Raw genomic sequence first — 86,636 nt, 5'->3', positions numbered from 1 at the left:
GGAACCTATAGGGCTCGAACCTATGACCCTCTGCTTGTAAGGCAGATGCTCTCCCAGCTGAGCTAAGATTCCATATTGTGCTTGTTTCAGGCGGCTTATTTGTTGTCCGCTCCGTAACTTGCTTTGCTATTATATAATGGATTTTGTCGGATGTCAACACCTTTTTTGAAACTTTTTTAATTTTTTTTATTTTTTTAATTATTCGTACATTTTAAAGCATTCCTGACACAAAAAAGCTCAGAAACACAAGACAAATGGGCAAGTTCCTACTTACTACTTACTACTTACCGCTTATTGCTTTTCGCAACCTTCGCATGAGACGGGCTTACTTGATTCGGTTAAAATGAAACCCGGAAATAGAATTGCTCATGACACCAACTTTATTTCCGGGTTTCTATTTCAGGAACTATCTTTTTATGTGAGGCAGAAATTTTTATCCGTTCTGCCTCTATATGACTTTAACTATATAATTTTTTATTCTGGCTTCTTATTTTGTAATCTTCACAGAACTCTTCTGTCCTTTGCCTTTCAGAAGTTTCTGGTATACACTTAATTTTGCTGCCGGAACTTTGATCACTGCTTTTGCAGAGATTCCCTTAAATGCAGAAGAGCCAACCGCTTTTAAGACATTTGAACTGATTGTTATGGATGTCAGCGCTTTGCATCCGCTAAATGCCTCTTTGCCAATTGTAGTAACCTTAGCGCCAATTTTTACGCTCTTCAGTTTTGTGCATCCTGCAAATGCTTTATTTCCGATTGCAGTTACCTGGAATGTGTATCCATTGATCTTGACTGTTGCAGGTATGGAAACACTTGTCAGAGTTTTCTTAGCCGGTGCATACACACTTACTGTTCCGTTTTTATATGCAGATTTGGTTACCTTGTATTTCAGGTTTCCTGCTGTATAGACTTTACCCTTTGCCGGAATTGCTGCAATTTCGAAATCTTTTGTTGTTGTACCAACATATTTACCCTTACCTTTAATGATCACAGATGCTTCAGAGCCGGCTTTAGTATTGTTTGCATAGGAAACTGTGTAGTCTGTTCCTTTTTTCAGCTTCTTTCCGTTTAAGGTTACTGTTACAGACGGTGTGACTGCCTTACCTGCGTAGATCTGGGTTTTAATATCAGAAATCTGTGCAGATGCAATACTGCCCGCAGAAGTCTCCGCTGTTCTGAAGTATGCTTTTGTCTTTATCTGTTTCCACTCGTCATTTTCATTACGCCAATAACTTACCAGACGTTTATCTCCGTCAATTGCATAATCTTCCCACTCGCCATTCTCTTTTTCAGGCACAGATAAGATAATACTTGATTCTTCTTTATCTGGTAATGCAAATTCAACAGACATGAACTCCAATATGTTCTTCTCATCCAGTTTCTTATCTACCGTTGCCAGACAGATTTTCTCATTTTTATAAACTACAGGATAATCTCCCCACCAGCTCTTTCCATCTTCATTATAGTGATATGTCTCAGAGAAACAATCTTCTGTAAAGCAGGCATTGGCTTTTCCGGCTCTCTGTTCATCACAGGTGATCAGATTCATTCCTCTTTCCAGATCTCTCTCGCTTCCATCTCCAAGTGTATGCATATAAGTACCCAGGTTCAGTTCACCTGCAAAGTAAACTTCTGCTGATAAAGAGCCATTTTTTCCTGTAAATATGTGCAAATTATCCCTTACATCAAATTTTGTACAGTCAATCTCTCCCAGTTTCAGATAAGATCCAGGTTCTGCATAAAGTTCGCAATTTGGATTCAGAGATGCATTCTCAAAGCTCAGGTATCCGGCAACTACCAGTTTGTTGCCACCTTCCTCTTCACTTTCCATCAGCAGGTTTTTGCAGTTTAAGTTTTTAACCGCTGCTTTTGTGATTTCCAGTGTATTTGCAGTTACATTTGTGTTCAGTCTTGTATCCAGAAGCTCTGTGGTTCCTTCACCTGTGATCGTGAGATTATCTCCTCTTACAAGCATATTCATCAGGACAACTTTCTTTCCTGCCGGAACATTAACAGAAGAAAGTTTGATTGGAACCCATCTGTTTGTATCTGTTTTTTCATCATGCTGTACAGGTCCTGCATACTTCACTGCATTTACCCCATCCGGTACGGTAAGTGTGCCAGTAATCTCTGCTTTCTGACCAATATGTACGATGTAATAGCCTTCTGCGTTGTTCTTTTTCTGATATGCAGCCAGATATCTGGAAGCCTGTCCGGTACTTGGCAATGCGCCCAGCCATGAAAGACCTTCTTCAGAAAATTCACGTTTTCCATATGCATCCAAAAGTTCCTGTGCAGACTGTCCTTCCATACTCTGACAAATCTCAATGTCAACAGCATTGCCTTCATTGCACCATGTTTTTCCATCCATATCCAGGTCATAACCATTATCAGGTGCATGAACCTGTACTCTGTTTATCATGTCAATAATATCGCTGTCTGACATATCAAATTTCACACTCTGGAAGCCGGTTCCCGGATTAATCATTTCCCAGTCTTCCCCATTAGTATCGAATGTCTTGAAATATCTGATTGCCAGTGTATATGGAGCAGTCCAGTGATCGCCTTCTTCATTACTGAAATCTCCGGTTCCCCAGTCAAATATTTTATGGAAGGTTACTATTCTGGAAGCATCTTTTCCCTCAATATTAATTCCTACCGGGAACTGCTCATTTGCATCACTGCCGGTATCATTATAAATATTATAGAATTCAGCTGCTCCTCTGAGATTCAGGCTTCCGCACTGTTTTCCGAAATGTACATTCTCCACACCGGAAAGTCCGCCCAACTGTGAATCCTGAATAAATGTCACTGTATCATTTGCTCCGGTACCTTTTAAAGTTCCCTGGATAACAGAATCCTGAATCTGTACAACGCCATCTCCACTGACAGATAATCCACTGTCTACAATTGCGTGAGCCAGTTTCACTGTCTGTCCTTCTTTTGTTTTAACAGAACCAATCTTTTTTATCGGATACTGTGTATGAGTATCTGTTTTTTCATCATAATCACTTGGTCCCCAGAAAGATACGCCTTTAACACCAGACGGAATATCAATCGTATCTACAGAAGCAGCTTTAGGCAGATCAATGGTATAATAACCTGCTGTCTGATTCTTCTGGTCAGATTCTATCACCTGCATCATCTGGTTTACATCTGAAGTACTTCCAAGGAAATAATCTGCATTATCCGGATACTCAAAATCCCATATTCTATGATTTTCAAAGATCTCCTGTGCAGTAAAACCACCGGCATCCTGATATCTGTAAATTCTGTACAGCTTATTCTCATTACGATTCCATATTTTTCCATCCAGGCTTAACTCAGGATCATAGCTTTCCTGTGGAATATAAAGTCGGTCACTCAGCTTAACAATATCTTCCAGAGGCATATCAAATGTCACTGCCTGACTTCCGGATGAAAGTTTCACCTCCGACCATTCCTCTTCTTCAAAAGACTTATTATAACCAATTCCCAGCGTATAATTGCCACTCCAGGAATCACCTTCTTCATTTTTAAATGTTCCTGTTCCCCAGTCGAATACTTTATGAAATACCGGCACTTTTTCCTTGCTGTATCCTTCAATCTCAATCCACACCGGAGATGCTGCTTCATCATGTCCGGTATCATTGTAAAGATTATAGAACTCTGATTTTCCTTTAATATTCAGATTCCAGCAGTCAAAGTGTACATTCTCTATTCCGGAAATACCACCGATCGTTGCATCTTCATGAAAGATTACTGTATCATCAGATCCGTTGCCCCTGATTTCTCCGTTCATATGAAGCTGTTTGAATGCAACTGTTCCTTTTCCTTCTTTGATTTCTATGGACTCTTTGTCATTTCCTACACCCCAGAATGTAATATTTCCATTTGGAGTAATGCTTCTAATCTTTACATCTCCGTCACCATAGCCTACAAATACATTCATTCCCTCAGGAACAACAATATCCTCTTCACCTTCCAGATCATGTGGTACAACCAGACAGTATCCAGTACTGTCTCCTTTCATACTCTTTAATGCCTCTGTGAGAGTTGTTTTCTCTATTGTCTGCATTTCAACATTCGGTCTGTCGTCATCTGTGCGCAGACAGGTATTAAACTGTCCCTCATCAATAAAAGCCACCTCATAGGTTCCGGTTCCCTGTGCTGCTGTTGCCGATTCTGTCTGTGCATCTGGTTCCTCAACAAACATATCCTGCTGTTCTTCTTCACCAGTCTCAAACTCAGAAATTTCTTCCCCTGATGTCCAGATGTCTTCTGTTATCCCTGCATTCTCAGCCTCTTCTGTCTCAGTTGCTACGTTTTCCGCTGCCGAATCTTCAGTTTCCGTCTGTTCCTGCATAGCTTCCACTGCTTCTTCCCCTGAAGAAAAATCTGCCCCCATAACAGCAACGCTCTCTGCTGCAGGTGTTATGCACATAAGTGCTGCCAGTAATAATGCGATTTGTTTTTTCTTCATACTCTTCCTCCTTTTTCAGACATGAAATTGATAGTGAGATACTATTTTAGACGTGCTTTAAACATGTTTCTATTATACTATGCAATATATACTTTTCGCAATTATTTTCTGTGTATTCTTTGTCATTTTTTCAGGATACAGAAAAAGGAGCAGTTACTCTCTGCTCCCTTCTTCTGTATTGCTTTTATTGTTTCAGGGAACTTACTTTTTCACTGTAATTTTACATGTTACGGTTCGTTTTCCTGATCTTATGGTGATCGTCACAGTTCCAGGTTTTAATCCTGTAACCACTCCTGTTTTACTTACCTTCGCAATTTCAGGATCAGAGCTTTCATAAGTAATCTTTTCTCCGCTGGTAATCGGTTCCAGTACTGGTTTCAGTTTTAAGGTTTTTCCTTTTTTCAGAGTTGCCTTTTTCGCAATTATATTGATTGCTGTTGTTTTTACTGTTGATGCCTGTACCTTAACCTCGAGAGTCTTTACCATACCACTCGCAAAAGTAATGGTGATCCTTACTGTTCCAGTCTGCTTCTGTGCTGTGATCGTGCAGGTTCCGTCTTTTTTGCCGGATACTTTTGCAATATTAGGATTGCTGGACTTCCAGGATTTTACATAATCACCCTTTGCCATTCCTGTGATCTTAAAGGCTGTTGTTTTCTGTTTTTTCTTCAATTTCAGAGACTTGACATTCTGTGTTGCCTTTGGTGTCAGTTTCTCTCCTTTTGTGCGGGTCTGTGTCTTTTTACATGTAGTGCATGTGCGTTCCTGAACTTTTGCCTTGAACACAGTAGCTGCACTCTTGGTTTTCCACGCACCCCATTTATGTTTCAGTGCAGGGATAATTTCTGTCTTTGTTTCTTTACATACTGTACAGGTACATGTTTTAACTCCATCTTCTGTACAGGTGGCCTTCTTTGTAACAGCTCCTTCATCCCATTTATGCTCACCGGCTGCTTTGACTATTTCTGTATAGGTGCTTCCACAGTCTGTACAAGTATATGTTTTAATTCCATCAGTACCGCAGGTCGGTTCTTTTGTGACAACTCCGCTGTTCCAACTGTGTCCGTAAGCTCCAAGCGTTTCCTGCCATGTATAGCCGCAGGTCTCACACCTGTAATTTACATATCCGCTGCTGCCGCAGGACGGCCATACTCTGCCGGTTTCTTTGGCTATATGATTACAACGGACAACTGTATAAACTTTTGTTGCAACCCTCTCTCCGTTTTTCACATATCTTACTGGTATATCATACCAGAATGCAGCGCCCGGTTCCAGGACAGATGCATCTGATCTGACGCTTATCACAAGAGTATTATCTTTTTTTATAGCGACATTTAAATCACCATTTTTAAAATCTTCTTCATCGATTTCAAATTTTCCCTCTGTATCCCGCTTTCCTGATGGATTTTTGATTCCATAAACAATAGCCTGAAGATTGATTTTCTCTTCTTTTCCATCAGACTGAAGATAAAGTTCTTCCTGATTCTTCGGCTCGATCACATAATAACGACCTGTTACGGAAATGTCCATTCCACTTTCTGTAATTACCTTTTCAGGATCATCAGGAGATATGGCTCTGATTCCGATCCATGTATAACCACGTTCTTCCGGATTTGCGGTGACTGTACCATCTTCTTTGATGCTGATTAGATCAGTATCATATCCATAATACTCTAATTTATAGTCTTTTCCTGCTGTAAGCGTGGTTTCCTCTCTCTTTCCATCTTTATCAGCACTTAAACGCATTACCCTGGTTTCAATTTTGGTTGATTCACCTGGCAGAATTTCCCCTGTATCAGAATTTCCTGTCAGACTGTTCTCCATCCAGGTAAATGAATCTACTGCTTCCAGTGTAACTGTAACCGGCTTCAATTTTTTTCCATCTTTATCTTCAAGAGAAAATGTTACTTCAACTATTCCCGGTTTTACAGCATGTATTTCAGTTCTGTCATCTTTCTCCACCTTTTCAAAAATACCGGATTCTGATAATTTTATATCTGTAACCTGTACTTCTGTTGTTTTTCCTTCCGGACAGCTTCCATCTTCTTCATAAAGTACCATCCGGATTTTTCCGGAATCGTCTTTATTATATCTTAAATATTCACCTTTTAATATTCTCCGATATTCCGGATTACCAGTCAAAGAGTAAACAGAATCCTGTATCCTGATTTCATTGTCACACTGTGCGATCATTTTTCCATCCACTGTCACGACAGCTTCAACCTGGAAATAGTCTGCACTATGGTCAGCATTTGCCTTCAGCACAGCCGTTGTTCCTGATTTTTTGATAGTTACAAGGTCTGACGCATCAACTTCTTCGCCTTCTTCGTTATATCTGTAAACCTTCCAGTCCACATTAAATATTTTATTTGAAAGGTCTAATTCCGGTTCTGTCTGAAGGGTAAGAGTCAGATCCTTATCTGTATATATCCGGGCATTGTTCCTATCACCATAGCTATATTTAAAATCCATGTCATAATGTACATCGTCGAACCAATAATATGCCTGATTTACCTCTTCCCAGTCACTTTCTCCCTCTTCATTCTGCAACTTTCTCTCAGCGATTACCTTCACAGAAGTTTCGTAGAAAGCAGTTCTTGTAAGTACCGGAAGTCCGCTCTGACCTTCTGGCAGTGAAGACTTCCAGGCGTCCTGGTTATATTCCACCCTGTAGCGAAATTCATCTTTTCCTAATGTTGTGTCTAAAATTTCGTCTTTATTTTCCCCGTCTGTTACTGTCAACTGGTGCGTCTGGATTCCACAATTACCAAGGTCTAACCTTTCACCGACATTTACATTTAAACGGTTTCCATCTTTGTCAGTAAGTTCATCAGGAGAAATATAGCAGATATTCTCCTCTACTCCTATATGGATGTTCTCTGTCAGTACAGTCTCTCCATTGACCACAAATTCCACCGGGATTTCTGTATCTCCGGTCTTATTATTTGCCTTTATCATAAGCTTATGTCCATCGACTGTTACTGAAACCAGATTTGTGTCCCATGCCGGAGTACCCTCTTTTTTCTCTGCAAGTTTAAGCTGATAATCTTTAATTTCTGTCTGATTCTGACCATCTTGTTCAATATCATATTGCTGATTATACAAAGATGTTGTCACTACAGTTTCCGTATTCGGCAGAATAATTCCAAAGCTTCCGCTTGTTGTACTGCTGTAATGATATTCAGAATAATATTTCTCATCCTTTACAGAAACGTGGAAAGTATAGGTTTTATCAGCCTTTTTTCCTTCTTCGCCTTCTTCACTTTTGCTTGTGTAATAACATAATGTGACTTCAAATTCTCCTGTCTTACCATTTCGGGCAGCCTGCAGATGATAACCATCCTCATCAGGAGAAACAGTCAGCACACCATCCGGTCCCTCTGCCTTTACATCTGTAACATGGGCATAGATCTCTGTTCCCCACGGATTCTTCTCATCACGTTGCCATCCATAGTATACAGGATTGATATTCATTCCCCATCCCGGAAGAAGAGTCTCAGATCCCGGAAAATTAATATCTTCCACTGCTTCATTTACCCAAAGTGCGGTTCCGGTTCTTGTTACTTCTTTTCCCTCCTTGCTTACTGTTGCAGTAATGCTCAGACGGAGATTTGTGTTTGTAAAGTCATAGCCCTTCTTTGCACTTAAAGTAATAGTGTCGTTGATGATTCCATTTCCAGATGAATCGGTTGAATAATCTACACAGTCTACCGGAATCATGTTTTCTTCATCATTGTTATCTACATACTGTTCAACTTTCCAGTCTACCGTGAATCCTTTCAGATCACTGACAGATCCTTCTGCCGGGACTACGGTGAGAGTTAATGGCTTTACATTTTCTCCATAGAGAAAAACGTCGTTCTCTCTGCTTCCATAACTGAAGTTCAGATCTGATCGGTAATCTATATCATAAATCCAGAATTGTGTTTCAGAAACTTCATACCCTTCGCCTGTTTCCTTATTCTGTTTCAATGCACGAATCTTAAACTCGGAAGAATCATTTTCTTTCCTTTTTAATACAGGAAGTCCATTATCTTTTATCTCTGTTTCTTCCCATATATTTTCATCATATTCCACTTCATAATATACGTCCGTATCTTCTGTTCCTTCTGTATTTTCAGCATTATAATATGAAGTTTTTATGCCATACGAAGATAAATCCAGTTCATCTCCCAGATCAACTATGACTCCTCCTGATTCCAGTTCATCATTCATTTTTATGATATGATAACTGTCTCTGACAGATATGTATACATCTTCTTCAGCAACTTCTTTGTCACCAACCAAAATACTTATCGGAATATCTCCAAAATTATCCCTATCTGGATCTAATTCCTCTTTCCCTTTGGCAGTTATAATCAGATTTCTGCCATCCTCGCTTACCTTTGCTGAGACAAAGCTATTTTCATAAAGCGTTTCCGAATCACCTTTCAGCTTTATCTGATAGCTGCCTTCATAGTTATCACGACTTTCATTTCCATCTTCATCTGTATGAATCTGGTACAAATCCACACCTACTGTTACCGTATGTCCCGGAAGTAAATCTGTAGCTCCGGTACTATAGTTCAGTCCGACTTCATATTTTAATTCCCCTGTCTCAACATTCTCGTCTGAAAATGCAGCCGCTTCCATATTCTGCTCTTCACCTGCAGAAAATACCGTTTCCTCAGAATCAAAGTCAGATACCTCTTCCGTTGTTTCTTCCTGCTGTGTCTGTTCAATCGCTGTACCATCTGTAAAATCAGCTCCCCAGACAACCGCACCTTCTGCCATTGGTGATACACTAAGTACCAGTGATAACAGCAACGCAATCTGTTTTCTCTTCATACGTAAAACCCTCCTTTTTCTGGATTAGAATTTTTATACACTGCCAGCTTCATTTTTAGCAGCGTTCAGAATCCCTTCAGGGATATCTTTCTTCTTATATTTTACAGTAAAACCTCTTCCTCAATTTCATCCAAAAAACTATTCATCTGTTCAAGCGTCATTTTTTCTTCCAGTCCGTAAATAATCGCTGCGTCATAGCGCACACGCGGATAAAGCCTGGGCTTCTGACCGATATCCAGAAGCCTTTGTGTATCCGCCAGATTAAGAGAAAGGAGAAACGCACACTGCAGCAGTATTTTCCTTGTAGGGATCCGCTGACCGCCAAACAGCTTTCGTGCATAGGATTCTTCCAGATTCAGTTTTCGCACAATGTCTTTCTTTTTCATTCCACGCTCTTCGATCAGATGCTCAAGATAAAGACCCACCTCTACCTTGTTTCCACGTTCTCTTGCAAAATATGCGGCACCCTCCTCTTTTATCATCCCCATGATTTCATCTGTTTCTTTCATTTCTTCTCACACCTCTTTCCTGTTCATATCTCCTTCCTGCAAAAGCATACCTGGTGCGACATTTATTTCTTTGTCACTGTCTGCTGTCCGATAACTGCCGCGAATGTCAAACGCATCAAACGGATAAAATATTTAAAAAGCAGATATGATACTAGTAAGTGTACCATATCTGCCCATTTTAAGTCGGGACAAATTTGTCCCTTTTTATGTATAAATTTCAAAATCCGGGGAAGAATTCAGTTTCAGAATTTCCTGTTTCTGTTCTTCTGAACAACGTACCTCTTTCAGTCCTGTGCATTCAAGCAAAGGCTCATAGTTTTCAATTTCTGCATTGGAAATATCTATTGTCTGCAAACTCTCTGCTCCTGTGATGGGGCTCAGATCTGTCACCAGACTGAAGCTCACTGACAAGAAGTTCAGGGAAGGAAACTGCTCAATTCCCTCCAGCGAAGAGATCTGTGTTGTAAATGCAAGGGTATCCAGCTCCTCCATTCCTTTCAACGGCTTCAGGTTCTCCAGTTCCGTACTGTCTCCCCACATGAATAATGCCTTTAAGGTACTCAACTTTGAAAGAGTTTCTGCTGCTGCCTCATTGATATCACACATACACAGCGTATCCAGTTTTTCCATCTCTGCCAATGGTTCAAATATATTGTTTTTTATTTCTGCATTACTCATATCCAGGTAATCCAGCTTCAGATTTTTCAAAAAATTTATATCATTCAGATTCATCCCCTGTATATTTAACCGGGAAATACTGATGCATTCTCCAACCGGTGACAGGTCCTCTGCCGGATTCTCCATAATACAGAGAATATCCAGATCTATCAGGTTTGGAAGTACAGAGAAATCTGTGATCATATTTTTGCTCAGATAGAGCTTTTTCAGTGGAAGCTCCTTTAACCCGGAGATATCTTCAATCTCCTGATTGCACAGCGCAAGCTCCTCCAGATTTGTCATCTGTGCCAGATCCGAAAGATTCTTAATATCTCCCCGCACAGAACCAAAGCTGCTGTCCTTTCCATTCACATGATGCCCTTCACCCCAGAAAGTATCTTCGTCCTCAAGAATTTCCTTTCCTACAATGCGCAGCTTCCTCACATCCTCCAGCATGGAAGCAGTTATGGTATCTGTCTCAGAAAGGTTCAATTCCTTACGGACTGCTTTTTCTATTAACGCTTCTTTAAATACTACAGGGTTGTTTTGAGATTGTTCTACATTCTGAACCTGTTCCGGGTTCTGAGTCTTTTCTGCAGTCTGTTCCGTTTCCTCATCCTGAGTTTCCGCTGTTGTCTGCAATACTTCTGCTGCATTCTGATCTGTCGCAGCTATTCTTTCATTTTTGGTCGCTGTCATACCAGGAAAAAGAAACGCCAGTATATAGCCGGCTGCTATCAGTCCGACTGCTACACCAGTTTTTTTCCATAGGATTTTCCTGCTGTTTTTCTGACATTTTTCTATCGCCCTGCTCAGTTCTGATGCATCTGTATATCTTTTATCAGGCTCAAATGAACAGGCTTTTTCTATTACTTTCTTCATTTTCCTGCTGATGTTACATTCAGAAAGCTGATCCATTTCATAGCTCTCTGAAACCATATACAGCATTGTCTGTCCGATGGCATACACATCTGTGCGCTGGTCTGTCTGTGTATAACCATACTGTTCTGGTGCTGCAGTCCCTCTGGTCCCCACTACAAAGGTATCACGGGATCCATCTTTTTTGTAACTGCGCATAGTGCCGAAATCAATAAATACTGCTTCACCGCCGGGCGTGATCACAATATTCTCCGGTTTGATATCACGGTGTATCATGAGATTATCCGGATTCTGAAACTGCTCTGCTGTTCTGCATATCTTCCTGCTGATCCTGCAGATTTCCGTTTCCGGTATTTCGCCTTTCTGCAGAACCATCTGAGCCAGAGGTGTTCCCTCTATATATTCTCTTACCAGATATACTTCTCTGTTTTCTTCAAATATCCTGTACGCCTTTGGAATCCCGGACAACTTCCTGTCTGCCAGTTTTTCCAGAATTTCCATCTCATTGCGTAGCAATTCTGCCTGCATGTTCCGTCCCCATTTCAGCACACACAGGATTCCGGCAACTGTCTCTTTCACCAAAAATGTTGCGGAATCTTCATTTTCCTTCAGACATTCATATACTGTCCAGTGCTCTTTCATTTCTATCGGAAGATAATCCTTCCATATCTGTTTTTTTTCATACGCTCCTCCCGCTTTATAGCAATCCTCGTAAATAATGCATTTAAGACAGTTCAGCAGAGTGCGAAAGACAAGGAAGATATTTGCAGGCGTGCTGACGCACGGCAAAGATATCTGACGCCGGATTTCACACTCTGATGAGCTGGATTAAGATGCATTATTTTAGAGGATTGCTATAGTATAGGCCGATAAAATTTTCCCGGAGTTGTTATCATTGTATCAATTCCATAATGATCCAGATAGCCTGCAGTATTTTGTAGAGTTACTATAGATTGTAACAGAAACTACAGGAAAAAACTACAAAAGATTCCCTCTTCAGTTTTACCTGAAAAAGGAATCTCTTGTTATCTGTCATTATTATCTGTTATTATTCAGCATCTTCTGCTGCTTCCGTTGTTTCTGCATTTTCTTCTGCGGCATCATCTTTTGTTTCGTCTTTGCTGTCTGCTTCTTCTGCATCAGCTTCTTCAGTGTCTGCGCTGTCATCAAAAGGAATTACAGCACCGTCATATTTTTCATTGATGAAGTCTTTGATCTCATCAGATTTCAGTACATCAACCAGAGCTTTGATCTTGTCGCTGTTTTCGTTGCCTTCTTTGACTGCGATCACGTTTACATAGGTTTTCGCTGCTTCAGAATCAGATTTCTCATATGCAAGTGCATCTTTCCCTACTGAGAATCCTGCTTCCAGAGCATAGTTTCCGTTTAATACCACATAAGCAGTCTCGCCTGTAACACGTGCTACCTGTGCTGCTTCCAGTTCTACGATTTCTACATTGTGAGGATTCTCTGCAATATCCTTAACAGTTGCATTTAATCCTGCACCATCTTTCAGTGTGATGATTCCGTTATCCTGGAGAAGAAGAAGTGCTCTTGCTTCGTTTGTGGTATCATTTGGTACTGCGATGGAATCTCCGTCTTCCAGATCATCCAGGCTGTCTTTTGTTCCGGGATAGATTCCGAATGGCTCATAGTGAATACCACCTGCATTTACAAGGTGTGTACCCTTCTCTTCATTAAACTGATCCAGATATGGGATATGCTGGAAGTAGTTTGCATCGAACTCACCGCTCTCTACAACCTCGTTTGGTCTTACATAATCATCAAATACAGTAACTTCAAGGTCATATCCTTCTTTCTCAAGAAGCGGTTTTGCCTCCTCAAGGATCTCTGCGTGAGGTGTTGCAGATGCTGCAACTGTGATGGTCTTGTCATCATCCTTTGCATAAACACCTGTGCTTAATGTTCCTGCTACCAGTACTCCTGTTAAAACTGCTGCCACTAATTTTTTCATAATAACTGTCCTCCTGAATTTTATATTTTAACTTTTTTCATAACCATTTTATAAGCAATGATTTCTTATAACTACTTTCTTCTGTCAATCTTATTTGCGATCAGCATTCCCACTGACTGAAAAATCTGTACCAGTACCACCAGTAGGATAACTGTAATGATCATAATATCTGACTGATATCTGTAATATCCATAGCGGATGGCGATATCTCCAAGTCCGCCTCCTCCTACTGCGCCGGACATGGCTGAATAACCAAGGATCGTTCCGATCGCAATCGTCGCTCCTGTGATCAGTGAAGTTCTGGCTTCTACCAGAAGAACCTTCACGATGATTCTCATATTACTTGCACCCATAGCTCTGGCTGCCTCGATCACACCTGCATCTACCTCTTTAATAGAAGATTCCACCATTCGTGCGATAAAAGGAATGGCAGCCACTACCAGAGGAACTACTGTTGCTGTTGATCCATAGCTCTTTCCCACCACTGCTCTGGTAAAAGGAATCAGCAGAATCAGTAAGATCAAAAATGGAATACTTCTCACAATATTTGCAATTGCATCCAGTATCTTATACAACACTGCATTTGGCTTCAGTCCCTCTTTATCAGACACTGCCAGCAGCACTCCCATCGGGAGTCCGAACAGGTATCCCAGAACTGTGGAAAGAACTGTCATGTAAAGTGTTTCTCCCACACCCTGGACAATCATCATTATTGTCTCATGATCCCACATATCCTGTCACCTCCCCGATTGCTAACCCTTTTTCTTTCAGATACTGTTTCATCATTTCTGTTCTGGTACTGCCCTCCATAAACTCCAGTATCATCTCTCCCTTGGCTACACCACCTACATTCTTGGTATCTGCCTTCAGGATATTTACCGGTTCTCCGAATGTAAGGATCAGATTTGCGATCACAGGCTCAAAAGCTGAGTTCTCGGAGAATACGATTCGTATCTTCTCACCGCTTTTAATCTCTGCCTGTCCTTTTTCCCTGCCGGCATCCAGTCTGCTGTCTGCGTCGATATCGGAGCCTGTATCCTTTCGGATCAGTTCTTTGGCAACCTCTGACTGAGGATTTGCAAAAATATCTGCTACAAGTCCTTTCTCAACCACTTCGCCCTCATACATGATCGCCACATGTGTACAGATTTCACGCACAACCGACATCTGATGAGTAATGATCACTATAGTAATTCCAAACTGCTTATTAATCTTTTTCAGCAATTCCAGAATAGAAGAAGTAGTCTGCGGGTCCAGTGCACTGGTAGCCTCATCACAAAGTAAGATCTTCGGATCCGATGCAAGTGCTCTTGCAATGGCAACCCTCTGCTTCTGACCACCGGAAAGCTGTGCCGGATAAGCATTCTGTCTGTCTCCCAGACCAACGATTTCCAAAAGCTCTGCCGCTCTCTTTCTGGCTTCCGCTTTCTTCTTTCCTTTAATATAAAGTGGAAAACAGACATTATCGATCACTGACTTCTGCATCAGCAGATTGAAATGCTGGAAGATCATACCGATTTCTTCCCTCTGCTTCCTCAATTCCTTCTCTGTCAAATCTCCAAGAGCCTTCCCATCTATCAGAACCCGGCCCTCTGTGGGAACCTCCAGAAAATTCATACATCGTACCAATGTACTCTTACCTGCCCCTGACATACCGATAATCCCATATATATCACCGGAATCGATATTCAGGTTCACATCCTTCAAAGCCTCGACCACGCCATCTTTCGTGTCAAAAGACTTCCGGACCTTCTCAATCACAATCCCAGACATCTCATTCTCCCTCTCTCTTATTCCCCGCTCCGTTGAGCATGAACATACTATACCACTACACTTCCAAATATGCCAATTCATAATATCTAGCACCAGCTATAGTTTAAAACTATATTTTTATCGCTTTACCACATTAAATTCTATATCTCCTGGATTTATTCAATTATCTTTGTGAGAATAACCTGCTGAACTACGAAGATTTTCAGAAGCATATCGCAGATATGGACGGTTCCGTTGCCTCCGCCCGGGACAAGATTGATGAAATCGGCCAGCAGATACAAACGAAACAACTGATCAAAAAACAATGCTCCGCTTACCGCGCTTCCAGGGAAATCGTAGAAAATGAAAAAAATACCCAAAACCCTGCCCTCTATCGCGGACAACATCAGAAAGAGTATGAGCTTCACACTACCAGCAAAGAGACCCTGAAGGAGCTCGGCGTAAAGGCTCTGCCAAAGCCGGAAAAACTGGACGCACAGATTGAAAAATTAGAAGCTGAACAGGCCACCGCCCAAGACGAATGGAAAAACTCCGGAAACAGCAGGATATCCTGAACATCGTTATCAAGAATTTTGATCAGCTGCTGAATAATGATAATATCCATCTTCACTCTGAAAATGTTGAGGAGCAGATACTGTCTGCGCCTGATATTTCCCAGAACCAGGAGACGCTTCATCCAGCATTTGCTTCAAGAAGCAACGCTGTTGTTAAAAATAATAATCACGAAAAATCATAACGTATTTGTATCAAAAGAAGGAGAAAATTTCAACATAACTATTGGAAAAAGGATTAAGATATGCAGAAAATTCAGAGCTATGACCGGTAATCAACTTGGCCGCGCCATCGGTCTGAACAAAGCCTTCGGCACAAGAATTACTCAATACGAAACGAATGCCCGGATTCCCAGACCGGAAATTTTAAAAAAATTGCAGATGTTCTTAACATTAGTCTGCTTTCAATCTCACCGCTCTTCGGAGACATGCCGGAGGAATTTATGGAAATCCTGTTCTGGCTGGATGAAGAATTCTAGATTGCCTTTTCCCACCGCCATACACTTCCATCACGCATATTAATCGGAATCAGGACTTTCTCACCGGCATGAGCAGCAATCGTACTTTTCCTTAAGATCATCTCATCCGTATCAATGTAATTGTGGATAGTATGAAATACCTTCTGGCACTTCATTCTTATCTTTTCCAAAACACTCTCCACCATTTCTTCACGGTTCTAGCAGGCAAAGCTCTGGCATATCTCTACATCATGCAGATAATCATCCGGATAGTTTCCATACTGACCGATCCCCGCTACATAAACCGCTGCCCATATATAGTCTTTCTTTAGTATTTCCCGTTTTTTTTAAAACACCATTTACCATACATTTATCAAATAAACAAATGCAGGAAGTAGATTCTAAAAACTCTACTTCCTGCATCTGTCATTTTTATCTTATATCCATTTTACAATTTTGCATATAAAGCATTAATTTTCGCCCGAGTAGCAGGTCCAATAATTCCGTCAACGGATAAACCATTTGCTTTCTGAAATTTGCAAACAGCGTTATATGTTCCCTGTCCAAAAATTCCATCTGCGCCAGAGGAACCACAACTGTACCCTAAAGCAATAAGTTTTTTCTGCATATTTTTCACATCAGTTCCGCTTGAGCCCATAGACAGATTTGTGCCGGAACTACTTCCTCCTAAATTTGAATATGCGGAATTTATTTTAGATCGTGTCGTAGGCCCAATAACACCATCCACCGTCAAGCCATGGTCTCTCTGAAAATTGCAAACGGCATTATATGTTCCCTGTCCGAAAGACCCATCTGCACCTGAGGAACCACAACTATAGCCTAATGCAATAAGCTTTTTCTGCATATCCTTCACATCAGTTCCACTTGAGCCCATAGAGAGGTTTGTGCTGGAACCAGATCCACTTCCATATGCCGGTCTGCAAAACGAAGCCTTGGGAGAACCAACAGTACGATTAGTTGTTCTTACCTGATCTTTAGAATTTCCATCAATTGTTACATACGTATTTCCGCTGACTGACTTAACAATACCAACATGACCATAAGTTCCCCCCGCAGACGTAGTAATAATTGCGAGGTCTCCGACCTTCGGGCTTGAATAAACACGTCCTAATGAATTATAATATCTCCAAATTTCATAGACAGATGCTGTTTTTCCGCCTCCATAAAAAATGCTAGATGCGCCGGAATGTTTAAACACCCACCATACGAACACTGCACACCACGGATAAGCATCACCATTTACCGCCTTTCCATAATACTCCGTATTGTACTTTACGTTGTTATTGCCGGTTTCTTTTACTCCAATCTCATTGCTCGCTGTTTTGATAATTGTACTCGCTGTTGCCATATTATATTACCTCCGTTTTTTATTTGTGATAACCGGTTATCTGTCTTATATAAAGTAACTTACAGGCGAAATGTAAACCATTATTTTCATTAAAAACAAATATTCAAAAATAACCGAAATTCTACTCATTTCTAAAACATATTTCGATAAGTCAAAATTACAATTTTCACACTTTAATTGATATAATATTCAACAACTAAACAAGGAGGCCATTTAACCATGAATAATGTAAAAATTCTATGTATCGCAGGCAGTATCGTACTCGGTAGTATATTGCTATCCGGACAAGCTTTTGGCAAAGCCCCCTCAGATCTAATCACCCTTTCCGCCCCTAAGGAGCCTGAGGGGCAACATGTATCTTATGATATAGATGGTTCCGGCTCTTATTATGACAGTGAGTCAGATACAACTTACTATTTTGTCAAGGGGATTGTCACTTCTTATTCTAATCATACCAAAACCTTTTCACTGACTTCCGACGTCGGTGAAACTTATGAGTTACCGGCAGATACGGATATTAATATAACCGACTATCTCAACACAGAAGCACATATATGGTACTCAGAAGACTCTCAAAAAAACTTAAAATTACTTGTGTTCTCTCCTCAAATTTTTTGGGAACATATTAATGAGCTGGAATCAGATGAACAAATTCCGGATGGTGCCACAGAAATTGATGGGACTCTTTCAAAATATATCTCTTTCTGGTTAACAGAAGATAAAATAGATGTTACTCTCTTATTTGTTGAGGACAACGATGGAAACACTCATATATATGCAGAGGATAACACATGCAATAATTGTAATAGTTCTGTTTTTGTCAAAACAATCGGCGACTATATCAAGTTATATGAAGATATGCATTTAAATTCTCAAGTATATGATGATTTTAATGTTGCATATCTTATATCAGAAGCATCATCTTGACTTACCCAAATGTCTGGTTGAGAACCTGATGTTTTTTACATCAAACATATCATATATTTTAAATGCCGCAGCCAATATTTTCAAAGGCTGCGGCATTTTTGACTTAATTTTTCTTTCAAACATGTTGCTTCTTCTTTTGACTGCTGCAAATATGTTTATGTCACAAATTCAAGCAATATTCAGCACTTACTATTTATGTAAAAAATCATTTCAGAAATTGATATATTTTTTTCTTTTCTCTGTTTACATATTGACGGCTAAAGTGTAAGAAAGATGCGATTTCACTATCTGACCACCCTAAAATCAAGTATTTTAAAATATCCCTTTGGTTTGAAGTCATTTTTAAGGTTATATTTTTCAGATCAAATGCTAATTCCACAGATGAATAATCCGCTCTATAGCTTTCTTGTAAATCACCTTCATTATCCATATATGCACATTCGTATTTTTCTTTTTTTAAGTTTCTCTTGCAAAGATGAGCAAATTTATATTTCACTGAATTGGTAATGAATTTCAAGCACTGATAATCGTCTTCACAAGTGGCGATTGTTTTTACTGCTTCTATAATTGCCAAATTCAATTCTTGAGTTGCGTCATCCCAATCTAGAAAGAATATTTTTTTTGCATATGATTTTACTAAAGGTTCCATTATGCAAAGTAAGCTTTGCATGTATTTTGAATCATTTTTTGCCTGTATAACCAAATCTTTATATCCCTGCATCATATACCCTTTTATTTTTTAAAGAGTATCTGGGCATAAAAATGTAAACTTATTTTTTATTTTTTTGTTCAGAATCAAAGGTTTCTTATATCTATAAAAAAAGGAATATTGTATTTAAACAATATTCCCAATTTCCATCCTGCATATAATCCTCACTACAGAAGCTATATATTTTACAGCTGCTTCCCGCCATCATTACCAAAAATACTTTCAAAATCTATTTTTACAATCTTTTTTGGGTTATTCTTATTATTTTTACTCATCAAAATATTCCTGATACCAGAACAAAAACGCCAGCACCGTCCAGATTTTCCGGCTGTTGTCCTTCTTTCCCGCGTGATGCTCCTCCAGAAGCGCCGTCAGCTTTTCCGTGTGGAAATACTGACGGGATATGGGGCTTTGAAACATTTTTTTAACTCTCCCGTACCAGTCGTCGTCCCGCAGCCAGACACGGACAGGCACCGGAAATCCCAGCTTTTTCCGCGCGGCCGTGTCTTCCGGGATGTATTTCCGGGCCACCTTCCTAAACAGATACTTCGTCTTTCCGTGGGCAAATTTTGCCTCCGGCGGAAGTGTCCGGACAGCCTCGAACACATCCCGGTCCAGGAAGGGCACGCGCACCTCCAGCGAATGGGCCATGCTCATGCGGTCGGTTTTCTGCAAAATATCCCCGGCCAGCCAGTATTTCAGGTCGATGTTCTGCATTTTCTCCGGGTCGGAAAGCCCGGCGGCTTCTTCATAAGTCTTTCGCAGAAACTCCTGACAGGACGGCGTGTCGGTCGGATTTTTCAAAAGCTCCCGGCGCTCCTCGTCGGTGAAAATATGGGCGTTCCCGATAAACCGTTCCTCCACCCGTTGGCCGGCCCGGATCAGAAAGCTCTTGCCGCGGCGGTCCGGCAGTTTTTTCGCCTGCCGGGAAACCGCACGCCGGATCTTTTCAGGAATCCAGGCCACTTTCTGAAGAGCCAGAGGCTCCCGGTAGATATTATAACCGCCAAATAGTTCGTCCGCACCCTCCCCGGAGAGCACCACCTTCACATAACGAGACGCCTTGGCAGCCAAAAAATACATGGCGACGGCAGAAGCATCACCGCTGGGCTCGTCGAGGGCGTACATTACCTTTGGAAGCACATCCCAGAACTCCTTTTTCCCGATAGTATGCATGTGATAAGAAAGATGCGCATACCGGGCCACCTCCCTGGCCCTGTTTTCCTCGTTGTAGCCGCTGTTCCCATCCAGAAATCCCACCGTAAACGCCATTTTTGCCCCGGACAACACGGCAATAAAACCCGAATCCACACCGCCGGACAAGAAAGTTCCCACTTCCACATCACTGACCATATGGCGGCGGACGGATTTTTTAAGCACGCTCTCCAGTTTTTTCTCCATATCCGCCAGCGAACACCCCGCCTCGGGCTGTAGCTTCGGCTGAAAATATCTGCAGATTTCATACTTTCCCTGGCGGTAAAACAGCATACAGCCCGGCGGAAGGCGGTAGATTCCCTCAAAAAAAGTTTCCTCCAGCACGGAATACTGAAAAGAAAGATACTGCTCCAGCGCCCGTTCATTCAACTTTTTCGGGACGCCCGGGAACTGCAGGATGCTCTTAATCTCCGACGCAAACACGAAATTTCCATCCACCACTGTGTAAAACAACGGCTTGATTCCGAAAAAATCCCTCGCCAGCATCAGTTCTTCTTTTTTCTCATTCCAGACGGCGAAGGCAAACATTCCACGAAGCTGCTCCACAAACGCCGGACCATAAGCCTCAAGACCATTCACCAGCGTCTCCGTGTCCGAGCGGGTGACAAAAAGAATCTTCTTTTCCCGTTCCATCTGCTCCCGCAGTTCCTGGTAATTATAGATTTCTCCGTTAAACACCACTGTCAGGTTCTGACTGCTGCTTTTCATAGGCTGCAGGCCGCCTTCCAGGTCGATGATACTCAGGCGGCGAAATCCAAGGGCCACGCTGTCATTTACAAAACTGCCCTGCGCATCTGGACCTCGATGTACCAGCTTTTCCTTCATTTTTTCCACAATCTCTCTTTTGTTCTTTTTCTTTCCGAAAAATCCACAAATTCCGCACATGCTTTTCTCCATCTCGTATAATAAGTTTGTAAGCAAGAGAAATCTCTTACAGACTTATTTCTTTTTATGGTATAGAGGTAAGGACATCTAAGAGGTATTCCCCTCATCCCATTCCCATCTATACAGTCAATAGTTACATTGACATATCGTTTATCCTTGTTGTCAACCTTTACTTCTTTATTTTACCTCATATAACACCCCATAATATATTTCTGGCACTAACAACACCTAAAAGTCTTCCAACAGTAACAACTGTCTCATTTTCATTCTCAAAAGTCATTGCGCAGTAGCATACGGTACAGCCCAAGGGCTTTTTTCGTTTTCAGCCATCAAATTTGCTCTTCATCACTTGCCGAACATGAATCCTGCTTTTGCACTTCTGCTCATTGGATTTCACGGCACTTTTTTGTCAAAAATCTTGATTAGCGGTTTACATTTTGAGACTATTTTTCTCCTTATAAAATGAATTTGCAAATTCCAAAATTTCAAAAGGAGAAAAAACACAATGACAGATCATGAAAAACTTGTAATGCGAAATATTATTTATGCAGTGGAAACTGGCGGACAAGTATATGGACAAAAGGACTATGCTGATTTTACGGAAGCATATACCAACAGTTCTGCGGAACATGCGATCACAATCGGTGCCGGACAGTGGTATGGCAATGAGGCTCGTACACTTCTTCTTAAGATTAAAACTACTGATGCCGCAACTTTCAGCAAGTATGATACGGCCGGTGTCGCGGCGGATCTTAATAAAACAGACTGGTCAAACTATCAGCTCTCAAAAACCTCGGCAAAAGCGAAGGCAATTGTACATATTATCAATTCAACAGTTGGTCATCGCTGCCAGGATCAGCTTATGGATGGACAGATGGAAACTTATGTGAAGGAAGCAGCTTCTCTGGGCGTTACAGCAATGGATGCCAAAATGATGTGTGCAAATTTTCGCCATCAGGGTGGACTTTCTGCGGTGAAAAGGATTCTTGCCAAGACTACAAAGCCTTACACACTGGATCATCTTTATACTGCCTGCCAGACAGATACCGGAAATCAGGTCGGAGCATATAAGAGCCGACAGAAAATGGTATATAATGCATTAAAGACCTATATCACTAATTATAAGGTGACAGCATCCGATGCAATTCAGGCAGCGATAAATATTGCAAAAGCAGAAATCGGTTATCGTGAGAAAGCATCGAATGCAAATCTTGACAGCAAGACCGCAAATGCAGGAACCGCTAATTATACAAAGTATTGGCGGGATGTTGCACCAGAATACCAGGGTCAGGCATGGTGTGCCTGCTTTATAAGCTGGGTATTTATGAAAGCCTTTAACAAGTCGAAGGCTTCGGAATTATTAAAGCATTGGCCGTATATAAGTGTTCCAAACATTTCAACCAAATTTACCAATTATTCTACGCCGAAAGCTGGAGACATCGTAATGTATCATAATGGGTCGGTATTTAATCATACTGGACTTGTTATTGCTGTTAGTGGTAATTCTTATACTACCATTGAAGGCAATACAAATGACGGTTCCGGTGTGGTAGCTGAAGGGATCGGCGTATATCAGAGAAACCGTACATTGAGTGCGTCCTCCGGTACAAGATTCGCCAGGCCGGATTATAGTATTATTAATTCCATTAATAACTCTGGCGAAACAACAACTCCTTCTACCTGGACAACGAAAAGCACTGGGGTATGTACTGGAGATGGCGTTTATGTACGTCAGACGCCAGGCGGAGCCATCATGGGTACGGTATCAAAGGGAACCAGCCTTGAGCTAGATGGAACCAACTCTGGTGTATGGGTTCATGTGAAAGTGTCTGGAATCGGAATCGGTTATATGCATCAGGATTATGTAGGCAAAGGAACTGCTTCCACAGGTTCCTCCGCAGTTAAAACAGCTCAGACTGCATTGAACTCAAAGTTCAAAGCCGGATTGACTGTAGACGGTATCTGGGGATCTGCGAGTCAGAAAGCATATATTAAAGCAATCCAGACTGCACTTAATTCCGTATACGGCACTGGCCTTACAACCGATGGCATCTGGGGAACAAACACATCCAATGCCTGTGCTGCTCATGTGCTTTCAGAAGGGGCCAATAACCTTTATGTCGGAGTTCTGCAGATTGGTCTTTATGCTCATGGTATTACCCTGAATAACGGGATTGATAATGCCTTTGGAGCCGCCACAAAGCAAGGTGTGAAAAAATTCCAGACTTCTAAGAGATTAACTGCGGATGGAATTGCGGGAAGAGATACTTTTGCAAAGCTTGCAGGTGTTTAACGATTTTTGAACATGCGCCTGACGAGCGCACCTGAGAAAAAGGCGCTGCATATGCAGTGCCTTTTCCGAGAAAATGCGAGAAAATCTAATATTCACTGGGAGAGGTATCTTCAAAATCTTCGTTTTCCGATTCACTCACATCAGGTACATATTCGTCGGTCATTTTCTGCGCTTCCTCTAATGTACTGGAAGGTAAATATTCCTCCCCATCACTCGTAAGCATGATTACTATATTAACGTTATTCTGACTATAATACTCCAGGTCAACATTCAGTCCGGATCGTACAGCACTCCCATTAGCTATATTCAGGACGGCGTTTTCTATATTAAAAACCATATTATAATAATTTCCTGATTCGCCCACTTCTACTGTTATCGTATTTTCATCGGAATACAGAATATTACCAGTGATATATTGGATATCATAAGTTTCTTCCTGTGCAGATTCCTGATCTGCGGGATCTTCCTGGCTTTGGTAAATTTCCGCTTCTGCGTTATTTCCAGACTGTTGATTCTGCACACTGTCTCCTGGATTTGCTGCCACAGCTGTGGGCGTTGGCTTCCTGGTAACAGCCGTAGTAAGATTTGGAATAAACTTTACAGCATCCTTACCACTTTCGCTTTCCGTTTGCGCGGATTCGTTGCTTCCTGACAATTCACATCCTGTCAGGGTCACCGTGATACCTGTCAATATCACAAAAAACACTTTCAGAATCTTTTTTCTCATTTTTTATCCTTTCTTTTTTACTTTTTACAATTTTTATTTTACTCTAAATAACTTCCCATTACCTATTTCTGGCACTAATAACACCTAAAAGTCTTCCAACAGAAATAATAGCTGTTTTATCATTCCAAAAAGTCCGTGGCCTATCATACAAGGATACAGGCCACGGACTTTTTTCGTCATTTAAGGACATCAATTCTTTTTTTCATCTCATTCCGAACGTGAATCCTGCTTCGCCAGAAGATGGTTCTTTATTTCATTCAGGTCATTCTGAACGGTATAAAGAATCTGATATTTTTCTGTAAGCTTTTCTATTACAGACTGATAATTATTTTCACGTTCTTCCTGTTTCTTGTCCCTCTGCTCATTCGATTTCACTACGTAGATGAGCAGAAATACCGCCACCACTGCCCATATCCCCTGCGACAGAGCGGCATCGAGCATAGTTGTCTCCATGTCCTGTTTCCTCCTTCCCGCTATATTAAACGTCCTCTTATCTTTTCCCCAGCCGCCGGGTTCCAAATAGATACGTTCAACCTTTAAAGAGTCGCTACAATACCGATTTGTCAACTAACAGCCTTTTTTCTGCCGATGTTTCCATTTTTCCTTCATGCACGCCGGATTCTTTTAAAATTAGGTATCACTTAAATTTTTTCTGATTTTAAATTCTTCATCAAACACAAAATGTCCTTTAACAGAACGTCAATGTCCCTCAATTTATTCTGGAACCTGTTTTCAAGCTGTGCTTAGGAAATCTCATGCATCATATAAAAGTTTACCGTTCAACGTAAAAATAGCATTGATTCCGCCTGTCCGATACTGCCGAGGATAAAGCCTACATTTTCCGTCTCCCAGTCCTTTTCCGGAAGCACATAATAACGGAACTCCGCCCGAAGCTTTTCGCTGTTTTTTCTTTTTGGACCCCTGCCCGTCGAACCGCCTTCGTGGTTGCTGCTATAAGAAGCGTCTCCCACTCCCCGCAGAAACAACCCTGGCAGACCATCTAATATTTCAAAAATCTGTTGCCACTGCCTAATCCGTCTATTAAGATAAGAATATAAAAACGGAACCTTAATCTGTCTCAGAAAGATGGGATTTGATTGAAAACAACTGCAATTGGCATAATTCTTCTCTGTTCAATACGCCAGCCGCAAGGATTTGTTCGAAAAAACGGATATCTGGAAAAATAAAGAATACCGATCCATACAGGGAACTTATCTCGTCATTTTCCTTTCCTTCGCAAATGTAAAGGAAACTACGTTCGAGAGCGCCAGAAAAAAGATCAACCAGATTCTGCGGGATTGCTACCGAAATTTTGATTTTCTGCTGAATTCAAGCGCTTTGAATGAGGATAATACTTCTTATTTTATAAAGGCATCAGTACTCAACCCGCCATACGCCTCATTGCTACACCTACCGGGATCAGGATAATCGTACAACATAACACCAGGCCAAAAATCACGGGCATCGCCGCTATCGGCAGACCGATGCGGGCCACATAAGCCACTTTTAAGAATTAAAGGCGTTACACGGCTGTACTTTTATGAATCCTATTACGAAAATGGAAAAACCAGGCAAAAATGTGTGGAAAATCTCAGCCGTCTCGATGAGCTGCAAATAAAGTACGATGATCCTGTTTCACATTTTAAAAAGATTGCTGAAGAACGCACTTTTGAGAAAAAAGCTGCTCAGAAAATTTCTGTTCCCATTGATATGGAAGCTGAAATGGATATCAACGAGGACAATCTTAAAAACGCAGGTTATTCTGTTTTAAAAGAACTTTACAAACAGCTGGAACTGGATAAATTCTGGAAGCGGAAACTCCGAAACACTTCTATTAAGTATGATCTGGAAGCTGTTTTTCGGCTTCTGCTATTTTCACGTATCCTATTTTGATTGTACGAACTTCTATTTCGATATCGGAAGATCTGATATGGACACCTTTGACGACAACGGTAATCCGATAGACAAAAAAGGAAATCCTACTGAATTAAAATACAGAAAACAGGAACCTGAGAAAAACCACAGGCCAGACCCCATCGTCAAAATGGGTTTACTCATGGGCAAAAACGGTATTCCCCTCGCCTTTGACCTGTTTCCGGGCAACGAATCCGAAAAAGTTCATATGCGTCCCATTATTAACCGCGTGAAAAATGAATTCAACAGCGGACGTATTATTTTTGTTGCCGACCGGGGACTTAACACATCAGATAACATATATTTCCTGAATGGTGATAATAAAGGTGATTATAATCCACGAGACGGATATGTGTATGGACAGTTGGTTCGCGGTGCAGATGCCGGTTCCGGAGCATATGTGCGGAATATTGCTTTTGACAAGGCAACAGGTGAGATTGTAGAAGGAAGAGAATTAACTCTCGATACAGAAAAGATTACAGAAGAAGAAAAATACGATGGATACTATTCAGTCGTCACCAGCGAGTTGAATATGAGCGACTATGAAATCAGGGATACTTACAGAGGACTTGCACGGATAGAAGAGACCTTCAAGATATCGAAGACAGAATTTGAATCCAGACCGGTATTTGTATGGACGAATGAACATATACCAGTTCGTTTATTATGACGAAATCCTAAGAGAATGCGGACATGTTTTCAATCTGGAATTAAACCATAAATACCGTACCCAAGAGCAGATGCGCAGATTGCTAAAATATTAAAAAAATTTTTCTCATGTCTAAATCGGACGAATATACCACATGCAGACAAAATACGGGAAGCCTTGATTTTACTGGCTTCCCGTTAGTTTTGGTGTCAAACTTGAGTGGCGACCTTCACACTCAAAAAAGGGCGCTACCCAACCAGGCGAATACGCAAAGTTAATACACTCCTCCACACCACAATCCCGGCGCTCCTAAAAAGAAAGCGCAAGGGTGGAGTCCAGAGGAGGGACAGCGCTTTCTGTCCTTCCTCTGGGAACCTTCCGTCTGGAAAGTTTTCCCCTATTTTACTTAAAATATTCCACACCAGACTCGAATATTTTAATATCCTGCTCTCCATAGATATTAATGGCAACTCCGTCCCCGCGGCGTTCGCTATGTGCCATCTTACCAAGGATACGTCCATCCGGGCTGGTAATACCTTCAATGTTCATATAAGAACCATTGACATTCCATTCTTCATCAACGCTAAGCTGTCCGTCCGGAGTCACATACTGAGTTGCAACCTGTCCATTTGCAAACAGTTTCTCAAGCCACTCGTCATTTGCAACAAAACGACCCTCACCATGTGAAGCCGGGTTACAGTAAACACCACCAAGCTGTGCTTTCTGCAGCCATGGAGATTTATTACTTACAACTTTTGTATAAACCATCTTGGAAATATGACGTCCAATGGTATTGAATGTCAGTGTCGGAGAATCTGCCTTCTGTCCGCAGATTTCGCCATACGGTACAAGACCAAGTTTGATCAGCGCCTGGAAACCATTACAAATACCAAGTGCCAGACCGTCTCTCTCATTGATCAGCTTCATAACAGCTTCTTTGATCTTCGCATTCTGGAATGCAGTTGCAAAGAATTTCGCAGAACCATCCGGTTCGTCACCTGCGGAGAATCCGCCCGGGAACATGATGATCTGTGCCTGATCGATTGCTTTCTCAAAAAGCTCTACAGAGTCATGGATATCTTCAGCAGTCAGGTTCTTGAATACTTTTACATCCACCTCTGCACCTGCACGCTCGAATGCACGTGTGCTGTCATACTCGCAGTTTGTTCCAGGGAATACAGGAATAAATACACGAGGTTTTGCAACTTTGTTCTTGCATACATAGATGCTGTCTGCACGATAAAGCTTCTCATCTCTGTCAGCTGCCTCTTTATCATTCTCAGAAGAAACTGTCTTAAATACTTTTTCCAGAGTACCTTTCCATGCATTTTCAGCTTCGTCTACAGTGATCACTGTATTTCCATAGGAGAAGTTACCGTCAGCAGTTACTTCACCGATCACTGTATAAGTGATGGAAAGCTCACCAACCTTACCATCCGGAACTTCCAGGATAATATCGCCAAATCCAGGTGCAAAGAAATCTCTCGAATCAAGGTTATGCTCAATCTTTACGCCCATGCCATTACCAAATGCCATCTTTGCAACTGCTGCTGCAATACCATGGCGGTCAAGTGCATAAGCAGAAACAACTTTGCCGTCCTGCATATCTTTGTGAAGTTTTTCATACTGATCCATGATTCCTGCATAATCCGGCAGATCATACTGATCCTTCGGTGCACGGAGCCATACCAGTTTGTTTCCTGCTTTCTTTAATTCCGGTGTGATCACATCCTGGATCTTCGCAACGTCAACTGCGAAAGATACCAGTGTCGGAGGTACATCAATATCATTGAATGTACCAGACATACTGTCCTTACCACCAATGGATGGAAGTCCGAATCCCATCTGTGCTGCATAAGCACCGAGAAGTGCTGCAAAAGGCTGGCTCCATCTCTTAGGATCTTCTGTCATACGACGGAAGTATTCCTGGAATGTGAAACGGATTTTCTTATAGTCACCACCTGTAGCCACGATTCTTGCAACGGACTCTGTCACTGCATAAGCAGCTCCGTGATATGGGCTCCAGGAAGATAAATACGGATCAAAGCCATAGCTCATCATGGTTACAGTATCTGTTTTACCATTCTGTACCGGAACCTTTGCTACCATGGACTGAGTCTCTGTGAGCTGATATTTACCACCGTATGGCATAAATACACTGCCTGCTCCGATAGAACCATCGAACATTTCCACAAGTCCCTTCTGGGAGCATACATTTAAGTCTGCCAGAGTTTCCATCCATTTAGCTTTTACATCAGCTACATCCGGGCGCTCTTCAAAGAGGTTGCCTTCTTTGTTAGGGATTTCTACTTCTACAGTTGTCTCCTGATGTGCACCGTTAGTGTCAAGGAATGCACGGGAAATATTTACGATTTCTTTTCCTCTCCATACAAGTACCAGACGAGGATCCTCTGTTACAACTGCAACCGGAATTGCCTCCAGGTTCTCTTCATTTGCATAGCCAAGGAAAGTATCTACATCTTTCGGGTCAACTACTACAGCCATACGTTCCTGAGATTCGGAGATTGCGATCTCAGTTCCGTCAAGACCTGCATATTTCTTCGGAACCTTGTCAAGATCTACCCTCAGACCTGCTGCCAGCTCACCGATAGCAACGGAAACACCGCCTGCACCAAAGTCATTACATTTCTTAATAATATGGCTGACTTCCTCACGGCGGAACATACGCTGGATCTTACGCTCAGTAGGAGCATTACCTTTCTGCACCTCAGCGCCGCACACTTCAATAGAAGCTTCTGTATGAACCTTGGAAGAACCTGTAGCACCACCGATACCGTCACGTCCTGTACGTCCTCCAAGTAAGATAATGATATCTCCCGGATCAGAATTCTCACGGATAACCGCGCGCCTCGGAGCAGCACCCATAACAGCACCGATCTCCATACGTTTCGCTACATAGTTAGGATGGTAAACTTCTTTTACATAACCTGTTGCAAGACCAATCTGGTTTCCATAGGAGCTGTAGCCATGAGCTGCGCTTCTTACCAGTTTCTTCTGCGGAAGTTTACCCTTGAGAGTTTCTTTTACAGAAACAGTAGGATCTGCTGCACCTGTTACACGCATTGCCTGATATACATAAGTACGTCCTGAAAGCGGGTCACGGATCGCACCGCCAAGGCAGGTAGCTGCACCACCGAATGGCTCGATCTCAGTAGGATGGTTATGTGTCTCATTCTTGAAGTTGATCAGCCATTCCTCTTCTTTACCGTCTACGTCTACAGGAACTACAATACTGCAGGCATTGATCTCATCAGATTCTTCCTGATCAGCAAGCTTTCCTTCTGCTTTCAGTTTCTTCATAGCCATCAGAGCCAGATCCATCAGGCAGACAAATTTGTCCTTACGACCTTTGTAAAGTTCTTCTCTGTCAGCAAGATATTTCTTGTAAGTATCTACGATCGGTGCTTTGTAATCACCTTCGTCAAATTTTACATCTGTCAGTTCTGTGGAGAAGGTTGTGTGACGGCAATGATCAGACCAGTAGGTATCCAGTACACGGATTTCTGTCATGGACGGGTCACGTTTCTCTTCTTCTTTGAAATAATGCTGGATATGCTGGAAATCCTTGAATGTCATTGCAAGATTTAAAGAATCATAAAGTTCCTTTAATTCTGCTTCCGGCATTTCCTTAAATCCGTCAAAAATCTTAACATCTTCCGGTTCCGGGAAAACAGTTACCAGTGTTTCCGGTTTCTGCAGACCTGTCTCACGGGAATCTACAGGGTTGATGCAGTGATGCTTGATAGCATCAAATTCTTCATCTGAAATAGTTCCTTCAATTACATAAGTAGTTGCGGAACGAATGATAGGCTGTGCATTCTCATCCAGGAACTGTACACACTGAACAGCAGAATCTGCTCTCTGGTCAAACTGTCCCGGTAAAAATTCTACAGAGAAGATGCGGGAGCCTTCTGCTGCCTCAAAATTCTCTAGATATAAATCATCTACAGGTGGCTCTGCAAAAACAGTTTTGCATGCTTTATCAAAAACTTCATCAGAAATATTTTCTACATCATAGCGGATCAGCACACGTACTGCTGTTACGGATTTAATTCCCAGATAGCTGCTGACCTCATGTTTTAATTCCTTTGCCTGTACAGCGAAGGCCGGTTTCTTTTCTACATAGACACGTCTTACGTTACTCATAGAAACTCCTTTCTTATGTATGCATTGTTTTAAAAATGCTTTAAAAGCACCTTGCAGCCCGACTCCAGTGAACCTGCTGCTTGAACTATTGCTTTCTTTATAGTATCATAGGAAATATCATTAGTAAAATTAATATATCTTATATTTTTTATTAATGTAACTAATTAGTTACTGTTCACTGGTAATATCCCGCGAGGTGTTTTTTGTGAGCGAAGGTCACAGAAAACCCAAGATATACCGCGCGAATTTATGCGATTAGCATAAATTCTGTGCATCGCGAAGCGTGTTACTGAGAACGGAGTGAACAGTAACACTAATTAATCACTATCCGTGAAATGTTTTGGAATGAATATGCCAAAATCCCGAGACATACAATCTAAAGTTCCATTGCTGCCGACAATTTGTATCATCACATTATTTTATGAAAGGATTTATTTCTATGGATATTAATCTTGAACTATACAAAGTATTCTACTATGTTGCCACCACCCTCAGCTTCTCAGAGGCCTCCCGCCAGCTTTTTATCTCCCAGTCAGCAGTCAGCCAGTCCATTAAAACTCTGGAAAAGAAGCTAAATCATCCTCTTTTTATCCGCAGTACCAAGAAAGTATTGTTAACTCCTGAAGGAGAACTTCTGCTCCAGCATGTAAAACCGGCTCTCCAGCTTCTGGACGAGGGAGAATCTCTCCTGTCAGGAGACAATCTGCTGAAAGGCCAGTTGCGTATTGCTGCCAGCGATACGATCTGCCGGTATTTTCTCATTGATTATCTTCAGAAATTCCATCAAACCTACCCGGATGTCCGTATCAAAGTCACAAACAGTACCTCCATCGGCTGTGCAGAGCTTCTGGAGAAAGGTCAGGCAGATCTGATTGTATGCAACTGTCCTAATTCCAGACTTGGCAGCCATTTTCAGACACGTGTGCTAAAAGAATTCCACGATGTATTCGTTGCCAATACGGATTACTTTCCTGTACACACTGTTCAGACCGAACTGCAGGAGCTTCTGAACTATCCAATCCTGATGCTTTCCCCCAAAAGTACCACCAGTGAATATTTGCGGGAAGCATTCACAGCCCATAATCTCAAGCTTCTTCCTGAAGTAGAGTTAAACAGTAATGACCTGCTTCTGGATCTGGCACGGATCGGACTGGGAATTGCCTGCGTTCCTGATTATATGTTAAAAGAAAATGATCAGCTGACACCGCTCATGTTAAAAGAGCCTCTTCCCGGACGTCAGCTTATACTTGCCCAGCATGACAGTCTTACTGTCTCTCAGGCTGCTGAACGCTTTATTGAAATGTTTACTTCCATATAATAAAAGAAGTCCTCACTCAGTACTGAAACAACAATTTTTATAATCGCGTTTCTTACTGAATGAGAACTTCTTTTTCTTATTTCGGCATTACAGCCAGTGCATCAGTAATATACTGATTATCGATTGCTGCAAAGAATCCGCCGTCTGCCTTGGTTGCATAATCCATATCAATCGGCATTTTTCCAAGTACAGGAACCTTCAGCTCTGCTGCGATCTCATCAATATGGCTCTCACCAAAGACTTTGATCTCTTTTCCGCAGTCCGGACATTTCACATAGCTGTAGTTCTCTACGATTCCAAGTACCGGTATCTTCATCATCTCAGCCATATTAAAGGCTTTCTTAACGATCATCTTAACCAGATCCTGAGGTGATGTTACGATCACGATTCCTTCGATCGGCAGAGACTGGAATGCTGTAAGCGGAACATCACCTGTTCCAGGAGGCATATCCACAAACAGATAGTCTACGTCGCCCCAGATAACATCTGTCCAGAACTGTTTTACCATATTTGCAAGAACCGGACCTCTCCAGATTACAGGAGTATCCTCTGTAGGAAGCAGAAGGTTGATGGACATTACCTTGATCCCGTTTTTTGTGATCATCGGGTAGATACCTTCATCATTTGCCATTGCTGCACCCTTTAATCCATACATTTTCGGAATGGACGGTCCTGTGATATCCGCATCCAGGATACCGACTTTGTATCCCTGTGCTGCCATCATGTTTGCCAGAGAGCCTGTTACGAAGGATTTACCAACGCCACCCTTTCCGCTGACAACCCCGATCACATGTTTTACATTTGACTGAGCATTCATTTCTGCCTGAAAACTCTGCTGTTTCTTGCTGCTGGAACAACCTTCGCAGCTTGCTTTGTCGCATGAAGTGTTGTTACATTCTTTTGCCATAATTAATCTTCTCCTTTATATTTACGCACTGCTGTACTGACAAAATATTGTTACTGTTCACTCCGTTCACAGTAACGTAGCCAAAATTCATTCCAGATTGCCTACGGCAATGGAATTTTGGCTTGTATGTCTCGGGATTTTGGCATATTCATGCCAAAACACCTCGCGGGATAGTGGTGTGTGAACAATAACAAAATATTCTCTATTGTCAGCAAGGAGCGTGTCTGAAAAATCATTCCCACAAATTGTGACGCACATCTTGCGTAAAGCATTTTTCAAACAAGCTCCAGAGTACGCATATTACTTTACAAATCTGTCAATTGCTACCTCAAGTTCTTTAATTGCCTCTTTATCACCATGTTCCACTGCATCTACGATACAGTGTTCGATATGATCCTGCAGAATGATCTTACCTGTATTATTGATGGCAGATTTCACTGCTGAAAGCTGTATCAGAACTTCCGCACAGTCTCTTCCGTCCTCTATCATACGTTTGATAGATTCCATATGTCCGATTGCTCTGGACATACGGTTCAGCACTGCCTTTGTATGCGCATGACTGTGATGATGCCCAGGCTCCCCATGAGAATGTTCAACTACCGTCCCATCCTCCAGTACATGCGTATGTGTCTTTTGTTCCTCGGCCATAACATTCCCCTTTCTCTTTCAGAATATCCGATTCTTTACCGCTTATCTGTCTTTATATCCTCACACACTGTCTGTGGCTTTCCTGCTTACAGCACTTCCGTACAGCGTAAATGATATTATACCACATTTGTCAAATTTCTGTAAAGGAGCAACGCTGTTTTATTTGTGAAGTCGTAATATCAAAAATAATGGTTCCATCCTCCAGAACGGTTTTCTCATAGGAAACCTCTTTTCCTTTGAATTTATTTCTGATATATTCTTCCGGATCCTCAAGTTCCAGTTCTTCCACAAAAACATCTCTCATCTGATTCCGCGGACATTTATTAAAAATTTCCCATATCAGTTCATATTCTTTCATATTCCATCTCCAGTCCGTAAGACGGATATTCACAATCCGTTTCACTATTTAGCCCTCTTCGGCTGATTTACGGCAATCTGCACAGATTGTCCTGCGGTTTTTCCCAACCAGTCTGAGACTATTATAATTATTTTTAGATTTTTTGTCAAAAATAATTGCATGAAGACGAATTATAGCGTATCATAGTTTATAATTATCAAAACAGCAATGTTACTGTTCATTTTGCAGCCTGATGTTTTTTTGAATTCTGCATATTCACAGTAACTGTAACTATTCAGTACTTTCGGGAAGCAGTGTACCGGATAGTTACCGACAGCTACAAACTAATTACATATATAAAGGAGAGAAATCTATGAAGCTTTTAAAAGACCGAATTCTTAAGGATGGAGTTGTAAAACCGGGAAATATTTTAAAAGTAGACAGTTTCTTAAATCATCAGATGGATATTACCCTCATCAATGAAATCGGCAAAGAATTCAAACGCCGCTTCTCCGACTGTCCAATCACTAAAATCCTTACAATTGAAGCATCCGGTATCGGTATCGCCTGTATTGCTGCCCAGTACTTTGATGTACCTGTAGTTTTTGCCAAGAAAGCACAGAGCGTGAATCTGGATGGAGAAATGTATACAACTAAAGTAGAATCTTTCACTCATAAGAAAGTATATGATGTGATCCTTTCCAGGAAGTTTCTCGGACCTGAAGATCATGTACTTCTGATTGATGATTTCCTTGCTAACGGATGTGCACTTCTCGGCCTGATCGATATTGTTAAGAAATCAGGGGCAACTCTTGAAGGAGCCGGTATTGTTATTGAGAAAGGATTCCAGCATGGCGGTCAGGAGATCCGCGATATGGGAATACGTCTTGAATCTCTTGCTATCGTTGATTCCATGACAGACGATTCCTTAACCTTCAGAGATTAACTATAAAAGGATGGGAAAACCCATCCTTTTTTGTTCTATGAATTCTTTATTTTTTCTGATCCGATGTTTTCTCCACTTTTGAGTTATCTTCGGAATCATAGATCAGATTTTCTCTCGTTTCACCTTCTGATTTATCTTCTGTTTCGGGAGTTGGTGTCACTTCTTTTGAATCTTCCTCTGAGGCTGTCTTTAATGTCACTTTCGGCACAGGTGTTGCCTCTGGCGCAGGTGTCACCTCCGGTGTCGGTGTGGGATCAGGAGCGATCTCATCTTCCGTATAAGTTCCGTTATCCACAAGAATCTGATAATTATCCTTGTCGATCATCTGTGCTCCACATGTAAAAGTTCCCACAATCTTTACTCCGTTATCATACTGTGAATAATCTTTTACGTCAACTTTCTCTCCTGTCAGATAGTCAATGGCCATCTGTGCTCCGCCCTTAGCCAGTTCCTTACGGTCCATAAACATGGTAAATGACATTTTACCTGCTGCAATATCCTTTACTGCCTGTGCCTCACTGCCATATCCTGTGATCATCGGCCATTCATCACTTCCCGGTTCCAGACCACTGTCACTTAAAATTTCCTCTGCAGCATAAGCAAATCCGTCATATGCAGTACAGATAATATCCGGAGCCTTCTCCTCTGCATAAAACTCACTTATAATCGAATCAAGTTTTGTCTTTGCAGATGTCTCGCTCCATCTCATGATTCCTGTATCATCAAATGACGTATTTCCGGATTTACATACAAGTGTTCCATCATCCAGATATTCCTGAAGTCCCTCCTGAATTCCATTACACAGAAACAGTGCAGCATTGTCATCCGGAGATCCCATGAGAAATTCTATTGTATAAGACTTCTTATCCTCTCTGGCTTTATCCAGATCCATTTTTTTGATAATTTCTTTGGCAATATCCTTTCCTATTGCTCTAGTATCATAAGTTGCATAATAATTGATATCCGCAGTATCCCGGATCAGACTGTCATAGGAAATAACCGGTATTTCCTGCTCTTTGGCAGTTTTCAGGATATCTGTCAGACCATAGGAGTCTACCGGATCAATGATCAGGGCAGAAACCTGCTCATCAATAAATTCCTGAATCTGGGAAATCTGAAGCGCAGGATCGCCGCCGGCATTCTTCACATCTGCCTCATATCCTCCATCTTCAATTTGCGAAGTCATCTCTTCGCTGTCAATTTTTGCATCCTCATCGTCATCAGAAAGAAGCACACCTATCTTTCCGGCAGAAGCTTCCGTTACCTCAGCATCTTCCTCTGATTCATCATCTGAATCTTTTCCTGAAGAATCTCCGTCTTCTTCCTCCTTCACTGATGTCTCTTTATTGTCTTCGTCTGATTTTGCACTGTCTCCTGCCTTGCTGCTGTCATCGGCATCAGAAGCATTTTTATTTTCTGCCTCTACTTTTTCACCTTCCTCAGTTACTTCGCCTACGCCCTCTTCTTCTACCTGGGCGCTTTCATTTGCTGCTTCTTTTGCCTCATTCTTCCCGCAGGCAGACAGGAACATGGAGGATACCATTATTCCAAGCAGAATAGCTGTTGCTCTTCTTTTCATAATACGATCCTTTCTGATATCATATTTATTTATCAATTCCCTTATAATCTTTTGCAATGTTCTTCAGATAATCCCGATAGGCAACGGCTGCTTTCTTTGGTTTCAGAATATGTACATTTCTTCCCATAGAAGTCAACCATCCAAAAAATGCCTTATCAACCACAACCTCAACAGTTACAATAAAATTATCCTCCCCCTTTATTTTGCAGAAAATCTCCGAACCAAAGGTACGCTGGATTTTTTTCTTTGTAGAATTCTGACATACAAGCCTGATTTCTTTTAAATTCTCTCCTGTTTGGGAGGGTGTCGGAGCACTGATCTTTGCAGGTGCTTCAGATTCTTTTCCAATCTGTTCCTGCACATTTTCAGATTTCTCTCCTGTTTCGCCATCCGGCTGATGTATTATCGTATTATCCGCTTCTGTTTTATCTGAAGCGGATTTTTCCTCATAATATCCGCCTTCCCGTCCTCTTCTGTAATGTATATCCATTCCAAAATCACGCAGGGTTTCCATATCATCATAAATACTCTTTCGCTCAGCTCGAATCCCCTGTTCTTCCAGTTTTGCCAGAATCTCCTGCATGGTGACAGGCTTTTGGCTGGTTGTCTCAGACAGCATTTTCTGCAGATACAGTATTTTTCCTTTTTGATTACATGATTTCGCCATAATTATCCTCTTACAAATCTGTGGTATATATAGTCATTTGCTTCTTTTTCCTGACTGTCATCTAACGGTGTAAGTTCTGTTTCTTTTCCATACTTTCTTTCCAGCGCATGTTGAATGAGCCAGTCTGCAAGCTGCGGATTCTTCGGAAGTAACGGTCCATGCAGATAAGTCCCTATCACATTCTTATATACTACGCCTTCATAGCCTGACTTACCGTCATTTCCTGCACCGTAAAGTACTTTTCCCAGTGGTTTGTTATTATTAATGCAGGTTCTTCCTCCATGATTCTCAAATCCAACGATCGGCATATCAAACAGCTCACTCTGCAGAACGATATTCTGGATCAGACGGCCTTCGCCCTGCTCTGTATACAAGTCTACCAGGTCCAGTCCTTTCATGTTTCCCTGATCTGTTTTGTAATACTTCCCAAGTAACTGATAGCCACCGCAGATTGCAATGACAACGCCGTTATCTTCCACATAAGCCTTAAAATCCGGTTGGATTTTCTGTAGCTTCTCACATACGATCATCTGTTCTCTGTCCGAACCGCCACCCAGAAGTACGATATCAAGCTTCGAGAAATCTATTTTATCATCCAGCTCAAACGGTATGGTCTCAGCCTCAATCCCACGCCACTGGCATCTCTTCATCAGACACTGGATATTACCTCTGTCACCGTAAAGATTCAGAAGATCCGGATATAAATGTCCTATTGTAATTTTCATTATTTCTCGCCCTCCAGTCTCTTCAGAATATTTCTGGTACTGAATAATGCTGTATAGTTTACCAGCACATACAGATTCCCCACTCCGTCCTCTACTCTGTCGCGGATTGCTTTCTCAACATCGCCCTCGAGGACAGACGGGATATCCACATATTTCAGCCGCAGACGCATATCCTGACAGCGGATACCGCTTACAGTAATAGATTTCACTGAATCATTTCCGAGAAGATCAAAGTCAACATCCCAGAGCCAGGAAATATCTGTTCCATCCTGAGCATTATCATTGATCGCAATAATGATGTCCTTCGGTGCCTGATCCTGCATCACTGCGGAAATATTCTGATTAAATCCCGCCGGATTCTTGGCAAGATTTAAGGTTACTCCTGTTCCCTTAATGCGAAACTGCTCCATACGTCCGTTTTCCGGATTAAATCTGCGGAGCATATCCCCGAAATGCTCTCCCGCAAATCCCGCAGTCCTCACTCCCGCATAAGCTGCCAGTATATTATACACATTATAAAATCCCTTATAATTTGCTACAATGTGTTTTCCTTCTACACAAAAGCTGAGCTGGTCGCCTACCTTTACATCCTCCGCATCAAAATCCGGCTTCGGTCTTGCAAATCCGCATTTTGGACAATAATAATCTCCCAGCTGGCTGTAATGATAGAAACGATATTCCAGTTTTTCACCGCATCGCTTACAGAAACGTCCTTCCCTGATTTCATTTGCCGCAGATTTGATCACCGGTTTACTGATACCATAAGTTACATATGGATTCCCGGAATCCATGGCAAGATATGCGGATAATGCATCATCACCGTTTACAATAATCTGCATCTTCGGAACCTTGCGCATCATTTCTTCCAGAATGTTCATAGTGATATCAATCTCTCCGTATCTGTCAAGCTGGTCGCGGAAAAGATTTGTCAGAAGCATATAGTCCGGTTTGATTCTCGGAAAAATATGTCTGGTGGATGCTTCATCGGCCTCAATGCATGCATAGTCCGCATCAATTTTACCATTCCATTTCGAAGCCAGCACAAATGCGGCAACAACTCCATTGAGCATATTGGAACCTGTATGGTTACAGATTACTTTCTGTCCTTCCGCTTCCAGTGCCGCACAGAGCATATTGTTGGTAGTTGTCTTTCCATTTGTACCGCAGGTTGCAAAAATAGCCTTTCGTACCTGTGAGGAAAGCTGTTCCAGAATGTCCGGACAGATCTTAATCGCCACTTTTCCTGCCCAGGTCACACCCTGTCTTCCCATTTTCTTACATACGTATCCTACAAATTTTGCTGCACAGACAGCAATCATTACTCTTATTTTCATTGTGTATGATAATTTCCTTTATAATATAATCTTTGTTATTGCCGCTTATTTAAAATTCTTTTTGCTCCTGATATCTTTGCCCTTATTCAACCCGGAACAGCTACAGCTATAATACCTCTATGACCATTTCATAATGCCGACAGGACAGATCAGTTAAACATAGTATCCTGCAGATAGTCTGAGCATACACCTGCCGCACCCTCTTGCATATAATATTGTGCTTCCTTCAGGTCATTCACAGTATAAATATATAACCTGATTCCTTTTTTGTCAAAAATCTTCTGCACATCCTCTGACCAGTATTTATAGTAGACTGTAGCTGCCTGAATATTCTTTTCTCTGCAAAATGCCGCAATTTCAGTCAGTTCTTTAATAGAGTATTCCTGCCATAAAGAATAAATATATCCTGGAAAATCGTACAGCAGTGCTGTTCCGGCAAACATTGCCTGGTTATAAATTTCCGGTATGACCTGCCGCATCACATCCGGGACACCGGCAGCCTCTGCCAGTTCAATATAGTCTGCATAATCTTCCACTGTTTTCTGATAATTACGGAGAGAATACTGTTTGGAATCCAGCATCACAAAAGCGTCCGGATAATCACTCAGCAGAACCAGCAGATCTTCAAATGTTATAGGCGTATATTTTCCATAAATGGGCCGGGATAAGAATTCCTCTGAGGACAGAACTTTCTTTTCATCGCCTTCCCATTGTCCAAGAGACTGATACCAGCTATGGCGGCACACCCATACATTGTCAGATGTTTTCACAAGATCAACTTCAAACAACCTGCACCCCATCTGATAGCCTGCCAGAAAACTCTCTTTTGAATTCAGATAGGTTTTATCACCAATCCCTCCCAGTGCATGTGCGATCGTTTTATAATTTTCCCACTTAAATTCAGGTGTGGTGGCAGATATGGAATAAGCATCATTTCCCCACAGAAACAGTGTAACAGCCAGTAATTCCACCAACAACAAAAACATCCTGATGAAATAACCAAATCCTGATCGTTTCTTTTTCGTATTCTGCCTCAATTTTTCAATCTCCTGCCGGTCATTTGTATTCCTCGCTTATCTTTTGCTCTCGTATTTTGTAACATTCCAATGTCTTATTTAACACTTCTTCATCAATATGGTTTTTATATACTCTACGATTTTACGCTATCTGGCTCAAATAATCAAGGGTAATAAACGGTTATGTTACAAGGAAGTGATTTCCTATAGCATAACAAAAAAACTGCATATATACGGCATGAACACCATACATATGCAGTCTTATCATCGTCTGGACAAATATAAAATCGAAAATCTGGCTGGATTATACTAATTCGATCAGTACTTCCATTGCAGCATCGCCTTTACGCGGTCCGATCTTAACGATTCTTGTGTAACCACCGTTACGGTCAGCGTATTTTGGAGCGATCTCATCGAACATCTTAGCAACCATATCTACGTCTTTAGTGTTTTTCTTTCTTCCGGCACCCTTTGCAGGTACTTCTTTAACCGGGTAGAAAACTTTCATCATCTGACGACGAGCGTGAAGTCTGGAAGGAGCATCTTTCTTGATCTCTTTCTGTACTTCATCGTATACAGTTTTCTTCTTTCCGTCAACAACTTCTTTTACTCTCTTGCCTTCAGCATCTTTACGAGCAACTTTAGCAGTTACAGTAACAGTTTCGAAGTTATCTTTTTCACGAACAGCCATAGCTACAAGGCCTTCTGCGATTTTACGGATTTCTTTTGCTTTAGCTTCTGTAGTAACAATTTTTCCATGATATAAAAGGCTTGTTACCTGGCTTCTCAGTAATGCTTTTCTCTGGTCAGAAGTTCTGCTTAATTTTCTATATTTTGCCATTTAATTTTCCTCCATCTGTGGGACAGCCGGGCACGCTTGTTCGGTCTTACTGTCCGACTGCTTAGGCATCCCCACCGTATAATATCTCTTTGCTAACTGGTTATTGTTCCCTTAGAGAACCAATAACCTGATCAATTCTTACTCTTCTGCAGGCTGAAGCTGTAAGCCCAGCTCTTTCAGTTTCGCAAGAACTTCTTCTAATGATTTACGTCCAAGGTTACGAACCTTCATCATATCATCAGAAGTCTTGTTACATAATTCTTCAACTGTATTAATACCGGCTCTCTTCAAGCAGTTATAGGAACGAACAGATAACTCAAGTTCATCAATGCTCATTTCCAGGACTTTTTCTTTCTCATTGTCTTCTTTCTCGATCATAACCTCAGCGGTCTTTGCATTCTCGGAAAGGTCAATGAAAAGGCTCAAGTGCTCGCTTAATACTTTTGCTGCAAGGCTTACCGCCTCATCCGGATCAAGTGTACCGTTTGTATACACATCCAGTGTCAGCTTATCATAATCGGTTACCTGACCAACACGTGTATTCTCTACAGTCATGTTGACTCTGTCTACCGGTGTATAGATAGCATCAACTGCAAGTACACCGATCGGCATATCATCAGATTTACCTTTATCAGCACTGATATATCCGCGGCCTTTTGTAATAGTAAGCTCCATAGCAAGTCTGCAGTCCTTGCCACCGTTTAAAGTAGCAATCACCTGATCCGGATTCATAATCTCGATATCCTGATCAGCCTGGATATCAGCTGCAGTTACAACACCTTTTCCTTCACATTCGATGTATGCGGTTTTCGGCTCATTGTCTGTGCTGTGGTTCTTAATAGCAAGGCTCTTCAGATTCATGATAATATCGCTCACGTCTTCTTTTACGCCCGGAATGGAGCTGAATTCGTGAAGCACACCATCAATTTTAACCTGGCTTACAGCTGCACCCGGCAGGGAAGACAGCATAATTCTTCTTAAAGAATTTCCAAGTGTAGTTCCATATCCTCTTTCCAGAGGCTCAACTACGAATCTGCCAAATTTTTTATCTTCAGATAATTCGGTAATCTCGATCTTAGGTTTATTAAAATCAAACACTATAGGGTTCCCTCCTTCTGGGTTAATAAAAGTTTGAGGGGTATTCATTCAAATACTACAATTCAGCGGAAGATAATAATCAACCACTGAATCGTATAAATAATAGAAATATTACCAGGTAATTTTCTATGATATAATCCTATGGATTATTTGGAGTACAACTCGACGATAAGCATCTCGTTTACAGGAACATCAATTGCTTCTCTGTTAGGAAGTTCTTTTACAGTTCCTTTTAAGTTCTCCTGATCTACATCGATCCATTCCGGAACAAGACGTCCGCCAGTTACTTCAAGGATACCTTTGTATCTTTCAGAACCTTTGGATTTTTCTCTGATCTCGATCTGATCACCGGCTTTTACAAGGTAGGAAGGAATGTTTACACATTTTCCGTTTACAAGTACATGCTTGTGGTCAACAATCTGACGAGCTTCTTTTCTTGTTCTTGCAAATCCCATACGGAATACTACATTGTCAAGTCTGCTCTCAAGAAGGATCATAAGGTTTGCACCAGTCTGTCCAGGCATTCTGTCAGCTTTGTCGTAGTAGTTGTGGAAAGGTTTTTCCAGAACTCCGTAGATAAATTTTGCTTTCTGTTTTTCTCTTAACTGTAAACCATACTCAGACATTTTACGATTTGCACGTTTTAACTGTCTTGTGGATTTTTTATCAATTCCTAAATAAATCGGATCCAGGCCAAGGGATCTGCATCTTTTCAGAACAGGCACTCTATTTACTGCCATTTCTCAAATACCTCCTAATATTCTAAATCAATTAGACTCTTCTGCGTTTTGGTGGGCGGCAACCGTTGTGTGGTACCGGAGTTACGTCGCGGATGCTTGTTACTTCCAGTCCGCAAGCCTGAAGGGCACGGATTGCAGCTTCACGTCCAGAACCTGGTCCTTTTACCATAACATCTACAGTTTTCAAACCATGAATAAGTGCAGCTTTTGTTGCAGTCTCAGCTGCCATCTGTGCTGCATAAGGAGTAGATTTTCTTGAACCTCTAAATCCAAGACCACCAGCACTTGCCCATGAAAGAGCGTTTCCTTCATTGTCAGTCAGAGTAACAATTGTATTGTTGAAAGAAGACTGAATATGTGCCTGTCCGTGTTCAACGTTTTTCTTGACACGACGTTTTGCAGTCGCTTTTTTAGTCACTTTAGCCATTTTAAAACTAACCTACACTTTCCTATTTATCAATCAAATATATGTTACAAGAAACACCATGTCCACTAAATTCATTTCCTCGCTTCGCTCGTCATTCATCAAGTGTCCATGCAAGCTTCCTCATAAGATCAGCTTACGCTTATCAGATGTTTAAAGCTTTATTTATTTCTTCTTATTAGCTACTGTTCTCTTAGGACCTTTACGTGTTCTGGCGTTGGTCTTAGTCTTCTGACCACGAACCGGAAGTCCTTTACGATGACGGATACCTCTGTAGCATCCAATTTCCTGCAGTCTCTTAATGTTGAGGGCGATTTCTCTACGAAGGTCACCTTCTACTGTCATTGTTTCATCAATAACTGCGCTGAGTCTCTTTACTTCGTCATCAGTCAGATCTCTGACACGTGTGTCAGGATTAACTTCTGCCTTTGCAAGGATTTTGTCTGCGCTTGGTCTACCAATACCATAAATGTAGGTAAGACCGATTTCAATACGTTTTTCTCTTGGTAAGTCTACACCAGCTATACGAGCCATGTACTGTTTCCTCCATCTTCTACTTTGAAAGTCCTTAATGCCTGTACATCACTTACCCTCGCAAATTCTCTCACTCAAGTAAGGTGAAATGGGATGTATCGGACACATCACTTCCTTATTTCTCAGTTCCTAATTGGGGTGCCTCGGTAAAACACCCAGCTGCAATTGGCGAAAAGCAGCCTTTCCGAATTACTGCGGCCAACGGGCCAACGTTGCCTCTCGGTATTAGGCAATACATGCTAAAACTATCTTAACAGTCTGAACAACCCTTCCGGGCGTCTCACACTGCAGCCGCACGTTACACAAACTTTAAACCGTCAATCAACCCTGACGCTGTTTGTGTTTTGGATTCTCACAGATTACTCTGATAGATCCTTTTCTTTTAATGATCTTGCATTTTTCGCAGATCGGCTTTACAGATGATCTTACTTTCACTGGAAATCCTCCTTCCGTAAATTCATTAAAATCTGCAGTTTTTTGAGCGCACAAATACAATATACTCACGCGTTCGGCTTATATATTATCACAGCAAAATATAAAATGCAAGCACTTTTTTGAATAAAATCACATTTTTTCATTTTCTCCCCCATTTCCCCCAATCATCCATTTATACTTCCCACTGCCAACGCACAGCGTATAAAAATAATTCATTTCATGTGCATTTGCAGGCATCTTAGATATTCTTAGCTCTCAGAAATCTGCGTTATGAGAAAATCAGGTCACTGTCTGAGCGAAGCGAGTTTGACCTGATTTCCTCATGCTTTTAGCAGATTTATGAAAGCTTAGAATATCTTAGATGCCGAAACCGCACATGAAATGAATTATTTTTATACGCGTCCTTTTTACGCGTCCCTTCCGGCACAAAAAAAGAGAACCAGATCCCTCCAGCTCTCTTTCTCATCACTGCACCAACTGCAGTCCAATATTTCTTACTTATCTCTCCAGATAATCCTGCCCTTAGACAGATCATACGGAGACAGTTCAATCGTAACTTTATCTCCGGGAAGAATACGAATAAAATTCATACGTAACTTACCACTGATATGTGCAAGCACCACATGTTTGTTCTCCAGTTCCACTTTAAACATCGCATTAGGCAGCTTTTCCAGAACAGTGCCTTCCACTTCGATTACATCTGCTTTTGACATTTTAAACCTCCTGTATGTCGTCCAATTATTTCGTAAGAGTCAGAATCTCCGGATCTCCGTCTGTAATAAGAATCGTATTCTCATAATGAGCAGAAAGAGAACCATCCATAGTTACAACAGTCCACTCATCATCCAGCCATGCCACATCTGCACGTCCCAGATTGATCATAGGCTCTACAGCAAGTGTCATACCCGGCATCAGACGAACTCCTCTTCTCTTCTGCGGAAAATTCGGGATCTGCGGATCCTCATGAAGGTGAGTGCCGATTCCATGTCCAACCAGGTCGCGGACAATCCCATAATGATATTTGGCAGCATGAGCACCGATTGCCTTGGAAATATCATTCAGATGATTTCCCGCACGTGCGGCCTTGAGTCCCTCAAAGAAACACTCTCTGGTCACATCCATCAGCTTACGTGCCTGCGGTGAAACTTCACCGACAGCATAAGTCCTCGCTGCATCAGAATGATACCCCTTATAAATAAGACCGGCATCAATCTTTACAAGATCTCCCTCCTGAATGATCTTCTCTTCAGACGGGATCCCATGAACTACCTCATCATTCAGACTGATACAGAATGACGCCGGAAACCCTCCGTAGTTCAGGAAATTCGGGATGCATCCCAGATCACGTATCATCTGTTCTCCGATACGGTCAATCTCCTTTGTGCTCACTCCCGGTTTAATGTAAGGGATCAGACCATCATGCACTTTTTCAAGCAAATGACCTGCCTCCCTCATAAGTTCAATTTCATGTTCTGTCTTGATAGAAACCGACATTTTACCTCCAGATGGTGTTTAAAAACACCCAATTACTCTCCCAGGATGGCAACAATATCTGCAAATACTTCTTCAAGATCTTTTGTACCATCCACTGATTTTAAAATTCCCTCTTTAGTATAATAATCGATCAGCGGCTGTGTCTGCTCATGATATACGTTAAGACGTTTCTGAACTGTTTCAGGCTGGTCATCATCACGAAGCACCAGTTTCTCTCCACAGGTATCACAAACGCCCTCAACCTTCGGTGCTGCATGTACAACATGATAAGTAGCACCACATTTCAGGCAGGCACGTCTTCCGGACATACGGTTTACAATATTAGAATCCGGAACATCCACATCGATTGCATAATCAACTTTACTTCCCAGTTTGTTCAGAGCCTCTGTTAAGCACTCTGCCTGAGGAATTGTTCTTGGAAAACCATCCAGCACATAACCATTTGCTGCATCCGGCTGTTGTATTCTGTCCACAACCAGATCACAGGTCAGTTCATCAGGTACGAGAAGTCCCTGATCCATATAAGTTTTTGCTTTTTTACCCAGTTCTGTTCCATTTTTAATGTTTGCGCGGAAAATATCTCCGGTAGAAATATGCGGAATCTGATATTTCGCAGCAATTTTCTTCGCCTGAGTTCCTTTTCCTGCCCCCGGTGCACCCAACATAATGATTTTCATAAGTTATACCCTCCGTTTTCTTTTTTAGCAAATCAAGGCTGTGATGCCATGCACCACAACCTCTCATTTTTAATTGTTCAGAAAGCCTTTGTAATTACGTACGAGAAGCTGTGACTCAATCTGTTTCACAGTTTCGAGGATAACACCAACAATAATGATGATAGATGTACCACCGAATGAAACATTCGCTCCGAACACACCATTAAAGATGAACGGAATCACGCACACAATGATAAGACCTACTGCACCTATAAATATAATATAATTTAAGATATTAGTCAAATAGTCTGACGTAGGTTTTCCAGGACGAATACCCGGAATAAATCCACCCTGCTTTTTGATATTATCTGCAACTTCCAGAGGATTGAATGTAATGGAAGTGTAGAAATATGCAAAGAAAACACAAAGTACGATGTAAAGAACCAATCCCCATGTATACTGGAGCTGTTTTGGATTACACCAGTTATTGGAAGAAAGACCACGAATAATCTCACTTCCGATTCCTGTACCATTACCTTTTCCTGTTAACTGCGCAATGACAGCCGGGAAAGACATAATGGAGGATGCAAAGATTACCGGGATAACACCGGCGGTGTTAACCTTCAGCGGAATATTGGTGGACTGACCGCCCATCAGCTTTCTTCCAACCATTTTCTTGGAATACTGAACCGGAATTCTTCTCTCTGCTCCGTTAAGGATAAGTACCAGAACTACTACCAGAAGAATAACAGCTGCAATGATCAGTCCTGCAAGAGTACCCTTTGCAATCGTTTTTCCTTTAATAAAGTTCTCATACAGTAATGTCAGGTCGCTTGGTACTCTGGAAATGATATTAATGGTAAGTACGATGGAAATACCATTTCCAACGCCTTTTTCCGTAATACGCTCACCGAGCCACATCAGCATAGCTGAACCGGCTGTAAGGCAGGCAACAACTACAACACCTTTAAAGAAGTCCAGATTCGGAATCATACCCTGACGTCCGAATCCGATTGCCATTGCGATTGACTCAAATAAAGCAAGACCTACGGTCACATAACGTGTGATCGCAGTCATCTTCTTTCTTCCCTCTTCACCATCTCTCTGCATTTCTTCCAGTGCCGGAATTGCAATGGTAAGAAGCTGAATGATAATGGAAGATGTAATATATGGTGTGATGTTTAATGCGAAAATTGACATTCTTTCAAATGAACCACCGGTAAATGCATCAAAGAAATTGAATGCATCACCGGCATTGCTGCTGAACCACTGTTTGAAGAAATCACTGTCAACTCCCGGTACCGGAATCTGGCAGCCGATACGGATGATAAAAATCATCCATATCAGATACAACAGCTTGCGTCTCATTTCTTTCACTCTAAAAACATTTTTAAGAGTTTCAAACATTAGATCACCTCTACTGTACCACCAGCAGCTTCAATTTTTGATTTTGCAGTCTCGCTGACAGCATTTACTTTGACATTAAGTTTCTTTGTCAGCTCACCGTTTCCAAGAATTTTAACGCCATCAGCGATCTTGGAGATTGCACCGCTTGCAAGTAAGCTTTCTGCTGTAACTTCTGCACCATCTTCAAAACGGTTCAGTACGTCAACGTTGATTGCAATAATCTCTTTTGTATTTCTGTTTTTGAATCCTCTCTTAGGCAGACGTCTGTATAAAGGCATCTGACCACCTTCAAATCCCGGTTTCTTGTGACCGGAACGAGCTAACTGTCCTTTGTGTCCTTTACCGGCTGTTTTACCGTTTCCAGAACCATGTCCACGGCCTCTTCTGAAGTTATCGCTGTGCTTAGAACCTTCTGCTGGTCTTAAGTTTGATAATTCCATGTTGGCACCTCCTTATTATTATTTCAAATCTATAAGTTCAGATTGTATTGTGTCTGAATATGTTTCTGTATGCTCCTGCCATTCTCTACGAATAACAGGTTCATATCAGATCCATATCAGAATTCTCTCTGGTTAAATCGCAATTAAGCTTCTTCAACCTTTACCAGGTGCTGTACCTGCTGAATCATTCCTCTTGTTGCTGCGTTATCCGGCATTTCAACTGTTTTGTGCATTTTTGTAAGACCCATAGCTGCAACAGTTTTTTTGTGTTTCGGAACTGCACCAATAGGAGATTTTACTAATGTAACTTTTAATGTGTTTGCCATTTTTGTATTTCCTCCTTAAGCCAGAATCTCATCAACAGATTTTCCGCGAAGTCTAGCAACTTCTTCCGGAGTTTTTAACTGTCTTAAGCCTTCGATTGTTGCAAGAACAACGTTCTGTTTGTTTCTGGATCCCATACATTTTGTACGGATGTTTTTGATACCAGCTAACTCGATTACCGCACGGGCAGGACCGCCGGCGATAACTCCAGTACCTTCCGGAGCTCTCTTCAGAAGCATTTCAGCGCTTCCGTATTTTCCAACGAAGTCATGTGTAATAGAGTTGTTTTCGTCTCTTGCTACTGTTACTAATTTCTTAATAGCATCCTCTTTTCCTTTGCGGATCGCTTCAGGAATTTCGGCTGCTTTACCTAAACCTGCACCAACGTGTCCGTTGCCGTCACCTACAACAACTAAAGCTGTGAAACGGAAGTTACGACCACCTTTAACAACCTTGGTAACACGCTTGATTGATACTACTTTATCTTCTAATTCTAACTGACTAGCATCAATAAGATTACGTTTCATGTGTTTCGCTCCTCCTTATTAGAATTTCAGCCCAGCTTCTCTTGCTGCGTCTGCCAGTGCTTTAACTTTACCGTGGTAGATATAGCCTCCTCTGTCGAAAACAACGCTTTCGATGCCAGCTTCAACAGCTTTCTTACCAATAACGGTTCCTAAATGTGCAGCAGCTGCTACATCATCAGTGTTCTCTAACTCAGCTCTTACTTCTTTCTGAAGAGTAGAAGCAGATACTAAAGTTTTTCCTACAGTGTCATCAATGATCTGAGCATAAATATGCTTGTTGGAACGAAATACTGCTAAACGTGGTGTTGTTGCAGTTCCGTTTAAATGATGACGTAATCTTCTATGCTTATTCTCACGAATTTTCGCTCTAGATGCCTTATTTACCATTTTCTCACCCTCCTGAATTATTTCTTACCAGTCTTACCAACTTTACGTCTGATAACTTCATCAACATACTTAATACCTTTACCTTTGTATGGCTCAGGTCTTCTCTTGTCTCTGATCTCAGCTGCAAACTGGCCGACTTTTTCTTTGCTGATACCGGATACGATAATCTTGTTACCATCTACTTTGGTTTCGATTCCGTCTGGATCTTCCATTTCTACCGGATGAGAATATCCAAGGCTAAGTGTGAGCTTTTTGCCCTGTTTTGCTGCTTTATAACCTACACCGTTAACTTCAAGCTCTTTTGTATAGCCTTCGCTTACACCAACAACCATGTTGTGGATCAAGCTTCTTGTTAAACCGTGAAGAGATTTCATTTTCTTTAAGTCGTTTGGTCTGGATACTACTACATGACCATCTTCGACTTTGATTTCCATTTCTGTAGGAAGTGCTCTTTCGAGAGTTCCTTTTGGTCCTTTTACAGTTACTACGTTGCCTTCAGCGACAGTTACTTCTACGCCTGCAGGAATAGCAACCGGAAGTCTACCAATTCGTGACATATGTTTGTCCTCCTTACTTAGATTATCGGAGAGGATGTTTCATCCTCTCTGTTTTCAGTTTGTTCTCTATAAAAAATCTTGGTTCAAATTACCAAACGAATGCTAATACTTCGCCGCCAACCTGAAGTTTACGAGCTTCTTTATCAGTAATAACACCTTTGTTTGTAGAAAGAATTGCGATTCCAAGTCCACCAAGAACTTTTGGAAGCTGATCCTTACCTGCGTAGATACGAAGACCAGGTTTGGAAATTCTCTTTAAACCAGTGATGATTTTTTCGTTTTTGTCTTCACCGTATTTCAGTGTGATATGAAGAGTTTTAACAACTCCGTCTTCAACTAAATCATATTTTGCAATATATCCTTCATCAACAAGGATGTTAGCAATTGCAGTTTTCATTTTGGATGCCGGAACATCTACTGTGTCATGTTTTGCAGTGTTTGCGTTACGGATTCTTGTAAGCATATCTGCGATTGGATCGCTCATTGTCATGTTAGTTTCCTCCTATTATTCAGACTTTACATGTGCATATATATTAATTGTTTACATTGTTACCTGTTTTATCATAAATCTCGTTTGGACATATGATCGGACTGATAAATCAGCCGATCGTTTATTTTATTTAAATCCGGTTCCTACCAGGAAGCCTTCTTAACACCCGGGATCTGTCCCTTGTAAGCTAATTCACGGAAGCAGATTCTGCAGATTCCGTACTTTCTTAAAACAGAATGTGGACGTCCACAAATATTGCAACGTGTATATTCTCTTGTGGAGAATTTCTGTTTACGCTGCTGTTTGATTTTCATTGCTGTTTTAGCCATGAATCGTTCCTCCTATTATTTTGCAAACGGCATATTGAATAATGTCAGTAATTCACGAGCTTCTTCATCAGTCTTAGCTGTAGTAACGAAGATGATGTCCATACCTCTTACTTTGTCAACTTTGTCATATTCAACTTCCGGGAAGATCAGCTGCTCTTTGATACCCAGAGCGTAGTTTCCACGACCATCGAATGCGTTCGGGTTAACACCACGGAAGTCACGTACACGAGGAAGTGCAAGGTTGATCAGACGATCAGCGAACTCGTACATTTTTTCTCCTCTTAATGTAACTTTACAACCGATCGGCATACCCTCTCTGATTTTAAAGTTAGCGACAGATTTTTTAGCTTTAGTAGCGATTGCTTTCTGTCCTGTGATAAGTTCCATATCTGCGATTGCAGCATCAAGAAGCTTAGCGTTTTCTTTGGCTTCACCAACACCCATATTGATTACGATCTTGTCGAGTTTTGGCACTTCCATAACATTTTTGTATCCAAATTTTTTGGTCATGGCATCCATGATCTCATTTTTGTACATTTCTTTTAATCTACTCACTTGTCATGCCTCCTCTCTTAATTAATCGATAACCTTACCGGTCTTTTTAGCAACGCGGACTTTTTTGTCGCCGTCCATCTGGAATCCTACTCTTGTAGCCTGTCCATCAACAACCAGCATAACGTTGGAGATGTGCAGTGGAGCTTCTTTTGTAATGATTCCGCCCTGCTGATTTGCAGCAGATGGTTTGCTGTGTTTTGTAACTTTGTTGATATTCTCAACAACAACGGTATTGTCTTTTGCGTTAACTGCAAGGACTTTACCCTCTTTGCCATTATCTTTACCAGCGATAACTTTTACAGTATCACCTTTTTTAATTTTCATAGCTGACATTAGGCACCCTCCTATAATACTTCCGGAGCTAAGGAAACGATCTTCATGAATTTCTTTTCACGAAGCTCTCTGGCAACTGGTCCAAAGATACGTGTTCCTCTCGGAGTTAAGTCGTCTTTAATGATTACGGCAGCATTTTCATCGAAACGGATGTAAGATCCGTCTTTACGACGAGCGCCTTTTTTAGTTCTAACTACAACAGCTTTTACAACGTCACCTTTTTTAACAACGCCGCCTGGTGTTGCATCTTTAACAGTAGCAACGATTGTATCGCCAATGCTTGCATATCTTCTTGTAGAGCCGCCCATAACACGAATACAAAGGATTTCTTTTGCACCAGTGTTGTCGGCAACTTTCAGTCTAGTTTCCTGCTGGATCATACTGGTTTCCTCCTTATTTAACTTTCTCTACGATTTCAACCAGTCTCCATCTTTTATCCTTGGATAACGGTCTGGTTTCCATAACTTTTACGGTATCACCGATATTGCACTCATTGTTCTCGTCATGAGCTTTTAATTTATATGTTCTCTTCACGATCTTTTTGTAAAGAGGATGTTTTACATGGTCTTCAATAGCAACTACAATGGTCTTGTCCATCTTATTGCTGACAACCTTACCCACGCGGGTTTTTCTCAGATTTCTTTCCACGATAGTTTCCTCCTATTATTTGGAAGCGTTAGCCTGCTCAGTAATTACTGTCTGGATTCTTGCAATGTTCTTGCGAACCTCTTTAATGCGGCTTGTATTCTCTAATTGATTAGTTGCATTCTGAAATCTCAGATTGAAAAGTTCTTTTTTAGCAGCTACTAATTCTTCATTTAATTCTGCAGCTGATTTTGCCTTTAAATCTTCCACGAATTTATTAATTTTCACTGTTATCACCGCCTTCTAAGTCTGCACGAGAAACGATTTTACATTTACATGGTAACTTGTGCATCGCAAGACGTAATGCTTCACGAGCGATTTCCTCGGAAACGCCTGCGATTTCGAACATTACACGTCCTGGCTTAACAACTGCTACCCAGTATTCGAGAGCACCTTTTCCGGAACCCATTCGTGTTTCTGCTGGTTTCGCTGTTACTGGTTTATCTGGGAAAATCTTGATCCAAACCTGACCACCACGTTTGATATAACGAGTCATAGCAACACGGGCTGCTTCGATCTGGTTGGAACGGATCCAACACGGTTCGGTTGCAACAAGTCCGAATTCACCATAATTGATCTTATTACCTCTAAGGGCTTTTCCTCTCATGGAGCCACGGAATTGTTTACGACGTTTTACTCTTTTTGGCATTAACATTATTTATCGCTCCCTTCCTTAGTTCCTTTTGTTGGAAGTACTTCGCCATTGTAGACCCAAGCTTTTACGCCAACTTTGCCGTATGTTGTGTCTGCTTCTGCGAATCCGTAGTCAATATCTGCACGAAGTGTCTGAAGCGGGATAGTTCCTTCGCTGTAGAACTCTGTACGAGCCATATCAGCACCGCCAAGACGTCCGGATACGGATGTTTTGATACCTTTAGCTCCGGCCTTCATTGTTCTCTGCATTGTAGATTTCATAGCACGTCTGAAAGAGATACGGTTCTCAAGCTGAAGTGCGATATTCTCTGCTACTAACTGAGCATCTTTGTCTGGTCTCTTTACTTCTTTGATATCTACGATAAGTTTCTTGTCTGTGAATTTCTTTAATTCAGCTTTAACTTTTTCGATCTCAGCTCCGCCTTTACCGATTACGATACCAGGTTTAGCTGTGTAGATGATGATCTTAACTCTGTCAGATGCTCTCTCGATCTCAATCTTGGAAACACCTGCGCTGTATAATTTCTTTTTAAGGAATGTTCTGATGTTGTAGTCTTCTACCAGGTAATCAGCGAAGTCTGCATCAGCATACCATCTTGAATCCCAATCCTTGATAACACCGACTCTAAGGCCATGTGGGTTAACTTTCTGTCCCATGCTTTTCCTCCTTATCTTTCATCCAGCACGATGGTGATATGGCTTGTTCTCTTCTCGATTCTGTAAGCTCTACCCTGTGCTCTTGGCTGAATTCTCTTCATTGTAGGTCCTTTATCTGCATAGCAGGCTGCAACGTAGAGGTTGTCTGCATTCATTCCGTTGTTGTTTTCAGCATTTGCAATTGCTGACTCAAGAAGTTTCTTGATAACGCTGGAAGCGTATCTTGGGTTGTATGTTAAGATACCAAGTGCTGTCTGCACATCTTTACCGCGGATTACATCTAACACGTAGCAGGCTTTCTGAACAGAAATTCTTGCATAAGATAATTTTGCAGACGGTCTTGTCTCTCTATTACTCTCATTTCTGGCTCTTTTTATCTGGCTTCTATGTCCCTTTGCCATTTTAAAGTGCCTCCTTTCCTCTTTCTCTCAATATCAGGTTAACCTGTCCGCTGTCTTGTAGGCAGCAGACAGAATATAAAGTCAAATACTAGCGAACACCGGATTTCTTTTCGTCTTTTCCGTGTCCTCTGTAAGTTCTGGTTGCAACGAACTCACCGAGTTTGTGGCCAACCATATCTTCTGTTACATATACCGGCACGTGTTTTCTTCCGTCATGGACAGCGATTGTGTGTCCTACGAAGGACGGGAAGATTGTAGAACGGCGTGACCAGGTTTTGATAACGGATTTATCATTTGCAGCGTTTAATGCATCTACTTTTTTAAGTAAGCTGGCATCTGCAAAAGGTCCTTTTTTCAGTGAACGAGACATGCTTAATCCTCCTTATTATTTCGATAATGCTTTTCCATCGCGTCTTCTTACGATGAGTTTGTTGGACGGTTTGTTTTTCTTTCTTGTCTTCAGACCAAGAGCAGGTTTTCCCCATGGAGTGCATGGACCTGGACGACCGATACCGGTCTTTCCTTCACCACCACCATGTGGATGGTCATTCGGGTTCATTACGGAACCACGAACAGTAGGTCTGATACCCATGTTACGTTTACGTCCGGCTTTACCGATGTTAATCAGGTTGTGATCTCCGTTTCCGACAACGCCTACAGATGCGCGGCATACGATCGGAACCATTCTCATTTCACCAGATGGCAGACGCAGTGTTGCGTATTTGCCTTCTTTAGCCATTAACTGAGCGCCGTTTCCAGCAGAACGAACCATCTGTCCGCCCTTTCCAGGATGAAGCTCAATGTTGTGTACCATAGTACCAACCGGGATAAGCTCTAATGGTAAGCAGTTACCAACACGAACTTCTGCATCAGCTCCGTTCATAACTTTCTGACCTACTTTTAAGCCTTCCGGTGCAAGGATATATGCTTTCTCGCCATCTACATAAGAGATTAAAGCGATGTTTGCTGTTCTGTTTGGATCATACTCGATGGAAACTACTGTTGCAGGGATTCCATCTTTTCTTCTCTTGAAGTCGATGATTCTGTATTTTCTTCTGCTTCCGCCTCCGCGGTGTCTAACTGTAATCTTACCCTGGTTGTTACGTCCAGCGTTTTTCTTTAAAGACACGGTAAGAGATTTCTCTGGTGTAGATTTTGTGATCTCTGAGAAATCGGAACCAGTCATATGTCTTCTAGACGGTGTATATGGGTTATAACTTTTGATTCCCATTTTTGTTCTCCTTTCAAATTTGTCCTCACGCTTTTGAATGCGTATACTCGCGATAATCAGAGTGCCGAGGATTCATAAGAAGCAAAGCTTCCGAAGTGGCACTCGTACCGCATGGGCTATCAATTAAAGTCCTTCGAAGATTTCGATATCTTTGCTGTCTTCTGTCAGAGCAACGATAGCTTTTTTGGTTTTAGCAGTTGTTCCAACTGTCATACCACGGCGTTTTTTCTTTCCATCCATATTCATGGTGTTAACGCTCTTTACTTTTGTTCCTTCGAACATTTTCTCTACAGCTTCTTTGATCTGAGATTTGTTTGCTTCCGGATGAACTAAGAAAGTGTATTTCTTTTCAGCCATTGCATTCATAGATTTTTCTGTAATCACTGGTTTCTTGATTACGTCATAGTACTTGATATCAGCCATTATGCATATACCTCCTCGATGGATGCTACAGCATCTTTGGTTACGATTACGGTGTTGTGGTTCATAACATCGTATACGTTGATAGTACTTGGAGTTGCAGTCTGAACATCAGTGATGTTTCTTGCGGAAAGGATTACGTTCTTGTCATCTGTTGCTGTGATAACCAGAGCTTTCTCAGCTTTCAGGTTTGTAAGAACTTTCTGCATTTCCTTTGTCTTAACATCTGCTAATGTAAGAGCATCAACAACTACTAATTTATTGTCCTGAACTTTGGAAGTCAGAGCAGATTTTAAAGCAGCTCTTCTTTCTTTCTTGTTCATTTTTACTTCATAATCTCTTGGTACCGGAGCGAATACAACACCGCCGCCAGTCCACTGTGGTGCACGGATGGAACCCTGTCTAGCATGACCTGTTCCTTTCTGTCTCCACGGTTTTCTTCCGCCGCCGCTTACTTCAGAACGTGTTTTAGCTTTCTGAGTACCCTGGCGATTATTTGCAAGCTGACGAACAACAGCAAGGTGAACAAGATGCTCATTAACTTCTACGCCGAATACTGCATCATTCAGTTCCATTGTTCCAACTTCGTTGCCTTCCATATTATAAACAGTTACGTTTGCCATTTGTGTGCTCCTCCTTTCTTATTATAAGGACTTTACTGTCTCTTTGATAGTAACCAAAGATTTCTTAGGTCCTGGAACAGCACCTTTAACTAACAGTAAGTTATTTTCTGTATCTACGCGTACGATCTCAAGGTTCTGTACAGTAACCTGAACATTTCCCATATGACCTGGCATGTGTTTTCCTTTGAATACCTTGCTCGGATCAGAACAAGCACCATTGGAACCTGCATGACGGTGATATTTAGAACCGTGAGCCATAGGTCCTCTTGACTGACCATGTCTCTTGATCGCACCCTGGAAACCTTTACCTTTGGAAACAGCTGTTGCATCAATGTGATCGCCGTCTGCAAAGATATCAGCTTTAATTTCCTGTCCTACTGTATATTCAGCAGCGTTATCAAATCTGAACTCTTTAACGAATCTCTTTACTGCAACGCCAGCTTTGTCAAAGTGTCCTTTTTCCGGTTTGTTAACAAGGCTTTCTCTGATGTCTCCGAATCCAACCTGAACTGCTTCGTATCCATCGTTCTCTTCTGTCTTAACCTGAGTTACGACACAAGGACCAGCCTGTAAAACTGTTACCGGAATCAACTGGCCGTCTTCATTGAAGATCTGAGTCATTCCGACTTTAGTAGCTAAAATAGCTTTCTTCATTCTTTCTTCCTCCTTATAGCGGATTACCGATTACCGGCAATCATATAGTAAATAGCTTAATGCTTATAGCATTATCAAATTGGGGTTGATGACTAATTATTTAGTCTTCATCTTGATATCGATGTTAACACCTGCTGGCATTTCCAGTCTTGACAGAGCATCTACTGTCTTCTGTGTTGGTGTAAGGATATCGATCAGTCTCTTATGAGTTCTCTGTTCGAACTGTTCTCTGGAATCTTTGTATTTATGAACGGCTCTTAAGATTGTAACAACCTCTTTCTTAGTTGGAAGTGGAACCGGTCCGCTTACCATTGCTCCGTTCTTTTTAACAGTCTCGATGATTTTTGCTGCTGATGCATCTACCAACTGATGATCATAAGCCTTTAATGTGATTCTCATTACCTGATTTGCCATAAAAAAAGTCTCCTCCTATTCGTACTTTTCAAGCAGTACGACAAGCGGCGACTGTACACATCTCCGTGTGTGTCTTTCGATTTTTTACCACACACGCCATCCCTGGATGGTCTTCTGAACTTGTACAGTGACTTGTCGTCAGTTTTCAAACTTGACATTCGCTCCACGGAAAACCTGCCATCTCTGTGGCAGCAACCTCGCGCTTCATTGCTATCAATGTCACAACAATTGAGAGTATACACGACCTCTCAGAAAAATGCAAGTGTTTTTTTCACTTTTTTTGATATTTTTTTGTACTTGATTCCGTACAATTTTTTATTGAATTTGGGCTTGTATGTCGAAACAAAAAAGAATCAACTTGTCGGCATACTAGTGGCTTTATTATATAGAAACATTACGGAATAGTGAACGACAAGGCCGATATCTGCAGGTCTGCTGACGCAGGACTTCACGATATGATGGAGATCGGATTGTCTGCAGTAAAAAGAACGTGTTCCTTCTATATTATTATATATAGGAAGAAACACGTTCTTTTCATCGTCATATTTTTTCAATCTCTTATTTTATTCTTCAGCAGTCTGTTTCTGCGGATAGACCGGTTTCTCATCCGCAATGATATCGGAATAATCAAATAATGTAACCTTTGTAACATCGTCTCTCACAATATCCGGCGCATCGCCCTGACTTCTGGCTGTCTCGGCAATCTGTGCTGCCGACCATGTCGGAATTACCATACGCCTGATTTCTTCCTGTGCGTTTCCTTCTTTTTCCTCTGCTTCTACCGGTTTTCTGTCCGAAGCATTCATCATCTGTTTCAGCTGCTCTTTTACCTGAGGCACGATCACTTCTGTCTTTCCGGAAACAGGCTCCATATGTATATCACCTGCATCCGGTTTCGTCTGTACAGATTCTTCCTGCTTTACCGGTACATCCGCCGTAGCTGCCGCAATCTCTTTTCTGAGAAGTTCATGGGCTTCGCTTGTCGCAGTCTGAATTGTTTCCGGCTGCGCAGGCTTCACAGGTTCCAACTCATCTTCATAGATTTCATCCACAAAACCGCCTGTTTTAATTTTCTTTCGTTCCGGAGCCTTTCCTTTCCTGCGTGCCCTTTCCTCTTTCTTAATCTGGCGTTCCTCTTCTTTATAACGCTTCTCTCTTGCCTTCTCTTCTCTCTTAAGTTCCTTCTTGCTCTTAACATATCCGGGTTCTGTATCTGTTTCATCATAATCATCCTGCGGTTCTTTTTTCAGAAGTTCCGCAACTATATACAGAATTACCAGGAAAAGGACGGCAAGTCCGAGAATAATAAGTCCCTCTATGCTTTCTGTTGCAAGAAGGAGATATCCTGCATATCCTACTGTGATCACAACCTTCGGTATGTAATCCTTCACCTCAACGGCAACAGGTTCTGCATCTTTGTCACTGGAATCTATCACCTTAAAAATATGATTCTTTTTATCCATTTCCGTAATCATATAACGGTATGCTTTAGAATCAGTCTGATACAGAATAGAATCACCAACCGCTGCCTCTTTGATCTTTACCGGAATTGCATAAGTAACCGATCCCATGGGCAGATTCGTTTCTTTGCCGGAATCATCCATAATCTCTGTCGTAATTCCCAAAAACGGCGGAACTGCCAGCCCGACAACACAGACAATGGTGCATATCACTATAAAATGTACAATAAATTTCAGAAATTTTGACATTTGTTACGCTCCTCATTTCTACTCTTTTCGCTCATTATACCCTGTTTTATCTTTATGGTCAATCTAATGTTATTGTTATGGCAATGCAATTGATTGCTGTGTTACTGTTCACACACCACTATCCCGCGAGGTGTTTTGGCATGAATATGCCAAAATCCCGAGACATACAAGCCAAAATTCCATTGCCGTAGGCAATCTGGAATGAATTTTGGCTACGTTACTGTGAACGAAGTGAACAGTAACATTGCTGTCGTATACACGACAAAACACATCCGAAAAGCGGTCTTCCCTTCCGGATGTGTTCTATCCTGAATACTATTTGATCACTGATTACTTAAGTACTGCTCAATACCTGCCATAGCAGCTTCCTCATCCTCACCATTTGCAGATAAAGTAATTTCTTCCCCTGCATCAAGCCCAAGCGTCATCATACCCATAATGCTCTTTGCATTCACGCGCTTCTTTCCAATCTCTACATAAATCTCACTGTTGAACTGACTAGCCACCTGTACCAACTGTGCCACCGGACGCGCTTCCAGACCTGTGGATAAATTGATGGTGATTGGTTTTTTGATCATAATAATTCTCCTCCTTGTTTCTCCCGCAGTTCGTCAGCCATTGCACTCAGCTTTCTCAGTCTGTGATTGACTCCCGATTTGCCCACCTGCGGGCTTAACATCATTCCTAATTCTTTTAGTGTAGCTTCCGGATACTGCATCCGAAGTTCAGCAACCTGTGCAAGTCCTTCATTAAGCTGCTCAAATCCTATTTTCTGCCGGACCAGCTTAATATCCTCCATCTGCTTAACGGCTGCATTTACGGTTTTATTAATATTCGCAGTTTCACAGTTTACTTTTCTGTTTACTGAATTTCTCATTTCCTTCAGTATGCGGATGTTCTCCAGGTCCATCAATGCCACATTAGCTTCCATAACAGCAAGCATGTCAACAATCTGCGCACCTTCTTTCACATAGACCACATGTGATTTCTTACGCTGTACGATTTTGGCATCTACCGAAAAACTGCGGATGATCGTCTGTAGCTGCTCTGCTCTTTTTGCATCAGAACATACAATCTCAAAATGATACCCCTTCTCAGGATCACTGATTGAACCAGATGCTAAAAAAGCTCCCCTGATAAACGCCCGTTTGCAGCAATTCTGCTGTACCACCAGCATATCCGCCAATACAAGCGTACCCTGGTCGATACTGTTCGTGACAAGCCGCAGTGCCTGAAAAATTACCTGGATCTCTTCGGGATCAGTTATTTCTATTGTATATACCTTCACCCGTTTCAAGTGACTGTTCTCACGTACAAATATCTTTGTTTCTATATTAAATGTTTTTTGCAATAATGTAAAGCACTTTCTTGCAACTGCTTCATTTTCCGTCTGGATTTTCAGTTTACTGTCCCCTGAAAAACATTCCATTTTCCCACAGGAACATAAAATCGCAGCCAGTTCTGCCATTTTGCAATGTCTGGCCAATCCAATCTGTCTGGAAAGTTCTTCCTTCACCATCCCTGAAAAAGACATCTCTCCTTTATCATCCTTCCTGTTTTCTGACCAGTCGGTCTTTCTGTGCATCTCTGTGTTCCAGCCTGAATCCGTATTTTGTATTTCCAGACAATCTGGAATAAAGTTCTCTTGCCAGCGTGACGGAACGATGCTTGCCGCCTGTACATCCAATTGCGATCACCAGATTTGTCTTTCCCTCTTTCACATAATTCGGAATAAGGAAATTGATCATATCTTCCAGTTTATCCGCAAATGTCCTGGCTATATCACAATCCATTACATAATTAAAAACCCTGTCATCCAGCCCTGTCAGCGGTCTGAGTTCGTCCACATAGTATGGATTCGGCAGGAAACGCACGTCAAACACGAGATCCGCATCTGCCGGTATTCCATATTTAAATCCAAATGACAGTACAGAAATCATCATATTGCAGAAATCCTGATTATCTACAAATATCCTGTCGATCTCCTGTTTCAGTTCTCTTGTCAGAAGATTGCTGGTATCAATGATATAATCCGCACGCTCTTTCAGAAAACGCATCTTCTCTCTTTCCATCCGGATTCCATCATCCACTCTTCCCCCCATTGCAAGAGGATGACTTCTGCGGGTTTCTTTATAACGTTTGACCAGAACACTGTCCTGCGCATCCAGAAACAAGATTTCAAAATCATACCCTGCCTTTTTCATTCTGTCCAGTACAATCTCCAGCTCATCCAGAGAACGCCCGCTTCTTGCATCGATCCCCAGTGCAACATTCTGCACATCTTCTCCATGTATCTCAGGCATCAGTGATGCAAATTTCTCCAGTAAAGGGATCGGCAGATTGTCTACACAAAAATACTTCGCATCCTCCAGCATTTTCAATGCAGATGTTTTTCCTGCTCCCGATACTCCTGTAACTATTACAAAACGCATTTTCTATCTCCCGTCACTTCTTAATTTCATCTGTTGCTCATTGGTCTTTGGTCTTTGCACTCTGTTCACAGTACTTTTTCGATTCAGTCAGATCAAAATTTTCCAAGAAATTTCACTTCCGGTTCAAGAGTTACGCCAAACTGTTCTTTTACTTTATCCTGTACATCTCTGAGCAGTCTGCACACATCTGCTGCAGTTGCATTATCTTTATTGATCACAAACCCACAGTGCTTCTCGGAAACCTGTGCACCGCCTGTCTGGTATCCTCTCAGCCCTGCATCCATGATCAGCTTTCCGGCAAAATACCCTTCAGGACGTTTGAATGTGCTTCCCGCACTTGGAAATTCAAGAGGCTGTTTGCTTACTCTCTGTTCTGTCAGTTCTTTCATTCTTGCTTTTATGGCTTCCTGATTCCCCTGTTCAAGAACGATCACTGCGCTCAACACCAGATATCCTTTTGTTTTCACAAGACTTGTGCGATATCCCATTTCCAGCTTCTCTGCCGGAAGTACGAGAATTTCTCCTGCAGCTGTCATAACAGTTACTTCTTTCAGCACATCTTTCATTTCACCGCCATAGGCACCTGCATTCATGACAACTGCACCGCCTAATGTGCCGGGAATTCCTCCGGCGAACTCAAATCCTGTCAGCGACGCATTTTTGGCTGCCGCCGCGATCTGTGACAGCAGAGCTCCTGCTGTTGCATGGATTTCATTTCCTTTTACTGTAATATCACCATAATTTCTGTAAAGCTGAATAATGACACCCCTGTATCCTTCATCGCTTACCAGAAGATTACTTCCATTTCCAAGAATGAAATATGGCAGTTCTTCATTTTTGCATATCTTCAGAATCCCGCTCAGTTCTTCCTCAGAAGACGGAAGCAAAAAGTAATCTGCCGGACCACCAATCCGAAATGTGGTATGACGTTTCATGGGTTCATCCACTTTCACTTTCTCTTCTCCCAGCAGATTATTAAATTTTTCTATTATATTCTGATTCACAGATTTCATTCCTCAATCTTTCTATATTTATTATAATTTATTATGTTTCTTTTGACGTTTTCATTCTGTCAAATTTTCCGATCAGTTCCTAGTACATCGTTTCGTAAATAACTATACCAATCGCGTAGGATGCGGATTCGAGTGTGCTGGTATAAAAACGCAGGCGTAGCGGGCTACGCTGAGGCTTTTAGACCTGTGCAATCGGATTCGCAGACAAGTGAGTGGTATAGTTATTTCGAAAACGATGTACTAGAGTGTCAGATAATACAGTCATTATACTGTTACTGTTCACTCCGTTCTCAGTAACTTAGCCAAAATTCATTCCAGATTGCCTGCGGCAATAAAATTTTGGCTTGTATGTCTCGGGATAGCGGTGTGTGAACAGTAACATTATACTATCTCTCTCTCCAAAAGTACAGTTATTCATACACTCTTTTGCTGCCGGATTATTACCATGGTTACTGTTCACTCTGTTCTCAGCAACAAATGAATGACAGTGTATATATTTTTATATTTCTGCCATAATACATATCACAGATATATCTGTCCGGTGCTTCACAATAACAGACTGCCGGACAGTTACCTGGAAACTTCTTTTGTTGTCGGCAGGATCGGAGGCACTTATGTTAGAGCAGATTTTTCTCGGATTTACAGGACTATGTTCCGGTTTTATTATTGCCGGAGGACTAACCGGTCTTATGATCGGCCTTTCTATTATTCCCAGATATGCAGGAATTACCCACACAGCAGATCATATATTGCTGTACGAAGACATCACATTCTGGGGAACAGAACTTGGAAACCTGTTCTTTCTTTTTCACTGGAATATCCGGTTCGGCACCCCGTTTCTGATTCTGTACGGGCTCTTTTCAGGGATTTTCCTTGGTGGATGGATCATGGCCCTGGCAGAGATGGCAGATATTTTCCCTATCTTTGCCAGAAGAAGCAGATTCCAGAGAGGTCTTTCTTTTACAATCCTGTGCATAGCCGCCGGCAAAACTGTCGGGGCACTGATTTACTATTATAACGGATGGCTGCCATAATTTCCAGCTAATCTTTAACATCAGTGCCAAAAAAGCAGCAATCGATTACTCTTCACTCCGTTCTCAGTAACCTGGTGTACCAAAATTCCGGATTTTCAATCAGAAAGGTTTTATATTATGTCAGACAATAATCTCAGTCAGAAAAAACAGAAACAATATGAAGAATACGTAAAAGCAGTCACTCCTGTCCACAGCCTGCCACTGAATATGTGCAAAGCCTTTTTCACAGGCGGAGTCATCTGTGTTGTTGGACAGGTCATCTTAAATTACGCAGATAACCTTGGGCTGGACAAAGATACCGCCGGCTCCTGGTGTTCCCTTATCCTGATCCTTTTCAGTGTGATCCTCACAGGATGTAATCTTTATTCCAAAATCGGCAGATTCGGCGGTGCCGGAAGCCTTGTCCCGATCACCGGTTTTGCCAATTCCGTAGCTTCCTCTGCGATCGAATATAAAGCAGAAGGACAGGTATTCGGCATCGGATGCAAAATATTTACGATTGCAGGACCCGTAATTCTTTATGGAATCCTGAGTTCATGGATTCTCGGTGTGATTTATTATCTTTTTACAATGATCCCGTAACTATTCAGCATCCATATCCTGAGAGGTGTTTTTGCATAAGAATCATACAATTATACAAGGAGGTTTTCTATGAACAGACAAATGACCTGCGGTACATCCAGCATTTCATTTCAGAATCCTGTCTTTGTTCAGAGCTGTGCTTCTGTTGTCAGCCGGAAAGAAGGAGAAGGGCCATTGGGCGCATACTTTGATACCATATGTGAAGATCCCATGTTTGGAACAGATACCTGGGAAGCTGCAGAAAGCACTCTGCAAAAACAGGCCGCTCTGCTGGCAATCAAAAAAAACGGCCTCACCTGTTCTGATATACAGCTTCTTTTTGCCGGCGACCTGCTGGCTCAGACATCAGCCTCTTCTTTTGGAACCGCTGATCTGAAAATTCCTTTTTACGGTCTTTTCGGAGCATGCTCCACTATGGGAGAATCTCTTTCCCTTGGTTCAATGTGTATCGACGGCGGGTACGGAAAATATATCCTCTGTGCAACTTCCAGCCACTTTGCCAGCGCAGAAAAAGAATTTCGTTTTCCCCTGGGATATGGAAATCAAAGGCCCTTATCTGCTACCTGGACAGTCACCGGTGCCGGAGCCTGTATACTTGGATATGAACCGCCACCACGCCCGGACAACAAAACACTAAACACACTCCGTAACCGCAATATCTGTGCAGTTATAACAGGAATCACCACCGGAAGACTGATTGACTTTGGGTTCAGGGATTCCCTCAATATGGGAGCTTGCATGGCTCCTGCTGCCTGCGACACCATAGCCCGAAATCTTCAGGATTTTCACCGAAAACCATCCGATTATGATGCCATCTTCACCGGTGACCTGGGCATGGTAGGACAGACAATCCTGTTCGACCTTCTCACAGAAAAAGGATTTGATATCTCATCTGTCCATCAGGACTGCGGTATGCTGATCTATGATCCTCAGACTCAGGATACACATTCCGGCGGCAGTGGATGTGGATGTGCCGCCTCTGTTCTGGCAGGCTATATTCTTCCGGGTATTATACAGAAAAAATGGAAAAGGATTCTCTTTGTTCCCACAGGTGCCCTTCTATCAAAGGTAAGCTTCAACGAGGGGGATCCAATTCCCGGTATCGCACACGCTGTTGTAATAGAACAGTACAGAGTTCCGGATATGATGTAGATACAGAAATTTTTTCAGGAGGAAAAATACATGGACTATTTTAATGCATTCTGGACAGGCGGACTGATCTGTGCCCTGGTACAGATTCTTCTGGACAGGACAAAGCTTATGCCCGGACGGATCATGGTACTTCTGGTATGTACAGGCTCTGTTTTAAGCGTTGTCGGAATCTATCAGCCATTTGCAGAATTTGCCGGAGCAGGCGCTTCTGTTCCTCTGCTTGGTTTTGGCAATATCCTGTGGAAAGGAATGAAAGAATCCATTGACAAAAACGGACTGATCGGACTCTTTATGGGAGGCTTTACCGCCTGCGCGGTGGGAGTCTCCGCAGCTTTGATCTTCTCTTATCTTGCAAGCCTGATCTTCAAGCCCAAAATGAAAGGATAACATACCATGAGTGATACTCTCTATTTACAGTTAGATCAGAATATCCAGATAAACCATCCACACATTTATCTTCAGGACATTGCAAAACTTTCCTGCAGCAACAGTAAAATCCTGAATCGGCTCCGGGTGATGCCGGTTATAAATCTTGACCCGAATAAACCAGGACGTTATGTAATGTCTGTTATGGATCTGATCTCCGAAATCAAAAAAAAAGAACCGGACCTTGAAATCAATAATATTGGAGAAGCCGACTTTATCATCACTTTTAAAAACAAACCCGGTTCCGGGCTTGTCTGGCAGTGGTGCAAGATTATTTTCGTCGGTCTTGCCGCCTTTTTCGGTGCAGGTTTCTCTATCATGACATTTAATAACGATGTAGATGTCGGTGGTCTCTTCTCGCAGATCTATACCCAGGTCACAGGACAGACTTCCGGTCATTTTACTGTTCTTGAGATCACTTATTCCATAGGAATCGGACTTGGGGTACTTTTCTTCTTCAATCACTTCGGTCATATGAAAATAACAGATGATCCAACACCTATGCAGATACAGATGCGTCTGTACGAGGAAAATGTTAATAAAACTCTTATCAAAGACATTGACCGTACTTCCGAAAAGTGATATACTTCGATAGCCGAGTGTTCGAAACCTTCCACTCGTAAAACAAATACTAAAGGAGATAATCAAATATGAAAAACAAAGGTACTCAGTTTCTGACAGAAGCAGCAGTGATCGGAGCCATTTATGTGGTTCTGACTCTTTTATTCGCACCACTCAGCTATGGCGAAATTCAGATTCGCTTTTCGGAAGCACTGACCATCCTGCCATTCTTTACACCGGCTGCGATTCCGGGGTTATTTGTAGGATGTATCATTGCCAATCTCTTTGGCGGTGCCATTCCTGTAGACATTATTTTCGGAAGCATCGCAACACTGATCGGAGCAGTATTTACTTACAGACTCCGCAGCTGCAACCGTTTTCTTGCGCCGATCCCGCCGATTGTTTCCAATGCAGTCATCGTGCCATTCGTACTTCACTTCGGATACGGAGTAAATCTTCCGATTCCGCTTATGATGCTTACCGTAGGTATCGGAGAAGTAGTTTCCTGCGGTGTAGTAGGACTGATTCTTCAGACAGCCCTTCTGAAATACAAAAATGTGATCTTCAGATCACAGAGAACTGTATAACTTACGATATATAACAATAAAGATATTATAGCAAAAAGAGTGTGCAATATTATAGTAATCCGCACACTCTTTTTGTTACTGTTCACTCCGTTCACAGTAACCTCTTTTTTATTTACCTCTTCAGAGAATACTCCACCTTCTACAAGCGGTGAGTTAATTACTCCCATCTGCTTATACCTGCTTTTTAAGTTCCTTCAGAATCCGCTTTTCCATCCTGGACACTTGAACCTGGGAAATTCCCATCTCTGCCGCAATCTCCGTCTGCGTCATATCCTTAAAATATCTCATACCGATCAGCTGACGTTCTCTTGCATCCAGTTTTTTCAGGATTTCATCCAGAAAAATCCTGTTCAGTGCTGCATCCTGTCCATTTTCTTTTTCCTGGAGCCTGTCCATAAGCGAAATATCATTTCCATCTCCCTGATAGATAATTTTGTGCAAAGATTCCACTTCAGCTCCTGATTCCATCGACATCACCACTTCATCTACTGAAAGTTCTGTCGCTTTCGCAACTTCCTCCAGTATCGGTTCACGTCCCAGTTCTTTTTCCAGTGCTTCTCTCGCAGAATAAATTCTGGCACAGTTCTCTTTCAGGTTTCTGCTCACCTTAAGCATCCCGTCATCCCTCAGATAGCGTCTGATTTCACCTATGATCATGGGAACAGCATAAGTTGAAAACTTCACATCGTACGAAATATCAAAACGATCTATGGCTTTCAGCAGCCCAATGCTTCCTATCTGCACGATATCTTCCATTTCCACACTGCGCCCGGCAAATCTTTTCGCCATGCTGTACACAAGTCCTGCGTTTTCTTTAAATACAGTATCTCTTGCTTCTTTATCCCCCTGTTGTGACTTCATGATCAGAGCAAGAGTATGGTCCATTCCTACCTCCCGATCGTCTTTTTCATATGGACAACTGTTCCATATCCCACCTGTGATTCTACTGTTACCTCATCCATAAACGCTTCCATAAATGTAAATCCCATCCCGGAACGATCCTTCTCCGGCTTTGTTGTAAAAAGAGGCTCCATAGCTTTTGCAACGTCTCTGATCCCCACTCCCTTATCGATCACATCAACCCATAATTTTTGTCCTTCCCTTCTGCAGAAAATCTCTATTTTCTGCACCTGGCCTTCATAAGCATGAATAATACAGTTTGTCACAGCCTCTGACACAGCAGTTTTCAGATCTGCCACTTCCTCCAGAGTAGGATTCAGCTGTGTGCAGAAAGCTGCCGCCGCAACTCTTGCCAGCCCCTCATTCTCAGGTCTGCTATCAAAAATAATTTTCATTTCATTGGTATTTTCCATAATAGTTTTCTTCCCCCTCTCTTTAGACTTCCCCACAGATTTCGACAAATTTATATACCCCTGACAGATGCAGCAGCTTTTCAATATAGGAATTTACTCCTGTAGCCTGTATACAGTCACCGCGCATCCCCATCATCCGGTATCTCCCCATGATCAGCCCTATCCCTGAACTGTCCATAAACGCTGTTCCTGAAAAATCAAATGTGATCGTTCGTATATATTTTTTCCGTATAATATCATCTGAATCTCTGCGTATCTCGTCTGTCACCATATGATCTACCTCTTTCGGTAAATGAATGATCAGGGAATTTCCCTGTATTTCAAATCTGTTCTCCATCATATCCCTCCTCACTTTTTGTCAGGCGAATGTTCGCAATCCACTTTGCAGTGTAGCTCTACATCAAATAACTGTTTATTGCTTTTCGCAGCCTCCTACTTGATTCGGTAAAAAAAGAGACACATGACTTCCATGCATCTCTTTTGTATCTTTACATCTTCTTATAATACTTCATGTCTTCTGCCACATCAAAATGAAAACCCGGTATCAGTATCCGGAATCGTCATAATCACCGGTGTCGTAACTTCCATCATCCGCCGAATCACCATCAGAATTATCGTAAGAACCATCATCATATTCCCCACTGTCATAGGAACCATCGTCATAACTTCCATCTTCCGCTGAATCTGAAGAAACATCTCCCTCTGCGCTGTCAGCACTGCCGGTTCCGTCTGTGACTTTCGCATCTGTAGTTCCTTCGATCCCGGTCGTACCTGTAGTGTTACAGATCGTATTGTAAATTCCTTTCAGATCCGCAGGCAGCAAATCCGCATAAACATTCTGTATCTTCAATGCCGCTTCATCTGTATTCTGCTGCTGCAATGCTGAGTACGCCTCGATCAGAGCCTCATAACTGCTGCTTTTTTTCTTCTCTTCCTCTATCTGTTTAGAGGCCGCCTCAACTGTGTCTCCAGATTCCTGAGCCTGACTCTGTGCCTTGGTCAGCTCAGCTCCCTGACTGGACACTGCATCACTGTATTTCATAATCTGCTGATTCGCTTCCCTGTAGATTCCCTGACGTATGGCAGGAACAGCCAGAAGATAAAACGCCAGCAATCCTGCACAAAATCCGGCAACCAGTGTAAAAAACAGCGGAATCCTTCCTTTTTCTTTATACTGAGGAATCTGGATTGCCATATCATTCTCACTGCTGTCCACAGCTTTCCTGTTTCTTTTATTCTGACGTTCCAGACGTGTGGATACTCCTGTCTGTTCGTCAATCTCTCTCAAAAAACGAAGGGTTGTTGTATTTGTTTTATCAATCCGCGCGGCTTTCCTTAACGTCTTTCTTGCCTTGTTATATTCCCCCTCTTTCATCTGCACAAGTGCCAGAAGATGGTAACCTTTGATCAGTTTTGGATTCTGTATGAGAATCTTCTTCAGCCTGATCGCAGCCATATCCTCATGACCTTCCCTGCACAGGTTTAAGGCATCATTATACTTTCTGATCGTTTCATTGATCGCCTCAAGCTTATTGGAGTTCGCCTGCAGCTTGTTAATATATTCTGATGCCAGATTTCTGGATGGCTGAAGATTCTTACTGATCACCCATTCACTGAGTGCGGCAACCACCTCCCCTGTCTCAAAATATACCAGTCCAAGAAGATTTCTCGCCTGAATGTTATGCTTATTATAAATAAGACTCTGCTTCAGACAGTCAATCGCCCCTGAAAGATCGCGGACACTGGCTTTCTCAAGCCCCCGGTTGTAATACTGTCTGGAAAGGTAATCTACCTTTTTCTGGATCAGCACATTACATCCACATTTCGGGCAGTAATCCAGATCTTTGTCCACCAGAAATGCGCCACAATTCATACAATTCATGTGTATCTCCTTATTTTACCCGTCTGCCACTCTTGGCTTCGCGGAGAACTTCCTGAAGAATATCCAGGATATCCGTCAGTTCTCTCTCATAAATCGCACCCTCCGCATCTGCCACATCCAGACAGGGTTCAAATTTCTTCAGTTCCTCTTCATAATCTATCATTTCTTATTTCTCCTGATCACATCTTTAATCTCACCGACAAGATACAGGGAACCCACGCAGAAGAGCATTCCGTCATCCCCCTTCACTTCCAGTGCTCTACCAAAGGCTTTCTCAACATCCTCCACTACTTCCACAGAAGAAGCACCTGCTTCTGTAAAAAGCTTTGCAAATCTCTCAGCAGGAACCTGGCGATATCCGCCAACAGAGGTTACTACCACTTGACGGAACGTGATCCTGCTGCAGATCGTATGTATCATATCTGTATAATCTTTGTCATCTACTGCTGAAAAAAGCAAAGTCAGCGGACATTCTTTCTGAAAATGTTCTGCTGTCTCTACAAATTTCTCTACCCCGTCCTCATTGTGAGCACCGTCCACGATCACACCCGGAAGCACTGTTTCCATTCTTCCCTGCCAGCGTGTTCCGGCAATTCCCACATGGATCTGATCCATAGATACAGAAATCACATTCTGCAGAACCTCAATCGTCTTTAATGCAAGTGCACTGTTCATCACCTGATACTTTGCAATAAACGGAATGGAGAAAACCATATCCTTATAATACTCATTCCGAAATGCAAAATCAATTCCCGCCGAAGTATTTCTGAGCACTTCTGTATCTGATCTCTTCACTTCATAAGCAGGGCTTCCCAGTTCTTCTGCTCTGGCACGGATCACTTCTGCTGCATCCGGGTCGTTTCCGTCATAGATTACTGGTACCCCCGGCACAATGATCCCGGCCTTTTCTCCTGCGATTTTGGCAACTGTATCTCCCAGATACTGCATATGATCCAGACTGATCGATGTGATCACACAGGCAACAGGATTCTCCACAGCAGTAGTCGCATCCATTCTTCCGCCCAGTCCTGTTTCCAGAGTCACATAATCAACACCTGCCTCTGCAAAGATCACCATCCCCATCAGAAAAAGCATCTCAAAATAAGTCGGATGATAGCTGCCTTCTGCAACCAGTTCATCCGCAAGTACCTTTACTTTCTCAAAGGCCTTTAGGAAAGTATCATTATCAATATTCACCTCATTGATCTGGAAGCGTTCATTGATCTCCACCAGATGAGGAGAAGTAAATAATCCGCAGGAATATCCCGCCTCTCTCAGAACAGAGGTCAGAAACGCACATGTACTTCCCTTTCCATTAGTTCCTGCCACATGGATCACCTTAAACTTATCCTGAGGATTACCAAGTCTTCTCAGACATTCCTTTGTGTGATCCAGACTGTTCTTCTTTGTAAATTTCGGAGTTTCATCAATATAAGCAACTGCTTCTTCGTAATTCATAAAAAAATTCCACCACTTATCTATAATGTATTTAGTTACTCTAACATTATATAATAGTGGTGGAAGATGTCCAGTACCAATCGTAATATTTTATCCGACAAAATTATGGATTAATTTTCATTCGTACCGGCACTTTCTGTTAATTTCCATTTATTATTTGAATAAAGTGCATAGCAGGACCGGTCATAGCTCTTGCTCAGCGGTTTTCGCGTCGAACTGTTGCTTCGCTGGATCACCGCCAGCCTGTCGAAATCATTCAGCTCCGTACCTGTGATCATCAACGTAGTCGGATTGATATAGACCGTATCATACCATTCTCCGTTCAGCTTGATTTCACTGGACGGCGTAAATTCCGTTCCCTTAATGTAATATGTATGATCTGCCTCAGAGATACATTGAATGGAATCCAGAGTCACATCATAGATTCCCATACGCATTCTGGTACGCAGATAAGGACTTTCGCCGCTTTCCCCGTAGGAATATCTCTTTCCATAAAGGAGGTCATACTGCAGGGTTTCCAGATCCACCTGATAATTTCTGGTATTTCTTCTTGCCTGATGATAGCGAAAAACAGTTCCCTCATGGATTCCCACACGATCCATAACCTCTGCCGCCATCTGGTATGCTGCAAGATTTTCATTCTTTTTCTTAAGTCCGAAGTTATCCCACATCACATACTCTGTCTGGAACAGATACTTGTTCTTCAGGTCCTCCACAGTCAGTCCCATAGTCGGAAGGTGATCACCGTACATAACAAGGACCACATCCTCAGGATAATCTGCAAGCTTGTCTGTCAGCTCTTTGACAAAATTATCCATCTCATGGATCTCATTTACGTAATATTCCCATTTATTGTTCTCTTCCTCAGTCGGCGCACCGGAAACTGTGATCTCAGGATCCTCCAGAATCTGCTCATCCGGATATGCACCATGTCCCTGTACGGAAATAGTATATACATAATCCGGCCCCTCAGTAGAATCCAAACATTTCAGGATTTCATCTGTCAGAACCTCATCCTTTACCCAGCCATTTGGATTCTTCTCGTTCTCTCTTGCCATGTACTCTTCAGAAGTAAAAGTATCAAATCCGAGATTCGGGAAAATAGATCTTCTTCCATAGAAGTTTGCCTCATTATTATGAACCGCATGGGTGGTATAGCCCAGATTCTTCAGTACATAAGGTGCACTCTCACAGGTAGTCTCTCTCAGAATACTCTTATAAGGATATTCCCCGGGTCCGAAATAATGCATACTCATTCCTGTAATGGATTCAAACTCTGTATTTGCAGTACCTGCACCTACAGAGGGAACCTTATAATATCCGGAGGAATATTCCTCCATCAGCTTCCTGAACGTCGGGATAGGATCTTCCGAAATATTCAGATAGTTTACCAATGTGGGATCAAAGAATGATTCCAGCTGCAAAAACAAAATATTCGGATGATTTTCCTCTTTTGACTCCGGCAGGTTCTTCTCTGTTTTCTCAATCCGTTTAATCTCTTTCTCAGAATAATCTCTCGGACAGCTGATTCCCGTATTAAAAATCGTAGTTGCCAGACAGTAAGGATATCCATAATCCTCATATGCAAAAGCAATATTTCCAAAGTAATTGGAAAGTACCCTCTTCTCCAGTGCCAGCTGTGTACATCCTGCAAAAAGAGCAACTGCCAGCAGAATCAGAGGAATATTATAGCGGTATTTAATCTTGTTCTGATACTTCGGTCCTTTAATAAGCAGAATCAACAGTAAGATAACAAGAATCCCAAACAGGATGCAGACTGCCACAACACCTGCAGCAGGCAGGTATTTATTGGCAATCTTTAATGCATCTGTGATCAGATGCAAATCCGGTCCTGTAAACGGTGTAACACGGTTGAGAAGGAGAACACCATTGATAATGGCCAGTATCAGCCAAAACAATGTCACAAGGATTCTCCAGAACACTCTCCTGTGAAACAGATAAACAATTAGTGACGAGGTAAAAATGAATGCCGCATTATATGCAAAAACCAGAGGTCTCTGTGTCATATAATTCCAGGCTTCTATAAACGAGTGACGGCAGATTGCCTCCATAACAAAATATCCCGCTGCGCTGGCAAGTACATGGAGTAAAAGGGAGATTTTGTTACAAATCTTATACAATTTCATCTAAACACTCCCTTATTTCTTAAGCTGCTCTAACTGTCCTTTAACCTTATCCATCATTTCTTTATATTTCGCAAGTTTGTCTTTCTCCGCATCCACCTTGGCAGCAGGTGCCTTATTTACGAAGTTCGGATTATTCAGCATACCTTCACATCTTGCGATCTCTTTTGTGAGACGTTCTGTTTCTTTTGTAAGACGTTCAATCTCTTTATCTTTGTCAATCAGGTCTTCCAACGGCATATATACAACCGCATTGGAAACAACTACTGAAACTGCATCCTCACTGATTCCGTTCTTGTCTGTCTGTACCAGAATCTCTTTTGCAAATGCAAGATTTACAAAGGATTTCTTGCTGTTCTCATACATTGCTGCTGTTTCAGCATCCTTTGCCACAATATGCAGGCTTGTCTTACGGTTATTCGGAACATTCATCTCTGTTCTGGTATTACGGATACCTCTTACAACCTCTTTGAAGCCCTCGATTGCTTTCTCAGCATCCGGGAAGTTTCTCTCTTCTCTGTATACAGGCCATTCGGAGATCATAATAGACTCTTCTTCAGGAAGAAGTGTGCAGTAGATTTCCTCTGTGATAAACGGCATATACGGATGAAGAAGCTTCAGGCCTTCTGTCAGCGCTGTTCTTAATGTCCAGAGTGCATCATTTGCTGCCTTCGGATCTTCCTCTGCCTTCCACAGACGAACCTTAGCCATCTCAATATACCAGTCGCAGAGTTCATCCCACAGGAAGTCATAAACCTTCTGTACTGCAATACCAAGTTCATATTTTTCCATGTTCTCTGTAGCTTCGCGGATCACTGTATTTAAGTGAGACAGAATCCATTTATCCTCTGCACAGAGATCATTTAAGTTCTCCGGCTCTGTCACTGTCTTGCCTTCCAGGTTCATCATGATGAAACGGGAAGCATTCCAGATCTTGTTTGCGAAGTTACGGCTTGCTTCTACCTTTTCCCAGTAGAAACGCATATCATTTCCAGGTGCATTACCTGTCATCAGAGTAAGACGAAGAGCATCTGCGCCGTATTTATCAATAACTTCCAGAGGATCGATACCGTTTCCAAGAGACTTACTCATCTTACGTCCCTGGGAGTCACGTACCAGACCATGGATCAGTACATGATGGAACGGAACCTGATCAGTCTGCTCCAGAGCAGAGAATACCATACGGATAACCCAGAAGAAGATAATGTCATATCCTGTAACAAGTACATCTGTCGGATAGAAATATTCCAGTTCCGGTGTTTTCTCCGGCCAGCCAAGTGTGGAGAATGGCCATAATGCAGAACTGAACCAGGTATCCAGTGTATCCTCATCCTGATGAAGATGTGTACATCCGCATTTCGGGCATTTCTCAGGCATTTCTCTTGCAACAACTACTTCACCGCACTCATCACAGTAATAAGCCGGAATTCTGTGTCCCCACCATAACTGTCTGGAAATACACCAGTCACGGATATTCTCAAGCCAGTGAAGATACGTCTTGTCAAAACGGGACGGAACGAATTTCAGATCTCCGTCATCCAGAGCTTTGATCGCAGCCTTTGCCATCTCGTCCATCTTTACAAACCACTGTGGCTTGATCATAGGCTCTACCGTTGTGCCGCAGCGGTCATGAGTTCCAACGCTGTGGTTGTGAGGAACTACTTTTACCAGAAGTCCAAGTTCTTCCAGATCTGCTACCATTGCCTTACGTGCTTCGTAACGGTCCATACCAGCGTATTTTCCACCAAGCTCGTTGATGGTCGCATCGTCATTCATAATGTTGATCTCTTCCAGATTGTGACGGCGTCCAACCTCAAAGTCGTTAGGGTCATGAGCAGGTGTGATCTTTACACATCCTGTTCCGAATTCTTTGTCTACATATTCATCGGCGATCACCGGAATCTCTCTGTCTGTGAGAGGAAGCTTCAGCATCTTGCCGATGAGATCCTTGTAGCGCTCATCTTCCGGATTTACGGCAACAGCAGTATCACCCAACAGGGTTTCCGGACGTGTAGTTGCGATCTCTACGAAACGTCCCTCTTCCCCTACGATCGGGTAATTGATGTGCCAGAAGAATCCATCCTGATCCTCATGCTCAACCTCTGCATCAGAGATGGAAGTCTGGCATACAGGACACCAGTTGATGATTCTGGAACCTTTGTAGATATAGCCTTTTTCATATAATTTGATAAATACTTCCTGTACTGCTTTGGAACATCCCTCATCCATTGTGAAACGTTCTCTCTCCCAGTCTGCGGAAGCACCCAGTTTCTTTAACTGATTGATGATCTTTCCGCCGTACTCCTCTTTCCATGCCCACGCATGTTTTAAGAATTCCTCACGGCCGATATCGTGTTTGTCGATACCTTCTTTTTTCAGCTTGTCGATAACCTTAACCTCTGTAGCGATAGCTGCATGGTCAGTTCCCGGCTGCCATAATGCTTCATAGCCCTGCATTCTCTTGAAACGGATCAGGATATCCTGCATGGTTTCATCCAGTGCATGTCCCATGTGAAGCTGGCCGGTTACGTTTGGCGGCGGCATAACAATGGTAAACGGTTTCTTGTCCGGATTTACTTTTGCATGGAAATATCCATTGTCCATCCATTTTGTGTAAAGACGCTCTTCGATTCCCTTAGGATCGTAAGTTTTTGCAAGTTCTTTGCTCATAATGTCCTCCTAATTATATATCTGAAACTAAAGTATCTACGGATTACTCCGTTATAAAGCAGTCACCCTGACAACCAAACAAATAAGCATACTGACTTCGCTTTCCGCATCCAGCCAGATAACTGTGTCATAAACTTATTCGATAAAAAACGCCCCTCACACGCATTATACGTGCAAAGGGCGACATAGATCGCGGTACCACCTTAGTTTGTCTCTCATTCCCTTAACGCGGGATACGTGAAAACCTACCATGCGCGTATATAACTCTGATATGATTCATACACACTCACTTCAGCCTCCCGGCTCCAAAGCTACCTTCAGCACTTCTGTTCCCGGGAAACCTTCCAGCTTATAAGCTTCCCTCTCTGTGGGGCATTACCGCCTACTCCTCTTTTTCACAGCCTTTTTCTGGATTCTACTATAATGAAAAAAGGCTTTCTTGTCAAGAACGTTTCTCCGGATTTCACAAATTTATCTGGTGTCATACGTATATTTTTCCCGCATTGTCGAACAAAATTTTATCAATAATATCCTTTGCATTATTTACGGAAAGATATCCGTCCTCTATTTTTTCTCTCAGAACACTACACAGTGAAAAACGGAATGCAAGAAGGGAGCCATAACTTTCCTCTACTGTCCACGTATCACATCCCCAGCAGATTTTATCAATCTGGGACATCTCGATCAACTGATGCATTACACGTTTTGATGCGGTGTAGGATAAGATTGGAAGCCATGTCAGATCCGGATATAGATTCGGATATCCGTCTACTATGGAAAAAAGATCATCCACCCATGGAAAGCCACAATGCAGTAGCACAAATTTCGTTTCCGGATTATTTTTTATCACATTGTTCAACTGCAGTATATTCGTATCTATAACTTGCCCCATTCCTGTGTGACATTGTAATGGAAGTGACACTTCCGCCGCAATTTCACATATTTTCCAGAACAAATAGTCCTGAAAACATCTGATATCTTCCTGGGTTATATCCGACTCTTTTAAACGGAATACCCTTTCAGCCTGCTCCCGCGTCACTTTTTCAAAATGAAGACTACGCTCATAGGCCATCGCTATTTTTAAGGCCACACAGCCCTCACTCTTTTTTTGTATGATCCACTTTCTGACCCACTCCACATAATCCTGTAAATTGTCCGGCAGCTCACCGAAGTTCTCTTCCAGTGATACACCGTCATGATTGCGAAGTCCTTTTTTATAGCCCAAAAAGAACAAATCCAGTCGAAAAGCAGGCGTAAACAGTTCCGGTCTTCCATTGTCAGAGCCCGGATTCCAGTAGGTATCTACGATTACTTTTTGATACTTACACTTATTTTTCAGTACATCCATGTAAAAGTCGGGATTTTGATGCGCTTTTCTGATCTGATCTGAAATCTGATCCCAGTTCTGAGCTGTGATCGGCTCTGATATTCCATACAACTCCCCGATTGCCTTTTGAAGCCAGACAAAATAAGATTTATATCGTGTTTTTTCCAGATATGCATTCCTGCTTTCTGCTGTTGTCCCCGGAGTTACCTGCTGCCATTGTAAATACGTATTATTTATCAGCTTATCCAGATCAAAATCCACCATCGCCTGTTCCGGCAGATGATGTGAATGCGTGTTCCTGATTTTATGATCGGATATATAGTTCATTAATTCCTGCTCTATCTGATTTGCTGTTCCCATGATAATATTCCCCTTTCTTCCTCTTATCCATTCTATCCGTTTGACTACATATTTAAAAACCACAGAAAAACAATTTCTTCTTTTCCGCAATAAAGCGACAAATCGTTTATTCCACACTTTTCAGGGATTCTACCATGTCAATCTTCTTTAATTTCTGATGCATAAACAGATTTACGATCATGGAGAATCCAATTGTCAGCAGTCCGCAGTACAGGAAACTGACAGGATTAATATTTCTTCCGAACATGACCGCATCCACTTCCACAGTACGGATAATATATCTGTGCAAAAAGATTCCGAATACAGCCCCTGCCAGCACGCCGATGAGGGTAAGGATAACATTCTCCCTGTATACATAGGCAGAAACTTCATTATCATAGAATCCCAGTACCTTCAGGGTTGCCAGTTCTCTCTGGCGTTCCGTAATATTGACATTGTTCAGATTATACAGGACTACGAAAGCAAGCATTCCCGCAGAAATGATCAGCACTATGATTACCGTATCCAATGCTCCCAGCATTCTGTGAAGCTGAGCCTCCAGACTGCTGGTATAGCTGATGCTTAATGCCGCCGGGTGCTTCAGGATCTCATTTCCCACCTCAGATTCTGATTCTTTATATTCCTCTTTTACTGTAAATACAGTTGCAGAGTAGTCAGGCTTCTCCCCGAAGATCTGTTCATAGACATTTCCCGTCATATAAATATAATGTCCCATGTAATTCTCTGTCACTGCTGCGATCTTTGTCTCATAATTTTTCCCATCCTTTGTGATGGTCATGGTATCCCCAACTTTCAGCCCTGTCAGGGTTGCCGTCTTCTCACTGATCACTGTACCTGCATCAGTCAGCTTATATTTCTCTTTTGTCTTTCTGTCCTGAAGAGTTACATCCTTATTAAAGGTCTCAAGATTCTCAGGCACATACACATATACGCTGATATTGGATTTATTTCTGGGAACACTCATCTTGGTAAACTGCACATGGGTATATCTCTCGATCTGACTGTTATTTTTCAGAAACTCATCCAGTTCCTGTCTCTCCTTATCTGTAGCATCCTCATCATCAATGATCGTTCCTGTGTAATGCTGAAGTTCCTGATACTGCCGTCTGGCAATATCCATAATGGAATCCCTGAGTCCAAAACCTACCAGCATCAACGCCATACTTCCCGAAATACCGAAAATCGTCATAAAGAAACGTTTTTTATATCGGAAAAGGTTTCTCAGAGTAGATTTCCATGTAAAATTCAAGTGCTTCCAGAAAAGCGGGATCCGTTCCAGCAGGATTCTCTTACCCTCTTTGGGAGCAGGAGGACGCATCAGTGATGCCGGGGTTTCCGCCAGTGCCCTGTAACAGGAGAAAATGGTGGCTCCGACAGTACACACAGTTGCCGCACCTGCTGCTATCATTGCAAATTTAAATTCATAACGGATCTGGATATTGTTCATCATTCCCTTGTACATAATGCCATACCCGTTAATAATAACCAAAGGCAGGATCTTCTCTCCGATCAGTATTCCCAGAATACTGCCTCCCACTGTGGCAAGAAAGGCATACAGCAGATATTTGGATGCAATTGCATACTTGCCGTATCCCAGAGCCTTCATTGTACCAATCTGGGTTCTCTGTTCTTCCACCATTCGTGTCATGGTAGTCAGACTTACCAGTGCAGCCACCAGGAAAAAGATAACAGGGAAAACCTGTCCGATACTTCTCATTCTGTCTGCATTATCCCCATAATCTGAATATTCCGGCAGATCATTGCGATCCGTTACCATCCATTCCGGCATACTGATATCATAGATCTCATCCTGGGCATCCTGAATCTTTTTCTCACCGTCTGTAATTTCTTTCTCTGCATCCCTCTTGCCGTCTTCGTATTCTTTTTTACCTTCTTCCAGATCCTTCTCAGCTTTTTTGATGTCCTTTCTGGAATCCTTCAGCTTCTGTTCGTTCTCTGAGATTTCCTTCTCTCCATCCCTCAGCTTCTGTTCATTGTCAGCAATCTCTTTCTCACCGGAAGCAAGCTTTCCTTCATTCTCCTGGATCTGTGCTTCTCCTGAAGCAAGTTCTGCCTCCTTCTCCTCTAACTGAGCCTGGCTGGAATTTAGTTTTGCTTTTGCAGCATCGATCTGTTCCTGTGCTGACTCAAGCTGGGCTTCTTTTTCCTGAATCTCTTTTCTGGCTGGTTCCAGCTTCTTCTCCTGAGCCTTCACCTCTTTCCATCCTGCATCAATCTTTGCCTGGGCATCGGGAAATGCGGCCTCCTGCTGGTTCAATTCTGCTTCCTTTGCATCAAGCTGGGCCAGTCCGCTCTCCACCTGGCTTAAACCACTCTCCAGTTCACTTCTTGCTGCTGCGATCTGGTTTCTGGATGCTTCCAGCTGGGCTGCCTGACTGTCCACCTGCTCCTGATAAGCGGAAACCTGTGCTGCCAGAGCCGCCAGGTCTTCCTCTGAATATACTCCCGAAGCTGCTGCTTCCTCATACTGTGCCTGTAATGCTGCAAGCTGACTTCTGGCATTCTCTAACTGAGCCTCTCCTTCGGAAAGCTGGGCCTCCTGCTGCTCAATCTGGGCAAGTCCCTGATTGCAGCTTTCCTTTTTGGCATTTAAGTCCTGTCTGGTTGCTGCAATCTGCTCTCTGCCTGACTGGATCTGCGCCTTTCCATTGTCAAGTTCCTGCTGGCTCTGGGTAAGCTGCGTCTTTGCATCCGCAATCTGCTTCTCACCAGCGCTTAACTGATTCTTGCCATCCTCAAGCTGTGCTTTTCCATCATCAAGCTTTGCCTGGTTCTCTGAAACCTCCGCCCATCCTGCATTCAGCTGTTCCTTTGCAGATGCGATCTGTGCTCTGCCACTGGCAAGCTGCTCTTTCGCACTGGCAAGCTGGGATCTGCCATCCTCTAATTCCTTCTTTGCATCTGCAAGCCGGGCTTTTCCGTCCTCCAGTTCCTTTTTTGCGTCTGCAAGCTTTTTCTTGCCATCCTTATATTCCTTCTTGCCGTCTTTTAACTTCTTTTTGCCGTCCTCCAGTTCCTGTCTGGCATCCGCAAGCTTCTCATTAGCTTCCTTCTTTCCGTCTTCAAGTTCCTGTCTGGCATCTGCAAGCTTGTCATTGGCTTCCTCTACAATCTCATCATATCTGACCTGACACCGTTCTGCCTCAATCCCCTCCACTTGCTCCTGCACTCGCTCTATCAGGGAATCATAAGCATCTGTATAGCTGATCAGATCCTGTGCCCCATGAGCCTGCACATAGATCTGTGTATAAACCTCCTGGTCAAAATCCTCAGGGAGCACATAGGCAAATCCATTAACCTCACCGGAACCAAGAGTAGAGTTTCCCCGGTTATAGGATATGTAAAGCGGACTCTCACCTAAACCCACAACTGTGTAATCTGTCTTTTTCAGCAGTTCGCTGTCTCCGCCCTCTTTCAGGGTAATCTGATCACCCACCTGATATCCATTGCTCTCAGCAAAAATACAGTCAAGGAAAATCTCTCCGCTTTTTTCCGGAGCTTTTCCCTCTGTCACTGAGATCCGGTTCATGGTTTGATCCACAGCTTCCACATGAAGTACCTTCTGCTTCTCGCCTTCTCCACACATTACATCTGTACCATAGGCGCCCTCTGCATTCTCAACTCCGTCCACCTGCTTAATGGCAGCTACATCATCCTCCGTCAGTCCCAGAGTTCCCATTACTTTGATATCCATAAGATTGGTTTCATCATAATAGGCATCACCTGAGAAGCGCATATCCGGTGACGACGCCTGTATTCCGGAAAAGAATGCAACTCCCAAAGCAACGATCATAAATATGGAAATAAACCTGGCCTTACTTTTTCGTATCTCCATCCAGAAATCTTTATGCATTGCTTTCATATTCATCACCTACCATTCAATCTCCTCTATGGGTGTAGGATGGTCATTCATCGTCATCCTGGAAACCTTTCCGTTCTTGATCTTGATCACACGGTCTGCCATAGGTGTCAGCGCCGAGTTATGGGTAATGACGATCACTGTCATTCCACGCTCCCTGCACATATCCTGCAAAAGCTTTAAGATTGCCTTACCAGTCTGGTAGTCCAGTGCACCTGTGGGCTCATCACACAGTAAGAGCTTGGGATTCTTCGCCAGTGCCCTGGCAATGGAAACTCTCTGCTGCTCACCACCGGAAAGCTGTGCCGGGAAATTGGTCAGTCTGTCCTTCAGTCCCACTTCCTCCAGAACCTCCCTGGCATCCAGCGGATTTTTACAGATCTGCAATGCCAGTTCTACGTTCTCCAGCGCTGTAAGATTAGGCACCAGATTATAGAACTGGAATACAAATCCAATATCATTTCTCCGATAACCGGTAAGCTGCCTGCTGTTATATCTGGCAATATTCCTTCCATCCACCAGAACTTCTCCGCTGGTAGCCTGATCCATACCCCCAAGAATGTTCAGCACTGTCGTCTTGCCCGCACCGCTGGGACCAACGATCACTACGAACTCTCCCTTGGCAATCTCAAAGCTGATCTCATCCACTGCAACGATCTTTACTTCCTTTGTTCCATATATCTTGGAAACCTTATCCAGTTTTACATATGCATCTGTCATCTCATTCATCCGCATTTCCCCTGTAATTTTATTTTTGCTACACCGATAATTTTATTTTGTTACAATTATTAACGATTCTTTTGACCCCGATTTATTTCCGTATTTATTTACAGGCAGGTCAAATTCTGACCTGCCTGGTAGTCTTAATGGTTATATTTATTGTAACACATTATACCTGTAATTAAAAATAAAATATTCATAAAAAATCCAGATACTTCAAAACCGCCTGATCATCTCAGGCGGTTCATCATTTTAACCATGTGGCATATCTCCTTTCTTCTTATTTCGTGTACCAGAACATCTTATATCTTCTTTACCCGTTATTATTTTACATTAAGCTGATGACGAAAATATAAAAGTGGGACTAAACATACATCATCTGACCTCGAATCTTTATTTTTATTCTTACCTGATTTCCGCATGAAAGAAAAAAATCATGCTCATATACACACTTATGGTTTACAAATCACAAAAAGCAGCATCTTTATATAGTGAATTTGCAAATTCAAAAAATTTAAAGGAGGCAAAAATTATGCCAGGAACATTTAACGGAACAACTTTAACTATTTCAGCTACCCCCGTAGACGGTGCACTGATTCCCGATAAAAGTGCAACAAATGTAGCGGGAATTGCCATTGTGGGGTCAGATATGTATTGCGTAAAGACAACCGGTCTTAAAACTACATTACTCAAAACGACTGACTACATGGCAACAAAAGCAACTGCCGTAAAAAAAGATCTGAACTGGTTCGCTCTGGGACTTACCAAAATTGGAAATTATCTGTATATGCTTGCAGAAGACCATAAAGGTTACGGCGGTTCTACAACCATCGTAAAACTGGATACCAAAGGCAATCAGCTCGGTACGTACAGTATCAATGAAATTTGTCCAAAAGGCGCATTAGGTATCACTGCAGCTGACGGAACTAACGAGAAATTTATCATTATGCATTACGCTGACAAGAGCAATGCTGGGACATTAGCTTTCAGTGTTGTAGACTGGAAGGCTGCTGAAGCAGCAAGTACATTCACAGTTACTAACTCAGGTTTTGGTTATACCACACGGCTTCAGGATATTTACTATCACACTTCATTTGGATTATTTATCCTGACAAATAACACTTTTTCAACACTTCAGAACCGTATTCTGGTAGTTGATTATCATCTTACTGATGATAAAGGTAAAAAATACACTCCATGTTCGGTCATCAATGTAAATAAAACAGGTGAATATAAGCAGTACAACCTTGAATCAATCTGTATGAAAGCCAATCACCTTGTGCTTGCATCCAATGTTATAACATCTGATGGAACCGCAGAAGATAAATTCTCTGTGCTGGAAGGCATTACCTACTCCGGTAAAACCTATACTTTTGCATGCGGTTTTAAAGCAGGAGCCCGTGTACCTACCAAAGTAGATCCCAACTATGAAACAACTAATCTGGGATGTGTATCCTTTAACGGAAACAATACTCCATATTTTATAAAACAAAGTCAAGATAAAGTCGCTGTTCTTGGCTACTGTAAAAATTATATGAATACAAGCGCAGGTGTATCTCACTTTAAAACATTCACTGACGGTTTATTAGGTCATGCCAACGGTATGAGCTGTTTTAACGGAAAATTCTTTGTTGTCGCAGGAAATAACAAAGTGGTTGCTATCAGCAGTAACAAAGAGGATGAGGAAATAACATATACAGTAACTCCCAACGATAACGATAAATCATTTGCTCTTAAAGCAATTAATTATTTTTATGAGGCAAATACAGCTTTATTATTGTCCGTTGTTGACGGAACATTAAAGCTCTATAAATGTACATTTGAAAATGAAAAAAATGTAAAAGCCACTTATCTTTGTACACTGGTAAACGCCGGTCAGCCTACATCCCAGGATATTTTCTATCACAATAAATTAGGGCTTTTTGTCGGAACCAGTAATCCACATACTGTAAGTGGAGTAACGACTAAAATCACAACAAAAAACACCTTGCTTCATTATAATCTGAAAAAACTTGATGATAGCAAACTTTTATATCCGGATTTCGGATTTGTTACAGATATTCCTGCTAAAGATGCTCAGGGCCGCAAATATAACAGTTTTGAACTGGAATCAGTGGCTCTGGATCAAAATAATAAATTAATCGCTGTGTGCAATGTCAATGTCAAAGATGCTACCCACACCAGTGGTTTAGCATCCACTGACGGCTTCTTTCAGTATAATACGCTTGAATTTATTACAGCTTGATTTTGCTACATCAATAACAGCATAAATTTCCATTATAAAAAGCAGGCAGTTTTTCGCCTGCTTTTTATAATTCCAATTTTCTATTTAACAACAACTTTTTTATTATCTGACCATACGCCAAACTGTTTAATACCATTCAACAACGTATATGCATGCGCTTTCAAATAGTAAACTCCCGGTTTTATATTTTTAAAAGTAACTGTATTTTTCTTTTGATTTTTTAATACAATATTTTCTCCTGAATCTGCATTCTTAAGTACGCAATCAAACCCATCACTGTATTTTAAATTTCCAAACTGTGCGGTTACTGTTTTCTTTTTCCCGGTAATTTTTATTAATTTTATATTATCTTTATTTAGTTTAACAGGAGGCATACGCATTTCATTAGACCACCTGCTATAACTTTTTTTACCATTTTGAACAGTATAAGAACGGACTCTGGCAAATCCCATAGTCGGCACTTTTTTTAATATACAGGTTGTGTTTGCAGAATTTTTATTAGCTAATACCTTAGTACCATCATATATTTGATATTGATATCCATCTGCATTCTTTACTTTTCCGCTCAAATCAATTGTAACATAGATTTGTTTGTTTACTATATCTGAATCAACAGATTTTATATACGGACGATTTGTTTCTGGTTTTGAAGCAGTTCCCTCACTTACAAAAGGAATACCATTCATCTTACAGTAATAGTATGCATATGAATTTTTCTTTCCATGAACTGTTAGAGAATCACAATTTATGAACGCCTCAGCACCTATCTCAGTAACTGTTTCAGGTATATATAACGTTTTCAGTTTTCGACAGTCAGCAAATGCAAAAAAATCTATACTTTGAAGATTTTGGGGAAGTTTAACACTCGTCAGTTCACCGCAGTATATAAATGCACTTTGTCCAATTTTTTTCACATTATCAGAAAGTATTACCCTTTTAAGCTTTGGACATGTGCTAAAGGCAAAAACTGGAACAGTATCTACTGAAGCCATCCACTCTACTTCTTCTATATTCAAATTATCTTCAAAACAAAATTTTTCTACTTTAGAAACCGAAGGAAGAAGCATTATCTTCTTATAATCTCCAGTTGGGTATTCTCCATACACACGGCTCTCTGAAATTTTCAACTGTTCATACTTATTTTTACTTTCAATGGTTATCTGTGATTTCATAGCAGCTTCTGCTGAGACAGATGCAGAAATTGCTACACACGTTAAAGCAATCAACAATATTTTCTTTACTTTCTTTGACTTCATAGAATCTCCTCCAATCAATAATATTCATCTATTATCATAGTATATCACTAACTATAAAAGATCCTGTATTTCTGGTATTAAAAGTATTCTAATGACCCCGAACCAAAATGCAAATTGCTTGAATGAAAAAGTAAATTCTACATTCTAACACACCTTGATTTTATGCGGGATTAAATTCTATTTTCGGAGATA

General features: G+C 41.8%; 85 protein-coding genes, 1 tRNA gene, 2 pseudogenes and 1 other annotated feature. Of the genes and pseudogenes, 15 read left to right on the top strand and 73 right to left on the bottom strand.

Going from position 1 to position 86,636, the window contains the following annotated elements; all coding sequences use genetic code 11:
• The 8 genes from ACESZG_RS16530 to ACESZG_RS16495 form a co-directional block, all read right to left on the bottom strand.
• A tRNA-Val gene (locus tag ACESZG_RS16530) sits at positions 1–72 on the bottom strand.
• Between the two features lie 415 nt (positions 73–487).
• Entirely contained in the window at positions 488–4,462 is a 3,975-nt protein-coding gene (locus ACESZG_RS16525; RefSeq protein ID WP_368211119.1) for a leucine-rich repeat domain-containing protein, read from the bottom strand.
• A gap of 201 nt (positions 4,463–4,663) precedes the next feature.
• Positions 4,664–9,289, bottom strand: coding sequence for an Ig-like domain-containing protein (locus ACESZG_RS16520; RefSeq protein WP_368211118.1), 4,626 nt, complete (start codon positions 9,287–9,289; stop codon positions 4,664–4,666).
• A 101-nt stretch (positions 9,290–9,390) separates the two neighbouring features.
• Complete coding sequence (locus ACESZG_RS16515; protein ID WP_118613768.1) at positions 9,391–9,798, bottom strand: hypothetical protein; 408 nt, start codon at positions 9,796–9,798, stop codon at positions 9,391–9,393.
• Positions 9,799–10,002: 204 nt separating this feature from the next.
• Positions 10,003–11,976 (bottom strand): protein kinase, encoded by a 1,974-nt coding sequence (locus ACESZG_RS16510; RefSeq protein WP_368211117.1) that lies wholly within the window; start codon positions 11,974–11,976, stop codon positions 10,003–10,005.
• A 406-nt stretch (positions 11,977–12,382) separates the two neighbouring features.
• Positions 12,383–13,309: a MetQ/NlpA family ABC transporter substrate-binding protein gene (locus tag ACESZG_RS16505; protein WP_173698612.1), complete on the bottom strand. Its 927-nt coding sequence runs from the start codon at positions 13,307–13,309 to the stop codon at positions 12,383–12,385.
• A gap of 71 nt (positions 13,310–13,380) precedes the next feature.
• The gene (locus ACESZG_RS16500) at positions 13,381–14,040 is read right to left on the bottom strand and encodes a methionine ABC transporter permease (protein ID WP_055201246.1); all 660 of its coding nucleotides are present in this window, start codon (positions 14,038–14,040) and stop codon (positions 13,381–13,383) included.
• Complete coding sequence (locus tag ACESZG_RS16495; protein ID WP_022380854.1) at positions 14,027–15,082, bottom strand: methionine ABC transporter ATP-binding protein; 1,056 nt, start codon at positions 15,080–15,082, stop codon at positions 14,027–14,029. The genes ACESZG_RS16500 and ACESZG_RS16495 overlap by 14 nt, the downstream gene beginning before the upstream one ends.
• A 221-nt stretch (positions 15,083–15,303) precedes the next feature.
• Between ACESZG_RS16495 and ACESZG_RS16490 the strand changes: the two genes are divergently transcribed.
• Entirely contained in the window at positions 15,304–15,636 is a 333-nt protein-coding gene (locus ACESZG_RS16490; protein WP_173705255.1) for a hypothetical protein, read from the top strand.
• A 467-nt stretch (positions 15,637–16,103) separates the two neighbouring features.
• Here the strand turns inward: ACESZG_RS16490 and ACESZG_RS16485 are convergent.
• Positions 16,104–16,369 (bottom strand): annotated as a pseudogene (locus tag ACESZG_RS16485) (RtcB family protein); the annotation flags it as partial.
• Between the two features lie 170 nt (positions 16,370–16,539).
• On the bottom strand, positions 16,540–17,460 hold the full coding sequence (locus ACESZG_RS16480; RefSeq protein ID WP_022380853.1) for a peptidoglycan-binding protein: 921 nt from the start codon (positions 17,458–17,460) through the stop codon (positions 16,540–16,542).
• A 219-nt stretch (positions 17,461–17,679) separates the two neighbouring features.
• Between ACESZG_RS16480 and ACESZG_RS16475 the strand changes: the two genes are divergently transcribed.
• Complete coding sequence (locus tag ACESZG_RS16475) at positions 17,680–18,387, top strand: hypothetical protein (RefSeq protein WP_173698614.1); 708 nt, start codon at positions 17,680–17,682, stop codon at positions 18,385–18,387.
• Here the strand turns inward: ACESZG_RS16475 and ACESZG_RS16470 are convergent.
• The 3 genes from ACESZG_RS16470 to asnB form a co-directional block, all read right to left on the bottom strand.
• Complete coding sequence (locus tag ACESZG_RS16470) at positions 18,379–18,510, bottom strand: hypothetical protein (protein ID WP_005424140.1); 132 nt, start codon at positions 18,508–18,510, stop codon at positions 18,379–18,381. The genes ACESZG_RS16475 and ACESZG_RS16470 overlap by 9 nt on opposite strands.
• A gap of 82 nt (positions 18,511–18,592) precedes the next feature.
• Positions 18,593–19,111: a sigma-70 family RNA polymerase sigma factor gene (locus ACESZG_RS16465; RefSeq protein WP_128866342.1), complete on the bottom strand. Its 519-nt coding sequence runs from the start codon at positions 19,109–19,111 to the stop codon at positions 18,593–18,595.
• 252 nt (positions 19,112–19,363) lie between these two features.
• The gene (asnB, locus tag ACESZG_RS16460) at positions 19,364–21,196 is read right to left on the bottom strand and encodes an asparagine synthase (glutamine-hydrolyzing) (protein ID WP_055201248.1); all 1,833 of its coding nucleotides are present in this window, start codon (positions 21,194–21,196) and stop codon (positions 19,364–19,366) included.
• Between the two features lie 505 nt (positions 21,197–21,701).
• Between asnB and ACESZG_RS16455 the strand changes: the two genes are divergently transcribed.
• Positions 21,702–23,489 carry a peptidoglycan-binding protein gene (locus ACESZG_RS16455; protein ID WP_055060271.1) on the top strand — a complete coding sequence of 596 codons (1,788 nt, stop codon included), beginning with the start codon at positions 21,702–21,704 and terminating at the stop codon, positions 23,487–23,489.
• A gap of 85 nt (positions 23,490–23,574) precedes the next feature.
• Here ACESZG_RS16455 and ACESZG_RS16450 read toward each other — a convergent pair whose 3' ends face one another.
• A complete protein-coding gene (locus ACESZG_RS16450) occupies positions 23,575–24,216 on the bottom strand; it encodes a hypothetical protein (RefSeq protein WP_055060270.1) in 642 nt (213 codons plus the stop codon).
• Between the two features lie 207 nt (positions 24,217–24,423).
• Complete coding sequence (locus ACESZG_RS16445; RefSeq protein WP_055060269.1) at positions 24,424–24,669, bottom strand: BhlA/UviB family holin-like peptide; 246 nt, start codon at positions 24,667–24,669, stop codon at positions 24,424–24,426.
• Between the two features lie 690 nt (positions 24,670–25,359).
• On the opposite strand from ACESZG_RS16445, the pseudogene ACESZG_RS16440 reads away from it, so the two are divergent.
• A pseudogene (locus tag ACESZG_RS16440) lies at positions 25,360–25,644 on the top strand (AAA family ATPase); the annotation flags it as partial.
• Here the strand turns inward: ACESZG_RS16440 and ACESZG_RS16435 are convergent.
• A complete protein-coding gene (locus ACESZG_RS16435; RefSeq protein ID WP_081018968.1) occupies positions 25,598–25,711 on the bottom strand; it encodes a YccF domain-containing protein in 114 nt (37 codons plus the stop codon). The pseudogene ACESZG_RS16440 and the gene ACESZG_RS16435 overlap by 47 nt on opposite strands.
• Positions 25,712–25,797: 86 nt before the next feature.
• Here ACESZG_RS16435 and ACESZG_RS16430 point away from each other — a divergent pair, with 86 nt between their 5' ends.
• Together ACESZG_RS16430 and ACESZG_RS16425 are read left to right on the top strand one after the other, a co-directional pair.
• Positions 25,798–26,109, top strand: coding sequence for a hypothetical protein (locus ACESZG_RS16430; RefSeq protein WP_055060267.1), 312 nt, complete (start codon positions 25,798–25,800; stop codon positions 26,107–26,109).
• A gap of 37 nt (positions 26,110–26,146) precedes the next feature.
• Complete coding sequence (locus ACESZG_RS16425; RefSeq protein ID WP_055060266.1) at positions 26,147–26,800, top strand: transposase; 654 nt, start codon at positions 26,147–26,149, stop codon at positions 26,798–26,800.
• Between the two features lie 381 nt (positions 26,801–27,181).
• On the opposite strand, the gene ACESZG_RS16420 is transcribed toward ACESZG_RS16425, so the two are convergent.
• A complete protein-coding gene (locus tag ACESZG_RS16420) occupies positions 27,182–30,946 on the bottom strand; it encodes a phosphoribosylformylglycinamidine synthase (protein WP_368210535.1) in 3,765 nt (1,254 codons plus the stop codon).
• A 439-nt stretch (positions 30,947–31,385) separates the two neighbouring features.
• On the opposite strand from ACESZG_RS16420, the gene ACESZG_RS16415 reads away from it, so the two are divergent.
• On the top strand, positions 31,386–32,264 hold the full coding sequence (locus ACESZG_RS16415; RefSeq protein ID WP_008707308.1) for a LysR family transcriptional regulator: 879 nt from the start codon (positions 31,386–31,388) through the stop codon (positions 32,262–32,264).
• A gap of 76 nt (positions 32,265–32,340) precedes the next feature.
• On the opposite strand, the gene ACESZG_RS16410 is transcribed toward ACESZG_RS16415, so the two are convergent.
• The 3 genes from ACESZG_RS16410 to ACESZG_RS16400 form a co-directional block, all read right to left on the bottom strand.
• Positions 32,341–33,171 carry an Mrp/NBP35 family ATP-binding protein gene (locus ACESZG_RS16410; protein WP_008707307.1) on the bottom strand — a complete coding sequence of 277 codons (831 nt, stop codon included), beginning with the start codon at positions 33,169–33,171 and terminating at the stop codon, positions 32,341–32,343.
• 300 nt (positions 33,172–33,471) lie between these two features.
• A complete protein-coding gene (locus tag ACESZG_RS16405; RefSeq protein WP_368210536.1) occupies positions 33,472–33,819 on the bottom strand; it encodes a metal-sensing transcriptional repressor in 348 nt (115 codons plus the stop codon).
• 130 nt (positions 33,820–33,949) lie between these two features.
• A complete protein-coding gene (locus tag ACESZG_RS16400; RefSeq protein WP_019162473.1) occupies positions 33,950–34,177 on the bottom strand; it encodes a hypothetical protein in 228 nt (75 codons plus the stop codon).
• A 352-nt stretch (positions 34,178–34,529) separates the two neighbouring features.
• Here ACESZG_RS16400 and ACESZG_RS16395 point away from each other — a divergent pair, with 352 nt between their 5' ends.
• Positions 34,530–35,102 (top strand): xanthine phosphoribosyltransferase, encoded by a 573-nt coding sequence (locus ACESZG_RS16395; protein WP_022380651.1) that lies wholly within the window; start codon positions 34,530–34,532, stop codon positions 35,100–35,102.
• A 46-nt stretch (positions 35,103–35,148) separates the two neighbouring features.
• On the opposite strand, the gene ACESZG_RS16390 is transcribed toward ACESZG_RS16395, so the two are convergent.
• From ACESZG_RS16390 to murB, 41 genes are all read right to left on the bottom strand, one after another.
• Positions 35,149–36,681: a substrate-binding domain-containing protein gene (locus ACESZG_RS16390; RefSeq protein ID WP_243282886.1), complete on the bottom strand. Its 1,533-nt coding sequence runs from the start codon at positions 36,679–36,681 to the stop codon at positions 35,149–35,151.
• A 25-nt stretch (positions 36,682–36,706) separates the two neighbouring features.
• Positions 36,707–37,348 carry a hypothetical protein gene (locus ACESZG_RS16385; RefSeq protein ID WP_118520913.1) on the bottom strand — a complete coding sequence of 214 codons (642 nt, stop codon included), beginning with the start codon at positions 37,346–37,348 and terminating at the stop codon, positions 36,707–36,709.
• Between the two features lie 2 nt (positions 37,349–37,350).
• Positions 37,351–38,073, bottom strand: coding sequence for a type 1 glutamine amidotransferase (locus ACESZG_RS16380; protein WP_008707293.1), 723 nt, complete (start codon positions 38,071–38,073; stop codon positions 37,351–37,353).
• Entirely contained in the window at positions 38,073–39,407 is a 1,335-nt protein-coding gene (locus tag ACESZG_RS16375; RefSeq protein ID WP_008707292.1) for a MurT ligase domain-containing protein, read from the bottom strand. Before ACESZG_RS16375 ends, ACESZG_RS16380 begins: the two co-directional genes overlap by 1 nt.
• A 149-nt stretch (positions 39,408–39,556) precedes the next feature.
• Complete coding sequence (locus ACESZG_RS16370) at positions 39,557–40,444, bottom strand: phosphatidylinositol-specific phospholipase C/glycerophosphodiester phosphodiesterase family protein (RefSeq protein WP_022380204.1); 888 nt, start codon at positions 40,442–40,444, stop codon at positions 39,557–39,559.
• A gap of 283 nt (positions 40,445–40,727) precedes the next feature.
• Positions 40,728–41,264: a bL17 family ribosomal protein gene (locus ACESZG_RS16365; RefSeq protein WP_008707287.1), complete on the bottom strand. Its 537-nt coding sequence runs from the start codon at positions 41,262–41,264 to the stop codon at positions 40,728–40,730.
• A 138-nt stretch (positions 41,265–41,402) separates the two neighbouring features.
• The gene (locus ACESZG_RS16360; protein WP_008707285.1) at positions 41,403–42,362 is read right to left on the bottom strand and encodes a DNA-directed RNA polymerase subunit alpha; all 960 of its coding nucleotides are present in this window, start codon (positions 42,360–42,362) and stop codon (positions 41,403–41,405) included.
• Between the two features lie 146 nt (positions 42,363–42,508).
• Positions 42,509–43,102: a 30S ribosomal protein S4 gene (gene rpsD / locus ACESZG_RS16355; protein ID WP_008707284.1), complete on the bottom strand. Its 594-nt coding sequence runs from the start codon at positions 43,100–43,102 to the stop codon at positions 42,509–42,511.
• Positions 43,103–43,133: 31 nt separating this feature from the next.
• Positions 43,134–43,529 (bottom strand): 30S ribosomal protein S11, encoded by a 396-nt coding sequence (rpsK, locus tag ACESZG_RS16350; RefSeq protein ID WP_008707283.1) that lies wholly within the window; start codon positions 43,527–43,529, stop codon positions 43,134–43,136.
• A gap of 162 nt (positions 43,530–43,691) precedes the next feature.
• Positions 43,692–44,060 (bottom strand): 30S ribosomal protein S13, encoded by a 369-nt coding sequence (gene rpsM, locus ACESZG_RS16345; RefSeq protein WP_008707282.1) that lies wholly within the window; start codon positions 44,058–44,060, stop codon positions 43,692–43,694.
• Positions 44,061–44,381: 321 nt separating this feature from the next.
• On the bottom strand, positions 44,382–44,495 hold the full coding sequence (gene rpmJ, locus ACESZG_RS16340; protein ID WP_003497809.1) for a 50S ribosomal protein L36: 114 nt from the start codon (positions 44,493–44,495) through the stop codon (positions 44,382–44,384).
• A 494-nt stretch (positions 44,496–44,989) separates the two neighbouring features.
• Positions 44,990–45,208, bottom strand: coding sequence for a translation initiation factor IF-1 (gene infA, locus ACESZG_RS16335; RefSeq protein ID WP_005428560.1), 219 nt, complete (start codon positions 45,206–45,208; stop codon positions 44,990–44,992).
• 25 nt (positions 45,209–45,233) lie between these two features.
• Positions 45,234–45,989, bottom strand: a complete 756-nt coding sequence (gene map / locus ACESZG_RS16330; protein ID WP_008707279.1) for a type I methionyl aminopeptidase — start codon at positions 45,987–45,989, stop codon at positions 45,234–45,236.
• A 32-nt stretch (positions 45,990–46,021) separates the two neighbouring features.
• Entirely contained in the window at positions 46,022–46,666 is a 645-nt protein-coding gene (locus tag ACESZG_RS16325) for an adenylate kinase (protein WP_008707277.1), read from the bottom strand.
• A gap of 69 nt (positions 46,667–46,735) precedes the next feature.
• Complete coding sequence (gene secY, locus ACESZG_RS16320; RefSeq protein WP_008707275.1) at positions 46,736–48,052, bottom strand: preprotein translocase subunit SecY; 1,317 nt, start codon at positions 48,050–48,052, stop codon at positions 46,736–46,738.
• Positions 48,052–48,492, bottom strand: a complete 441-nt coding sequence (gene rplO, locus ACESZG_RS16315; protein ID WP_008707274.1) for a 50S ribosomal protein L15 — start codon at positions 48,490–48,492, stop codon at positions 48,052–48,054. Before rplO ends, secY begins: the two co-directional genes overlap by 1 nt.
• 143 nt (positions 48,493–48,635) lie before the next feature.
• Entirely contained in the window at positions 48,636–48,818 is a 183-nt protein-coding gene (gene rpmD / locus ACESZG_RS16310) for a 50S ribosomal protein L30 (RefSeq protein ID WP_008707273.1), read from the bottom strand.
• A 15-nt stretch (positions 48,819–48,833) separates the two neighbouring features.
• A complete protein-coding gene (gene rpsE / locus ACESZG_RS16305; RefSeq protein WP_008707272.1) occupies positions 48,834–49,343 on the bottom strand; it encodes a 30S ribosomal protein S5 in 510 nt (169 codons plus the stop codon).
• 18 nt (positions 49,344–49,361) lie between these two features.
• A complete protein-coding gene (gene rplR, locus ACESZG_RS16300) occupies positions 49,362–49,730 on the bottom strand; it encodes a 50S ribosomal protein L18 (RefSeq protein ID WP_008707271.1) in 369 nt (122 codons plus the stop codon).
• A 17-nt stretch (positions 49,731–49,747) separates the two neighbouring features.
• Positions 49,748–50,287 (bottom strand): 50S ribosomal protein L6, encoded by a 540-nt coding sequence (rplF, locus tag ACESZG_RS16295; protein ID WP_008707270.1) that lies wholly within the window; start codon positions 50,285–50,287, stop codon positions 49,748–49,750.
• A gap of 88 nt (positions 50,288–50,375) precedes the next feature.
• Positions 50,376–50,777, bottom strand: a complete 402-nt coding sequence (rpsH, locus tag ACESZG_RS16290; protein WP_008707269.1) for a 30S ribosomal protein S8 — start codon at positions 50,775–50,777, stop codon at positions 50,376–50,378.
• 143 nt (positions 50,778–50,920) lie between these two features.
• Positions 50,921–51,106 carry a type Z 30S ribosomal protein S14 gene (locus tag ACESZG_RS16285; protein ID WP_008707268.1) on the bottom strand — a complete coding sequence of 62 codons (186 nt, stop codon included), beginning with the start codon at positions 51,104–51,106 and terminating at the stop codon, positions 50,921–50,923.
• 15 nt (positions 51,107–51,121) lie between these two features.
• Positions 51,122–51,661: a 50S ribosomal protein L5 gene (gene rplE / locus ACESZG_RS16280; protein WP_008707267.1), complete on the bottom strand. Its 540-nt coding sequence runs from the start codon at positions 51,659–51,661 to the stop codon at positions 51,122–51,124.
• 21 nt (positions 51,662–51,682) lie between these two features.
• Entirely contained in the window at positions 51,683–51,994 is a 312-nt protein-coding gene (gene rplX / locus ACESZG_RS16275) for a 50S ribosomal protein L24 (RefSeq protein WP_008707266.1), read from the bottom strand.
• 11 nt (positions 51,995–52,005) lie between these two features.
• A complete protein-coding gene (gene rplN, locus ACESZG_RS16270; protein ID WP_008707265.1) occupies positions 52,006–52,374 on the bottom strand; it encodes a 50S ribosomal protein L14 in 369 nt (122 codons plus the stop codon).
• 13 nt (positions 52,375–52,387) lie between these two features.
• Positions 52,388–52,642: a 30S ribosomal protein S17 gene (gene rpsQ, locus ACESZG_RS16265; protein ID WP_008707264.1), complete on the bottom strand. Its 255-nt coding sequence runs from the start codon at positions 52,640–52,642 to the stop codon at positions 52,388–52,390.
• A gap of 15 nt (positions 52,643–52,657) precedes the next feature.
• Positions 52,658–52,867, bottom strand: a complete 210-nt coding sequence (rpmC, locus tag ACESZG_RS16260) for a 50S ribosomal protein L29 (RefSeq protein WP_020994114.1) — start codon at positions 52,865–52,867, stop codon at positions 52,658–52,660.
• Positions 52,857–53,294 carry a 50S ribosomal protein L16 gene (rplP, locus tag ACESZG_RS16255; protein WP_008707261.1) on the bottom strand — a complete coding sequence of 146 codons (438 nt, stop codon included), beginning with the start codon at positions 53,292–53,294 and terminating at the stop codon, positions 52,857–52,859. The genes rpmC and rplP overlap by 11 nt, the downstream gene beginning before the upstream one ends.
• Positions 53,294–53,950, bottom strand: coding sequence for a 30S ribosomal protein S3 (gene rpsC / locus ACESZG_RS16250; RefSeq protein ID WP_008707259.1), 657 nt, complete (start codon positions 53,948–53,950; stop codon positions 53,294–53,296). The genes rplP and rpsC overlap by 1 nt, the downstream gene beginning before the upstream one ends.
• 11 nt (positions 53,951–53,961) lie before the next feature.
• Positions 53,962–54,351 carry a 50S ribosomal protein L22 gene (gene rplV / locus ACESZG_RS16245; protein WP_008707257.1) on the bottom strand — a complete coding sequence of 130 codons (390 nt, stop codon included), beginning with the start codon at positions 54,349–54,351 and terminating at the stop codon, positions 53,962–53,964.
• A gap of 88 nt (positions 54,352–54,439) precedes the next feature.
• Positions 54,440–54,721: a 30S ribosomal protein S19 gene (rpsS, locus tag ACESZG_RS16240; protein WP_008707255.1), complete on the bottom strand. Its 282-nt coding sequence runs from the start codon at positions 54,719–54,721 to the stop codon at positions 54,440–54,442.
• Positions 54,722–54,736: 15 nt separating this feature from the next.
• Positions 54,737–55,582, bottom strand: a complete 846-nt coding sequence (gene rplB / locus ACESZG_RS16235) for a 50S ribosomal protein L2 (RefSeq protein WP_008707253.1) — start codon at positions 55,580–55,582, stop codon at positions 54,737–54,739.
• A 123-nt stretch (positions 55,583–55,705) separates the two neighbouring features.
• On the bottom strand, positions 55,706–56,005 hold the full coding sequence (rplW, locus tag ACESZG_RS16230) for a 50S ribosomal protein L23 (protein WP_008707251.1): 300 nt from the start codon (positions 56,003–56,005) through the stop codon (positions 55,706–55,708).
• Positions 56,005–56,625: a 50S ribosomal protein L4 gene (rplD, locus tag ACESZG_RS16225; RefSeq protein WP_008707249.1), complete on the bottom strand. Its 621-nt coding sequence runs from the start codon at positions 56,623–56,625 to the stop codon at positions 56,005–56,007. The genes rplW and rplD overlap by 1 nt, the downstream gene beginning before the upstream one ends.
• Positions 56,626–56,646: 21 nt before the next feature.
• Entirely contained in the window at positions 56,647–57,279 is a 633-nt protein-coding gene (gene rplC, locus ACESZG_RS16220) for a 50S ribosomal protein L3 (protein WP_008707247.1), read from the bottom strand.
• A 96-nt stretch (positions 57,280–57,375) separates the two neighbouring features.
• Positions 57,376–57,693 (bottom strand): 30S ribosomal protein S10, encoded by a 318-nt coding sequence (rpsJ, locus tag ACESZG_RS16215; RefSeq protein ID WP_008707245.1) that lies wholly within the window; start codon positions 57,691–57,693, stop codon positions 57,376–57,378.
• A 563-nt stretch (positions 57,694–58,256) separates the two neighbouring features.
• Entirely contained in the window at positions 58,257–59,402 is a 1,146-nt protein-coding gene (locus tag ACESZG_RS16210) for a hypothetical protein (protein ID WP_173720465.1), read from the bottom strand.
• A gap of 323 nt (positions 59,403–59,725) precedes the next feature.
• Positions 59,726–59,980, bottom strand: a complete 255-nt coding sequence (locus ACESZG_RS16205; protein ID WP_008707243.1) for an HPr family phosphocarrier protein — start codon at positions 59,978–59,980, stop codon at positions 59,726–59,728.
• Positions 59,977–60,936, bottom strand: coding sequence for a DNA-binding protein WhiA (gene whiA, locus ACESZG_RS16200; RefSeq protein ID WP_118338608.1), 960 nt, complete (start codon positions 60,934–60,936; stop codon positions 59,977–59,979). Before whiA ends, ACESZG_RS16205 begins: the two co-directional genes overlap by 4 nt.
• Positions 60,937–60,946: 10 nt before the next feature.
• The gene (rapZ, locus tag ACESZG_RS16195) at positions 60,947–61,834 is read right to left on the bottom strand and encodes an RNase adapter RapZ (RefSeq protein WP_008707241.1); all 888 of its coding nucleotides are present in this window, start codon (positions 61,832–61,834) and stop codon (positions 60,947–60,949) included.
• 92 nt (positions 61,835–61,926) lie between these two features.
• The gene (gene murB / locus ACESZG_RS16190; protein ID WP_368210543.1) at positions 61,927–62,847 is read right to left on the bottom strand and encodes a UDP-N-acetylmuramate dehydrogenase; all 921 of its coding nucleotides are present in this window, start codon (positions 62,845–62,847) and stop codon (positions 61,927–61,929) included.
• Positions 62,848–63,461: 614 nt separating this feature from the next.
• Between murB and ACESZG_RS16185 the strand changes: the two genes are divergently transcribed.
• From ACESZG_RS16185 to ACESZG_RS16160, 6 genes are all read left to right on the top strand, one after another.
• Positions 63,462–63,881: a stage V sporulation protein AB gene (locus tag ACESZG_RS16185; RefSeq protein WP_008707239.1), complete on the top strand. Its 420-nt coding sequence runs from the start codon at positions 63,462–63,464 to the stop codon at positions 63,879–63,881.
• Between the two features lie 117 nt (positions 63,882–63,998).
• Positions 63,999–64,463 carry a SpoVA/SpoVAEb family sporulation membrane protein gene (locus tag ACESZG_RS16180; RefSeq protein ID WP_022381085.1) on the top strand — a complete coding sequence of 155 codons (465 nt, stop codon included), beginning with the start codon at positions 63,999–64,001 and terminating at the stop codon, positions 64,461–64,463.
• 69 nt (positions 64,464–64,532) lie between these two features.
• Positions 64,533–65,615, top strand: coding sequence for a stage V sporulation protein AD (locus ACESZG_RS16175; RefSeq protein ID WP_020994117.1), 1,083 nt, complete (start codon positions 64,533–64,535; stop codon positions 65,613–65,615).
• 30 nt (positions 65,616–65,645) lie between these two features.
• Entirely contained in the window at positions 65,646–66,002 is a 357-nt protein-coding gene (locus tag ACESZG_RS16170) for a SpoVA/SpoVAEb family sporulation membrane protein (protein ID WP_373218742.1), read from the top strand.
• Between the two features lie 6 nt (positions 66,003–66,008).
• Positions 66,009–66,623, top strand: coding sequence for a stage V sporulation protein AA (locus ACESZG_RS16165; protein WP_055052571.1), 615 nt, complete (start codon positions 66,009–66,011; stop codon positions 66,621–66,623).
• Between the two features lie 68 nt (positions 66,624–66,691).
• Positions 66,692–67,189, top strand: a complete 498-nt coding sequence (locus tag ACESZG_RS16160; RefSeq protein WP_008707233.1) for a QueT transporter family protein — start codon at positions 66,692–66,694, stop codon at positions 67,187–67,189.
• Between the two features lie 171 nt (positions 67,190–67,360).
• Here the strand turns inward: ACESZG_RS16160 and ACESZG_RS16155 are convergent, their stop codons facing one another.
• From ACESZG_RS16155 to ACESZG_RS16105, 11 genes are all read right to left on the bottom strand, one after another.
• Positions 67,361–68,074 carry a SigF/SigG family RNA polymerase sporulation sigma factor gene (locus tag ACESZG_RS16155; RefSeq protein ID WP_008707232.1) on the bottom strand — a complete coding sequence of 238 codons (714 nt, stop codon included), beginning with the start codon at positions 68,072–68,074 and terminating at the stop codon, positions 67,361–67,363.
• A 2-nt stretch (positions 68,075–68,076) separates the two neighbouring features.
• Positions 68,077–68,502 carry an anti-sigma F factor gene (spoIIAB, locus tag ACESZG_RS16150; protein ID WP_020994121.1) on the bottom strand — a complete coding sequence of 142 codons (426 nt, stop codon included), beginning with the start codon at positions 68,500–68,502 and terminating at the stop codon, positions 68,077–68,079.
• 22 nt (positions 68,503–68,524) lie between these two features.
• Positions 68,525–68,842: an STAS domain-containing protein gene (locus ACESZG_RS16145; RefSeq protein WP_306441450.1), complete on the bottom strand. Its 318-nt coding sequence runs from the start codon at positions 68,840–68,842 to the stop codon at positions 68,525–68,527.
• A 204-nt stretch (positions 68,843–69,046) separates the two neighbouring features.
• Complete coding sequence (locus ACESZG_RS16140) at positions 69,047–70,384, bottom strand: lipopolysaccharide assembly protein LapB (protein ID WP_118409027.1); 1,338 nt, start codon at positions 70,382–70,384, stop codon at positions 69,047–69,049.
• 10 nt (positions 70,385–70,394) lie between these two features.
• A complete protein-coding gene (locus ACESZG_RS16135; protein ID WP_008707227.1) occupies positions 70,395–70,547 on the bottom strand; it encodes a hypothetical protein in 153 nt (50 codons plus the stop codon).
• The gene (locus ACESZG_RS16130; RefSeq protein WP_008707224.1) at positions 70,544–71,842 is read right to left on the bottom strand and encodes a folylpolyglutamate synthase/dihydrofolate synthase family protein; all 1,299 of its coding nucleotides are present in this window, start codon (positions 71,840–71,842) and stop codon (positions 70,544–70,546) included. The genes ACESZG_RS16135 and ACESZG_RS16130 overlap by 4 nt, the downstream gene beginning before the upstream one ends.
• A gap of 110 nt (positions 71,843–71,952) precedes the next feature.
• Complete coding sequence (locus ACESZG_RS16125) at positions 71,953–73,989, bottom strand: LTA synthase family protein (RefSeq protein ID WP_118409029.1); 2,037 nt, start codon at positions 73,987–73,989, stop codon at positions 71,953–71,955.
• A gap of 12 nt (positions 73,990–74,001) precedes the next feature.
• Positions 74,002–76,656, bottom strand: a complete 2,655-nt coding sequence (locus tag ACESZG_RS16120; protein ID WP_025579947.1) for a valine--tRNA ligase — start codon at positions 76,654–76,656, stop codon at positions 74,002–74,004.
• Between the two features lie 173 nt (positions 76,657–76,829).
• Positions 76,830–77,064, bottom strand: a binding site (T-box leader).
• A 73-nt stretch (positions 77,065–77,137) separates the two neighbouring features.
• Positions 77,138–78,343 carry an amidohydrolase family protein gene (locus ACESZG_RS16115; RefSeq protein ID WP_055060203.1) on the bottom strand — a complete coding sequence of 402 codons (1,206 nt, stop codon included), beginning with the start codon at positions 78,341–78,343 and terminating at the stop codon, positions 77,138–77,140.
• 106 nt (positions 78,344–78,449) lie between these two features.
• Complete coding sequence (locus ACESZG_RS16110) at positions 78,450–82,232, bottom strand: FtsX-like permease family protein (protein WP_373218737.1); 3,783 nt, start codon at positions 82,230–82,232, stop codon at positions 78,450–78,452.
• A 3-nt stretch (positions 82,233–82,235) separates the two neighbouring features.
• Complete coding sequence (locus ACESZG_RS16105; protein WP_330575125.1) at positions 82,236–82,952, bottom strand: ABC transporter ATP-binding protein; 717 nt, start codon at positions 82,950–82,952, stop codon at positions 82,236–82,238.
• Between the two features lie 523 nt (positions 82,953–83,475).
• On the opposite strand from ACESZG_RS16105, the gene ACESZG_RS16100 reads away from it, so the two are divergent.
• A complete protein-coding gene (locus ACESZG_RS16100) occupies positions 83,476–85,188 on the top strand; it encodes a hypothetical protein (RefSeq protein WP_022381280.1) in 1,713 nt (570 codons plus the stop codon).
• Positions 85,189–85,268: 80 nt separating this feature from the next.
• Here the strand turns inward: ACESZG_RS16100 and ACESZG_RS16095 are convergent, their stop codons facing one another.
• On the bottom strand, positions 85,269–86,444 hold the full coding sequence (locus ACESZG_RS16095) for a leucine-rich repeat domain-containing protein (RefSeq protein ID WP_022381279.1): 1,176 nt from the start codon (positions 86,442–86,444) through the stop codon (positions 85,269–85,271).
• Positions 86,445–86,636: the final 192 nt, after the last annotated feature.

It is taken from the genome of Blautia sp. Marseille-P2398, from assembly GCF_964240315.1.
Taxonomy (GTDB): Bacteria; Bacillota; Clostridia; order Lachnospirales; family Lachnospiraceae; genus Blautia_A; species Blautia_A wexlerae.
This window is presented reverse-complemented; position numbering and strand designations above follow the sequence as displayed.

What these genes read in the sequence shown, in the direction of transcription:
- ACESZG_RS16525 (WP_368211119.1), bottom strand. Translation starts at nt 4,462, where the DNA reads ATGAAGAAAAAACAAATCGCATTATTACTGGCAGCACTTATGTGCATA.
- ACESZG_RS16520 (WP_368211118.1), bottom strand. Translation starts at nt 9,289, where the DNA reads ATGAAGAGAAAACAGATTGCGTTGCTGTTATCACTGGTACTTAGTGTA.
- ACESZG_RS16515 (WP_118613768.1), bottom strand. Translation starts at nt 9,798, where the DNA reads ATGAAAGAAACAGATGAAATCATGGGGATGATAAAAGAGGAGGGTGCC.
- ACESZG_RS16510 (WP_368211117.1), bottom strand. Translation starts at nt 11,976, where the DNA reads ATGAAAGAGCACTGGACAGTATATGAATGTCTGAAGGAAAATGAAGAT.
- ACESZG_RS16505 (WP_173698612.1), bottom strand. Translation starts at nt 13,309, where the DNA reads ATGAAAAAATTAGTGGCAGCAGTTTTAACAGGAGTACTGGTAGCAGGA.
- ACESZG_RS16500 (WP_055201246.1), bottom strand. Translation starts at nt 14,040, where the DNA reads ATGTGGGATCATGAGACAATAATGATGATTGTCCAGGGTGTGGGAGAA.
- ACESZG_RS16495 (WP_022380854.1), bottom strand. Translation starts at nt 15,082, where the DNA reads ATGTCTGGGATTGTGATTGAGAAGGTCCGGAAGTCTTTTGACACGAAA.
- ACESZG_RS16490 (WP_173705255.1), top strand. Translation starts at nt 15,304, where the DNA reads ATGGACGGTTCCGTTGCCTCCGCCCGGGACAAGATTGATGAAATCGGC.
- ACESZG_RS16480 (WP_022380853.1), bottom strand. Translation starts at nt 17,460, where the DNA reads ATGGCAACAGCGAGTACAATTATCAAAACAGCGAGCAATGAGATTGGA.
- ACESZG_RS16475 (WP_173698614.1), top strand. Translation starts at nt 17,680, where the DNA reads ATGAATAATGTAAAAATTCTATGTATCGCAGGCAGTATCGTACTCGGT.
- ACESZG_RS16470 (WP_005424140.1), bottom strand. Translation starts at nt 18,510, where the DNA reads ATGTTTGAAAGAAAAATTAAGTCAAAAATGCCGCAGCCTTTGAAAATA.
- ACESZG_RS16465 (WP_128866342.1), bottom strand. Translation starts at nt 19,111, where the DNA reads ATGATGCAGGGATATAAAGATTTGGTTATACAGGCAAAAAATGATTCA.
- asnB (WP_055201248.1), bottom strand. Translation starts at nt 21,196, where the DNA reads ATGTGCGGAATTTGTGGATTTTTCGGAAAGAAAAAGAACAAAAGAGAG.
- ACESZG_RS16455 (WP_055060271.1), top strand. Translation starts at nt 21,702, where the DNA reads ATGACAGATCATGAAAAACTTGTAATGCGAAATATTATTTATGCAGTG.
- ACESZG_RS16450 (WP_055060270.1), bottom strand. Translation starts at nt 24,216, where the DNA reads ATGAGAAAAAAGATTCTGAAAGTGTTTTTTGTGATATTGACAGGTATC.
- ACESZG_RS16445 (WP_055060269.1), bottom strand. Translation starts at nt 24,669, where the DNA reads ATGGAGACAACTATGCTCGATGCCGCTCTGTCGCAGGGGATATGGGCA.
- ACESZG_RS16425 (WP_055060266.1), top strand. Translation starts at nt 26,147, where the DNA reads ATGGACACCTTTGACGACAACGGTAATCCGATAGACAAAAAAGGAAAT.
- ACESZG_RS16420 (WP_368210535.1), bottom strand. Translation starts at nt 30,946, where the DNA reads ATGAGTAACGTAAGACGTGTCTATGTAGAAAAGAAACCGGCCTTCGCT.
- ACESZG_RS16415 (WP_008707308.1), top strand. Translation starts at nt 31,386, where the DNA reads ATGGATATTAATCTTGAACTATACAAAGTATTCTACTATGTTGCCACC.
- ACESZG_RS16410 (WP_008707307.1), bottom strand. Translation starts at nt 33,171, where the DNA reads ATGGCAAAAGAATGTAACAACACTTCATGCGACAAAGCAAGCTGCGAA.
- ACESZG_RS16405 (WP_368210536.1), bottom strand. Translation starts at nt 33,819, where the DNA reads ATGGCCGAGGAACAAAAGACACATACGCATGTACTGGAGGATGGGACG.
- ACESZG_RS16400 (WP_019162473.1), bottom strand. Translation starts at nt 34,177, where the DNA reads ATGAAAGAATATGAACTGATATGGGAAATTTTTAATAAATGTCCGCGG.
- ACESZG_RS16395 (WP_022380651.1), top strand. Translation starts at nt 34,530, where the DNA reads ATGAAGCTTTTAAAAGACCGAATTCTTAAGGATGGAGTTGTAAAACCG.
- ACESZG_RS16390 (WP_243282886.1), bottom strand. Translation starts at nt 36,681, where the DNA reads ATGAAAAGAAGAGCAACAGCTATTCTGCTTGGAATAATGGTATCCTCC.
- ACESZG_RS16385 (WP_118520913.1), bottom strand. Translation starts at nt 37,348, where the DNA reads ATGGCGAAATCATGTAATCAAAAAGGAAAAATACTGTATCTGCAGAAA.
- ACESZG_RS16380 (WP_008707293.1), bottom strand. Translation starts at nt 38,073, where the DNA reads ATGAAAATTACAATAGGACATTTATATCCGGATCTTCTGAATCTTTAC.
- ACESZG_RS16375 (WP_008707292.1), bottom strand. Translation starts at nt 39,407, where the DNA reads ATGAAAATAAGAGTAATGATTGCTGTCTGTGCAGCAAAATTTGTAGGA.
- ACESZG_RS16365 (WP_008707287.1), bottom strand. Translation starts at nt 41,264, where the DNA reads ATGGCAAAATATAGAAAATTAAGCAGAACTTCTGACCAGAGAAAAGCA.
- rpsD (WP_008707284.1), bottom strand. Translation starts at nt 43,102, where the DNA reads ATGGCAGTAAATAGAGTGCCTGTTCTGAAAAGATGCAGATCCCTTGGC.
- rpsK (WP_008707283.1), bottom strand. Translation starts at nt 43,529, where the DNA reads ATGGCTAAAGTGACTAAAAAAGCGACTGCAAAACGTCGTGTCAAGAAA.
- rpsM (WP_008707282.1), bottom strand. Translation starts at nt 44,060, where the DNA reads ATGGCTCGTATAGCTGGTGTAGACTTACCAAGAGAAAAACGTATTGAA.
- infA (WP_005428560.1), bottom strand. Translation starts at nt 45,208, where the DNA reads ATGTCAAAAGCAGATGTAATCGAAGTGGAAGGCACTGTTCTGGAAAAG.
- map (WP_008707279.1), bottom strand. Translation starts at nt 45,989, where the DNA reads ATGTCGGTTTCTATCAAGACAGAACATGAAATTGAACTTATGAGGGAG.
- ACESZG_RS16325 (WP_008707277.1), bottom strand. Translation starts at nt 46,666, where the DNA reads ATGAAAATCATTATGTTGGGTGCACCGGGGGCAGGAAAAGGAACTCAG.
- secY (WP_008707275.1), bottom strand. Translation starts at nt 48,052, where the DNA reads ATGTTTGAAACTCTTAAAAATGTTTTTAGAGTGAAAGAAATGAGACGC.
- rplO (WP_008707274.1), bottom strand. Translation starts at nt 48,492, where the DNA reads ATGGAATTATCAAACTTAAGACCAGCAGAAGGTTCTAAGCACAGCGAT.
- rpmD (WP_008707273.1), bottom strand. Translation starts at nt 48,818, where the DNA reads ATGGCAAACACATTAAAAGTTACATTAGTAAAATCTCCTATTGGTGCA.
- rpsE (WP_008707272.1), bottom strand. Translation starts at nt 49,343, where the DNA reads ATGAAACGTAATCTTATTGATGCTAGTCAGTTAGAATTAGAAGATAAA.
- rplR (WP_008707271.1), bottom strand. Translation starts at nt 49,730, where the DNA reads ATGGTAAATAAGGCATCTAGAGCGAAAATTCGTGAGAATAAGCATAGA.
- rplF (WP_008707270.1), bottom strand. Translation starts at nt 50,287, where the DNA reads ATGTCACGAATTGGTAGACTTCCGGTTGCTATTCCTGCAGGCGTAGAA.
- rpsH (WP_008707269.1), bottom strand. Translation starts at nt 50,777, where the DNA reads ATGACAATGAGCGATCCAATCGCAGATATGCTTACAAGAATCCGTAAC.
- ACESZG_RS16285 (WP_008707268.1), bottom strand. Translation starts at nt 51,106, where the DNA reads ATGGCTAAAACAGCAATGAAAATCAAACAGCAGCGTAAACAGAAATTC.
- rplX (WP_008707266.1), bottom strand. Translation starts at nt 51,994, where the DNA reads ATGTCAGCTATGAAAATTAAAAAAGGTGATACTGTAAAAGTTATCGCT.
- rplN (WP_008707265.1), bottom strand. Translation starts at nt 52,374, where the DNA reads ATGATCCAGCAGGAAACTAGACTGAAAGTTGCCGACAACACTGGTGCA.
- rplP (WP_008707261.1), bottom strand. Translation starts at nt 53,294, where the DNA reads ATGTTAATGCCAAAAAGAGTAAAACGTCGTAAACAATTCCGTGGCTCC.
- rpsC (WP_008707259.1), bottom strand. Translation starts at nt 53,950, where the DNA reads ATGGGACAGAAAGTTAACCCACATGGCCTTAGAGTCGGTGTTATCAAG.
- rplV (WP_008707257.1), bottom strand. Translation starts at nt 54,351, where the DNA reads ATGGCAAAGGGACATAGAAGCCAGATAAAAAGAGCCAGAAATGAGAGT.
- rpsS (WP_008707255.1), bottom strand. Translation starts at nt 54,721, where the DNA reads ATGTCTCGTTCACTGAAAAAAGGACCTTTTGCAGATGCCAGCTTACTT.
- rplB (WP_008707253.1), bottom strand. Translation starts at nt 55,582, where the DNA reads ATGGGAATCAAAAGTTATAACCCATATACACCGTCTAGAAGACATATG.
- rplW (WP_008707251.1), bottom strand. Translation starts at nt 56,005, where the DNA reads ATGGCTGATATCAAGTACTATGACGTAATCAAGAAACCAGTGATTACA.
- rplD (WP_008707249.1), bottom strand. Translation starts at nt 56,625, where the DNA reads ATGGCAAACGTAACTGTTTATAATATGGAAGGCAACGAAGTTGGAACA.
- rplC (WP_008707247.1), bottom strand. Translation starts at nt 57,279, where the DNA reads ATGAAGAAAGCTATTTTAGCTACTAAAGTCGGAATGACTCAGATCTTC.
- rpsJ (WP_008707245.1), bottom strand. Translation starts at nt 57,693, where the DNA reads ATGGCAAATCAGGTAATGAGAATCACATTAAAGGCTTATGATCATCAG.
- ACESZG_RS16210 (WP_173720465.1), bottom strand. Translation starts at nt 59,402, where the DNA reads ATGTCAAAATTTCTGAAATTTATTGTACATTTTATAGTGATATGCACC.
- ACESZG_RS16205 (WP_008707243.1), bottom strand. Translation starts at nt 59,980, where the DNA reads ATGATCAAAAAACCAATCACCATCAATTTATCCACAGGTCTGGAAGCG.
- whiA (WP_118338608.1), bottom strand. Translation starts at nt 60,936, where the DNA reads ATGTCTTTTTCAGGGATGGTGAAGGAAGAACTTTCCAGACAGATTGGA.
- rapZ (WP_008707241.1), bottom strand. Translation starts at nt 61,834, where the DNA reads ATGCGTTTTGTAATAGTTACAGGAGTATCGGGAGCAGGAAAAACATCT.
- murB (WP_368210543.1), bottom strand. Translation starts at nt 62,847, where the DNA reads ATGAAATCTGTGAATCAGAATATAATAGAAAAATTTAATAATCTGCTG.
- ACESZG_RS16185 (WP_008707239.1), top strand. Translation starts at nt 63,462, where the DNA reads ATGTTAGAGCAGATTTTTCTCGGATTTACAGGACTATGTTCCGGTTTT.
- ACESZG_RS16180 (WP_022381085.1), top strand. Translation starts at nt 63,999, where the DNA reads ATGTCAGACAATAATCTCAGTCAGAAAAAACAGAAACAATATGAAGAA.
- ACESZG_RS16175 (WP_020994117.1), top strand. Translation starts at nt 64,533, where the DNA reads ATGAACAGACAAATGACCTGCGGTACATCCAGCATTTCATTTCAGAAT.
- ACESZG_RS16170 (WP_373218742.1), top strand. Translation starts at nt 65,646, where the DNA reads ATGGACTATTTTAATGCATTCTGGACAGGCGGACTGATCTGTGCCCTG.
- ACESZG_RS16165 (WP_055052571.1), top strand. Translation starts at nt 66,009, where the DNA reads ATGAGTGATACTCTCTATTTACAGTTAGATCAGAATATCCAGATAAAC.
- ACESZG_RS16160 (WP_008707233.1), top strand. Translation starts at nt 66,692, where the DNA reads ATGAAAAACAAAGGTACTCAGTTTCTGACAGAAGCAGCAGTGATCGGA.
- ACESZG_RS16155 (WP_008707232.1), bottom strand. Translation starts at nt 68,074, where the DNA reads ATGGACCATACTCTTGCTCTGATCATGAAGTCACAACAGGGGGATAAA.
- spoIIAB (WP_020994121.1), bottom strand. Translation starts at nt 68,502, where the DNA reads ATGGAAAATACCAATGAAATGAAAATTATTTTTGATAGCAGACCTGAG.
- ACESZG_RS16145 (WP_306441450.1), bottom strand. Translation starts at nt 68,842, where the DNA reads ATGATGGAGAACAGATTTGAAATACAGGGAAATTCCCTGATCATTCAT.
- ACESZG_RS16140 (WP_118409027.1), bottom strand. Translation starts at nt 70,384, where the DNA reads ATGAATTGTATGAATTGTGGCGCATTTCTGGTGGACAAAGATCTGGAT.
- ACESZG_RS16135 (WP_008707227.1), bottom strand. Translation starts at nt 70,547, where the DNA reads ATGATAGATTATGAAGAGGAACTGAAGAAATTTGAACCCTGTCTGGAT.
- ACESZG_RS16130 (WP_008707224.1), bottom strand. Translation starts at nt 71,842, where the DNA reads ATGAATTACGAAGAAGCAGTTGCTTATATTGATGAAACTCCGAAATTT.
- ACESZG_RS16125 (WP_118409029.1), bottom strand. Translation starts at nt 73,989, where the DNA reads ATGAAATTGTATAAGATTTGTAACAAAATCTCCCTTTTACTCCATGTA.
- ACESZG_RS16120 (WP_025579947.1), bottom strand. Translation starts at nt 76,656, where the DNA reads ATGAGCAAAGAACTTGCAAAAACTTACGATCCTAAGGGAATCGAAGAG.
- ACESZG_RS16115 (WP_055060203.1), bottom strand. Translation starts at nt 78,343, where the DNA reads ATGGGAACAGCAAATCAGATAGAGCAGGAATTAATGAACTATATATCC.
- ACESZG_RS16110 (WP_373218737.1), bottom strand. Translation starts at nt 82,232, where the DNA reads ATGAATATGAAAGCAATGCATAAAGATTTCTGGATGGAGATACGAAAA.
- ACESZG_RS16105 (WP_330575125.1), bottom strand. Translation starts at nt 82,952, where the DNA reads ATGAATGAGATGACAGATGCATATGTAAAACTGGATAAGGTTTCCAAG.
- ACESZG_RS16100 (WP_022381280.1), top strand. Translation starts at nt 83,476, where the DNA reads ATGCCAGGAACATTTAACGGAACAACTTTAACTATTTCAGCTACCCCC.
- ACESZG_RS16095 (WP_022381279.1), bottom strand. Translation starts at nt 86,444, where the DNA reads ATGAAGTCAAAGAAAGTAAAGAAAATATTGTTGATTGCTTTAACGTGT.